101 protein-coding genes, 9 tRNA genes and 2 pseudogenes (2 of these 112 cut by a window edge) are annotated in these 115343 nt (G+C 46.8%); 43 read left to right on the top strand and 69 right to left on the bottom strand.

The window, feature by feature from the left end:
• The 6 genes from rng to OCU74_RS02235 all read left to right on the top strand — a co-directional run.
• Nucleotides 1-875: the 3' portion of a ribonuclease G gene (gene rng / locus OCU74_RS02210; RefSeq protein WP_087482451.1), read on the top strand. It extends 595 nt beyond the left edge of the window; the window shows 875 of its 1470 coding nt (coding positions 596-1470); the start codon falls outside the window, past its left edge; the stop codon is at nucleotides 873-875.
• 29 nt (nucleotides 876-904) lie between these two features.
• The gene (locus OCU74_RS02215; RefSeq protein ID WP_087482452.1) at nucleotides 905-4843 is read left to right on the top strand and encodes a YhdP family protein; all 3939 of its coding nucleotides are present in this window, start codon (nucleotides 905-907) and stop codon (nucleotides 4841-4843) included.
• Nucleotides 4840-5673, top strand: coding sequence for a carbon-nitrogen hydrolase family protein (locus OCU74_RS02220; protein ID WP_087482453.1), 834 nt, complete (start codon nucleotides 4840-4842; stop codon nucleotides 5671-5673). Before OCU74_RS02215 ends, OCU74_RS02220 begins: the two co-directional genes overlap by 4 nt.
• The gene (gene tldD / locus OCU74_RS02225; RefSeq protein ID WP_087482454.1) at nucleotides 5670-7121 is read left to right on the top strand and encodes a metalloprotease TldD; all 1452 of its coding nucleotides are present in this window, start codon (nucleotides 5670-5672) and stop codon (nucleotides 7119-7121) included. Before OCU74_RS02220 ends, tldD begins: the two co-directional genes overlap by 4 nt.
• Before the next feature lie 37 nt (nucleotides 7122-7158).
• On the top strand, nucleotides 7159-7578 hold the full coding sequence (gene rraB, locus OCU74_RS02230) for a ribonuclease E inhibitor RraB (RefSeq protein ID WP_087482455.1): 420 nt from the start codon (nucleotides 7159-7161) through the stop codon (nucleotides 7576-7578).
• Between the two features lie 125 nt (nucleotides 7579-7703).
• Nucleotides 7704-8504: a glycosyl hydrolase 2 galactose-binding domain-containing protein gene (locus OCU74_RS02235; protein ID WP_087482456.1), complete on the top strand. Its 801-nt coding sequence runs from the start codon at nucleotides 7704-7706 to the stop codon at nucleotides 8502-8504.
• Nucleotides 8505-8558: 54 nt separating this feature from the next.
• Here the strand turns inward: OCU74_RS02235 and OCU74_RS02240 are convergent, their stop codons facing one another.
• The 4 genes from OCU74_RS02240 to argR form a co-directional block, all read right to left on the bottom strand.
• The gene (locus OCU74_RS02240; RefSeq protein ID WP_087482457.1) at nucleotides 8559-8999 is read right to left on the bottom strand and encodes a universal stress protein; all 441 of its coding nucleotides are present in this window, start codon (nucleotides 8997-8999) and stop codon (nucleotides 8559-8561) included.
• 72 nt (nucleotides 9000-9071) lie between these two features.
• Nucleotides 9072-11630, bottom strand: coding sequence for a TRAP transporter permease (locus OCU74_RS02245; protein ID WP_087482458.1), 2559 nt, complete (start codon nucleotides 11628-11630; stop codon nucleotides 9072-9074).
• A 179-nt stretch (nucleotides 11631-11809) separates the two neighbouring features.
• Entirely contained in the window at nucleotides 11810-12781 is a 972-nt protein-coding gene (locus OCU74_RS02250) for a TAXI family TRAP transporter solute-binding subunit (protein WP_087482459.1), read from the bottom strand.
• A 340-nt stretch (nucleotides 12782-13121) separates the two neighbouring features.
• Nucleotides 13122-13592 (bottom strand): transcriptional regulator ArgR, encoded by a 471-nt coding sequence (argR, locus tag OCU74_RS02255; RefSeq protein WP_087482460.1) that lies wholly within the window; start codon nucleotides 13590-13592, stop codon nucleotides 13122-13124.
• A gap of 389 nt (nucleotides 13593-13981) precedes the next feature.
• Here argR and mdh point away from each other — a divergent pair, with 389 nt between their 5' ends.
• A complete protein-coding gene (mdh, locus tag OCU74_RS02260; protein ID WP_087482461.1) occupies nucleotides 13982-14917 on the top strand; it encodes a malate dehydrogenase in 936 nt (311 codons plus the stop codon).
• 78 nt (nucleotides 14918-14995) lie between these two features.
• On the opposite strand, the gene ispB is transcribed toward mdh, so the two are convergent.
• Nucleotides 14996-15967, bottom strand: coding sequence for an octaprenyl diphosphate synthase (gene ispB / locus OCU74_RS02265; RefSeq protein WP_087482462.1), 972 nt, complete (start codon nucleotides 15965-15967; stop codon nucleotides 14996-14998).
• Between the two features lie 270 nt (nucleotides 15968-16237).
• Here ispB and rplU point away from each other — a divergent pair, with 270 nt between their 5' ends.
• From rplU to folA, 6 genes are all read left to right on the top strand, one after another.
• Complete coding sequence (gene rplU, locus OCU74_RS02270; RefSeq protein ID WP_087482463.1) at nucleotides 16238-16549, top strand: 50S ribosomal protein L21; 312 nt, start codon at nucleotides 16238-16240, stop codon at nucleotides 16547-16549.
• 16 nt (nucleotides 16550-16565) lie between these two features.
• Nucleotides 16566-16823: a 50S ribosomal protein L27 gene (rpmA, locus tag OCU74_RS02275; protein WP_014205843.1), complete on the top strand. Its 258-nt coding sequence runs from the start codon at nucleotides 16566-16568 to the stop codon at nucleotides 16821-16823.
• Between the two features lie 295 nt (nucleotides 16824-17118).
• A complete protein-coding gene (gene cgtA / locus OCU74_RS02280; protein WP_087482464.1) occupies nucleotides 17119-18294 on the top strand; it encodes an Obg family GTPase CgtA in 1176 nt (391 codons plus the stop codon).
• A 134-nt stretch (nucleotides 18295-18428) separates the two neighbouring features.
• Nucleotides 18429-19190, top strand: coding sequence for a threonine/serine exporter family protein (locus OCU74_RS02285; RefSeq protein WP_087482465.1), 762 nt, complete (start codon nucleotides 18429-18431; stop codon nucleotides 19188-19190).
• Nucleotides 19190-19675 (top strand): threonine/serine exporter family protein, encoded by a 486-nt coding sequence (locus OCU74_RS02290; RefSeq protein WP_234993627.1) that lies wholly within the window; start codon nucleotides 19190-19192, stop codon nucleotides 19673-19675. Before OCU74_RS02285 ends, OCU74_RS02290 begins: the two co-directional genes overlap by 1 nt.
• A gap of 65 nt (nucleotides 19676-19740) precedes the next feature.
• Nucleotides 19741-20229, top strand: coding sequence for a type 3 dihydrofolate reductase (gene folA, locus OCU74_RS02295; protein ID WP_087482467.1), 489 nt, complete (start codon nucleotides 19741-19743; stop codon nucleotides 20227-20229).
• A 21-nt stretch (nucleotides 20230-20250) separates the two neighbouring features.
• Here folA and apaH read toward each other — a convergent pair whose 3' ends face one another.
• The 6 genes from apaH to lptD all read right to left on the bottom strand — a co-directional run bounded on the left by apaH (nucleotide 20251) and on the right by lptD (nucleotide 27048).
• Nucleotides 20251-21072 carry a bis(5'-nucleosyl)-tetraphosphatase (symmetrical) ApaH gene (gene apaH / locus OCU74_RS02300; protein ID WP_087482468.1) on the bottom strand — a complete coding sequence of 274 codons (822 nt, stop codon included), beginning with the start codon at nucleotides 21070-21072 and terminating at the stop codon, nucleotides 20251-20253.
• 13 nt (nucleotides 21073-21085) lie between these two features.
• Nucleotides 21086-21466 (bottom strand): Co2+/Mg2+ efflux protein ApaG, encoded by a 381-nt coding sequence (gene apaG, locus OCU74_RS02305; RefSeq protein WP_087482469.1) that lies wholly within the window; start codon nucleotides 21464-21466, stop codon nucleotides 21086-21088.
• A gap of 53 nt (nucleotides 21467-21519) precedes the next feature.
• Nucleotides 21520-22326, bottom strand: coding sequence for a 16S rRNA (adenine(1518)-N(6)/adenine(1519)-N(6))-dimethyltransferase RsmA (rsmA, locus tag OCU74_RS02310; protein WP_087482547.1), 807 nt, complete (start codon nucleotides 22324-22326; stop codon nucleotides 21520-21522).
• A 5-nt stretch (nucleotides 22327-22331) separates the two neighbouring features.
• Nucleotides 22332-23327 (bottom strand): 4-hydroxythreonine-4-phosphate dehydrogenase PdxA, encoded by a 996-nt coding sequence (pdxA, locus tag OCU74_RS02315; RefSeq protein ID WP_087482470.1) that lies wholly within the window; start codon nucleotides 23325-23327, stop codon nucleotides 22332-22334.
• Entirely contained in the window at nucleotides 23317-24615 is a 1299-nt protein-coding gene (gene surA / locus OCU74_RS02320) for a peptidylprolyl isomerase SurA (protein WP_087482471.1), read from the bottom strand. The genes pdxA and surA overlap by 11 nt, the downstream gene beginning before the upstream one ends.
• 111 nt (nucleotides 24616-24726) lie before the next feature.
• A complete protein-coding gene (gene lptD / locus OCU74_RS02325) occupies nucleotides 24727-27048 on the bottom strand; it encodes an LPS assembly protein LptD (protein WP_087482472.1) in 2322 nt (773 codons plus the stop codon).
• Nucleotides 27049-27194: 146 nt separating this feature from the next.
• On the opposite strand from lptD, the gene djlA reads away from it, so the two are divergent.
• Entirely contained in the window at nucleotides 27195-28043 is an 849-nt protein-coding gene (gene djlA / locus OCU74_RS02330) for a co-chaperone DjlA (RefSeq protein WP_087482473.1), read from the top strand.
• Nucleotides 28044-28111: 68 nt separating this feature from the next.
• On the opposite strand, the gene OCU74_RS02335 is transcribed toward djlA, so the two are convergent.
• The 12 genes from OCU74_RS02335 to mutY all read right to left on the bottom strand — a co-directional run bounded on the left by OCU74_RS02335 (nucleotide 28112) and on the right by mutY (nucleotide 32158).
• Nucleotides 28112-28187 (bottom strand) — tRNA-Asn (locus OCU74_RS02335).
• A gap of 48 nt (nucleotides 28188-28235) precedes the next feature.
• A tRNA-Thr gene (locus OCU74_RS02340) sits at nucleotides 28236-28311 on the bottom strand.
• An 11-nt stretch (nucleotides 28312-28322) separates the two neighbouring features.
• A tRNA-Asn gene (locus tag OCU74_RS02345) sits at nucleotides 28323-28398 on the bottom strand.
• A 49-nt stretch (nucleotides 28399-28447) separates the two neighbouring features.
• A tRNA-Thr gene (locus OCU74_RS02350) sits at nucleotides 28448-28523 on the bottom strand.
• 22 nt (nucleotides 28524-28545) lie between these two features.
• Nucleotides 28546-28621, bottom strand: a tRNA-Phe gene (locus OCU74_RS02355).
• A 376-nt stretch (nucleotides 28622-28997) separates the two neighbouring features.
• Nucleotides 28998-29073 (bottom strand) — tRNA-Asn (locus tag OCU74_RS02360).
• Between the two features lie 5 nt (nucleotides 29074-29078).
• Nucleotides 29079-29154 (bottom strand) — tRNA-Phe (locus tag OCU74_RS02365).
• Nucleotides 29155-29164: 10 nt separating this feature from the next.
• Nucleotides 29165-29240: transfer RNA gene (locus tag OCU74_RS02370), tRNA-Thr, on the bottom strand.
• Nucleotides 29241-29309: 69 nt separating this feature from the next.
• Nucleotides 29310-29385, bottom strand: a tRNA-Phe gene (locus OCU74_RS02375).
• A gap of 123 nt (nucleotides 29386-29508) precedes the next feature.
• On the bottom strand, nucleotides 29509-30621 hold the full coding sequence (mltC, locus tag OCU74_RS02380) for a membrane-bound lytic murein transglycosylase MltC (RefSeq protein WP_087482548.1): 1113 nt from the start codon (nucleotides 30619-30621) through the stop codon (nucleotides 29509-29511).
• A 167-nt stretch (nucleotides 30622-30788) separates the two neighbouring features.
• Nucleotides 30789-31064: an oxidative damage protection protein gene (locus OCU74_RS02385; protein ID WP_087482474.1), complete on the bottom strand. Its 276-nt coding sequence runs from the start codon at nucleotides 31062-31064 to the stop codon at nucleotides 30789-30791.
• A gap of 74 nt (nucleotides 31065-31138) precedes the next feature.
• A complete protein-coding gene (gene mutY / locus OCU74_RS02390) occupies nucleotides 31139-32158 on the bottom strand; it encodes an A/G-specific adenine glycosylase (RefSeq protein ID WP_087482475.1) in 1020 nt (339 codons plus the stop codon).
• A 245-nt stretch (nucleotides 32159-32403) separates the two neighbouring features.
• Here mutY and trmB point away from each other — a divergent pair, with 245 nt between their 5' ends.
• Nucleotides 32404-33123: a tRNA (guanosine(46)-N7)-methyltransferase TrmB gene (gene trmB / locus OCU74_RS02395; RefSeq protein WP_087482476.1), complete on the top strand. Its 720-nt coding sequence runs from the start codon at nucleotides 32404-32406 to the stop codon at nucleotides 33121-33123.
• Between the two features lie 257 nt (nucleotides 33124-33380).
• A complete protein-coding gene (glsB, locus tag OCU74_RS02400) occupies nucleotides 33381-34301 on the top strand; it encodes a glutaminase B (protein ID WP_087482477.1) in 921 nt (306 codons plus the stop codon).
• A gap of 21 nt (nucleotides 34302-34322) precedes the next feature.
• Here glsB and hemW read toward each other — a convergent pair whose 3' ends face one another.
• From hemW to OCU74_RS02435, 7 genes are all read right to left on the bottom strand, one after another.
• Nucleotides 34323-35483 carry a radical SAM family heme chaperone HemW gene (gene hemW / locus OCU74_RS02405; protein WP_087482478.1) on the bottom strand — a complete coding sequence of 387 codons (1161 nt, stop codon included), beginning with the start codon at nucleotides 35481-35483 and terminating at the stop codon, nucleotides 34323-34325.
• Nucleotides 35477-36079 (bottom strand): XTP/dITP diphosphatase, encoded by a 603-nt coding sequence (locus OCU74_RS02410; protein WP_087482479.1) that lies wholly within the window; start codon nucleotides 36077-36079, stop codon nucleotides 35477-35479. The genes hemW and OCU74_RS02410 overlap by 7 nt, the downstream gene beginning before the upstream one ends.
• Before the next feature lie 87 nt (nucleotides 36080-36166).
• Nucleotides 36167-36520 (bottom strand): hypothetical protein, encoded by a 354-nt coding sequence (locus OCU74_RS02415; protein ID WP_087482480.1) that lies wholly within the window; start codon nucleotides 36518-36520, stop codon nucleotides 36167-36169.
• Nucleotides 36504-36701, bottom strand: a complete 198-nt coding sequence (gene hrpT, locus OCU74_RS02420) for an HrpT family type III secretion system protein (RefSeq protein ID WP_087482481.1) — start codon at nucleotides 36699-36701, stop codon at nucleotides 36504-36506. The genes OCU74_RS02415 and hrpT overlap by 17 nt, the downstream gene beginning before the upstream one ends.
• A gap of 2 nt (nucleotides 36702-36703) precedes the next feature.
• Nucleotides 36704-38863 (bottom strand): type III secretion system outer membrane ring subunit SctC, encoded by a 2160-nt coding sequence (gene sctC / locus OCU74_RS02425; RefSeq protein WP_159457466.1) that lies wholly within the window; start codon nucleotides 38861-38863, stop codon nucleotides 36704-36706.
• Nucleotides 38864-38966: 103 nt separating this feature from the next.
• Entirely contained in the window at nucleotides 38967-39431 is a 465-nt protein-coding gene (locus OCU74_RS02430; protein WP_143693293.1) for a hypothetical protein, read from the bottom strand.
• Nucleotides 39418-39639 carry a serine kinase gene (locus tag OCU74_RS02435; RefSeq protein WP_087482484.1) on the bottom strand — a complete coding sequence of 74 codons (222 nt, stop codon included), beginning with the start codon at nucleotides 39637-39639 and terminating at the stop codon, nucleotides 39418-39420. Before OCU74_RS02435 ends, OCU74_RS02430 begins: the two co-directional genes overlap by 14 nt.
• 411 nt (nucleotides 39640-40050) lie before the next feature.
• Between OCU74_RS02435 and OCU74_RS02440 the strand changes: the two genes are divergently transcribed.
• A complete protein-coding gene (locus OCU74_RS02440) occupies nucleotides 40051-40359 on the top strand; it encodes a HEPN domain-containing protein (RefSeq protein ID WP_087482485.1) in 309 nt (102 codons plus the stop codon).
• 252 nt (nucleotides 40360-40611) lie between these two features.
• Here OCU74_RS02440 and OCU74_RS02445 read toward each other — a convergent pair whose 3' ends face one another.
• The 20 genes from OCU74_RS02445 to OCU74_RS02540 all read right to left on the bottom strand — a co-directional run bounded on the left by OCU74_RS02445 (nucleotide 40612) and on the right by OCU74_RS02540 (nucleotide 61835).
• A complete protein-coding gene (locus OCU74_RS02445; RefSeq protein WP_087482486.1) occupies nucleotides 40612-41883 on the bottom strand; it encodes a T3SS effector HopA1 family protein in 1272 nt (423 codons plus the stop codon).
• A 161-nt stretch (nucleotides 41884-42044) separates the two neighbouring features.
• Nucleotides 42045-42467, bottom strand: coding sequence for a type III secretion system chaperone (locus tag OCU74_RS02450; protein ID WP_087482487.1), 423 nt, complete (start codon nucleotides 42465-42467; stop codon nucleotides 42045-42047).
• 415 nt (nucleotides 42468-42882) lie between these two features.
• Nucleotides 42883-43428: an RNA polymerase sigma factor gene (locus OCU74_RS02455; RefSeq protein ID WP_087482488.1), complete on the bottom strand. Its 546-nt coding sequence runs from the start codon at nucleotides 43426-43428 to the stop codon at nucleotides 42883-42885.
• 788 nt (nucleotides 43429-44216) lie between these two features.
• Nucleotides 44217-45314 carry a type III secretion system export apparatus subunit SctU gene (gene sctU, locus OCU74_RS02460; RefSeq protein ID WP_087482489.1) on the bottom strand — a complete coding sequence of 366 codons (1098 nt, stop codon included), beginning with the start codon at nucleotides 45312-45314 and terminating at the stop codon, nucleotides 44217-44219.
• Nucleotides 45315-45373: 59 nt separating this feature from the next.
• Entirely contained in the window at nucleotides 45374-46168 is a 795-nt protein-coding gene (gene sctT / locus OCU74_RS02465) for a type III secretion system export apparatus subunit SctT (protein ID WP_087482490.1), read from the bottom strand.
• A gap of 1 nt (nucleotide 46169) precedes the next feature.
• A complete protein-coding gene (gene sctS, locus OCU74_RS02470) occupies nucleotides 46170-46430 on the bottom strand; it encodes a type III secretion system export apparatus subunit SctS (RefSeq protein WP_087482491.1) in 261 nt (86 codons plus the stop codon).
• 27 nt (nucleotides 46431-46457) lie between these two features.
• Complete coding sequence (gene sctR, locus OCU74_RS02475; protein WP_087482492.1) at nucleotides 46458-47111, bottom strand: type III secretion system export apparatus subunit SctR; 654 nt, start codon at nucleotides 47109-47111, stop codon at nucleotides 46458-46460.
• Nucleotides 47112-47114: 3 nt separating this feature from the next.
• A complete protein-coding gene (locus tag OCU74_RS02480) occupies nucleotides 47115-48338 on the bottom strand; it encodes a FliM/FliN family flagellar motor switch protein (RefSeq protein WP_087482493.1) in 1224 nt (407 codons plus the stop codon).
• On the bottom strand, nucleotides 48319-48843 hold the full coding sequence (locus tag OCU74_RS02485; protein ID WP_087482494.1) for a hypothetical protein: 525 nt from the start codon (nucleotides 48841-48843) through the stop codon (nucleotides 48319-48321). The genes OCU74_RS02480 and OCU74_RS02485 overlap by 20 nt, the downstream gene beginning before the upstream one ends.
• Complete coding sequence (locus OCU74_RS02490) at nucleotides 48840-49307, bottom strand: hypothetical protein (protein ID WP_087482495.1); 468 nt, start codon at nucleotides 49305-49307, stop codon at nucleotides 48840-48842. The genes OCU74_RS02485 and OCU74_RS02490 overlap by 4 nt, the downstream gene beginning before the upstream one ends.
• Nucleotides 49294-50655: a FliI/YscN family ATPase gene (locus OCU74_RS02495; RefSeq protein WP_087482496.1), complete on the bottom strand. Its 1362-nt coding sequence runs from the start codon at nucleotides 50653-50655 to the stop codon at nucleotides 49294-49296. The genes OCU74_RS02490 and OCU74_RS02495 overlap by 14 nt, the downstream gene beginning before the upstream one ends.
• Nucleotides 50655-51575, bottom strand: a complete 921-nt coding sequence (locus tag OCU74_RS02500; RefSeq protein ID WP_159457467.1) for an FHA domain-containing protein — start codon at nucleotides 51573-51575, stop codon at nucleotides 50655-50657. The genes OCU74_RS02495 and OCU74_RS02500 overlap by 1 nt, the downstream gene beginning before the upstream one ends.
• Nucleotides 51576-51782: 207 nt before the next feature.
• A complete protein-coding gene (locus OCU74_RS02505; protein ID WP_159457468.1) occupies nucleotides 51783-52949 on the bottom strand; it encodes a GGDEF domain-containing protein in 1167 nt (388 codons plus the stop codon).
• On the bottom strand, nucleotides 52942-55029 hold the full coding sequence (sctV, locus tag OCU74_RS02510) for a type III secretion system export apparatus subunit SctV (protein WP_087482499.1): 2088 nt from the start codon (nucleotides 55027-55029) through the stop codon (nucleotides 52942-52944). Before sctV ends, OCU74_RS02505 begins: the two co-directional genes overlap by 8 nt.
• A 15-nt stretch (nucleotides 55030-55044) precedes the next feature.
• On the bottom strand, nucleotides 55045-56175 hold the full coding sequence (gene sctW, locus OCU74_RS02515) for a type III secretion system gatekeeper subunit SctW (RefSeq protein ID WP_087482500.1): 1131 nt from the start codon (nucleotides 56173-56175) through the stop codon (nucleotides 55045-55047).
• 236 nt (nucleotides 56176-56411) lie between these two features.
• On the bottom strand, nucleotides 56412-56789 hold the full coding sequence (locus OCU74_RS02520) for a hypothetical protein (protein WP_087482501.1): 378 nt from the start codon (nucleotides 56787-56789) through the stop codon (nucleotides 56412-56414).
• Nucleotides 56790-56956: 167 nt separating this feature from the next.
• Nucleotides 56957-58042 carry a hypothetical protein gene (locus OCU74_RS02525; protein WP_159457469.1) on the bottom strand — a complete coding sequence of 362 codons (1086 nt, stop codon included), beginning with the start codon at nucleotides 58040-58042 and terminating at the stop codon, nucleotides 56957-56959.
• A gap of 215 nt (nucleotides 58043-58257) precedes the next feature.
• Nucleotides 58258-58893 carry a response regulator transcription factor gene (locus OCU74_RS02530; RefSeq protein WP_087482502.1) on the bottom strand — a complete coding sequence of 212 codons (636 nt, stop codon included), beginning with the start codon at nucleotides 58891-58893 and terminating at the stop codon, nucleotides 58258-58260.
• Nucleotides 58890-61148 carry a PAS domain-containing sensor histidine kinase gene (locus OCU74_RS02535; RefSeq protein ID WP_087482503.1) on the bottom strand — a complete coding sequence of 753 codons (2259 nt, stop codon included), beginning with the start codon at nucleotides 61146-61148 and terminating at the stop codon, nucleotides 58890-58892. Before OCU74_RS02535 ends, OCU74_RS02530 begins: the two co-directional genes overlap by 4 nt.
• A gap of 153 nt (nucleotides 61149-61301) precedes the next feature.
• The gene (locus tag OCU74_RS02540; protein ID WP_087482504.1) at nucleotides 61302-61835 is read right to left on the bottom strand and encodes a hypothetical protein; all 534 of its coding nucleotides are present in this window, start codon (nucleotides 61833-61835) and stop codon (nucleotides 61302-61304) included.
• Nucleotides 61836-62372: 537 nt separating this feature from the next.
• Here OCU74_RS02540 and OCU74_RS02545 point away from each other — a divergent pair.
• The 14 genes and pseudogenes from OCU74_RS02545 to OCU74_RS02605 all read left to right on the top strand — a co-directional run bounded on the left by OCU74_RS02545 (nucleotide 62373) and on the right by OCU74_RS02605 (nucleotide 77413).
• Nucleotides 62373-62579, top strand: coding sequence for an ATP-dependent helicase HrpA (locus tag OCU74_RS02545; protein ID WP_087482505.1), 207 nt, complete (start codon nucleotides 62373-62375; stop codon nucleotides 62577-62579).
• A gap of 135 nt (nucleotides 62580-62714) precedes the next feature.
• Nucleotides 62715-63773: a hypothetical protein gene (locus tag OCU74_RS02550; RefSeq protein ID WP_087482506.1), complete on the top strand. Its 1059-nt coding sequence runs from the start codon at nucleotides 62715-62717 to the stop codon at nucleotides 63771-63773.
• Between the two features lie 84 nt (nucleotides 63774-63857).
• Nucleotides 63858-64244 carry a type III secretion system inner rod subunit SctI gene (gene sctI, locus OCU74_RS02555; RefSeq protein WP_087482507.1) on the top strand — a complete coding sequence of 129 codons (387 nt, stop codon included), beginning with the start codon at nucleotides 63858-63860 and terminating at the stop codon, nucleotides 64242-64244.
• Nucleotides 64245-64262: 18 nt separating this feature from the next.
• Entirely contained in the window at nucleotides 64263-65039 is a 777-nt protein-coding gene (gene sctJ, locus OCU74_RS02560) for a type III secretion system inner membrane ring lipoprotein SctJ (RefSeq protein ID WP_087482508.1), read from the top strand.
• 11 nt (nucleotides 65040-65050) lie between these two features.
• The gene (locus tag OCU74_RS02565; RefSeq protein WP_087482509.1) at nucleotides 65051-65677 is read left to right on the top strand and encodes a hypothetical protein; all 627 of its coding nucleotides are present in this window, start codon (nucleotides 65051-65053) and stop codon (nucleotides 65675-65677) included.
• On the top strand, nucleotides 65674-66300 hold the full coding sequence (sctL, locus tag OCU74_RS02570; RefSeq protein WP_261856156.1) for a type III secretion system stator protein SctL: 627 nt from the start codon (nucleotides 65674-65676) through the stop codon (nucleotides 66298-66300). Before OCU74_RS02565 ends, sctL begins: the two co-directional genes overlap by 4 nt.
• A 428-nt stretch (nucleotides 66301-66728) precedes the next feature.
• The gene (gene tssI / locus OCU74_RS02575; RefSeq protein ID WP_087482511.1) at nucleotides 66729-68792 is read left to right on the top strand and encodes a type VI secretion system tip protein TssI/VgrG; all 2064 of its coding nucleotides are present in this window, start codon (nucleotides 66729-66731) and stop codon (nucleotides 68790-68792) included.
• 2 nt (nucleotides 68793-68794) lie between these two features.
• Nucleotides 68795-69124: pseudogene (locus OCU74_RS22035) on the top strand (PAAR domain-containing protein); the annotation flags it as partial.
• A 366-nt stretch (nucleotides 69125-69490) separates the two neighbouring features.
• A pseudogene (locus OCU74_RS22130) lies at nucleotides 69491-69736 on the top strand (CdiA C-terminal domain-containing protein); the annotation flags it as partial.
• A gap of 5 nt (nucleotides 69737-69741) precedes the next feature.
• On the top strand, nucleotides 69742-70167 hold the full coding sequence (locus OCU74_RS02585) for a SitI3 family protein (RefSeq protein WP_087482512.1): 426 nt from the start codon (nucleotides 69742-69744) through the stop codon (nucleotides 70165-70167).
• Between the two features lie 53 nt (nucleotides 70168-70220).
• The gene (locus tag OCU74_RS02590) at nucleotides 70221-71210 is read left to right on the top strand and encodes a DUF4123 domain-containing protein (RefSeq protein ID WP_087482513.1); all 990 of its coding nucleotides are present in this window, start codon (nucleotides 70221-70223) and stop codon (nucleotides 71208-71210) included.
• Entirely contained in the window at nucleotides 71207-72121 is a 915-nt protein-coding gene (locus OCU74_RS02595) for a DUF4123 domain-containing protein (RefSeq protein ID WP_087482514.1), read from the top strand. Before OCU74_RS02590 ends, OCU74_RS02595 begins: the two co-directional genes overlap by 4 nt.
• Nucleotides 72118-76995 (top strand): RHS repeat-associated core domain-containing protein, encoded by a 4878-nt coding sequence (locus tag OCU74_RS02600; RefSeq protein WP_087482515.1) that lies wholly within the window; start codon nucleotides 72118-72120, stop codon nucleotides 76993-76995. Before OCU74_RS02595 ends, OCU74_RS02600 begins: the two co-directional genes overlap by 4 nt.
• Nucleotide 76996: 1 nt before the next feature.
• Nucleotides 76997-77413, top strand: a complete 417-nt coding sequence (locus OCU74_RS02605; protein ID WP_087482516.1) for a hypothetical protein — start codon at nucleotides 76997-76999, stop codon at nucleotides 77411-77413.
• Nucleotides 77414-77520: 107 nt separating this feature from the next.
• Here the strand turns inward: OCU74_RS02605 and OCU74_RS22080 are convergent, their stop codons facing one another.
• The 4 genes from OCU74_RS22080 to OCU74_RS02620 form a co-directional block, all read right to left on the bottom strand.
• Complete coding sequence (locus tag OCU74_RS22080; protein WP_087482517.1) at nucleotides 77521-77727, bottom strand: SymE family type I addiction module toxin; 207 nt, start codon at nucleotides 77725-77727, stop codon at nucleotides 77521-77523.
• Between the two features lie 26 nt (nucleotides 77728-77753).
• Nucleotides 77754-78632: a HEPN domain-containing protein gene (locus tag OCU74_RS02610; protein WP_087482518.1), complete on the bottom strand. Its 879-nt coding sequence runs from the start codon at nucleotides 78630-78632 to the stop codon at nucleotides 77754-77756.
• 345 nt (nucleotides 78633-78977) lie between these two features.
• The gene (locus tag OCU74_RS02615; RefSeq protein ID WP_315972457.1) at nucleotides 78978-79439 is read right to left on the bottom strand and encodes a Fic/DOC family protein; all 462 of its coding nucleotides are present in this window, start codon (nucleotides 79437-79439) and stop codon (nucleotides 78978-78980) included.
• A 439-nt stretch (nucleotides 79440-79878) separates the two neighbouring features.
• On the bottom strand, nucleotides 79879-81813 hold the full coding sequence (locus OCU74_RS02620; RefSeq protein ID WP_087482519.1) for a M6 family metalloprotease domain-containing protein: 1935 nt from the start codon (nucleotides 81811-81813) through the stop codon (nucleotides 79879-79881).
• Nucleotides 81814-82173: 360 nt separating this feature from the next.
• Between OCU74_RS02620 and OCU74_RS02625 the strand changes: the two genes are divergently transcribed.
• The 6 genes from OCU74_RS02625 to OCU74_RS02650 are packed head-to-tail and all read left to right on the top strand — an operon-like array spanning nucleotide 82174 to nucleotide 88801.
• The gene (locus OCU74_RS02625) at nucleotides 82174-83091 is read left to right on the top strand and encodes a protoglobin domain-containing protein (protein WP_087482520.1); all 918 of its coding nucleotides are present in this window, start codon (nucleotides 82174-82176) and stop codon (nucleotides 83089-83091) included.
• Nucleotides 83092-83106: 15 nt separating this feature from the next.
• Nucleotides 83107-83457 carry an STAS domain-containing protein gene (locus OCU74_RS02630; RefSeq protein WP_087482521.1) on the top strand — a complete coding sequence of 117 codons (351 nt, stop codon included), beginning with the start codon at nucleotides 83107-83109 and terminating at the stop codon, nucleotides 83455-83457.
• A 13-nt stretch (nucleotides 83458-83470) separates the two neighbouring features.
• Complete coding sequence (locus OCU74_RS02635; RefSeq protein ID WP_087482522.1) at nucleotides 83471-83920, top strand: anti-sigma regulatory factor; 450 nt, start codon at nucleotides 83471-83473, stop codon at nucleotides 83918-83920.
• A complete protein-coding gene (locus OCU74_RS02640) occupies nucleotides 83910-84524 on the top strand; it encodes a SpoIIE family protein phosphatase (protein ID WP_087482523.1) in 615 nt (204 codons plus the stop codon). The genes OCU74_RS02635 and OCU74_RS02640 overlap by 11 nt, the downstream gene beginning before the upstream one ends.
• Nucleotides 84517-87678, top strand: coding sequence for a hybrid sensor histidine kinase/response regulator (locus OCU74_RS02645; RefSeq protein WP_087482524.1), 3162 nt, complete (start codon nucleotides 84517-84519; stop codon nucleotides 87676-87678). Before OCU74_RS02640 ends, OCU74_RS02645 begins: the two co-directional genes overlap by 8 nt.
• Nucleotides 87671-88801, top strand: a complete 1131-nt coding sequence (locus OCU74_RS02650; RefSeq protein WP_087482525.1) for a response regulator — start codon at nucleotides 87671-87673, stop codon at nucleotides 88799-88801. Before OCU74_RS02645 ends, OCU74_RS02650 begins: the two co-directional genes overlap by 8 nt.
• A 132-nt stretch (nucleotides 88802-88933) precedes the next feature.
• Here the strand turns inward: OCU74_RS02650 and OCU74_RS02655 are convergent, their stop codons facing one another.
• The 8 genes from OCU74_RS02655 to OCU74_RS02690 all read right to left on the bottom strand — a co-directional run bounded on the left by OCU74_RS02655 (nucleotide 88934) and on the right by OCU74_RS02690 (nucleotide 101612).
• Nucleotides 88934-94411 (bottom strand): AvrE-family type 3 secretion system effector, encoded by a 5478-nt coding sequence (locus OCU74_RS02655; protein WP_087482526.1) that lies wholly within the window; start codon nucleotides 94409-94411, stop codon nucleotides 88934-88936.
• 121 nt (nucleotides 94412-94532) lie between these two features.
• Entirely contained in the window at nucleotides 94533-95675 is a 1143-nt protein-coding gene (locus tag OCU74_RS02660) for a pectate lyase (protein ID WP_159457471.1), read from the bottom strand.
• 249 nt (nucleotides 95676-95924) lie between these two features.
• Nucleotides 95925-97388 (bottom strand): UbiD family decarboxylase, encoded by a 1464-nt coding sequence (locus tag OCU74_RS02665; RefSeq protein WP_087482528.1) that lies wholly within the window; start codon nucleotides 97386-97388, stop codon nucleotides 95925-95927.
• A gap of 236 nt (nucleotides 97389-97624) precedes the next feature.
• Nucleotides 97625-98836: a glycosyltransferase gene (locus tag OCU74_RS02670; RefSeq protein ID WP_087482529.1), complete on the bottom strand. Its 1212-nt coding sequence runs from the start codon at nucleotides 98834-98836 to the stop codon at nucleotides 97625-97627.
• Between the two features lie 324 nt (nucleotides 98837-99160).
• A complete protein-coding gene (gene yggU, locus OCU74_RS02675; protein ID WP_449359228.1) occupies nucleotides 99161-99451 on the bottom strand; it encodes a DUF167 family protein YggU in 291 nt (96 codons plus the stop codon).
• Nucleotides 99448-100005: a YggT family protein gene (locus tag OCU74_RS02680; RefSeq protein ID WP_087482531.1), complete on the bottom strand. Its 558-nt coding sequence runs from the start codon at nucleotides 100003-100005 to the stop codon at nucleotides 99448-99450. Before OCU74_RS02680 ends, yggU begins: the two co-directional genes overlap by 4 nt.
• Before the next feature lie 52 nt (nucleotides 100006-100057).
• Entirely contained in the window at nucleotides 100058-100879 is an 822-nt protein-coding gene (gene proC / locus OCU74_RS02685; RefSeq protein WP_087482532.1) for a pyrroline-5-carboxylate reductase, read from the bottom strand.
• A gap of 25 nt (nucleotides 100880-100904) precedes the next feature.
• On the bottom strand, nucleotides 100905-101612 hold the full coding sequence (locus OCU74_RS02690) for a YggS family pyridoxal phosphate-dependent enzyme (RefSeq protein WP_087482533.1): 708 nt from the start codon (nucleotides 101610-101612) through the stop codon (nucleotides 100905-100907).
• Between the two features lie 81 nt (nucleotides 101613-101693).
• On the opposite strand from OCU74_RS02690, the gene OCU74_RS02695 reads away from it, so the two are divergent.
• Nucleotides 101694-102695 carry a type IV pilus twitching motility protein PilT gene (locus OCU74_RS02695; protein WP_087482534.1) on the top strand — a complete coding sequence of 334 codons (1002 nt, stop codon included), beginning with the start codon at nucleotides 101694-101696 and terminating at the stop codon, nucleotides 102693-102695.
• A 39-nt stretch (nucleotides 102696-102734) separates the two neighbouring features.
• On the opposite strand, the gene ruvX is transcribed toward OCU74_RS02695, so the two are convergent.
• The 6 genes from ruvX to metK all read right to left on the bottom strand — a co-directional run bounded on the left by ruvX (nucleotide 102735) and on the right by metK (nucleotide 107737).
• Nucleotides 102735-103160: a Holliday junction resolvase RuvX gene (ruvX, locus tag OCU74_RS02700; protein ID WP_087482535.1), complete on the bottom strand. Its 426-nt coding sequence runs from the start codon at nucleotides 103158-103160 to the stop codon at nucleotides 102735-102737.
• Nucleotides 103161-103277: 117 nt separating this feature from the next.
• The gene (locus tag OCU74_RS02705; RefSeq protein ID WP_087482536.1) at nucleotides 103278-103841 is read right to left on the bottom strand and encodes a YqgE/AlgH family protein; all 564 of its coding nucleotides are present in this window, start codon (nucleotides 103839-103841) and stop codon (nucleotides 103278-103280) included.
• A 32-nt stretch (nucleotides 103842-103873) separates the two neighbouring features.
• Entirely contained in the window at nucleotides 103874-104830 is a 957-nt protein-coding gene (gshB, locus tag OCU74_RS02710) for a glutathione synthase (protein WP_087482549.1), read from the bottom strand.
• Between the two features lie 34 nt (nucleotides 104831-104864).
• Nucleotides 104865-105596 (bottom strand): 16S rRNA (uracil(1498)-N(3))-methyltransferase, encoded by a 732-nt coding sequence (gene rsmE, locus OCU74_RS02715; protein ID WP_087482537.1) that lies wholly within the window; start codon nucleotides 105594-105596, stop codon nucleotides 104865-104867.
• 272 nt (nucleotides 105597-105868) lie between these two features.
• The gene (locus OCU74_RS02720; protein ID WP_087482550.1) at nucleotides 105869-106375 is read right to left on the bottom strand and encodes a SprT family zinc-dependent metalloprotease; all 507 of its coding nucleotides are present in this window, start codon (nucleotides 106373-106375) and stop codon (nucleotides 105869-105871) included.
• A gap of 207 nt (nucleotides 106376-106582) precedes the next feature.
• On the bottom strand, nucleotides 106583-107737 hold the full coding sequence (metK, locus tag OCU74_RS02725; RefSeq protein WP_087482538.1) for a methionine adenosyltransferase: 1155 nt from the start codon (nucleotides 107735-107737) through the stop codon (nucleotides 106583-106585).
• Between the two features lie 353 nt (nucleotides 107738-108090).
• Here metK and tkt point away from each other — a divergent pair, with 353 nt between their 5' ends.
• The 5 genes from tkt to mscS all read left to right on the top strand — a co-directional run bounded on the left by tkt (nucleotide 108091) and on the right by mscS (nucleotide 114982).
• On the top strand, nucleotides 108091-110085 hold the full coding sequence (tkt, locus tag OCU74_RS02730) for a transketolase (RefSeq protein WP_261856157.1): 1995 nt from the start codon (nucleotides 108091-108093) through the stop codon (nucleotides 110083-110085).
• A gap of 206 nt (nucleotides 110086-110291) precedes the next feature.
• A complete protein-coding gene (gene epd / locus OCU74_RS02735) occupies nucleotides 110292-111317 on the top strand; it encodes an erythrose-4-phosphate dehydrogenase (RefSeq protein WP_087480140.1) in 1026 nt (341 codons plus the stop codon).
• Nucleotides 111318-111467: 150 nt separating this feature from the next.
• A complete protein-coding gene (locus OCU74_RS02740; protein WP_087480141.1) occupies nucleotides 111468-112631 on the top strand; it encodes a phosphoglycerate kinase in 1164 nt (387 codons plus the stop codon).
• A gap of 181 nt (nucleotides 112632-112812) precedes the next feature.
• Nucleotides 112813-113889: a class II fructose-bisphosphate aldolase gene (fbaA, locus tag OCU74_RS02745; protein ID WP_087480142.1), complete on the top strand. Its 1077-nt coding sequence runs from the start codon at nucleotides 112813-112815 to the stop codon at nucleotides 113887-113889.
• A gap of 226 nt (nucleotides 113890-114115) precedes the next feature.
• Nucleotides 114116-114982: a small-conductance mechanosensitive channel MscS gene (mscS, locus tag OCU74_RS02750; RefSeq protein ID WP_087480143.1), complete on the top strand. Its 867-nt coding sequence runs from the start codon at nucleotides 114116-114118 to the stop codon at nucleotides 114980-114982.
• Nucleotides 114983-115048: 66 nt separating this feature from the next.
• On the opposite strand, the gene OCU74_RS02755 is transcribed toward mscS, so the two are convergent.
• Nucleotides 115049-115343 carry the 3' portion of a LysE/ArgO family amino acid transporter gene (locus tag OCU74_RS02755; protein WP_087480144.1) on the bottom strand. 320 nt of this gene lie beyond the right edge of the window, so 295 of the gene's 615 nt are visible here — the last part of the coding sequence; the start codon falls outside the window, past its right edge; the stop codon is at nucleotides 115049-115051.

Consider the following 115343-nt stretch of genomic DNA (forward strand, 5'->3'; position numbering starts at 1 on the left):
GTCGTTCAAAGTATAAAACCCGGACAACACTTTATGGCGAGCTTGGCCTTTCACAGCGCATTTTGCGGGATTTCGTCGGAACCGACTTGACGAAAGTTTTGGTTGATTCACGTCTGGAATTTGAAAACCTGAAAGAATTTACTTCTGAGTATGTTCCTGAATTAACAGAAAAACTTGTGCTTTATGAAGGTGAGAAGCCCATTTTTGATATGTATGATACAGAGAATGAGATTCAGCGTTCTCTGGAGAGAAAAGTGGAGCTGAAATCAGGTGGTTATCTGATTATTGACCAGACTGAAGCGATGACGACGATTGATATTAATACCGGTGCATTTGTCGGCCGTCGTAATCTGGAAGAAACGATTTTCAATACCAATATTGAAGCAACTCAGGCCATCGCCCGCCAGCTCCGACTCCGGAATCTGGGGGGAATCATTATCATTGATTTTATAGATATGGCCTCGGAAGAGCACCGGACACGAGTACTTACTTCTTTAGAAGCCGCTCTGAGTAAAGATCGGGTAAAAACGAATATTAACGGATTTACACACTTGGGTCTGGTTGAGATGACACGCAAAAGAACCAGAGAAAGTATTGAACATGTTCTGTGTTCTACTTGTCCAACATGTGAGGGACGTGGACATGTGAAAACCGTTGAAACGGTTTGTTTTGAAATTTTGCGTGAAATCACCCGGGTTAATCGTGCCTATGATGCCGATAAATTTGTTGTATACGCTTCACCAGCTGTTGCAGATACATTACAAGGGGATGAGTCTCATGCGCTTGCTGAACTGGAAGTATTTATCGGTAAGCAGGTACGGATTCAGGCTGAACCTTTGTATGTGCAGGAGCAGTTTGACGTGGTCATGATGTGACCTGACAGAGTAGGATAATTGTGCGTTTTATGGTTTCTCGTGTGGTACGAACGTTACTGTGGCTTTTGTTAAGCCTTTTAGTCCTGCTCGCTATCCTGATTTCAGCCTTGAGGATCGCATTGCCTCACATGAATCAATATCAGGTGCCGATGACGGAATGGATGAACCGGCAGGCTGAAATTCAGTTTTCTGTGAGTGATATTCAGGGCTTTTGGCGTAACCGCCATCCTTCTCTTTCTCTGAAGGGATTTCAGGCTCATTTACCTGAGACGTCTAATATTCGTTTTGCAGCTGATAGCGTCGATATTGAATTTGATTTATTTAAATCACTTCTGCAATGGCAACCGGTAATTGCCAATCTGGTGATTCATCAATCTAAACTGGACGTCAGCTCATTTGACCTGTTTCAACAGGATATTCCCTCCGGCACCCGCAATCTGGATGAAGAAAAAAAAGCACAACTTGAAACTATCCGCTATCTGGATAACGTTTTCTTGCGTCAGCTTGATGATTTTTCCGTGCTGAATTCTTCTATTCGTTATCGCTCAATGTCTGGTGATATCCGGCAATTGGATATCTCTCAACTGAAGTGGCAGAACGACGGACATCGTCACCGTGCTCAGGGAATGGTGAGTGTTGCCAATACTGGAATTAACTCTCTTTCAGTACGTGCTGATTTTGAAGATTTTGACTCATTCCGGGATATTTCCGGGCAGTTTTATGTCAGTTCCGACAATATCAGTCTTGGCCCATGGTTAACCCGGTATCTGAAGAAAGAGATTGGTATTCACAGCGGACAGGTGAGTTTCAATGGATGGCTCACACTGAAACACAATATACCTGAAGATGGTTATGTTCAGGTCCGGCCTTCCGATCTGTTTTGGTCCGATATATCCGCCATCAACTCAGGTGCAGCTGATAAGAAAGATCACCATCTACATATGCAGGATGGTGTATTCCGCCTTATTCCGAAAGACGGTAGTATTGTGGTTCAAGCCCAGTCCGTTATCTTTCAAACCGATGAGACTCAGTGGCCGGAACTCAATTTTTCGATGAAGTGGCAGCCTGAACATTGGCTGGTTAATATCGGAGAGATCAACATTGCTTCTCTGGTTCCGCTGGTCAAACGGATGCCTCTGTCTGAACAGCTACAGGGGATGCTCGATCAACTCAAGCCCGGAGGAACGCTGCACGATATCCGCTTGGCCGGGGATATGCAGGGAATTCAGCAATACTCAGCTCAGCTCGCTGACGGAGCTATTTCACAGTGGTATCTATTGCCAGAAACTCATCATCTGCGGGCAAGCATCCGTGGCAATACAGAAAAAGCCGTCATTCGGGCCAGTATGGATGATGATACTTTACCTTATGGGGATGTGTTTCAGGCGCCGTTGATCATCCGTAAAGGGAATGTGAATCTGGTATGGCAGTCGACACCTGATGGCTGGTCGTTATGGTCAGATAAAGTGGCAGTCAGCACGCCTGATTTACAAACCGTCGGTGAGTTTAAGCTGGATTTTTTCCGGAATGAAAGTCCGTTACTGTCATTTTATTCCGAAGTGGACCTCTTTCAGGCCGGAGAAACATGGCGTTATCTTCCGGTCAGAGCGTTAGGTGATGAGCTGACCGATTATCTTTCTACTGCCATTCAGGCCGGAGATGTAAAGACGGCGAAATTATTGTGGTACGGAAGGCTGGAAGATTTCCCTTACCATAAGAATAACGGTATTTTTCAGGCATGGGTCGGGTTGAAGAATGCACGTTTTAGCTACAATACCGCCTGGCCTCCTTTAACTGATCTACAGGTGAATCTGCTGTTTCAGAATGATGCGATGTATCTGGATTCTCGGCAGGCTCGTCTGATGGATGTCAATGCACAACGAATTACTGGACGGATTCCTGCTTTAATGAGTTCAGGACACATCGAAATTGAGGCGAAAGCGGAAGCTCAGGGAAATGCTCTCCGGGATTTTATGACTTCGACACCTCTGGTTGATTCTGTTGGTGCAGCACTGACTGCCGTTCAGGTGAAGGAGAATGTGCAATCAGAATTTCAGCTCAATATTCCTTTTGACACCAGCAAAGATGCCAGAGCATGGGGATGGGCTGACTTAAAGAATAACCGGGTTGAAATCCAGTCTCCGTCATTGGATTTACGAAAAGTATCTGGTCGTATCCGCTTTGATAACGATGTTGTCACGGCTTCTGCTCTTCAGGGACAGATGTTGGGTCAGCCTGTCTCGCTGGACTTTCAGGGAGAAAGTGGCAATAAAGGATACAATGTTCATATTGATACGATTGGTGACTGGGAAGTGACACCACTGGCGACGTATGTCGGCAAAAAATGGATTCAGCCGCTTTCCGGGCATGCGCCATGGGAGATGGGAATTGATATCCAGCTCAATGATGTCGGCTTCTCTTATCAGGCAAATCTGAATACTGATTTGAAAGCGATTGCCAGTCGGTATCCTTATCCGTTAAATAAAAAACGCAAAGAGAAAGGAAAAGCGTTATTACAGGTTTCAGGTAATCAGGAAACGATCAGTGCCCGGTTACAGGTTCCCCATGCAAAATACCAGACAGAAATTGATATTACCGGGCCGGAGCCAGTCCTCACTGCAACGAATCTGATCTTGGGCAATGGTAGTTTCAAAGTGAGTCCGATGGCGGGCCATTCTGCATCCGTTCGTCTGGATCATTTTAATATGGATCAATGGATAGAGTTGCTTGGACAAGACGAAAATGTTTCCGGAGGTCCGAAAACGAAGTTGAAAGCATCGGTATCAATGCCACAGATCCCGATTCCGGATCATGTCGAAGCTCAGGTGAAAGATCTGACACTGGCAACTCTGGAATGGCATGATGTGGATTTTCTGGCCCGGCATAAAAGCTTTGGCTGGCGGATGGATGTAAAAAGTCAGGAAGTTCAGGGAAAAGCCAATTATATTGAGCCTTATGATCTGAGTGTCGCTTTGGAGCAACTACATTTATACATTCCGGCTCTGGAACAGCGGAAAGATAATGAGTCTCTGTTTATTGATGAAAGCCGCCAGAATTCAGCGATCATTACTGAGTTTGATCGCCAGTTTCATGAACTGATGCCGAACCTGACACTGGTGATTCAGGATTTTTGGTTTCAGGGATACAAAGTCGGTCGGTTGAACATGGACTTCCAGAGACAGGGGAAAGCGCTGTCATGGAAGAGTATTGATATCGTCAGCGGTAGCAATGAAATTCATGCCAATGGGCAATGGACACTTGACGGTGAACAATCCCATACAGTGCTGAATATGAACTTAAAAGGTGACAATAACAGTGACCTGATGGAGCGTTTCGGGATTACTTCCGGTATACAGAATGCTCCGTTTTCAATGAATAGTCAGATGGAGTGGGATGGGGCACCATGGGCAGCCAGGAGCGATACACTGCAAGGGACTGTCAGTTCGGAACTTGGCAAAGGAACTATATCGGATGTGAGTGGTGCGGCACGTTTTCTGGGGTTATTTAGTCTGGACTCCATCATTCGTAAGATGCAGTTAGACTTTAGCGATGTTTTTGACCAGGGAATGGCCTTTGATTCAATTGAAGGTACCGGAGAAATATCACACGGTATATTTGTGACCAATGATATTAAGATGGACGCACTTGCCGGAGATATGACTATCAAGGGAATGGTTGATCTGACTGCAAAAACAATTGATGCTGAAGTGAATTTTGTGCCAGATATGACATCCGGAATCCCGGTATTAAGTGCCTTTGCCGTCAACCCGGTCACTGCATTGTATGTTTTGGCGATAACAACCGTGATTTCCCCGGTTGTTGAGGTTATCACTGAAGTGAACTACGAAGTGAAAGGTCCTATCGACCATCCGGTCGTGAAGGAAATCTCCCGGAGTAAAGGAGAGTTCAAACCACCGGAAAAATTACGTGAAGAGGCACAGCAACAGAAGCAAGGAGCCGCACAATGAGCCGAGTCGGTTTAATTCAGATGACATCCGGACCTGATCCGGAGCACAACATCCGGTGGATTGAAAAGCAGATAGAAGTGTTAACTGCCCAAGGTGCTGAGTGGATTGTTACACCAGAAAATGCCATCGTATTCGGGTCGAAACGGGATTACCATCATTATGCAGAAGTTCTGGGTGCAGGTCCTTTGCAGGAGGCTTTTGCCCGAATCGCAAAATCGTTTTCAGTCTGGCTTGTGATCGGTAGTTTTCCGGTGAAAACTGAAGACGGTGTGACAACAACACTGCTGGTGTATTCCTCTGACGGTCAATTAGTTGCATCTTATGATAAGCTGCATATGTTTGACGTTGATGTCGCGGATGGACACCGGCATTACCGGGAGTCTGACATTTTTGTCCCCGGTTCGGAAGTCCGGTTGGCGTCAACACCGTTTGGTGAGTTGGGGCTTTCTATTTGTTATGATATTCGTTTCCCTCATCTCTACTCTGCGTTACGCCAGCAAGGTGCCCAGATTATTCTGGTCCCGGCAGCTTTTACTGCGGTTACCGGGCGTGCACACTGGGAGGTTTTACTGAGAGCTCGAGCAATTGAAACCCAGTGTTGGATTGTCGCAGTGAATCAGGGCGGAGTTCATGAGGGAGGACGTGAAACCTGGGGGCATTCGATGGTAGTCAGTCCTTGGGGAGATATTGTGGCGAGTCTGGAACAAACCGCAGCGACTCTGGTAGTCGATATTGATCTTGATTTACTAGCACAGATTAGAACTTCGATGCCTGTGTTATCTCATACAAGATTTGGGAATCAGTTTTTGGAACAGAAGAGCGAATTATGACAATTGAGCGTATAGAAGAAGCACTGCTTCATCCGACCGGGCTTTCTGAGCAATTCATCGAGCGAACATTGTCGAATATGATGACCCGGCAGATCGATTATGCGGATCTTTATTTTCAGTCCAGTTGGCATGAATCGCTGGTTCTGGAAGACGGGTTGATTAAAGATGGATCTTTTAACATCGACCGGGGTGTCGGTGTTCGGGCTGTTAGTGGCGAAAAAACCGGATTTGCTTATTCGGATCAGCTCACTGAAGAAGCATTACAACAAAGTGCAACGGCTGCAAGGGGAATTACCCGTCAGGGCCAGACCGGCCAGCATCAGGTTCGGTCATTTTCGCGGAGTAATATCCAGGATTATTACGGAATGTGTAATCCTCTGGATAGCTGGCAAAAGCAGCAAAAAACTACATTACTGAAGGAACTGGATGCGTATATCCGGACCAGAGAGCCGTTGATTCAGGAAGTTTCGATTAGCTTGAGTGGTGTGTATGATCAGGTCTTGATCGCAGCAACGGATGGGACTTATGCCGGTGATATTCGTCCGTTAGTAAGACTCTCGATCAGTGTGCTGGCGCAAAAAGGTGATCGGCGTGAACGAGGAAGTGCCGGTGGCGGTGGCCGGGTCGGCTACGACTATTTTCTTGCGGACAGCAACGGTGTATCCGTAGCGTATGAGTTTGCTGATGAAGCTATCCGGCAGGCGATGGTTAATCTGGAAGCAGTTGCGGCACCTGCGGGTACAATGCCTGTGGTTTTGGGAGCTGGCTGGCCGGGAGTTTTGCTTCATGAAGCGGTTGGTCATGGTCTCGAAGGTGATTTTAACCGTAAAGGATCTTCGGTGTTCTCCGGTAAAGTCGGACAGAAAGTGACTTCTGATCTTTGTACGATTGTTGATGATGGCACCCTGAAAGATCGGCGAGGCTCATTGAATATCGATGATGAAGGTGTTCGCGGGCAGTACAATGTATTGATCGAAAATGGTGTCCTGAAAGGGTATATGCAGGATAAACTCAATGCCCGCCTGATGGGAACATCTCCGACAGGAAATGGTCGCAGAGAGTCATATGCCCATTTGCCGATGCCGAGAATGACCAATACTTATATGCTTCCCGGACAACATACGCCGGAAGAAATTATTGCGACCGTTGAGAAGGGCGTTTATGCGCCAAACTTTGGTGGCGGTCAGGTTGATATTACCTCGGGAAAATTTGTTTTTTCTGCCTCTGAAGCCTATTTAATTGAGAAAGGAAAAATAACACGACCAATCAAAGGGGCAACATTGATCGGTTCAGGGATTGAAGCGATGCAGCAGGTTTCTATGGTTGGTAATGACTTACAGATTGACAAAGGTGTTGGGGTTTGTGGCAAATCCGGACAAAGTTTACCTGTCGGAGTTGGACAGCCGACCTTAAAACTGGATGCAATCACTGTTGGTGGGACGGATTGATCATCAATATTTTTAATTAATAGCTGGAGTATGAAGTATGTCCCATGAAGACGATTATGTTTCTGTAGAATCGCTGATCGAACTACAGAAAGAAGACACCCGGGAAATCATCCAGGCGTTACTGGAAGACGGCAGTGATCCTGAAGCATTATATGAGATTGAACATCATCTGTTTGCAGAGGATTTTGCTCAGCTTGAAAAAGCCGTTGTAGAGGCTTTTAAGATGGGTTTTGAAGTGCTTGAAGCAGAAGAAGCGGAAGATGAAGATGGTCAGCCTTTATTCTGCTGTGATGCAACAATGCAGTCTGCTCTAAACGCGGATACAATCGATGCTCAGGCTGAGAAATTAATTCATCTGGCAGAGAAATATGACATCATTTATGACGGTTGGGGAACCTATTACGAAGGTGAAGATGCGCTTTATCCGGATGATGACGAAGACGACGACGAAGAGTAAAACAGAGAACCAGCGAATAAGCGCTGGTTTTTTTATACCTTTTCATCCGACCTCTGCAAAATTACAATCAATTTGAATCAGACCTGTATATAATGAGAAAATTGATCTAGAACAAGTTATGACATATGAAATATTCACTGGCAGGGTATTGGCAGCTTTCTCCGCTGACTGATCTCTCTGTTCCTCAGGATGATATCTGTTTCCCGGCTCCCTTAAGTCAAATTCTCCCGACTACACTTTCTGAAGAAGATATTGCCGCTCAGGAATGGCATCTGATGCATGACATCGAAGTTGATAATGACTTGCTGAGCTATGCCGGCGTTGATCTGGTTCTGGAAGGTATCGATCATTACGCTGAAGTGCGTTTGAATGGTGCCGCAATTTTTGACTGTGATGGTCAGTCATCCGTGTATAAGAAAGATATCAGACCATTACTTCAGCCGGGAAGAAACCGGTTCGAGATTCTTTTTCTGGAGCCGGATGATGATCTGCTGGTAGAAACATCTCAGCATCCTCTTTGTTTTCTGGGGAAAGAACCGGTACGCCACTATGACCCACGTATGGGCATATGGCGAGAGCCTTACCTACAGTGTATTCGTCATGTCCGGCTGACCCACTTAACCACTGAACAGGTATGGCATTATGGTGGCGGTTGTGAACTGTTGGTGCATATTTATTTTGAAATGCTGAAACCGGGACTGGTTTCCGCTGCAATTAAATTTGATGGAATGACCTATCAGGTGCCGATTTATATGAGAAGTCATCAGGCGAGTGCGCTTTTTCAGGTTGAGGCGCCTCGTTATTTCGATCCGGAACATCCTGACAATAAGGATCTGTATGGTTTAACAGTTCAGTTGGATGGGCAGGAAGAAAGCTGTCAGATTGGTTTGAGTGAAGGTATATGCGTGACGCACTTTCCTCTCTGAGGTTGATGATATGATAAGAAAAGGGCGTGCTTGGCACGCCCTTTCTGAATGGAATTAACTCTCTTGTGGTTTCACAACCAATACATGAATCGGTGAATTCTGTACGACTTTACTGGCTACCGAACCTAAAACGACTTTATCAATTCTGGAACGTTTATGGCTTGGCATGATGATGAGATCGCTTCCCAGTCTTTCCGCATAATCCAAAATAGTGCTGTAGGGTTTTCCTTCAGCAATATGCAGATGATAAACCACCTCTTCATCAATATGCGCTTCGGCAAATCTTTTGAGCTGAGCTTTAACATCTGCCTTCATCTGGGCTGCGGCGTCTTTGGGAAAATAGGTTGAAACCATCGACATGTGAATACCGGGCAGAACATTCAGAAGATGTATTTCGGCATTGGAATTTTTTGCATGCCAGACGGCCATTTCGACAGCTTTATCGGCAAAGCCTTCTTCATTTAAATCAACAGGTACAAGAATGTGTTTGTACATGGTTAGTGACCTCTATAGCCAGAACTCTGGTAATTATATGCCTGACATATGTCAGGCATATTGACGTGGCATCTATTTTGATGATTTCATTCGGCGTTTTTGATTCCAGATTAGTAACAGCGTCAGGAATAGTGCCGGAATAAACACCCATTCTTTCATTGGACGTTCGGTTGCAACGATGATCGAATCGATTTGCCAGTCAAAATCGATACCGGACGCTTCTGCCGGGCTACCGAATTCGACCATGTCTACAAACATGCCGTTTTCTTTCTGGCTTAGGATCAGCCCCATTGAACTGACTCTGTCGCTGGCAGTTTTAGCACGATCATCAAAAGGCAACTGGACGGTTTTTGTCACATGGTCACCACTCATGGTATCGCCTGAAACAACCATTTCCAAAGTTTCTCCCGGATGAAGCTTATCGGTAACTTCGTAAATTGCAGTTCCCGGATAAAGTTCATGCTCCGGATAAATCATGTCCCACCAGAAGCCTGGACGGAAGAAAGTAAAGGTGAGCGCAAGTAACAGGACTGTCTCCCACCATTTATTTTTGGTAAACCACCAGCCCTGAGTCGCAGCGGAGAAAAGCAACATGGCTGTAATTGCCGAGAAGATGGTCAGCATTAAGTGCCACCAGGTATCTACACCGATTAACAGTAGCTGGGTATTAAACACGAACATGAATGGCAAAATGGCGGTTCGGATATCGTAGGTAAAACCTTGAATACCGGTCCGGATTGGGTCTGATTTGGCGATTGCCGCCGCCGCAAAAGCAGCCAGGCCGACAGGTGGCGTATCGTCTGCCAGAATACCGAAATAGAACACAAACAGGTGAACTGCGATGAGCGGAATGATCAAACCATGCTGTGCACCCAGAGTGACGATTACCGGGGCCATCAGTGTCGACACGACAATATAGTTTGCCGTCGTCGGTAAGCCCATTCCCAGAACCAGACTAATGACCGCAGTAAAGATCAGCATCATGATGACGCTGCCGCCGGAAATAAACTCGACAAAGTCAGTCATCACCAGCCCGATACCGGTTAAAGTAACAACCCCTACGACAGTACCAGCCGCAGCCGTTGCAACACCGATCCCAATCATGTTGCGAGCACCGGATGCCAGACTTTCGAGAAAATCATCCAAACCTGCTTTAGCCTGAGCTGAAATGTCTCCGGACTTATTCATGAGCGCCATTAACGGACGCTGTGTGAGCAGAATGAAAATCATGAATACGGTTGCCCAAAATGCAGACAGTCCCGGAGAGAAGCGCTCTACGGTCAAACACCAGACAAGAACCACGATTGGCAGCAGGAAGTGCAGCCCCGATTTCAGGGTTGGTCCCGGATCGGGAACTTCCTGTAGATCTTCATCGATATTTATACTCTGATCGGCATATTGGGAGGAGATTTTGACCAGACCGACATAAGCTGCCAACAGGATGAGAGTGAGAAGCGGAGTTGCAGCTGCGCCGAAAGCTTCTTTCGTCCAGCCGACACCACAGTAAACCGCAGCACTAATTGCTCCGAGCGCCAGAATGGTTCCGCTAAAGGATAGAATGCTCTGTAGTAGTGTCACTGTTTTACGGCGGGGCAGGCCGGTCATTCCTGACTTACATGCTTCCAGGTGAACAATATAAATCAGAGCAATATAAGAAATCAGGGCTGGAAGAACGGCAGCCTTAATAACTTCAACGTAAGAAATACCAACGTATTCGACCATCAGAAAAGCCGCTGCACCCATAATTGGCGGGGTTAGCTGACCATTGGTTGACGCTGCGACTTCAACTGCACCGGCCTTAGTTCCAGGAAATCCTACCCGTTTCATCAACGGAATGGTGAAAGTACCGGTTGTTACCACATTGGCAATCGAGGAGCCTGAAACCAGTCCGGATAATCCGGAAGCAACCACCGCTGCTTTAGCTGGTCCGCCACGCATATGCCCCAGTAGTGAAAATGCGACTTTAATGAAATAAGCTCCGGCTCCGGCTTTTTCCAGCATGGCACCGAAGAGCACAAACAGGAACACAAATGAGGTCGATACGCCTAAAGCAACACCGAAAACACCTTCGGTCGTCAGCCAGAGGTGAGACATCGCTTTATTCAGGCTGGCGCCTTTGTGAGCAATAACCTCAGGCATATAAGGTCCGGCAAAGGTATATGCCAGAAAAACGATCGCAACCATCATCAGTGGTGGACCTAAAGCCCTGCGGGTTGCTTCAAGGAGTAAAATCATGCCTGCTACGGCAACGATAATATCAACGGTGGTTGGAGCGCCGGAGCGTCCGGCCAGCTCTTCATAGAATAGGTAGATGTATGCTGCAGAGAAGCTACCAACCAGTGCTAGTATCCAGTCTGCCAGAGGAACATGATCTCTGGAGGAGTTTTTCATCGCCGGATAGGCTGTAAACGCAAGAAAAATTGCGAACATCAGATGGATCGAGCGAGCCTGTGTGTCGTTGAGAACGCCAAAGTCAAAAATAAATGGTAGCGGAGATGCATACCAAAGCTGGAATAATGACCAGCAGACCGGAACAACCCAAAGTATCCTGCCTGCAAGGCCTTTTGGATTCCGGGCGCCTGTATCAGCCTGAGCCACCATATCCTGCACATTTTGAGATGCCTGCGTCATGTACGTTATCCTTATTATTGATGGTCTAATGATTATTGTTGCACCATGACTTTCGGAAACGAGCGGAAAGCCAGAAACGGTATTGCGAAAATGAATTATCGCTTATTGCAATACCAAAATATGAATGAGGAGGCGATTTGCCTCCTCATGATTTCTCAGCGTGTTAGCTTGGGGAGGTTTTATTTTAACAAGCCAACTTCTTTATAGTATTTGACAGCCCCTGGATGTAGCGGGATAGAAATCCCTGCTTTGACCATGTCTTCTTTCTTCAAGTGGGCAAAGGCTGGGTGAAGACGTTTGAAAGTATCAAAGTTTTCAAACACAGCTTTTGCAACATTGTAAGCAACGTTGTCCGGTACATCGGCACTGGTCACCAATGTTGCAGCAACACCAAAACTTTTAGTGTCCTGATCCGTACCACGATACATACCGGCTGGTACATTCGTATAAGTATAGTAAGGGTTCTCTGAGACAATCTTGTCAATTTCCGGACCCGTTACAGGAATAAGTTTTGCATCACACGATGTGGTTGCTTCTTTGATAGAGCCGTTTGGATGGCCGACAACATAAATGAAGGCATCAATTTTATTATCACATAATGCCTGAGAGCGTTCGGAACCTTTCAGTTCTGAAGCCAGTTTAAAGCTGTCTTTTGTCCAGCCCATTTTTTCCATGACAACCTGCATTGTCGCCCGGTCTCCGGAACCTGGGTTACCAATGTTGACACGTTTTCCTTTTAAATCTTTGATATTATTGATATGAGCATCGGTACGGGCAATGACGTTAAACGGTTCTGTATGAAGAGAGAACATTGCTCGTAGTTTTTTATAAGGACCTTGCTCAGCAAATTTGCTTGTGCCGTTGTAGCCGTGATATTGCCAGTCAGACTGAACGATACCAAAATCAAGTTCACCTGCACGAATGGTGTTTACGTTGTAAATGGAACCGCCGGTTGACTCAACGGAGCAACGGATACTGTGTTCCTTGCGATCTTTATTGACGAGTTTACAGATTGCGCCACCAGTGGGGTAATACACACCGGTAACGGACCCTGTTCCTATCGTAATGAACTCTTGCGCATTGACGACTGTACTTGCACCAATAGCTGCTGCAGCAATAGCGCTGAGCTTCATAATTTTATTCAATACCATGAATATCCCTTCCTTTTTGCTTGTTGTCTCTTCAGTGAATATAGACTGTCGAGAGTTCCCATGGAGAAACAGCAACTTTTCCATAACGACTCGAAAAGTGGGCAGATAATACCAAAAAATTGGCACAGAATTGAAATATTGTTAATAAAAGTTATACATCTGACAAAAATATCAGAGGAATATTTGGAATGGTGTTATTGAATTGGCTTTTGGAATCAATAAGTTAAATTTCAGTAAAATCAAAACACTAGAGATGCTAAAGGTGTGATATATATCACATTGATTGGTCAAAAGGTGAATGTGTAACCCTGCTTATCTCTAGTGTTTTATTCTGGAAATGTTATCCGAAATACTCAAAAAGTTCGCATACGGACTGGTGTAGATCTTCCACGGAAATTTGACGGGTAGGTGTGATAAAAATTGTATCGTCCCCAGCAACGACACCCAGAATACCTTCTGATTTGCCGAGAGAGTCCAGCAGACGGGCAATCAACTGAGCTGCACCAGGACCGGTATGAATCACCACTAAGGCTGGGTTGTAGTCAATATCAAGAACAAGTTCCCGTAAAGAGCTTGAAACTGTAGGTACACCCAGCTCAGCCGGAAGACAGTACACCATTTCCATTTTTGCATTGCGGGTCCGGACAGCTCCGAATTTTGTCAGCATTCTGGATACTTTGGATTGATTTATATTTTCGAATCCTTCATTTCTCAAGGCTTCGACAATGTCGCTCTGAGAACCGAACCGTTCTTCTTTCAGCAGCGCTTTAAATGAGCGCACTAGCAGGTCTTGTTTATCTACGTTTTTCATAAAATTACTTAGTCAAGGTCTTCTTTAGCCGAAGGCATTAACCTTACTGGTTATAAAAATTACTACAGAAGGCCAGTCCGGGCCTCATGTATCCTTTGAATATTTTCGCATAGTTATGCACAATGCTCCAACTGATTTAAAATCAGAAGAGATAATCAGTTGTAAGTTATTTCATATTAATGGATGTATAAAACATAACGTTTTGTATAATATAGAAAAATGTTGTGGGGAATGCTTGCTCAGGCAGTTTCGTGACTCTGGTTTTTGCGTCACTTCGCAAAGCTGGCTCTAGTCAATTGTAATAAAGTTGTAATTGCTATAGCTTTTTATCCAGTTGCATAAACGACCCTACAAGAAATATCGAGAGAAAACTCTCAAGGAGAATTACAATGAAAGTCGCTGTTATTGGTGCCGCTGGCGGTATCGGTCAAGCCCTCGCTCTGTTATTGAAAAATCATCTACCTGCTGGTTCAGATCTTGCGCTTTATGATATTGCGCCTGTAACTCCCGGAGTTGCAAAGGATTTGAGTCATATCCCAACGCCTGTTTCAATCAATGGATATTCCGGAGAAGATCCAACGCCGGCGCTTGAAGGTGCCGATGTTGTTTTGATCTCTGCGGGTGTTGCACGTAAACCCGGCATGGATCGTTCGGATCTTTTCAATGTCAATGCCGGTATTGTGAAGTCTCTTGCCGAGAAAATTGCGGTTGTTTGTCCTGATGCGTGTGTTGGAATTATTACCAATCCTGTTAATACAACGGTTCCTATTGCTGCCGAAGTCTTGAAAAAGGCGGGAGTCTACAACAAGCGTAAGCTCTTTGGGATTACCACTCTGGATGTGATCCGTTCAGAAACTTTTGTTGGTGAGCTGAAAGGAAAGAATCCACAGGATGTTGAGGTTCCGGTTATTGGCGGGCATTCTGGTGTAACAATCCTTCCATTGCTGTCTCAGGTGAAAGATGTTGAGTTTTCTGATGAAGAAGTTGCATCTTTAACATATCGAATTCAGAATGCAGGAACTGAAGTTGTTGAAGCAAAAGCCGGTGGCGGTAGTGCAACACTATCGATGGGGCAGGCTGCATGCCGCTTTGGATTGTCTTTAGTCAAAGCACTTCAGGGTGAACCCAATGTTATCGAATGTGCGTACATCGAAAGTGATAACGGACTTGCACCTTTCTTTGCTCAACCGGTGAAACTAGGAAAAGATGGCGTTGAAGAAGTGCTTAGCTATGGTGAGTTGAGCCAGTTTGAACAAGATGCTCTGAAAGGCATGCTGGAAACGTTGAATGGTGACATTCAGACCGGAATTGATTTCGTCGCATAAATCTTCATTCGGCATTCAGAATATACCAAATGCATAAAAGCTGGCTTTTGCCAGCTTTTTTCATTACCGCCGGAGTGTTTACTTTGTTCGGTGAACGGCTAAGTGAGCCAGTGAGATCAATGCTTCTTTATACTCACTATCGGGAATAATATTCAGTGCCAGAATCGCTTTGTCGGCTTCTTTCTGAGCTTTTTGCTGTGTATAGTCCAGAGAGCCTGTTTGCTCTAAAATCTGGAGTATTGTTTCCAAATGATCCATGCCGTTGGATTTTTCAATCGCATCCCGAATGATCTGCGCTTGCTGCGGTGTGCCTGTCTGCATAGCGTGGAGTAACGGAAGCGTCGGTTTTCCTTCGGCAAGATCATCGCCGACATTTTTCCCCATTTCGTCACCGTCGGATGTGTAATCCATCAAATCGTCAATCAACTGAAATGCGGTTCCCAGATAACGCCCGTAATCTTGCAGTGCTTGCTCCGTTTCAGAGTCAGCTTCACTGAGTATTGCGCCAACCTGGGTTGCGGCTTCAAATAGCCGGGCGGTTTTTGAGTAGATCACCTGCATGTAATTGTCTTCGGTGATATCCGGATCATTGCAGTTGATCAACTGCTGGACTTCTCCTTCAGCGATTACGTTGACGGCGTGACTCATGAGTTCCAGAACACGCAGTGAACCGAGTTGAGTCATCATTTGAAATGATCGAGTGTAGATATAGTCGCCGACCAGCACACTGGCAGCATTGCCAAAAGCTGCATTTGCGGTTGCTTTACCACGTCTCATATCGGATTCATCAACGACATCGTCATGAAGCAATGTTGCCGTATGTATAAACTCAATGAAAGCTGCGGCTTTCGTATGTGCATCTCCTTGGTAGCCCAGAGCTCGGGCAGCAAGGACAGCTAACAGAGGGCGAAGTCGTTTGCCGCCACTACTAATAAGATAGAAGCCAAGTTGGTTGATCAATGAGACGTCAGAGTTGAGCTGGGCAAGAATCGTTTCATTGACTTTTGCCATGTCGTCGGCAGTGAGTGCTTGGATAGTTTTAAAATCCATTGTAAATCCGGCTGAAGTTCAATTTTTGTCAGGAAATAATATTCTTTGAATCAGGTCATAATACACTAAAAGGCAGGGATGAATACATGCTATAATGCCGAGCTTCGGACACTTTTGTCCTGTGATTTGTTTTTCACCAATTTTTTAAAAATAGAGCTTGTTTTAAAAACATCATTCGCGTAGAATCTGCGCCCTATTGATGATTAGTTTAGCGCACACCCAAAATTACTCAAACAGTAGTGTGGCTGTGCGGAAAGAGCGGAGTAAAATATGTACGCTGTTTTCCAATCTGGTGGTAAACAACACCGTGTAAGCGAAGGTCAAACGCTTCGTTTAGAGAAATTAGACGTTGAAACTGGTGCAACAGTTGAATTTGATAAAGTTCTTCTGGTTGCTAATGGCGAAGAAATTACAGTTGGTGCACCACTTGTTGAAGGTGGTAAAGTGACTGCAGAAGTTGTACAACACGGTCGTGGCGATAAAGTGAAAATCGTTAAGTTCCGTCGTCGTAAGCATTCTCGCAAGCAGCAAGGTCACCGTCAGTGGTTCACTGAAGTGAAGATCACTGCAATCAACGCTTAAGTAGGAGAGTTTAACAATGGCACACAAAAAAGCTGGTGGTTCGACTCGTAACGGCCGCGATTCAGAAAGTAAACGTCTTGGTGTAAAACGTTTTGGTGGTGAATCTGTATTGGCAGGTAACATCATCGTTCGCCAACGTGGAACAAAATTCCATGCGGGAACTAACGTAGGTATCGGTAAAGACCATACTCTTTTTGCTTTGTCTGACGGTAAAGTGAAATTCGAAGTAAAAGGTCCTAAGAACCGCAAGTTCGTTAGTATCGAAGCTGAATAATTTTAGTTTCCTGATGAATTTAAAAGCCCTGCCGTATGGTGGGGTTTTTTGTTTATTTAAAATTAGTAAGTCGTTTTCATGGTTGTAAACTCAGGTTGTTGGAGATCTTATGAGATTTCACAGTCTGGCCTTGAAGTAGCGACTTAGAATTAATCCCGGTTGTCAGGTGTGTTCCAGACCTTGATCCGGATAAGATCTTCTTAAGATGCCGTGAATGGTTTAGCCGGAGTTCTGCTAAAGTTTATAGCATCAATACATGAGATGATGTTGCAACGCAAATGATGCGGAGTGAAAGATGAAATTCGTTGATGAAGCTGTCGTAAAGATTCAGGCGGGTGATGGCGGAAACGGTATTGTCAGTTTCTGGCGTGAAAAATTCGTCACGAAAGGCGGGCCAGACGGTGGTGACGGTGGTGACGGCGGCGATATTTATATTCTCGCTGATGAAAACCTGAATACACTGATCGACTATCGTTTTCAGCGCTTCTATGAAGCTGAGCGTGGAGAAAATGGCCGGGGAGGTAACTGTACAGGAAAACGGGGGAAAGATAAGATCCTTCGTGTACCCGTCGGGACTCGTGCAGTTGATATCCACACCAATGAAGTTGTTGGTGAAGTGACCGAACACGGTAAGAAGCTGATGGTTGCCAAAGGCGGCTGGCATGGGTTGGGAAATACCCGTTTCAAGTCTTCTGTCAACCGGGCGCCAAGACAGAAAACGTTAGGGACCAAAGGGGAAGTTCGTGAAATCCGCTTAGAACTGCTTCTGCTGGCCGATGTCGGCATGTTGGGGTTACCTAATGCAGGAAAATCAACATTTATCCGGGCTGTCTCTGCGGCAAAACCGAAGGTGGCTGATTATCCGTTTACAACACTTGTTCCCAGTCTTGGTGTCGTCAGTGTTGTCCCTGAGAAAAGCTTTGTGGTTGCCGATATTCCCGGATTGATCGAAGGTGCCGCAGATGGTGCTGGTTTGGGAATTCGTTTTCTGAAACACCTTGAGCGGTGCCGCGTGCTGTTACATATGATCGATTTATTACCGGTTGATCAAAGTGATCCGGCTGAAAATGCCAGAATCATTGTGGATGAACTGAATCAGTATAATGACAAATTATCGCATAAGCCGCGCTGGCTGGTGTTTAATAAAGTCGACTTACTCCTCGAAGAAGAAGCAGAAGAGATCATTCAGTCAGTACTGGATGAGCTTGATTGGGATGGTGAATACTTCAAAATCTCAGCAATCAATAAACAGGGCACTCGAGAGCTGTGTATGAAGCTTGCTGACTTCATGGAATCATTACCTAAAGAGACTCCGGAGTTGTCTGAAGAAGAAAAAGTTGAGTTTATGTGGGATGATTATCATCAGACAGCAATGAGTGGTTCTAACGTGATCACTGAAGACTGGGATGACGACTGGGACGATGATGATGACGATAACGACGATGGTCATGTTATTTATGTCCGGGAGTAACCAATCTATTTAATTTTTTAAGCCGCGATTTTTATTGCGGTTTTTTTTGTCTAAATCATTTTTCAGCGTATGATTTTCAGGCAAACTTTGTTTTTCATGTCGTTTATGAATGGATTAGGGTTGGGAATGGAATCATGACATCTAAGCAGAGATTGGTATCACGCCTGATAGCACAGGCCGGACAAATGCTGTTGGCACATGGTGCAGAGAGTACTTTGGTTGCTGATATTATGAGACGAATGGGGATTGCCAGTGGGATGGATGAAGTCGAAGTCGCTCTCACGGCTAATTCTCTGGTGGTTACAACTGTCCATGATGCCCACTGTATTACGACTGCACGTCGTTGCCAGGATCGTGGAATTAACATGAAGGCGGTGACTCAGATTCAGCGAGTCTGCATCATGATGGAAAAAGGAATTGTTGATCATCAGATTGCCCAGCAGAAGCTGAATCAAATTACACCGGAGCGGTACAATCGTTGGCTGGTGTTGGTGATGATTGGCTTTTCCTGTGCTTCATTCAGTCGCTTAGCCGGAGGAGACTGGATTATCTTTGCTGCAACCTTTGTTGCCTCTTCTGTCGGGATGTTTGTCAGACAGGAGATTGCCCAAAGACATTTTAATCCACTGCTTAATTTTGCCGCGACAGCATTTGTGACTTCTCTGATTTCAGCTCAGGCGGTGAGCTATCATTGGGGGAATAACCCGACTCTGGTTATGGCTTGCTCTGTCTTAATGCTTGTCCCTGGATTCCCTTTGATCAATTCAGTCGCAGATATGCTTAAAGGTTATGCGAATACAGGAATAGCCCGGTTCATGATTGCTTCTCTTCTGACACTTTCAACCTGTCTGGGAATTATTGCGGCGATGTTTGTTACTGGTGTATCGGGGTGGTAATGATGAGTACAGATATGATCGTGAATTTACTGTTGGGACTGCTGAATGACATGTTTTTTGCGTCGATCCCTGCAGTTGGGTTTGCCTTGGTTTTCAATGTGCCTGCTCCGGCATTAAAATATTGTGCTCTGGGCGGAGCCATTGGTCACGGATGCCGTTTCCTTTTGATGAAATACGGTATGCCGATTGAGTGGGGAACATTTTTTGCTGCAACGCTGGTCGGTATGATCGGTGTACATTGGTCTCACCGCTTTCTTGCTCATCCTAAGGTATTTACTGTTGCCGCACTGATTCCGATGGTTCCTGGTGTATTTACTTACCGGGCAATGATTGCGATGGTCGAAATTAACCATCTTGGTTTTACTCCGGAACTCTTTACGGTCTTAATGGAAAACTTCCTGAAAGCAATGTTTATTATTGCGGGTCTGGCTGTCGGTCTGGCTGTACCCGGATTATTGTTTTATCGGAGAAAGCCGGTTGTTTAAGATTGCCACGTGCTGTAATCCCGATAGAATAACGCTTTATTTTCTATTTCGGTGGGCGGAATTTTATGGTTATTAGTATGATAGCGGCAATGGCCAGTAACCGTGTGATTGGTAAAGAAAATCAGATGCCCTGGCATTTGCCTGCTGATTTTGCCTGGTTTAAACGTTGTACGTTGGGAAAACCCATTATTATGGGAAGAAAAACGTTTGAGTCGATTGGCCGGGCACTTCCCGGACGACAGAACATCGTGATTACCCGCAATCATGACTTTCATGCAGAAGGGGTTGATCTTGCCGACTCTTTTGAAAGCGCTCTGACATTGGCTGCTCAGGCTGAAGAAGTCATGGTGATAGGTGGAGGAAGTATTTACCATACTTGTTTACCAATGGCATCGAGGCTGTATCTGACATATATTCAGGCTGAGATTGACGGAGACACCCAGTTTCCTGAGATTGGCCCGGATTGGAATGAAACATACCGTGAAGAGTATGTTCAGGATTCAAAGAATGCCTATGACATGTCATTTGTCATACTAGAGAAAAATAACGGCTGATTTTATACCGGAATCAGGCGGTTACCCGACCTGAATTCCGGACATTGCCGGTTGGCGAAAGAGTTGCTGATCTTCCCATCGGATCATTGTTAATGTGCCACCCCAGACGCAACCGGTGTCCAGCCCAATCACGTCTTTTCTGACGCAACCTTCCAGAGCTGCCCAGTGACCGAAAATGATCCGCTTTTCTATTGGTGAGCGTCTTGGTAGATCAAACCAGGGGATCAATTGATGTGAATTGACCTCTGATGGTGGCAGTTTACAATCCATATCCAGAGCACCATCCGGCGTACAGAAACGCATGCGGGTAAATGCATTGATAATATAACGATAACGTTCCAGCCCTTTGAGTGAGTTATGCCACTGATTTGGCATATTCGAATACATGTTTTCGATGAGCCAGGGCCATTGGTCACTTTGGAGAATGGATTCTACTTCCTGAGCTGCCTGACGGGCAGTCGGAAGATCCCAATGAGGGGAAATGCCTGCATGACACAGTACAAAATCCTGATGTTCCAGTAGAAGTGGCTGAAATCTCAGCCATTCGATTAGTTCACCTCTGTCAGGAGCCTGGAATATCGATGCTGTGCGATCTTTCTTTTTGAGTGGATGAACACCGAGTTCTATGGATAGCAGGTGGAGATCATGATTACCCAGTACAGTTTTTGCTGAGTTCCCTAATGACTTGATATATCGCAGGGTCTCGAGAGATTTTGGCCCTCTGGCAACCAGATCGCCGGCGATCCAGAGTTGATCGTGCCTGGGAGAGAAGTCAACTTTGGCAAGAAGGGATTCCAGTTCATCCAGACATCCCTGAAGATCGCCAACAATATAATTTGCCAATTCGTTATCCTTCTTAATTTAAAAGGTGAGGCACATAGAGACGGAAGGGGTCGATTTCTGCGGTAAACTCTTGTCCTTCGCTGTCATGCATGATGTATTGCCCCTGCATTACTCCGACGGGTGTTTCAAGAGCAGTTCCACTGGTATAGGTATATTCATCATTTGATTCAATGACCGGCTGTTCTCCAACGACACCTTCTCCCTCAACAGACATCTGTTTCCCGTTGGCATCGGTGATCAGCCATCTTCGTCCGATAAGTTGAACGGTTTCCTGACTGAGATTTTTGACAGTAATAACGTAGGCAAAAATATATCGGTCTTGTTCCGGGAGTGACTGTTCAGGGATATATTTGGTATGAACCTGCACTTTTATACACGGTTTAGATATATCCATATAACCTCCTTGTTCGGCCGTACCGCGAAGTTTCCTCCGCGGCAGTGAATATGCTAACTGTGATTGCTGTCCAGCCAATTGGCCATCGCTACAAATTGACTCAGCGACAGATTTTCCGGGCGGCTGGCCGGATTGATGCCTAGTTCTTCTAAAACTGATGCATCGATTAACGATTTATAACAATTCCGTACAGTTTTACGGCGTTGGTTAAACCCTTCACGACAGACTCTGTCGAGCCATTTCATATTTTTTGCAGGATAAGGTAATTCTTGATGTGGGACTAGTCGGACGACTGCCGAATCAACTTTAGGTGGTGGTACAAATGACTCCGGCGGTACTTCAAGTACCGGAATTACTTTACAATAGTACTGAGCCATTACAGTCAGACGTCCATAGGCTTTTGTTCCAGGGCCTGCTGCCAGTCGATTTACGACCTCCTTTTGCAGCATGAAATGCATGTCCTGAATTTTGTTCTGGAATTCAAACAGGTGGAACATCAATGGTGTTGAGATGTTATAAGGAAGATTTCCAAAGATGCGTAATTTGTTCTGAGAATGTACCAGTTGGTTAAAATCAAAACGCAGCGCATCGGCCTCATAAATCGTTAACTTATCTTTCAGATCTGGATGATTCTTCAGGCGTTCTGCCAGATCCCGATCCAGTTCTATGACACTGAGTTTATCCACTTCTTTACCGACAGGTTCAGTCAGAGCCCCCAGTCCGGGACCGATTTCGACCAGATTCTGTCCGGGCTTCGGATTGATAGCAGAAACAATACCATCAATGATATAGGGATCATTGAGAAAGTTTTGACCGAAGCGTTTTCGGGCTTTGTGCCCTAAGTGGACATCATTTTTCATCATCATTAATTACTTTGTTTTTTGTTTACTAATTCGATGGCTTGTTGCAAAGCCGTTTTTAAACTGCCGGTATCGGCAGTGCCAGTCCCGGCTAGATCTAATGCTGTTCCATGATCAACCGAAGTCCGGATAAAAGGAAGTCCCAGAGTTATATTTACCGAACGGCTGAATCCTTTATATTTTAGTACAGGGAGAACCTGATCATGATACATCCCCAAAATGGTATCAGCCTGTTCGAGGTACTTCTCATGGAATATCGTATCAGCGGGCAGAGGCCCGATCAGTCTCATATTCTCTTCATTTCTCAGCTCATCTAGTGCTGGCGTGATAGTCTCTATCTCTTCATGTCCCAGACAGCCATCCTCACCAGCATGAGGGTTGAGACCACACACGTAAATATTAGGATCATCAATAGCAAATTTTTCTTTCAGATCTTTGTGAAGAATCCGGATGATGTGCTGGAGACGATCTTTCGTTACTGCTTTTGATACATAGGCTAGTGGGATATGCGTTGTTACTAACGCAACCCGGAGGCCTTCTGTTGCCAGCATCATCACCACGAGAGGAGTATTTGATTTTTCCGCAAAAAATTCCGTGTGTCCGCTGAACGCAACTCCTGAACGGTTAATGACTCCTTTATGAACCGGGCCGGTCACGACAGCATCAAATTCACCGTTCATACATCCTTCGGTTGCCCGTTCCAGTGTTTGCAGCACATATCGGCCATTCTTTTCGTCCAGCAGTCCTGCGGTTACTGGTGCTGCCAGAGGTATATGATCTACCACGAGAGAGCCGGATTTTTGTGCCCTTGGTGGTTGTGTCGCATCATAATCATAGAGTTCAACATCGATACCCAGTAAGGTTGCCCGTTGTTGTAACAGCTCTTTATCGGCACACACGATGATTTGATGTGACCAGTCTTCCTGTGAAAGTGCCAGAACCAGATCCGGGCCAATTCCGGCTGGCTCTCCAGCGGTCACTACAATGCGTTTAGTTGTCATATGAATCATCCTTGAGTGTTTCGATGAAAGCACTTGCTTTCAGTTCCTGGATCCACGTGCTGGACTCTTCGTTGAATTTACGATTAAACAAGATACGATAAGCTTTATTCTTTTGAGCTGCGTCAGTTTTGTCTACCTGACGGCGCCCAATAACTTCAACGATGTGCCAGCCGTGAACCGTTTTAAATGGTTCACTGATTTGACCGACTGGCAGGGTTTCCACCTGATGTTTGAACTCCGGTACATAGATATCCGGTGATTGATAACCTAGTTCACCTTGCTGCGATGCCGACCCCGGATCCTGACTATACTGTTCAGCAAGTTCGCCAAAAGTCGCTTCTTTATTACGGATCTTTTGAATGAACGATTTCAATTCTTTCTTTGCTCCGGCATCGCTTAGAATGATTGAGGTTTTAAGCAAAATATGACGGGCATTCACTTCAGTGACTGAGACGGTCTGTAGTCCTTTCACATCATCTATTTTCAGTATATGAAGGCCGACACCACTACGGAATGGACCAATAATGGTTCCCTTACTTTGCATTTTGATCTGATCTGCAAAAATCGTCGGCATTTCCTCTTTTCTCATCCATCCCCAGTCTCCGCCTTCCAAAGCTTTGGGACCTTTTGAATAGGTAAGTGCGAGTGTTCTGAAACTTTCACCGTTGGCTAATTTGCGGACTATTGATTTTGCCAGAGCTTCAACTTTGGATTTATCACTATCACTATCACTGTCGATACGCAGTTGGATATGGCTGATTTTGTACTGAACTGAGGTATCAGTTTCCTGATTCAGAATTGTCGCCAGAGATTCAACTTCTGCCGGTAATATGTTGATCCTACGACGAACAAGTGCATTACGGGCTTCTGATATTGCAATCTCATCACGGATTTTTTCTCTGAAGGTGGTGTAACTGACACCTGCTTTTTCTATGGATTCTCTCAGCTCTGGTACTGTTTGATCATTCTGTTTAGCAATATCTTCAATGGTTTGATTAAGGCGATTATCATCAATTTTTACACCGATACGATTTGCTTCCTGCTTTTGCAGGGTATCAGTGATGAGTTTATCTATTACCTGGGTACGAATGACGCTATCCGGTGGGAGTGTCTGGTTGTTGTGTGCGGCATTCGCTTTAAACAGTTTGATTTCAGTATCTATATCACTGGTTAAAATAGTACTGTCATTGACAATCACGGCCATGCGATCCAGTTCGACCGGGGTTGCATTCATATTCAGACTATAAAGGCTGATGATTGTGATCAAAAAGTATTTCCACAGTTTCATCGAAAATCCTATTCATCGGGCATATTTTTATGCCACTTGTTGTTCAGAAATATATAGTTATTCAAAAATATAGTTATTTAAAAATACATCTACTGCCTGAGTTACATTCAGTTAGTTACTCAGGGAGAATGGACGTCCATAACCAATAGAGTTTGAAGTTAAGTTATTACTTTGAGCCATGTTTGTTCCCAGACCAATAATACCTATGTTGATACTCAGGTTATTTTCATAAACAGCTTTCGCATCGGGATATTGCTGGAATGATGGTTCCCATCCATCCAGTTCCCGGCTATAGGTAAAGCCAATAAACCAACAGTCTGACAAATAAGTCAGATTAGCTTGCCATTCAAGAGCGTTATCTGTTGTCAGGTCATAGTAATACAGGGCCTTGGTTTGCCATTTGGGGCTCATATTGTATTGTGCGACGAAGCCTAATTGTGAAATGCCGTCTTCAGTCAGTGTATTGATATCCAGAGTATCGCCGACGGTATCTTCAATATATTCCTGAGTGACATAGCGATAGTTCGCCTGGATGAACCCTTTATCCTGACGGTATTCTAGTGTGCTATTAGAGAGCTGCACGCTGGATGTATCAACATCATATTGGATACCACCATGATAAAATAGGGCATCGTCATAGTTGAAATCCATTTCTACTGCCCATGCGGAATAGTCAGAATTTTCTGTTGATGTACGATTGAAATTATCTTTAAGACTTTTATCCAGATAGAATATTTGTCCGAAGGCGATATTCAGTCGTTCTTTATACTGATCGTCAAAGAAGCGGGATGCTGCACCATAGCTGATCTGGTTGGCCGGAGAAATGTAGTCGACACTACTGTATTTACGGCTCCGGAACAGTCCATAGTAGTCGGTCTGTAATAAGGTTGTATCGTAACGGGCAATCTCTGACTGGTCTCTTTTGGGAATATAAAGATACTGAACCTGAGGTTCCAGTGTTTGTGTATAGCCGTCTAAAACCACGGTGTCCCGTTCAAGGACGAGACCGATATTCGAACGGAATTCAGGAACATCACGAGACACATTTTCCTTATACCCTTCTGATGGATCGACCCCATTTAAATCCTGTTGATAGTAAGTTGAAAGCAAACGTGCTTCTGTTGTCCAGTTTCCCCAAGTTGCTCCGATTGGTATTTTGATACCCGGTTCAATATGGATTCGGGTTGCAGATGGAGCTCCATTTGCATCTGTATCAAATCTTGAGATATGACTTATCAGGTCAAAATCCAGATAACGCATCAGGTTTGGAGCGTAGTAATTGAATGCTACTTGAGGCATCAGTCTGTAGGGCTGATTCCCCGAAGTGGTCAGAATCTGAAAGTCTCGGGTAAGTAAGGAGAGATCCCAGTCTGTCGAGCGGTAGCTGACACTGGCTTCCTGAGTTAACTGACCGTCTTGCCTGGTTCCGATTTCTGACCCCAAATCGGAGAAGTAATCAATGTCACTGACTTCTGCGTAGTTGAGCGACAGAGCCCAAGCTTTGTTATAGATACCAGAATGGGTCAGTTGAAATCCCCATCGTTCTCCTTTGTCTTCATATTCTTTATCTTTTGGGAGATATTCATAATTGATATGACCACTGCCGAAATCACTCAGATAACGGAAATGACTGTTCAGTTGTGTTCCCCGATTCTCCATGTATTTCAGGTCAGTCTGTAAATCATAGTTGGGGGCAAGGTTCCAGTAGACCGGAACATTGAGTTCAAATCCATTTTTTGAGCCGAAAGAGAACGTTGGGTAAAGAAATCCTGTTTTCCGGGTATCTCCGATCGGTACTGTCAGATACGGGACATAGAGAAGGGGAACACCCAGAACTTCCATCCGAGGATTGTAAAATGTGGCAGTTTCTTCATTTTTATCGATAGATATACTGGAGGCTTTTAACCGCCAGGCATTATCTCCGTCGGGGCAGGAAGTAATCGAGCCATCTTCAATTTCATAAAGTGCCTGGCCCGTTTTAGCAACATAGACTGCATCTCCCCGCCCAGGTTGGCAGAGAAAGTGATAATTGGTATTTTCCAGTGTTAGCTGACTGGTATTCAGATTATTGGTTGCCTTATCTGAAACTGCCTGTACTTCGCCGTCATCGAACCCGACATTTCCTTCAGCAACGACAATATTATCTTGCTGGTGTAAGGTGACAGTGTCAGCTGTCATCCGTTTTTTGCCCTGAACAACGACAACATTCCCTACATAGGTAGCTTTATCACCGTTTACTGCTTCCAGCTTATCTGCTTCAACGTTAATGGGTTGCTCATTCTGATTGGTTGGCTCAATATCTCCGGCCCGGCATTGGCCGATAATCACTGAAGACTGCTTATTGCCTTCCGGAGCCGTTTCTGCATAACTGTATGGAATAAAAAGTGCTGCGCAGATCGAAGCAGCTAGCAACGAACGAGGAAAGTCTGACATCTAGTTGTGTTATCCTGTTTAATTGAGTTGATTCGGATGACCAGCATCTGTTGAACTAAAAATGTCTCTAATCATAATGGAAATTCAACCATACAGCACTAGTAGACTGCGCAACTCGTAAAAAATTCATTGAATGAGAGTCAATAATGCATATTTTAGGCAAAATTCTGGGTACTTTTTTTGGATTATTGCTAGGTGGCCCCTTTGGTGCCATTTTTGGGCTTTTTCTGGGGCATCAGTTCGATAAAGCCCGGCAATATCACACATCTCCTTTCTCCGGTGGCGGTGCTTCCGGCGCCTCTCAGGAAGAACGACAGGAGGAGTTTTTCCGGGCCGCTTTTTCGGTCATGGGACATGTTGCTAAAGCCAAAGGGAAGGTGACCCGGGAAGAAATTCGTCTGGCAACAATCATGATGGATCGAATGAATCTGAATGAAACACAGAGAAGATCTGCGCAAGATGCATTTCGGGAAGGGAAAGAAGCCGATTTCCCACTGGAAGATGTCCTGGAACAGGTGATGCGTTCAACAGGTGGACGACATGATTTAATTCAGTTTTTTCTGGAATTACAGATTTCGGCCGCTTTTGCCGATGGGGATTTACATCCGAGTGAACGTAATATCCTGCATAAGATTGCCAGAGGATTAGGTTTTTCATCTGAGCAGCTTGAGCGGCGACTCAGAATGCAGGAAGCTGCTTTTCGGTTTCAGCGTAATGCTCATTTTGAGCGGGGTGGTTATCAGGAGAGCCAGCAGGGCGGTTTCGGACGGTCTTATGCAACGAATCATCTGGCCGACGCTTATAATGTACTGGGTGTTGATGAGAGTGCGGATGCGAGAACGGTCAAAAGGGCTTATCGGAAACTGATGAACGAGCACCATCCGGATAAGTTGATGGCGAAGGGGTTGCCGCCAGAAATGATGACGATGGCTAAAGAAAAATCTCAGGAGATTCAGCAGGCTTATGATCTGATTAAAAAGACAAAAGGTTTTTAATTTATCATCAGAAAATCAACCGCCAGCTAAAGAAAAAAGCCACAGCATTTGCTGTGGCTTTCTAAAAGTGGCTCCCCCTGCGGGACTCGAACCTGCGACATACGGATTAACAGTCCGCCGTTCTACCGACTGAACTAAGGGGGAATGATTCTTTTTAAATACAGTTGCTTAACAACTTTACCATTTTTAAAATGGTGCCGGCTGCCGGAGTCGAACTGGCGACCTACTGATTACAAGTCAGTTGCTCTACCTACTGAGCTAAGCCGGCCATATAAAATATGGCTCCCCCTGCGGGACTCGAACCTGCGACATACGGATTAACAGTCCGCCGTTCTACCGACTGAACTAAGGGGGAATAATTCTCTATAACACAGCTAATTAAAACATAGCCGTTCTAAAAATGATGGTGCCGACTGCCGGAATCGAACTGGCGACCTACTGATTACAAGTCAGTTGCTCTACCTACTGAGCTAAGTCGGCGTTATCATCTTTAATTTATTCATGGTGCCCGGAGGCGGAATCGAACCACCGACACGGGGATTTTCAATCCCCTGCTCTACCGACTGAGCTATCCGGGCAACGGGGTGTATTAAAAAGTTTTTCTCAGATAAGGTCAACAATAAAATGCAAAAAAAGTATTGTTTGTTGCTTTTATATTCAAGTTGCCCCGAAATAAAGAATTCCATCTCTCTTCTACCGGCAAACACTGACGAAAAGATGTCCGGAAATGGTTCAATCATGAGGCTTCGGTGAGATTGGCTTGCTAAATGGGATGTCTTCCGGGAGAGGAGCTCTGACTGAAATTATATCGTTAAGGTGAGTGGTGAGCATTTCTGCCGGCTTGATTCTCATATTCAGGAGTAGGGAAGGGGATGTTGATCGTTAAAGCGGTGCGAAAAATACACGTAGATAATAACGAGAAAAGCCACAGCATTTGCTGTGGCTTTCGGAATGTGGCTCCCCCTGCGGGACTCGAACCTGCGACATACGGATTAACAGTCCGCCGTTCTACCGACTGAACTAAGGGGGAATAGATGGTGCCTCGAGGCGGAATCGAACCACCGACACGGGGATTTTCAATCCCCTGCTCTACCGACTGAGCTATCGAGGCATAGAATAAATGGTGCCGGCTGCCGGAGTCGAACTGGCGACCTACTGATTACAAGTCAGTTGCTCTACCAACTGAGCTAAGCCGGCACTGTATTTATTCTTAATGCTTGTTACTTTAAAACAACTTGCTAAAAAACAAACAGATTAAAGTAATCGTGGTGCCCGGAGGCGGAATCGAACCACCGACACGGGGATTTTCAATCCCCTGCTCTACCGACTGAGCTATCCGGGCAACGGAGCGCTATTAAACGGATTTTCACTCCTGCCGTCAACTTGTTTTTCATTTTTCTACGAAAAAAGTGACTGTTTGAATGAATTTTAACCTTAAGAGACGATGTCGCAAGGCGAATTACGTTTATAGCTTCCCGGAATTAAACATTTCTTTATAGCGTGTTACTTTTTCCAGATAGTGGCGGGATTCCGAGTTAGGGTGTTTATTGGTCAAAGCCCAATAGACCTGATTCGGTTGTAATCGGTTGATTTTACTGAATGCGGTCGTTTTGCTGCGGCTGAATGTTCTGAGTACGCCACCGGCACCGCCGTTATATGCAGAGATCATACTGTATTCGAGAGAGAGTGAGTTTGCGACTGAATTCAGATAGTCATGCTTTAAGATATAGAAATAGGCTGTTCCGGTATCTATGTTATTTTCAGGGTTAAACAGGTACTCGGGAGATGGTTGGCCGGAACGTTTTTTGATGCGCCGAAATACGTCTTTTCCCGCAGTTTTCGGTACAACCTGCATTAGTCCATAGGCATTGGCCCAACTGACAGCGTACGGATTGAAACTACTTTCGGTCTTGATGATCGCGTAAATCAGATCTTCCGGAATATCATATTTCCGGGATGCGCGACGAATAATATCTGCATATTTGTAGCTGCGAATTTCAACCTGATCCTCAACCATAGGAATCTCAACGTAGTATGACTTCTTGAAGTCAACCTGTTTGACTTTCAGATGATTTTTGATCAGATAATCGGCGTATCGGTTTGCCCGCCAGCTCCACTGAATTGCTTTTTGATCCTGATCGACGACCTGACGGTACAGAAACGGTTGGCCTTTCAGAACGATATTCTGAGAAGAAAACAGATCCACATGTTTGGGGTCATCAGGGGTGAGCAGGGTAGTGACGATAGCTTTCTTCAGGTGCGCCAGTGGCTCGGTAGTCGCAACAGTTTCAACGGTAATCTGCCCCTGATTGAAGTTGACATCTGCACGACTCAGATAATCATCGATATATTTGACGTAGTTTCTTTTCCCGGCAATTTTAATTTCTTTTGTTCCCCAACGATGTTTGATCTGACCGGTAAAGCTGTTGATCAGCGCATCCAGTGCTTCGACATCTTTAGTGAACTGGCCGGGGAGTGGTGCTAAATGTTTAGCAAAGCGGTTGGTGGGTTCGTAGTCGACGTCATATATTTTCTCGATCAGTTCACGACTGCAACCGCTGAGTAGTAAGGTCATCATAATGAGGGAAAGCGTGCTGAGCCGGGAAGCTTTATTTGCCAGAAGAGAGCTGCTCGCCAGAAAAGATCTGTTCGTTAAAAAGAAAAGTTGAATCAGATTTCTCATATGTGACCCCTGCGGGAAATATTCACACAATCACTGCTGAGGGCGATTGTGTGAAAAACTGCTTACGATTCACTTGGTGGCGTATATCCTTCAATGTGGATCTCTTTTCCTTCAAACAAAAAATTAACCATTTCAGTTTCAAGAAGCTGCCGGTGTTGCGGATCCATCATATTCAGCTTTTTTTCGTTAATGAGCATTGTCTGCTTATGCTGCCATTGTGCCCAGGCTTCTTTAGAAATATTGTCAAAAATCTTTTTTCCTAATTCACCGGGATAAAGTTGAAAATCCAGCCCTTCAGCTTCTTTTTTCAGATGTGCACAAAAAACAGTGCGGCTCATAAGGATATCCTCATTATTCGGGGTTAAACATCATCTGCCAATGTTATACCAGAGAGTCCGCGCTCCTGCCAAGTTCATCGGCTCTCAAGGTGACGGGTCAGGAATTTTTTGATTGGTGTCGGGAGCCCGAGATTGAAGATCTCGCTTTTTTCAATCCACTGATGCCGGGGTTCCATTTCACCAAGGCGTTCAATAGTCCAGACATTGGCATTCAGCTTGTAGTGCGTAAATGTGTGCCTGAAAGAGCCTTTGAGCTGTACGTGTTCACCGAGCTGTTCCGGTTGCAGATGAATTTGCGGCAGGCACCAGAGCGATCCCCATATGCCGTCTTCAGCCCGTTTTTCCAGCAGAATCTTATTTTCAGACTCGATCCACAGAAACTGCCCGGCTTTAGTCGGGATGACCTTTTTTGGTTTTGGTGTGGGTAAATCCTGAACTCTGGACTGTTTCAGAGCCAGACATTCCGCCCGGAAACAGCACTGTTCACAGGCCGGATTCTTCGGTTTGCATACCATCGCTCCGATATCCAGCAATCCCTGAGCGAAAGACCGGTTGTTGGTCTCTGGAGTAAATGTCTCTGCCAACTGCCAGAGCTGTTTATCAACCTGAGTGGTTCCGGGAATGCCATCGATGGCAAAGAAACGGCAAAAGAGTCGTTTGACGTTGCCGTCGACAATCGGACCGTAACGATTGTAGGCAAATGATGTGATGGCACCGGCGGTGTATCTGCCAACGCCGGGAATGGCGAGCAATTCTTCCAGAGACTCAGGGAATTTACCGTGGTGGTGCTCCATGATGAACCGGGCAGCCTTACGCAGATTTCTGGCTCGTGAGTAGTAGCCTAATCCCTGCCAGTGTTGCATCACCTCATCTTCAGACGCCTGAGCCAGTATTTCAACAGTAGGGAAATGCTGCATCCAGTTGTTAAAATAAGGAATCACGGTTGCAACCTGAGTCTGTTGTAACATGATTTCAGAAACCAGAACCCGGTAGGGTGTTGGTTCCTGTTGCCACGGAAGATCATGGCGGCCATGGGATTGTTGCCAGTTGATCAGGCGTTTGTGAAATTGCTGAGGGAGAATCGGATATTGCATTGCTGGCTTCACTGTTGAGCGGATGAATTTATTCAGTGTTATATAAATATGGTTATATGAATTTTGTTCTATGGTTGTTCTGGTATTGATGAAACAGTGCTGATTGCAGCATAGAAAAGTTGCGTTGTAAAACACATAATTTATACGGTTTTAAACATAATTTTCTGTTCAGGACTTGAACCGATACGCATTCTTTGGATAATCACACCTCCTTGTGTCCGGGAGTGAGAAAACAGGCAAGAACCATGAGTGAAGTAACGACCAACGAATATACCGATGATGGTAAAGTCATGCGCAAAGTTCGCAGCTTTGTGCGCCGGGAAGGACGTCTGACCAAAGGTCAGGAAGCTGCGATGAATGAATGCTGGCCTCTGATGGGAATCGATTTTCAGCAGCAACGACTTGATTGGCCGACGGTCTTCGGCAACGACAATCCCGTGATCCTGGAAATCGGATTTGGTATGGGAGCCTCTTTGGTTGAAATGGCAAAAAATGCTCCGGATAAAAACTTTATCGGTATTGAAGTTCATAGTCCGGGAGTCGGTGCCTGCCTGGCTTCGGCCCGGGATGCCGGTGTTACGAACTTACGGGTGATGTGTCACGATGCCGTTGAAGTGTTCGCTCATATGATCCCGGATAACAGTCTGCATACTTTGCAGTTGTTCTTTCCTGATCCATGGCATAAAAAACGCCATCATAAGCGTCGTATCGTACAGCTTGAATTTGCTGAAATGGTTCGTCAGAAACTGATGACCGGAGAAGGTGTCTTTCATATGGCGACAGACTGGGAAAATTATGCTGAGCATATGATTGAGGTGATGAATCAGGCGCCCGGTTATGAGAATGTCGCGACTGATGGGGATTTCATTCCTCGTCCGGACAGTCGTCCGTTGACCAAATTTGAACAGCGTGGACACCGTCTGGGACATGGCGTATGGGATATTCAGTTCCGTCGTGTAGAATAAGATGCTTTAGTTAATGAATGTTTTGGTATGAAATACCAATAACGTTGGATTGATCAAGGTAACGAAAAATTATTCTCGTTAAAATCCCGAACCAAAAAAGCCAGCATTTTCTATGCTGGCTTTTTCTGTGCTCATTGATCTGATAACGATAAGAAATCACTGAAGAAATCAGTGAATGATAACAATAATTAGCCCGATGTTTATGCATGTCGAACCGTGTATGTTCCGACTGAGGGCAGGAAAGTAAAGTAACCCAGATGAAACTGACAAACGAGATACTGACTGAGATATTAGATGAAGTACGTCCATTGATCGGACAGGGGAAAGTTGCCGATTATATTCCGGCTCTGGCAGAGGTTCAGGCCGACAAACTTGGTATTGCGGTACTGACCAATCAGGGAGAACTTTTTCAGGCTGGAGATGCTCTGGAAGGATTTTCTATTCAATCAATTTCTAAAGTTTTAAACCTGACTCTCTCGATGGGACTTTATACTCCGGATGAAATTTGGTCCAGAGTCAGGAAAGAACCTTCAGGACAGGCATTCAATTCGATGATCCAACTGGAGGTTGAACACGGAATTCCCCGCAATCCATTTATTAATGCCGGTGCAATTGTTGTCGCTGACATGTTGCAAACCCGTTTGTCCGCACCCCGGCAGCGGCTGCTGGAATTCATTTGGGCACTGAGTGGCGACAATCATATTGTCTACGATAAAAAAGTGGCCCGGTCTGAGATGAAACATAGTGACAGAAATGCGGCTATTGCATACCTGATGCGCTCATTCGGTAATTTTGAAAATCATGTCCTGCCGGTACTGGAAAACTACTTCCACGGATGTGCCCTGAAAATGAGTTGTGTGCAGTTAGCCAAGACATTCAGTTATCTGGCAAATCAGGGTGTTTCAGTGTTGACTGAGAAGCCGGCCATCACTGCGATTCAGACGAAACAGATCAATGCACTGCTGGCGACCTGTGGTTTGTATGATGAAGCCGGTGAGTTTGCTTACCGGGTCGGTATGCCGGGGAAATCCGGAGTCGGTGGTGGGATCGTTGCGATTGTTCCCGGTGAAATGACGATTGCCGTCTGGTCTCCCGAACTCAATAGTTCGGGGAATTCTCTGGCTGGCAGTAAAGCGCTGGAACTCCTTTCGGAGCGGATTGGGCGATCGATTTTTTAGATAGCAGGAAGAAGGATATGTTTATCCCTCTTCCGGCATAAATGCAGCCAGTAAATCATTGAGGAAAAGTTTGCCACGCTCTGTGATTTGCCACGTTTGCTCTGTCTCTGTCAGAAATCCCTGTTGTCTGGCCCATTCAATGGTCGGTTGAACAGTTGCAAGCGGTAATCCTGTCGTTGCCGGAAAATCCTGTTTCGGACAAGGCTCAATCAAGCGGAAGCGATTCATAAAGAACTCAAAAGGCCGATCGGTTTCCGGAACTTCTGTTTCACTATCCAGATAAGGTTTGAGCAGGTTCAGATAGCCTTTGGGATGTTTTACTTTGGTAGTGCGAATGATCCGGCCGTCAGAAAAACTGAGTTTTCCGTGAGCGCCGCAGCCAATACCGAGATAATCACCGAAGCGCCAGTAGTTCAGATTGTGCTGACACTGGAAGCCGGGTTTGGAGTAACCGGAAATTTCATACTGAACATAGCCTGCCTGAGTCAGTTTCTGATGTCCCTGTTCAAAAATATCCCATAAAAGATCATCGTCCGGCAGACGGGGAGGCTGGGAGTAGAATAGCGTATTCGGTTCAATCGTTAACTGATACCAGGACAAATGTGGTGGATTCAGAGCAATTGCCTGCTCCAGATCTGACATTGCCTGTGGCAGTGTCTGGTCCGGTAAGCCGTGCATTAAATCCAGATTAAAGCTTTTCAGACCGATTTTGTGGGCAAGATGAGCTGCCCGGATCGCTTCATCCGGCCCGTGAATCCTGCCGAGTCTGGTTAGTTTTTCTGCATCGAAACTCTGAACACCGACCGAAATCCGGGTAATACCAGCTTGTTGATACTGAGCAAAACGTTCTGCTTCAATGGTTCCGGGGTTGGCTTCCATGGTGATTTCAATGCCGGGCTGAAATGCCAGCCTTGATTTTACCCCGTCGAGCAGCCTTTTGATTTCTCCGGCACTGATCAGGCTGGGTGTTCCACCACCAATGAAAATCGAATGGAGCGGCCGTGGTGCTTCGCTGAGTTTATAGCGCTGAATATCCTGATCAAGATCTTCCAGAAGTGCATCAATATAAGCCTGTTCCGGAATACCGGATTTCAGGGCATGAGAATTGAAGTCACAGTATGGGCATTTCTGGACACACCAGGGAATATGAATATACAGACTCAGCTTCGGCGGGATTAGCATGTTTGCTGCTCATTCAGCTTCTGCATCAGCAGTGAAAGTGCCTGACCCCGGTGAGACAGCTGTTTTTTCCGGGCTGGAGGAAGTTCTGCCGATGCACATTGTTCTCCCGGAACCCAAAATACAGGATCATAGCCGAATCCGTTATTGCCGCGGGATTCATGCAGGATTGAACCTTCCCAGACACCGTGACAGACCAGTGGCGTCGGATCTGCTGCATGTCTCATAAATACCAGCACACAATGGAACCGGGCGGTTCGCTGCTCTTGTGGAACTTCTGCCATCGCGGCCAGCAGCTTTTCAATATTTTTCTGATCGGTGGCTTCGCTTCCGGCATAACGGGCCGAATAGATTCCCGGAGCACCTTTCAGGGCGTCGACTTCAAGGCCTGAGTCATCGGCAATCGCCGGTAGTCCGGTTTCAGCCGCAGCATGGCGCGCTTTAATGATTGCATTTTCAATAAATGTTGTACCTGTTTCTGCTACGTCAGAAACATTGAGATCTGTCTGTGCGAGCACTTCAAAACCAAACTCTGCGAGAAGATCCGACATTTCCCGGACCTTTCCCTGATTTCCGGTGGCTAAAACGATTTTTTGCATGATTGATGTGTTTTCTTGAGATAGGCAAATTTAAGCCATAGTGTACCTTGCCCCACTGAGTTGCATCAATGGGGAAGTATGAGGTCATTATGATAATCCGGCGAGTTCTATCAGGCATGATGCTGCCTGATGGATCATATCTTCCTGACTGACTGAATTATTCTGCGGCACAGGATGCCAGAGCTGCCAGTGACCGGTTGGACTGACTAATGGTATACACTGATGATATTCGGCAGGCTGAAGGTAGCGAAGTTGCAGAACTTTCCTGATCCATGCTTCACCAAACTGGTTTTTACTGACTTCCAGCCGTAAGCCATATTCTCCCTGATCACTGGCATATGACAGCGTTGCTGATGATGTTAGTGAGAACGTATCACCGGGTGAATAGGCTGCCTGACGCAGCCACTGCTCCAGACGATTATCATCAATGAGTGAGATCATAGGATGTGGTTTCCTCTCCATCTTCCAGACCATGTCTCATTCCTGGCCCCCACCAAATGACCAGTGAATTGGCAGTCGATAACGGGCGGTCACACTGAGTCACGGTACATTCCGCTGTTTCTTGCGGGACGCTGGCACATCCGGCAAGCAACAGTAATATGAGAGAGATAAAAATACGCATGATCACTCCTTGTCCTGATTATCCGGGATTTGGCTGATTTCATCGAATCCCTGAAGTTCATTGATTTCGTCAGTACCGCTGATGGTTGTCGTTTCATCAGTGTCGCTGCTGTCCGTTGTTGGAGTCTGATTTTTGAGCAAAGAAGTTCTTGATACCCGGTTTGTCTCTGGCAAGCGGACTGCCAGCATGATTTCTGATGAAGCGCCGGGAGAAAGCAGCGTATCGGGCCGGACTGCAACTGCAAGTGTGTCCCGGTGTGAACAACTGGCTTCATCGAACCGAACGGTCTGAGCCCCTTGGTTCTCGACCATGCCGACTAATAAAGCGAAACGTTTACTTTGATACCATTGCAGGTTTTTCGAGGAGAATTCAATATTTCCTTTAGCACGGCAATAGTGGTTCAGTGTTTGTGGTGCCGTTTCTTTGGCTGAAAATCCTTCCGGCACATAAAGACTGCTGAGATCGCCTAATGCTCGCTCCACTTCTACCCGGCTAATATTCAGTGATTTCTTTTTCTGCATTGCTTTAGCCAGTGCTTCCCGGCCGTCTTCAGAGACATATTCCAGAGGATTCATTTCGGTTCCGACCAGACGAGGCGTAATGATGAACAGACGTTCCTGATTGGACTGACTCTTTTTCTTGTAACTGAAAAGGTTACCTACGCCGGGAATATCTCCCAGCAAAGGAACTTTATTATTCTGTTGGGAATTCTGGGTAACTTTGAAACCACCGACAATCAGAGAACGGTTGGTTCTGATGATAGCCTGAGTGCTGATTGTGCCGCGCCGGACCGAAGGAAGATCAGAGTTATCTTTCTGGTCAATATTGCCGTCTTCTATATCCAGAGAAAGCTGAATCAGTTTTTGTTTTGTAGAACCAATTAACCGGGGAATAACCTGCAAACTCGTTCCGGCAGTGACAGACGATACATTGGCAACCCGTTCACCGACACTTCTGATATAGGCGGTATTATTGAAATCGATCACCGCAGGCTGGTTTTCTATCGTCAGAATTGATGGATTTGAAACCAGTGAGGCTTCACCTGCACTTTCTAACGCCCGGATTTGTGCGAAGAAGTGATGAAAATCCTGAATCAGAACCGTTGCCGCCGTACCATTGGCGAGAAACGGGGCATTACCGGAAGCATTGAAGCTGGCTTCCGTACTCCCAGCTCCAGCCTGCCAGTTAATTCCCAGCTCATCGAGTTTATTTTTATCAATATCCAGAATGATCGCATCAATCTCAACCACGCTACGAGGTTGATCCAACTTATGGATTAAGCGTCGGTACATGTCTTTCTTGCTGTAGTCGTCCCGAATCAGGATGGCATTATTACGGGTATCCGCACTGACCGTGGAATTTTTATGCTTATTCTGGTTGAGCTGCATGTTCAACTCAGCCTGACTCATGCGTTTGTTGTCAACGGCATTCTGAATCCTTGTTTCAGCCAGATTTTGCATACTACTCAGGGCTTGCAGACTTCCGCTTAATGACGTATCTGTCGGACTGACGGAGAGAGGATCGTCCTGCTTTTTGCTTCCCAGCAACTCACTGAGCATGGTTGCGACGCCGTTGATCCGGATCGTTTTATCCCGGAACTTGATTTCCCGGTCATCTGCCAGTGCATACTTGAGCGGAAAAACCATCACTTCCAGTTTTTCTTCGCCTTTCTTTTTCTTTTTGCTGAGTTTCTTGATGAAATTGACATAGCGGGTCGGGCCGGAAACGATCACTACACCTTCGTCAGGCAGTTCACCCCAGCCAAAACGTTTATCCAGCAAACCGATCTGAGTCAGAGCTTCTTTTAAATCGGCAACGGCATCTTCAGAGACTTCCAGACTAGCTGATGTCTGATCTTCCAGCGGGCTGATATAGAGCGTGCCATTGTAGACAAACCAGAGAAACTGATATTCCAGCGCCAGACGATCCAGATAGGCTACGGCGCTGTCAGCCCGCACTTTTCCATCCACAGTACCCGATACCTGTCCCATATCCAGTTTGACACCAAAATTTTTGGCAAATGCAGCCAGTGTGTCTCTGAGAGAGTCTTGCCGGGCATCGTAGGCAAAGGCGGTTTTTTTCCAACGATCAGGGACTGCGCCCTGAGTGGTCATACTCCACAGGGCCAGACATAAAGTCAGGGTGAATGAAATCCAGCGCATACTTTTCCTCATCAAGTCATGTCTCTGGCCGCAGGGGCCGGTGGTTTGCTTGGGTATTTACTAATCCGTTTCGTATTTACAGATACATGAGTGGTCCGGACAACTAAAAAGTTCTCAATTGTTGCGACAGACTTTGCGGAAAATGAGTGGTGTGCATCGAAATAGCCGGTGTTCTGCGCGGACCATTTTGTCCGGCAATCAATTCTTTCCATACCGCGGTCTGGTTCGACAGGCTTTCGATGACATTTAATGTTTTCCGGCTATCGTGTTCAGCATCTTCGCTGAGAGGAATCCATTGGCTGAGCACATAACCGGTTTCCGGGTTGTAAGCCGGAACACCAGTAAAGTGAGAGAGTCCGGCTCTGGTCAGGTTTAACAGGAGTTCTGGTTTCAGACTGCCATCACCGAGTGATTCCAGATCGAAAGCACAGCGGACACCAGCGGAGATTTTGCAAAGTTCACAACGATGCTGATCGATATCGAAGCTGAGTGTCTGTGCTGACGAATGAAGCCAGCGGGTGATTCCCGCCAGCATGTCGTCGACGGAAAACATGTCAGCGGATTTCATTGATGATCGCTTTAGCAAGGTTATGTTTGACCTGAATCTCCTGATTCATTGCCCAGCTTGCGGTTGCATTCTTTTTCATCGCGGCATTGAAAGCGTAGATGTCATCAATCGACGGGTTGTCCAGATTGGTCACGATATCATCCATGTTCTTAACGGTTCGCTCAAACTGCAAGTCCAGACGGTGACGAACGGCATTCACTGAAGACATAATCATTCCCTCTTACATGTTGGGTTTCAGGTGCATTGTCCAATAAGGGACTCTTTATGAGTGGTCATCAGAAAAAAACGGTTCCATGAACTGGTGCAGAGCGCGCATCCACTGATGAGGACCGACGCCTCAAGTCCTGAGATATGACGCACAATCAGTTTTGTGGTTTCAGAAACATGGGTGACATGTGCGCCAGTTTATCTTTCAGAGATTCATTTTCTTTAGTTGGACTCTTGCAAAGTTCAATGGAGTGATGAAATCAGGGATGATTTTTCAGGATTGTATGAGCAGGAGCGAATCAATCCGTCCCTGATAACGAGCACCGAAGCTGAATAAAAAATGTTTCTGGATACTCTTGTCGTACAAGAGTATCTGGGGCGCTTGTGGGTATATCATTGAAATTGAAAATGTTTGAGCGCACCAAACCCATCAGAGCTGGCTTGTACTTTACTCGTCTGTACCAACTATTTACCCAAATCCCACAATATTGAAAAACTAAGTAAGCTCTGTGCGCAAATTGATCCCAAATTTGCTGATATCTTCCCGATGGATAACAAGTTCCATCGCCGTAGCTTCCGCCGTCTGCAACGAGCTTATATCGATGCCCGCTATTCGGAGCACTACGAAATCACAGAAGAAGAACTGGATTATCTGGAAATGGAAGTGCAGCGATTACGGGATTTAACGGCAAAGGTTTGTGGTGAATGGATAGGTCAATAAGTGGCTAAAAAACGGCGAGAAATGTTGGTAGATTGTTAACGTTAAAATTTGTTTTTATAAATCAATTGGCTACAATTAGAGTGTTCCCCGTATGCACGGGGATGAACCGTTTATGGATTACCTGATTACCTTGGTAGCATTGTGTTCCCCGTATGCACGGGGATGAACCGAATAGCTTGTTTACGATAAGAAGTAGCCATTTGTGTTCCCCGTAGACACGGGGAACATCGTTTTCTATCCAATCAGGAACCTTTAATCCTCCGGCAACTGAGATGTCGCCAGAAATGCCGGGTTTTCTTTATGATAGCCATGGGCGGAAAAAGTATCGGTCATTTTCTGTTCCAGCGAACCGGACTTCTTATTCCGGATCGCTTCATCAATGACGATAGCACGGGAGCGGCAGTAGCTTCCTCTGGCCTCTTCATTATCAATATCGGATAGCTCAGCATAGTTGAATCCGGTTTCGACCGGATGCATCCCTATGGTGTGGTGATTGACGAATGCTTCCGGCGGCATCAGTTCTTTTATTCTGCCGATCATTTCTTTGGCCTTCTTATAGTCCGGATGCATATAAATGATCGCTGATTCTGTCCGTTGTCCCTGAGATGTCGGTGCAATCACTTTTCCTGCGGTGTGAGGATTGCGGGAAACAACGTGAGAGATAACTTTCCCTAACTGAGCCGCGTATTCGGGCTTAACATTGATGGTAATACGAGACGGTGCTTTATCTTCCGGGAATTTCTGATCTAATCGCTCAATCCGGATATTTGAGTCAGAACCTGCACTATGAGGCGCCCGGGCTGTCTGGCTATAAGGAATTTTTACCGGGGACACATCGGTGAACTGCGATCGTATTGAAAGCCGACCTTCATAATGCTGGCATACTTTATCCATGGTATGCACCATATGTCTGGTTTGTTGTTCGTTCAACGGCTTCAGGTTTTTCGGGCAATTATCAGAGAGTGTGGTTTCAATATCACTGCTATCTCTGGAAGGAAGCTTCTTATAGGCTGCACCGGCTTCTTTTGTTACCGCCAGCAACGAGCTTTTTACCTGTGCGGAGGAGGATGAATGCTTGGTGTTACTTGAACTGGCAATATCTGACGCTTGCTGTTTTTTCACCCGGGGCGGAGTTGCAAAGGCCGGGACATCTGCTGCCGGCGTTTCAGTTTTCCGCCCCGGTGTCCGGAAAGGCTGAATCTGAGGTGGTTGTGGTGCATGATAACCAGCTTTGAGTGGTGATGGCTTCTTATTCAGTACTTCTGCAATTCGGGAGCTACGAGAAGATATATGACCATCCGATAACCGGTGACTTAACAATTCCGAAGCTGACTGAAAGAACCCCGGTTTGTGTTCATCATCCCGTTTTACCTGAAATTCACCAGAGGTCTGCAGTTTTACACTATAAGTCTGACCGCCAACATTGATCTTACCCTTTAATGCAAATACCAGGGGATTGACATCAGACTGTCTGAGCGCCTCCACACTGGAAAAGGTTGGTGTATGGCGAATATTCTGTGGCATATCGATTCTCTGTCTTGAAATTGATGAAAGCTTCGCTGTGATTTCATTTCAGGTATGTATGAACAATGACTACAGCGTTTGTCTGACGGGATGGTAAGTCTGATACCAGTTTCTGAACCGCTGGATGACAATACGGTATCAGACTTATTCCTGAATTTTCCTTAGTGTTGTACTGTTTCTCGTAACAGGTCTGTCGTGAATGCCCGGACATCTTTTACCTGTTCAATGAACCCGACTAAGGTATCAGTAAAGTGTTGTTCATTAGTCTTATCCAGTGGTAGTACGTGACAGAGGCACAGTTGATCATTTTCATCGATTGCGAGCCAGCAGCCTTGCATTGCACTGATCTCAAAGTTAAGCAGGAGCATTTTTCGCATTGCCTGCGGAGTCACTTCCGGAGGAAGTTTGAGTAAAGAACAATGGAAAATGATGTTATCACTGAAATCGGGAACTTCGACAATCGCCGTTTCCTGATGGTTGGTATCAAACAGAGCACAGACACCATCTTTGAGAGAAAGTGATGCGTTTATTGTCTGGCCAAAATGCTGGATGAGCTGATTGGCTTTGAGTTGATGTGGGGTCATGATCATTCCCTATTAATTCGGTCATATAAAAGCAAAATGTTTATCGAAAACCTGTCTGGGAAGTTTTGACTTGCAGAGATACGGATAAACGGCCGTCCGAATACAACTTCACAAGTACAGGAACGATGTATAGATTGAGTGAACTTTTATGCATTGCAGTTCCCGGCAAGATCTGAATGACCTCAACATTCTGCCGGTGAAGATATTATTTGGGGGAATTCAGGCCTGCCTCCGTGGTGATCCGGTTGATATGGTGTGCCTTTGGAGTAACGGGCAATACTGTAGAAATGTATTGCCCGTTTGTGTGAAACTTGTCTGAGCCGGGGCTGATATGCTGACAATGTTATTCCGTGTACTGGTTTGACAGCTCCGTCCTGAGGATCCAATTCCGGAGCTGCCAGTCGCAGGCCATTCGTTAGTCCAGATAACGTTTGAGTACCTGACGTGCCCGGGACAGACGTGAACGGATGGTTCCGATCGGTACACCAATTTGGGTTGCCGTATCCTGATAGCTGTAATCGCCATCTACAATCATTTGCAGAATTGATTGAGTATCTTCAGGAAGGCTGTCCATTGCTTCGACTGTTTTGACCAGCATCCGTTCATGCTCAACAAGAATTGCCGGATTTTCTTCAACTTCAGCCTGAAGATCACAGACAATTGAATCGGTCATTTCTTCCAGATGAGTTTGTCCATAATGCTGTTTGAAATAGTTTCTGGTGAGGTTTACGGCAATACCAAATAACCAGGTTTCGGGTTTTGAGCCGCCATTGAATTTTTCTTTACAACGCATCGCTTCCAGATAGGTTAGTTGTAATACTTCTTCAGCATCTTCTTTATGCCAGATTCTTTTTTGGATAAAGCGTCTAAGCCGTTCATTCTGGCTTTGGTATAAAGCCTCGATATTTATCGCAACTGGTTTTGGAGAAATCGTATTAGATATCGAATTGACGTTTTGCATAGTGAGTACCTATTTTAATTTTTTATTCAGGTGGTGTTTTTATTGTGGTTTATTCTATGAGTAATAAAAATCTCTAATCTGTTCCCAAAATATTTATAAATAATTTTTTTAGCAATATGTAATTAGGTGTTTAAATAAAAAACGTCGTTTTTAATTGGAGTTTTAACTCTTGAGTGCCATGCTTTATGTTTTTTAAATCAATAATATATAATGATATTACTATCCGTATATATAGTGCTTGATAGATTTTATCTATAGATGAAATAGATTTTTTCTATGAGGGAAAAATAACAAATTTATGACGGTTTTATATTGTATTATATAGGGTGTAGGGAAATTCCTACAGAATATGTAAGTATTGTTTTTTTAATAGGTAGATAATTATTTATCTTATATTTGATCTTGCATTTGATCATTTATTTTTAATGGATCTTTAGTGCTTATACTCTATTTTTTAGAGTGTTAAATATAATATATTTTGTGATTTTTTGATGGAGTTCAAATTATAAAAACAGAATACCATGCGTGAAGTTTCATTATTTTTGTGAGAACAATTCTCAATAAGGTATTTACTTGAATGTAGACCATTCTAAATAAGTAATTACTTATTTATGATAAAGATACAGAAATATTTCAACATATACTCAGGTAACTTTAAAACACGGAGTCCGATCGCCTTCAATTGGTTCTGCTCAAGGAAAACTCCGGCAGAAATGACATGCTTTTTCTGCGGCATTTAGTGGACCGACGAATCTATCCGGATACCGTTTCAATAGATACCATCGAACTTATAAGTTCTCTAAGTCAGGGATATGCAGCACTTCATCATGGACGGCATTCTCATCCAGCTCTCTGATGACCTGATATATTTTGGCGACGTAGCGTAAAGTCTTCCGGGGAATGTAGTGGCCTGCTTCTTCTTTATATAGCGTTCGCGCCAGCCAGATAAAGCGAATGACCGGAATGTTTTTCGCTTTAGCCTGAGCAATGAGATCCAACGCATTGTCGTCCATCCCTTTACAAACAATCCGGGGCAGGGGAGTTTCTTCTGCACGGTAGTATAACCCAACTGCAAAGTGAGTCGGGTTTACCACCAGAGCATCAGCATCACCCAGATCTGGCTTCTGTTGTGGCGGCGGTCCGTCTTCCGTTGCCAGCCTTCTGGCTTCGGAACGGCGATGACTTTTGGTATGTGGATCTCCTTCAGAGTTTTTATGCTCGTTTTTGATATCGTCCTTACTCATTCTGAGACTTTTGATATGGAAATATTTTTGCATACCAAAGTCGATTCCGGCGATAACTAACAGCACCATCAGACAGGTTCTTTCGATTTTGGTGAAGATAAGAATTAAACCATGCCAGGAGGTGTTGAGATCGGTCTGAGGCAGCTTAATCAGTGTGCTTAGCGCCTCGGAGATTAACATGTAAATGATCAGCCCCAGCGTGATTGCTTTTACAACACTATTGAATAACTCGAACAGTTTTTTACCGGAAAACATGTTCTTCAGCTGATTGAAAGGGTTCAATTTATTGAAGTCTACTTTCAGTGCTTCCGGAGCGAACAGAAAACCGAACTGTATCCAGGCACCAATCAAACGCATGATGACTGCAAGAGCCAGAACAATGATGATCATAGAAAGTGCAATTGTCAGACATTGAATTGCCGTTGCCTTGGCTGCATACAGAAAAGGCTGATTCATGAGCGCAAGAGGTGCAGCGACAATATTCTGCAAATTGCCCATACCGGTTTCGACCATCGAGAGAACAACTTCGATGATGACCGCAGCAATCAAGAGCTTCGGGACATCCTGACTTTGGCCGACCTGGCCTTTTTTGCGGGAGTCTTTCAGTTTCTTGGGGGTGGGTTTTTCTGTTTTTTCACTCATCGCCTTGATCCGAAATGTGATGGTTCTCTGAGGTCACGATATTTGGGGTATCGAAACAGCTATGGGACTGAAAATAAAAGGCGGAAGGTTGTGGAGAAGTTCAGCCATTGCAGATTTCTTTCTCCGGCCAGATAAAACAATGTCGGCATATAGAGAATCAGAAACATTAGTCCGGCCAGACATTTCATCGGCATAGAAAGAATGAACACCTGGAGTTGGGGACTATACAGGCTCAATAGCGCCATACCGAATTCAATAAACAGCAGCAACCCGACCAGAGGAGAAGCGTAAAGCATCATGTCATGAAATGTGTCGGACAGAAGTTTGAGATAGACATCCGGAGCATCTGGCTGAAGTACAGGCAACCATTCGGTTGGCGGCCAGATCAGATAGCTGTCCCAGATCACCTGAAGTAGTGCCAGAAAACTACCGGAGGTGATGATCATAACGATCAGCGTTTGTTTAAACAGAAATCCCAGTGGTGTGAAATCCTGACCGAGACTCGGGTTTAGCTGACCGCCCATCAGAGCTCCTCTTTGGTTATCGAACAAAGCACCGACGGATTCGAATAGCCAGAATGGAATCGAGAGCAGAATACCGATTAACGTACCAAGTAAAGCCTCTTTAAAATACAGAGCAAATAATGTGGCCCATGAATGATCCTGAGGAAGTGCACTATGAATTCCGGGCGAGACCAGTAACGCCATGATGACAACAATAGCGTAGCGTAACATTCCTTTTAGTTCATGAAAGGAGAACACGGGGATTAATAAGAGACAGGGATACAGACGGGCCATTGCCAGAGTGATCGCCAGTATCCAGTCCGTTAAATGATATATCCCCTGAAATGGCATTTCAGTGTCCCGTCAGTGCAATGGAATTGAACATCTGGCCGGAGAACTGAATCAGTTCGACACCAATCCAGCGTCCTGTCAGAGCCAGAGTCATTGAAACGGCAACCAGTTTGATGGCAAACGGTAGCGTCTGATCCTGTACCTGCAACAGTGCCTGTAACAGAGAAACGATAACACCGACAAGCACTGCCACCAGTAACGGAGGAGCGGAAAGCATGACAACCAGTATCATTCCTTGTTGAAACAGAGTCAGCGTATCCATAGCAGTTCCTTCACCATTTGGGAGTTATTACATATACGAATAAAACAGGCCATTAAGCAGTCTTTCCCAGCCATCGACCAGAATGAACAGCAGAATTTTCAGCGGAAGTGAGATTGTCATTGGAGAAACCATCTGCATCCCCAGAGCCAGCAACAGGTTCGAAACGATGAGATCAATCACGATAAACGGAATGTAGATCAGAAAGCCAATCTGCAACCCGGCTTTGAGCTCCGATAACATAAATGACGGGATCACAACCATCAGATCATCTTTGGTCACTTTCTGAGCCATCTCTTTCGGCCAGAGATTTGCGGTGTTATCCATAATGTGAATCAACACATCCGGATTGGTATTGCGCACCATGAACTGTTGTAGCGGGCCGACCAGATGGTTCACGCTGGTTTGCATAGTTTCCAGAGAGCTGAAGTCGGGTGGTGTCTCTTTGACGCGTTCACCGATATCTTTGACTACCGGAGCCATGACAAAAAATGTTGCTGCAAGGGCAATACCATAAATCGCCATGTTTGGCGGCACCTGCTGAACACCCATTGCGTTTCGGGTAATGAGCAGTACCATCGAAATTTTCAGAAAAGCACTACAGACAATCAATAGAATTGGCAGCAGAGAAAGCCCTCCGAGGAAGAGGGCAAACAGCATTGGATCGATCTGTCCCAGATTCATTCATCAACCCTCTTGTATCGGTTGAGCATTTTGGGATGGCAAGGTTCTTTGTGATGATAATGTACTTTGAGATGATGAGGCACTTTGAGATGTTAAAGAAACCGAGGTCAACTGAATGCCCAGGCGTCCTTCAACTTCGACAAGTTCTCCCCGGGCGATCGGATGATGTCCGTGATAGAGTGTCGCATGTCCGGCAGCTTCTCCGGTGGCGACCAACACACTGCCGACATGAATCTGGGAGAGTTCTTTCAGACTCATGGTGATCTGACCAGCCTGAAGTTTTAATGTGACCGGTGTATCGGATAAATCAGCTGTATTACCGGCTACGGTAACCTCTTCTCTCTGGTAACCTGATATTTCGCTTTCTCTGGAGTCGTCATCGTCTGCGTAATTTTCTCCGGCATACATCTCTGCTGAATAACTTTCATTTTCTTCAGGGAATGTATGGTCAGTCTGAGCATATTCATCGTACATAGTCGTATCTTCCGGATGAGCTTTTTCCAGATGAGTGACCAGATAAGCAGGTTGAGTTCCCTGTGAATGATAACGGAGTTGTAAATTTCGGCTGGCGATTGTCAGTGAGCCTTCTCCGGTGACTGAAAAATGCGGTGTCGTTGGGATCAGGACATCTCCGGAAGAGAGCTGACGTAAGGTCTTTTTTGTGAGTTGTAACTGACCGAGGCTGACGGATGTGGTGAAACGGAGTTCTGATAGATCGAGCGTTGAGCAGGGCTGCCAGACGACACGATCCAAAAGCTGTTCGAGAGTTCTTTCATCTAGATTCAGTTGGATCGTTCCGGTATTCACACCCTGTTGCCATACCAGTTCGTACTGAGCGACGGATTCTGGCTGAGATGATACCGGTTCGATCTTGGCGAACAGGTGTCTGAAATCCGGATACAAGTGATGATTATACAGCGCGGTATACCAGGCTTCTTCCTCCGGTTTACTCTGCTCTGGTGATACAAAGTGTGCGGATGAAAATAGATTCAGCAGAGATTCGGCATATTCAGACTCCAGATGAATGATCCCGATGCCGGTCCGGATACTTATCCAGCCTTCGGAGCTGGGTGTTGATAAAGAACGTCGCAACGTCAGACGGACAGACTCTCCGGCAGTTGTCTGACATTGGGTGTACATTCCCCGTCCCAGCCGATTCGCGGCATACATCTCATGTGAACTCACAGGACGTAGTTGGCGTAAATAGTTAGGCATTTGATGCGTCATCGGATTCCTCCTCCTCGCGTAAAAACAGTCCGAGAACAACCGGACTTTCCAATGATTCGCTCAGACGCTTATGAATGGTCGTCTGAGAACGTTTGGCATACGCCAGAGCTGCCGGACGCATAAACGTCAGATTAATGTGCCAGGTATGATCCTGTTGGGTGGCTTGCATGCGAACTTCCCCGAGGTGGGGCAGTAGCAGCATGCATTCCATATCCTGACTGTTTTCCTGAATATGTCCGGCTATTTGCTGAACAGCAGCGTTGAGTATCAGAGGTTCATGGGCCTGACTGTGGTGAGCCGGGCGATACAGTGGTTCTGATTCATCAGCGCCTGAGGATTCAGCGCCAGTGACTGCAAACAGTGATGCAAATAGTACTGAGTCTTCAATACTGACGGAGTCAGACCGATGGGTCTCTGTATCCGTTTCTGTCAGGTGATGTTCCCCCTCATGGACCGGCCTCTGACGGGAGGGTTGTATGGCTAAACTGGTTTGGGACAGACTCACAATGATTCCTCGATTTTCTGGGCTAAGATTTTTAGCCGTTCGTTCTCCAGCTGGTGGAATTCAACTTGCTTTTTGGCTGCTTCTACCTGAGCTTCCTGTTTTTCCAGTGACAGGCGTAACTCATTCAGTTCACTGTTGATATTGTCCAAATCCTGCAATAATTCCCGCTCTTCTCCCATCCAGTCTTTCAGGGACTGATGGCTGATTTGCTGGTTCTGGTGATTTTCAGAAAGCTCCTGTCTTCTCTGCAAATGTTCCTGTTTACGCTGTTCAAGCTGGGCTTCTTTCTCCGCCATGAGCTGGTGGATCCGGGCCAGTGCCTGTTTTGCCCTGCGGAGTTCCCGCTCACTTTTGCGCAAACGGTGATCCCGGATAGGGGAGAGTACCTTCATCCGGGCCTTAAATTCGGTGAGCTCAGGATTGAGATTCTGAGGCTCTTCGAGAACAAATCTACGCCGACGCATGAGCGGTTAACTGCGCCAGGTGACTGAGGATTTCTTCATAGGCCATCGGCTCCCGCATTGACTGTTGCAGAAACTGATTGATACCGGGTTGAAGATTGACGGCCTCATCGGTCAGCGGATTATTTCCCTGTTCGTATTCTCCGAGCTGAATCAGCATCTCAACGTCTTTATAAGCTGACATCAGATTACGGAGCCGGCCTGCGCACTGAAGATGTTCTTTGTGGGTTACATTGGTCATCGTCCGGCTGATGCTGCCCAGCACATCAATTGCCGGATAATGGTTTTTCTCAGCCAGCTTCCGGGAGAGAATAATGTGGCCGTCCAGAAGTGAACGGACTTCGTCGGCGACCGGGTCTCCGGCGATGACATCGCCTTCGATGAGTACGGTATATAAGGCGGTAATTGAACCGGCGCCTTCCATGTTGCCAGCCCTTTCAACCAGACGGGGTAGCATGGTGTAAACCGATGGCGGAAAACCTCCTCGTCCCGGCGGTTCTCCTGCAGCCAGACCGATTTCCCGTTGTGCCCGGGCAAAACGGGTCAAAGAGTCAATCAATAGCAGAACGCGTTTTCCTCTGGCTCTGAAGCCTTCCGCGATTGCAGTTGCGGTTGAGGCTGCCCGGGCCCGTTCCATACTGGTTTTATCCGATGTAGAACAAACCAGTACCGACTGACGGCGGAGTTCTTCATCTAATTCATGATCGAGAAATTCCCGTAATTCCCGTCCCCGTTCCCCAATCAGGCCAAATACGATGACATCACAGGGCATATTTCTGGCCAGTTCGGCCAGTAGGGTGGTTTTACCGCAACCAGCTCCGGCAAAAACACCGATTCGCTGTCCTTCTCCAATCGTCAACAGGCCGTCAATGGCCCGGACGCCGGTTGGCATCGGTGTACTGATACGTGGCCGCTCCGTCGGAGCCAGCGCATCATTAATGACGGGATAAGAAGATTCATCCTGAGCCAGCGTAAATGCCGGTTGTGGCCCCTGTAGCAACCGGCCAAAGCCATCAAGCACTGAACCGAGTAATGAATCATCACTCTGAATCCGGTGGTCCTGGAAATGTGGTGTAATTAAGGCTCCGGCTTCGATCCCTTCCAGCGCTCCCAATGCAGAAAGCAGAACGGTATCTGCATTAAAACCAACAATTTCTGCCAGAACTTCTTTTCCATCATTGCCATGGATGGTGCACAGATCACCAATACGGGCAAACGGCAGATGGCTTTCCAGCAGTATTCCGTTGATCTGAATGACTTTCCCCAGAATTTCGACCGGATTAATCTGAGATAACCGATGCGTTTGGGTTTCTGTCCATTGCTGTAACCGATCTGCTGTTGTGACTGTCATTACCAGCGCACCTCGTAGTTGTGTTTCCCTTTAAAAGTCACCTTGTCCGGTTCAATGGATACCAGACGTACGCCATCGAGTTCATCGCCGATGAACAGGCGGGTGCCGTCGCTGGTGACAACACTGCCCATCGCGCCTGAAGTAATCTGGACGATTCTGAATGGCAACTGGGCTGAGAGTGAAGTGATCTGATTGTCGAGCTGAAACCCGGTCTCGAACTGTTCGTGGAAACGAATCACCATTCGCTCTAGACGATCACGCTGTTCCGGACTCAGAGAACCACTGAGCTGTACCGTGTCGCCGTGGATCCGGACGGAAACGGCTTTATCCAGTTCCCGCTCAGTCAACATTTTCTGTAACTGGACTCTGAGTTCCGGGCCTGAATCCAGTTTTTCCTGTGGTGCGGATTTGGTACTGACCCAGGCTTGTTGAGCTCCGGGCGGATCTAACGCGACCTTTTGCTCCTCAGATGGAGACAGTGCAGCCCAGGTACTGGTGGCGACAATGGTCACAGCACTGATGAACCCCAGAGTGAACGGGATTACAGAGGTCTTTTTCTGTGGAGAAGCCGTATCAGCGGAATCGGATTGTTCATGGTTGACTGCTTCTTCATCGTCTTCCGGCCATGGTGTTGAGGCTTCGACGATGGTCATCCAGATGCCATTTAAAGCAAAAGCAGTATTGGGCTTCAATTCATCAATAGTATCTACACGATGGCCTTCGGTATCGGTAATCCGGCCCTGTTCTCCTGATAATGTCCAGCCACTTTCTGTCGGTGACAGGCGACAGTGCTGTGGTTTAATTCCCGGATCAAACAGAACCAGATCAGAATCTTCTTCTGTACCTATGCTCCATTGGTTCCCTATCAGGGGTAAAGCTGCGCCACGGTGCAGTCCATTCAAAACACGTAATTCGTACATGATGACAGCTCTCTGGTCAGTCATTAGAAGATGTGATGACAACCTTCGGCGATGAGAAGTGACTGAATCAATGCTTCAGCCGAAGGGCTTTTGATCATTAAGTGGCATGTGAAGCGCGGGAGTTCCCGACGAGAGAGGATCTTTCAACGGGAGCTTTGTCGGGTGAGTTAACCTTTTATGGTTGAATTCTGTTCAATCTGAACGAATTCAGATTGAAGCAGCTTTTTGATAGAGAATACAGTTGTCACTGTTTTTGCGGGTCTGAGCCAGCGCGTGAGTTGCTCCGGATAACAGCGAATGGAGATCTTCTCTGTCGCCAAGACTGTGGATGCCGATGCGTAATTTCAGTCTGACACTTTCTCCTGAGAAGTTGAATTCATGGCGGGAGATAAATTCCTGAATACTTTTGGCGACGCTGTAAGCGGCACTTGAATCGTGTTCTTTAAGCATGATGATAAATTCATCACCGTCCCAGCGACACAGCAGGTGTGGAGTATTTACCAGTTGACGCAGAGAGCTGGCGACCTGTTTGATGAGAATATCACCAGCTTCCGTGCCATAGGTGAGATTGATATGAGTAAAGTCATTCAGGTTAATCAACATCAGCGATAGTGATGTCTGATGGTCGACTGATTCCCTGAAAATCGGTTTTGACAGCAGAGCAAAGCCTTTCCGGTTTGGCAGGGTTGTCAGTGGATCAATAATCGACTGAGCCAGACTTTGTCTGCGCCATTCACGGACTGTCTTCCGGGTGAAATACCGGACCAGAAGAGTCAGAAGCATTCCTCCGCAGAGTAATACATAGATCGGAAATCCTGAACTTTGAAACCAGCCCGGCATGACGATGTCTCCGACAACCAGAGCCGGGCTGCTATTCAGAGGAAGAGCAATTAACTGATGTGTACCGTCCGGGGCTGAATAAGTGGCATGATCCTGACCTGCGAGCAAGTGTTCGATCGCGGGTTTGAGCTCGGGAAGATACTGAAGCTGTTGGCCTTTTTTCGTCTTTAGCGGCCCGCCTTCACCATCGGTCAGAATCAACTGACCGGTTTTATCGATCAGATAAAGCGGAGACTCCAGATTATTTCTCATGCGTTCCATGATCAGCTGGATTCGTACCCGTTCAGGGGAAGGAAGGGTATGAACCGGAAGTCCGGACGGTAGCGTATCAAGCGTTTCTTTTAACAGCCAGACCGAAGCTTTGAGGTGTTTGAGTGCTTCTTTCCGCTCTTGCCTGACATTATAATTTCCCAGATACCAGCTCATTCCGATGATCGTAAGCAGAACGAGAAGGGTCAGACGTCCCGGAAGCTGTGAGGCAAATGTACTTCCGGGAGAAATTAATAATCGGTTGTTATCGTTTTTTTCAGGCATCAAGTGAAATACGTCCCAATACGTTAACTTGTGAGGTACTTTGCAGTTCTGAAAAAGACAGAACCGGCACATGATTAAACTCATCTTGTAATAGATTGCGCAAAATTCTGCGCAGATCCTGAGCAACTAACAGTACAGGTTTTGGGGCCGCCAGAACCGGGAATGCATCCCTGAGTTGCTGAACCAGCATATGGCTTGCCTCCTGTGACAGCGCAAAGAAAGACTCTGTTTGTGTCTGACGCAGCGAATCACGCAGTTGTTCTTCCGTTTCCGGAGTCAGGAGCCAGACATGCATCCCTGTCGGTGTACTGTACTGATGACAGATTTGAGCTTTCAGGCTGACCCGGACATAGTCTGTCAGAGCACCAACATCCCGTTCATACTGCCCGTGTTCTATCAGGGCTTCAGCTATCGGACGAATGGCGCGTAAAGGGACACTTTCCGATGCCAGACGCTGAAGTACTGCGGCAAAACGAGATGTAGGGAGCACCCGTTGTAACTCCTGAGCCAGTTCTGACTGTTCTGTTTCTACCCAACTTAGTATAGCTTTGGCCTCCTGTAAACCAATAAATTGGGGTCCAGTGGCAAAGAACAAACGCTCTAAACGTTCGATAATCAACATGATAGGAAGAATGGGGTTCATTTCCTCATTCTGAACCAGCGGGTGGTTGAATTCATACCAGAACCAACGTTCTTCATCCCGGTCAATATCTCCGGGTTCTCCTTCTTCCTGATATTCTTCCGGAACCAATTGTGCTTCGATGGCAACTTTACTCGGTGAAAATGTGGCGCTCATGGCCGGTACTTCATAAACACAGAAGCGGAATTCATCTTCGGCAAGTTCATCATTGTAATCAATATCAAACGAAGGCAGCGTGATGCCGTACTGGTTCACAACCCGGTTACGGCAGCGGCGGGCCTGACGAATCAGTTCAAGTGTGAATGGATCATCCGGGGTACTGCGACACGGATGGAATTGCAAAACGTAGGCTCTGGCTGGGTTGAAGCGGCGTATATCTTCTTCACCGTTTTGCTCTGGTGGTGTGTCTGCCGACATCTGGTATTCTGCCTGTATTTGCAGGATACGCCGGGCTTTAAATAACTGAAAGACACCACTGGTGAGTGACAGACCGGCCAGCACCATAAAGATTATGGTTGGCATTCCGGGAAGGATGGCAAATCCTAACATACCACAGGAGGCGATAATCCAGGCTTTTGGCTGACTGGTGATCTGTTCGGCCATTTCCCGGCCGATATTGGCATCCAGTGATTCGTTATCCGGTGCAACCCGGGTAATAATCATCCCGGCAGTTAAAGAAATCAGTAAGGCAGGAATCTGAGCGATCAAACCATCCCCGATCGTGAGGACTGAATACAAGTGCATTGATTCAGATGCAGTCATATCATGTTGTAAGGTTCCGACGGCAAATCCGCCAATCAGGTTAATGGAGACAATCACCAGCCCGGCAATCGCGTCCCCTTTAACGAATTTCATCGCCCCGTCCATTGCCCCGAAGAGCTGACTTTCTTTTCCGAGTTGCTCCCGGCGGAAACGGGCATCTTTGGCATCAATCAGTCCGGCTCTCAGATCGCTATCGATCGACATCTGTTTACCGGGCATGGCATCAAGCGTAAACCGGGCTGCCACTTCGGCCACCCGCTCAGAACCTTTGGTGATTACCAGAAAGTTCACCACTGTCAGGATCAGGAAGATAACCAGACCTACAGCCAGATTGCCGCCAACAACGAAGTTACCGAAAGCTTCTACGATATCTCCGGCATCCTGTTCGAGCAGGATCAGTCTGGTGGTTGAAATCGAGAGCGCCAGACGGAACATGGTTGTAATCAACAGAACAGCCGGAAAAGAAGAGAACGCCAGAGGGCCGGGTAAATACATCGCCAGTGCGATGAGCAAAGATGAAAGACTGATGTTGAGCGCAATCAGAACATCCACTAATCCGGTCGGCAGGGGAATGATCATCATAAACACGATTGCGATCACGAATGCGGCTCCGACGATCTCGGAACGTTTCATTGCACTGATAGCAATACGGTTCAGTAATAAAAATAGTTGATTCATGATGAAGTCCAATACTTATTCGGGGTTGAGGACGGGCTGGGATTGCTGAGTCTGCTGTGCCGCTACCTGAGCCGCATGCTGTTGTTCGTAATGGGCATACTCGGTCATCATCCGCAGGACCAGATTCAATGTTCCCTGACGGGCTTTACCATCTTTCCAGACTGGCAGAGGCAATTTTTGGATCAGTGGATACAGTGAGTTCAGGAACTTCACATGATTGAGTGGTGAATTCCCCACGGTATCATCACTAAGAGATTTAATTTCCCTCGGATAGACACTCGACTGGGTAAACTCAAGCAGGCGGCGGGTCAGACGGGGAGCCGTCATATCTTGCAGAATGTGCTTGGCCGCCAGTTTGGTCAGGATCTCTTTACATCCGCCCAGAATTCCGGTTAGTTGCTGACTTGCAGTCAAGTCCCGCAGCATAGCCCGCAACTGTCCTGAAGGAAGTGACGGAAACTGAGAAGAAAGATCATCGGTCATTGCCCGGATCAGGGTATGAACACCCTGAGAGAAATGCGCTTCATCAAACTGGCTTAACAGTGCATCGAAGATAGCAGCCAAAGAGCCCTGACCAACAATGTTCTGATAATAGAGGCTGCGCATATTCTGGCGCTGTTGCGGATCCTGAGTGAACAGTGCTAAGGCCTCAGCTGTATTGATTCCGGCTCTGACTTCCTGACCATGTTCCTGATTCAGTTCCTGTAGTAGTTTTTGCAGCTGGTTGAATTTTTCAGGCTGATTCTGAGCTCTGGCGCGGTGCATCGCGTGCTGAGCCAGAATATCAGCTTTGGCCGGATCACCATCTGACATTTTCAGCAGTAGAGAAAGAGACAGTTCCTGTTGTCCCATAGCCAGCAGCTTTCTGATATCGCCATCCAGATTGCCGGATTCGTGGCTGGTCAACATGCCGTAGAGAGCCTGAAGTTTCTCTATTCTCTGTAGCATTCGGGGTTTGACTGAGCGCTCATCCAGTGATTTGCTGTTTCTCTCCACACTCTCACTAAATTTCATGGAGATCTCTTCCATGGCGTCAGACATATCTTCCATTGGAGGATGAGGGGCCGCCGTTTTTGCTACCGAAGTTGGTGGTGGCGTATATAAGGCTTCCAATGAATTTGTATTTGATATGGAATGAATACTCATATTAAAAACCGTCGCTCATAAGTCTGTAATCATGAGTGGTCAGGAGAAATCAATGGTTCCATTTGAATGGCTTGACCTGCCTTGGGTAACAGCCGGATGGTTATTTTAAGCTCTGCCAGAATAGGGTGTGGCAGAAGTTACAGTAAATAAAGTGCATTGTATTGCATATGTGGAGTGAAGATTCAGCCGCTCTCCGTATCACCTGGACAGAACATTGAGGAGAGCGGGGGAATGAGTTACATCCGGCTGTTCAGGATAATTTGCCCGATGTGTTCGATAACCCGGGCGGCTGCCAAAGCGACGTCTTGCTGAACTTCGTCTTCCTCCCGGACTTCACTGAGAAAACGTTCTTCCATTGATTCCAGATAACGGGAAAAATCAAATTGCTCTGATTGTTCTGCTGGAAGAGAAGCTTTCCCCAGTGTTGCATTAATGCGTTCAACCACCAGAGAAATCGCATGTTCAAAAGCCTGGCGCTGTTCTGGGTTCAGGTAACCATCCCCATTCTCAATCAGCTCCAGCCAGGTTGCTGGTGTTGGCGTGTCCTGAACCATGTTCATTGTTTGTAGTGGCTGAGACTGAGCTTGTGACGACTGAAAGTTATGTTGATCCATGGTTTGCTCCATTATATTCGGATACGTAAGGTTTTCTGAAAACCGACGGATAGCGAACAGGAAGGGAATTACTGCCCCACCTGTTCTGTTCATACCAATCGCAGTAATTTCTGAACGTTTAATTACTTTGATTGGTATTATTCCGCAAATAATCCATCTTCTGAGACTTAACTCAGTGTGAATGACAGTTCGGCTTGTGGTCCTGCCTGGCCTTTTGTTGCTCCGGCTCCACCACCAAAGATACCGCTGTTGTTGTCCATCATTTTCGCGACAAGTTTCAGCAGGTCTTTGAACATATCGTCGATTTGGCCACCGCCGTCTTTGGTTGGACTGATGGTGTTTCCTAGTGCGTTGCTGCCGGCACTTTTCATCAAAGAATTACCAATATCGACCAGACTCCGGCCTAAATCCTGAGTGGTCATGCCACCAAGACCGCCAGCACCACCTAAACCACCAGCGCCGCCTAAACCACCGGCTCCGCCACCAAGACCACCAGCGCCGCCTAAGCCACCTGCGCCTGCGCCACCCATATCTCCAAGGCCGCCGGCACCCATACCGCCACCAGCACCGCCCATACCGCCGGCACTTCCTGCACCACCGATACCATCGATGCCACCAGCGCCAGCACCTTTATCGCCGCCACCTGCACCTTTACCGAGATCGCCGCCTTTCATCATCATCATGAGCATCATCATCATGAGCATTTTCAGCATATCTTCTGTGCCCATCTGACCATCAGCGCCTTTCGAACCACCTTTTCCCTGACCGCCGGCATCAGCGCCGTCTTTATTCAGGAATTGGTCCAGCATTTTCTGGAGCATGTCACCCAGATCTGAGTCCTGCCCTCCGGCACTCCCCATACCGCCAGCACCCTGGCCTCCACCAAGTCCCGGACTACCTGCACCCTGACCGCCGCCAAGTCCTGGAGCGCCACCACCCTGACCAATACCTCCGGGGCCACCGGCACCTTTAGCACCACCGGCTCCCTGTCCTTCCTGAGACATTTTGAGTAGTGCTGTGACCAGCAGTTCGACCAGTTTCATCAATTGCTCATTCTGTCCGCCACCTGCTGCACCTTGTGCACCGTTGGAGCCTGGTGTGCCGAAAAGATTGACCATGTTATCCATTCCCAGTCCGCCATTCTTGAACTGAGATATTCCTGATGTCGCATCAGACATTCCTGTTGAGAAGTCGGATGAACCGAAACCGCCTATTCCACCTCCGAACGAGCTGGATTGAATACCTAAAGACATAATCGTCCCCTTCCTGTTGATATAAAAATCAATCTCATCGCCGAATGAAGATGAGATAATCTATTGATATGATTTGGTTGAGGAAAACAGTTCAGCGTCACAACGAGAATGAGGCTTTACCGGTATCCTGACATTGAGGGGATCCTACCCCTTCGCAAATCTGAGTGGTGAATAACGGATGAGGGTTCCCGCAGAATTGGTGCGAAGAGACAGGATTATTTGATGAGATTATGAGCTAAGGCATAACGGACGATTTCTGTATTACTGGTGAAATCCATTTTTTGCATCAGACGAAACTTATGGGTACTGACGGTTTTATTGCTGATGTGGAGTTCTTCTGCAATTTCATTGACACTCAGCCCCCGGGCCAGCAGACAGAAAATATGAAACTCCCGTTTTGACAGATTCTCATGTTTTGGGCTGTCGATGACTTCATCAAATTCGAAAACCAGTTTTTCGGCCATATCTGACTGAATGAAGCGTCCGCCTTCTGCGATCCGGCGTATTGCCGTAATCAGGGTTTCTGCATCGCAGTCTTTACTGAGATAACCTCTCGCCCCGGCTCTGAGTGTACGGCGGGTAATCTGCGTTTCATTATGCATACTGAGGATAAGAATGGGTAACTCCGGATAGCGCTGGACAACTTTTTCGATCAGGGGAATACCGCTGAGTCCCGGCATCAGAATGTCCAGCGTAATGATATCAGGACGGTGGAGTTCCAGAATGTTGAGCAGGTCATCGCCATCGACGGCCTCAGCAATCACTTCAATATCATCGTACAGAGCCAGAAGCTGTTTGAGTCCTTCCCGGACGATGGAGTGATCATCTACGATCAGTAAGCGAATAGTCATTGATACCTCTTATAATTTAGTGGAATACGAAGTTCAATACAGGTTCCTTTTCCTGGGGTACTTTGTATATTCAGGTCTGCATGAATCATCAGAACCCGTTCTTTGATCCCGACCAGGCCGAAGGACTCTTTATAGTGGCGCGTGGTATCAAATCCCTGTCCGTTATCCTGAATACTCAGTAATAACTGAGCAGGACTCTCGTGCAGTAAAATATGTACCCGACTTGCATTGGCATGTTTAATCACATTGGTCAGGGATTCCTGAACAATGCGAAAAACTGCAGTTGCCACATCTTCATTCATGCCGACATCGTTGCAATTGAGAGTCAGCATGCATTTACAGTTGGGACTACGTTGCTGGAAATCATCCGTTAGCCATTCCAGTGCTGCAATAAATCCCATATCAAGGGCACTGGGGCGGAGTCTGGAGACCAGATTCCGGGCAAAAGAGATGGTTTCTCTCAGATGAGTCTGGATTCGGTTTAACTGTTTTTGCAGTTCGGGAGCACAGGGACTATAGCGAACTTCCAGTGTTTGAACTTCCATCTTCAGCGCTGTCAGTCGTTGTCCCAGTTCATCATGGACTTCTCTGGCGATGTGTTTGCGTTCGCTCTCTCGGGTCAGTTCCCGGTGTGCGACCAGTTCTCTGAGCTGCGTCCGGGATTGCTCCAGTTCCTGACGAAACTGTTTGAGCAGGGTAATATCCCGGCCAATCGCAAGCACACTGACAATTTCGCCATGAATATTTCGCTCCGGTGCCAGGCTGAGCAGGTAGCAACGGGCGTTTCCTTTTTTGGATGTCCAGTTCAGCTCAAACTCTGAGTTTTCTCCGGTACGGATAACTTCCTGAATTTTGTCATAGTAAAACTTACCTTCTTCACCGCCGGGATATTTCAACGGTGTGGTGTTGAGAATAATTTCGGACATTGTACCGGCCATTCTGGCACTTCTTGGATTCATATAAATCCGGCGGCCGTCAAGGGTATGGCGGCTGATGGTGTCCGGAGAGTTCTCGACCAGAGAGCGGAATTCTTCTTCCCGTTTTTGCAGGGCCAGTTCAGCCTTACGACGACGGCTATAGTCCCGTCCGACACAGAGAATACTGGTGACTTCATTCTGGGAGTTGAACTCCGGGATCAGGTGGATTTCATAGTAATATTCCTCCTCACTGTCAGACCAGCTCAGATCAACGTCACGACTCTGTTTGCTGCGAATGGTTTCCATCACCATTTGGTAAAGATTGTGAGCGTCAACATTCATGCGCATATCTTCCAGAGGCGTTTTTCCCTTCACTTCTTCCAGAGAACTGGCTCCGGCAAGTTTCAGATAGGCGGGGTTCGCATAAATACGGCGGAACTGGGTATCGTAGCGAACAATCACATCTCTGGAATGTTCAACCAGAGCTCTGATTTCCTGTTCTCGCAGAAGGTTTTCGGCTTCCCGTCTTTTCTTCTCGGTGACATCCCGTTTGACCAGAATGATTCGGTTGATATGACCAGATTCATCCTTAATCGGTGTCATTGTGATGTCAAAATGCCGTTTTTCTATATAACAGAAATAGCCCTCGTAGTGATCGGACAGACCGGTTTTCAGACAGTATTCTTTCTGGCGCAGGTAATCATCTTTATTCTGTTCCGGTAAAACTTCATCCAGTATCGAACCAATCACATTACCCATACGGGCCATAGCCGATTCATTGATATCCAGAACTTTTAGCGTATTGTCCGGCAGGACTTCCAGTAAATAGATCTCATAGGCAAGTTTGTCGAAAACTTTCTGATACTGGCGTTCAAGTATTAGCTGCTGCCTCTGAGCCTGTTCCTGTGTACGGCGTTTTTCCTCTTCTTTACGTAAAGAGATATCCCGGAAATAACCGATGATCAGAGCTTTACCCTTGAACTCGAAATAGTTGGACATGATCTCTACCGGGACTGTTTGCCCGCTCGGCAGGTGGTGTTCCGTTTCAAACGTCAGGGTTTTGATCTGTTTCAGCGTGGTTAACTGTTCGCCGAGTTCATTGATTCCAAAGTGAGGATCGATATCAGCGGGGCTGAGTTTGTATATCTGTTCCCGGGAAATGCCGAAATGTCGGCAAACTGCATCATTGACTAGTATGAAACGGAAATTCTGTTCTGGATCAAGGACGAAGATTGCAGGATCATAGGTATGTTCGATAAGGGTGCGTAATAGCGAATTCTCCTGATGGAGAGACTCAATGTCGCGGCTATGGGAAATCAGAGAACTCAGGTTGTCCATACAAATACACTGGGAACAAATTTAACGTTAACGAAAAGTTAGCTTACTTGATTGAATGAATCTGTACCAGTACAGATAACGAGCTTTGAACTGGGGAAGTGATTAGGATGCGTTTTTGTGATCTGACCAGCCTGAGAGGCTGGTCTGGATGCATTAGAAATTAATGCCTTTACTGGACTGAGTATTGGCATTGGTCGCTTTGTTTGAAGAGTCGACATAACCATTGGCAATACTGTTGCTCGTATCTGTTTTCATTTTCTGGGCGGAAGCTTCCGCGTTCATAATGATCGTATGAGCGATCATCTTTTCTGAAAGCTGTAACGCCGTCTGAATCTGCTGGCTGTATTCCTGTTGCTGAGCGAGTTCATCATTCATCGCATCTTCAAATTCAGTAGATGAACTATTGCCGTACTCTTCCTCTTCTGATGAAGGGACTTGTGTACCCGAAGGGCCACCATTACAGGAACCTCCGTATAGGTGGCTGTCATCATAACCGACAGGATTGCCTTCACAATCAAAGTTGTCTGATGCGTTTCCACTGCCTCCTGCATAACAGCCACCGATATTGATCCGGATATCAGCCTGAATGTTGACATCGATTCTGCCATTGATCTGTAGTCCCTGATCTGATTCGGATGATTGCTGTTGTATCGGGTAAACACCATTGCCACCAAGCGAAATGTTCATATACCGTCTCCTTTTTCATTCACTGAAGAACTCATATAGAGATGGAATCGATATGAGCTGCCTGTTGTGTGATTGCTCTTGCTGAGTGGGGGAGACTGAGGCTTCGGTTCCACCTGTGCTTTTGCACTTGCCGTACTGATAATTATCTTACTGTTTACCGGAAAAGAGAGAGCATGATAAGGCGGAAAAAAGTCATTTTAATTTCAGAAAGATTCCTTGTTTTCTGTATCAAAAGATGGAGTCGTACAAGAGGCTTTTATTTTTTTGTGGTGATTTTTTACTGTAGTTTTTCATCATTCAGATAAAGCAGATCATTGGCCTGGAATATGAGGTGATAAGCCCTGTAGCCATGATCAGAGTCCATGAAATTCAACGGTGAAAGGTCAACAGGTGCAGGGCTTTATAAAAGTTATTTGCGAAAAAAATGATCAGAAACGGAACTAAAAAAAACACGCTGCCACTTAAATCAGCGAGACATGCATGATGTGTGTCTGAAACAGTAAATTTTTTAATTCGTTGATAGAAAAGGTGAATACTATGGTAGGTAGCGCAGGTTTAGCTGCATCTCAGGCAGCAATGGAAATGATGGACAAAGTTTCAGCACAAACAACCATGATGAACGCAGCAGCGTCAACTCAAAAAATGCAAACAGATACAATGAACAGTATTGCAAACGGTCGTGTTGACTCTGCAACAAAAGCATCTAACGCTGCGACTCAGAGTAGTAAGTCGATCAACTACTAATCCGTTCCGGACTGCTCTTATGAATGACGGGCATATTCAGGTGTTATTTCCGTCATTCATCATCTGACTCCGGAGATAGCTCAGCAGGGCATTATTTCTGAAGAGCTATCGGTACGATATCAAGGAGAAAAGTTAATGATCAATGCAACTCTCACAATCACAGTGCCACTGGGCAATAGCTCTGTTGGCGGTGCTGGTGGATGGAATCAGGCCGGAGGAAACAGTTCTAAAGGCACAAACGGTTCTACAGGTCTGCCCGGCAATGGCATGGATGAACTTGTCGATTTGCTGGCTGATACTTTGGCGAAATCCCTCTTTAAGAAAAAAGGGGACGGTGCGACGTTCGATGGCAGTAATCCTCTGATGAAGATGATTGCTGACTTCATGGATAAGCATGGTGCTGATTTCTCTGGTCCGCATGATGCGACAGGTAGCGTGCGTAACTGGAAAGATGAACTGACAGAAGACAATTACCTGAGTAAGTCAGAATTTTCCGACTTTAAGAAAGGCCTGAAAGGCGCGTTGTCCACTATTCTGGGCGGCGGATTGTCGGAAGTGATGGGAACTGCAGGGAACTTAATCAGTGGATTAGGTGCTCTGGCTGGTGGTATTGCCGGTGGTATGGTCGGTGGACCTGTCGGTGGTATGGTTGGTAGTTCTATCGGTGGTGCTTTGGGTAACACTGTTGGTGGTGCCGTGTCAGGACTAGGTGCTCAGCTTGGTGGTCAGATCGGTGGATTCGGCAGTGCCGGGTTCGGTAGTGCCGGTGCTGGTAATACCGGTGGCGGCGGATTTGCTCTTCGGGATATGAGTCCTATGGCGCAGTCTGGATATTCGATGGGCGGCAGCTTTGCTGGTTATGTCGGTAAAACAGCAGTCGATGGCATCAATATCAAAGAAGACGATGGTCGTTACTCTTTCAGTAAAGAAGATAAAGATCTGGCCAAAGCCATTGGTAAGTTCATGGATCAGCATACTGAAGAATTTGGTCCTCAACCGCGTGGCGGCTGGGCGAACCGGATTGAAAAAGGTAAAGATTTCAATTCTGAAGAAATCGGTCGCTTTAAAGATGCCATGAACTCTGTCAAAAGTGTCATGGGCGGAAAGAGTACCGGTGATCAGCAACTTGATATGGATACAATGCTACTGTCGAACGCTATTATCAACGAAGCAATGTATAAAGTGTCAGACTAATACCTGGCTCGTTCATCAAGCCTGGCTTGAAGTAGCAGGCAATGGATCTGTCATTGCCCGCTCTTCATCATAAGGAGAAAGTCAATGTCTGTTACCCGTGCTCAGGGTATCGGGGGATTCTCCGATATCAATCGAGATCTGACCCGGTCTGTTACCGAGGATCAGAGCAATCGTCCGGAAAAGTCTGATGTTCAGTGGTTTAGTGCTGCACTTCAGCCAGTCCAAAAAACGGATGCCAGTGATAATGTTGCTGAACGTATTGTCAGTCAGCTTTCCGGATCATCCGAACATCTGCAAAAGCTAGAGAACAAGGCAAACCGGGCACTGAATAAGGCATCTAAGTCTAGTGATCCCATGGATATTGTCCATGCAAACCGTTCTTTATCCTCTTTTTATCTTGAGAGCCTGCTGACTACGAAATTGATCAGTAAAGGTGCTCAGGCCGTCGAAAAGTTAACCAATTTGCAATAAATACAAGGGAGCCACACCATGGGCTATCTGATGCGGATCGTTCTGCTCGGTGTGCTCATCCTTTTGGGTGGGTGTAAGCAGAGTGTCGAGTTACATCGTAATCTGAGCGAAGAAGATGCGAATGAGGTCATTGCTGAACTGGCATTCAAGCATATTGATGCGGATAAAGCCGTCACGAAAGAGGGGATTACAGTCTCTGTCGATGTGGCTGATATGGCTCGGGCAGTTCGTCTGCTTGAAGCTGCCGGATTGCCCCGAAAGGCTCGCGCCAATATGGGGGAAGTTTTCCGTAAAGAAGGTGTAATCTCATCTCCGCTGGAAGAGCGGGCACGTTATATATATGCACTCTCTCAGGAGCTGGAATCGACAATTTCCCAGATCGATGGTGTATTGGTCGCTCGTGTCCACGTGGTGTTACCGGAGCGGGTCGCACCTGGTGAGCCGGTTCAGCCGGCATCTGCGGCAGTGTTTATCAAACATCGTCCGGATCTGGACCCGGATGTTATTCGTCCCCGCATTGAGCGTCTGGTACGAACCAGTATTCCCGGTCTTTCCGACAAGAAAGATAAAATGAGTGTGGTTTTTGTTCCGGCGACGGTTTACCGGGAACAGATGCAACTGGTTTATTTCGGTCCTTTCCTGATTAAGAAAGATGATGTGAGTTTCTGGCAGGGCGTGGTTGTCAGTACAGTCGTTGTCCTGTTGTTACTGCTGGGAGTTCTGACGATCTGGCTGAAACAGGAATGGCGTCAGGCAGTATTCGGTCGTTTCATTCCTGCGAAGACTGAATCATAGCGGAGGATAGTATGGAATCGACAGCTTTCGTTCCCGATCCCCGCCACTTGTTCTGGGTAAAGTTCTGGCAGCAGCCCTGGCAAGAAATGGATCCGAGCTGGAGCAAATTACTCCCCGGTACGGAGAGTCTTCACTGGGAAGCCCTGAGTCCGGCACTGGTGCGTCAGTATCTGGTACTGGATGCCGATCCTCCACCACTTCCGGGAGAAGTCTTGTTACAGTGGTTGTCCATCGGACAGGAAAGACGCAGCGAAGCGTTATATCTGGTTGCTGAGGTTATTCGGCGGGGGATCGGTAAGGCCCGGTTACATGATGAAGATATTCAGTGGTGTCGCCATATTGCCAAAGCGCTGATGCCGGGGCACTGGTCTGTTGCAACAGACCCCGATTTGAATGCCGAACAGATCGGTTTAATCCTGATGCGTCAGTGGATGTCGCCATCAACCTGGCAGCGGGCCCGTCTGTTCTACTCGAAATCACTGCTGGAATCGGTGGAAGCATTTGTCCCTGATCCGGTTCCCGGGCAGCGTCTGAATCAGTTATGGCATGCTGTCATGTGGCGTTTGGCTGAAGTCCCGAGGCCTGTAGATAATCCGCAGGAGCAATTGCAAGAGAGGGAGGAAGAACTGTGTTTGTGAGACGACAGATTAAAATGCCGGTACCGGAACAGGCGGTTATCGGACCTTTACTGAAAGCTGATCTACTTCAGGCTTGCTTTGCAAGTGATGATATTCTGAATGATGCCCGTCAGCGTGCGGCTGACATTATTGAGGAAGCACACCAGCAGGCGGAACAGATCGTCAGAGAAGCAGTAATTCAGGCTGAGTCTATTAGCGAAGGTGCAAAGCAAGACGCAGAACAGCAGGTCTGGAATGAAGCCAACGGTCTGATCTCGGGCCTGCAACAGGCGGAAGAACAGCTATGGGCCGGGGTTGAAGAGAGTGCCAGTCAGGTACTGAACTCCGTACTTGCCTCAGTGCTGAATGATGTGGGCCATCAGGATCGTATCCGTCTGTTGGTACAGAAGCTGGTTGCGACACAAAGACAGAGTCATAAAGGAATTCTCTATTGTGCATCCGGCGATCAAAATCTGGTGGCAGATGTGCTTGAGGAACAACATCTTTCCTTCTGGCAGGCAGAAGTGGATAACGGCTTAAATGCAGGAGAGTTACGACTGGAAACAGATATGGGATTGTTCCGCTGTTCCTGGGAAGTGCTGAGGCAGGCGCTGGTTTCCTGTGACGGCGCATCTGATAACTGATGTTCCGGTACTGTACTCTGATGATGTATTGAGAAACGGATACCAGAGGTAATTTCGGGGTGCTGCTGTCTTGCATCCATATCACATTTTCCCCATCAACTCTCTTCGTAGAACGTAGAGTCTGATAAATATCCAATTGTGATATCAATTCCATTCCTTTCGGGCAATTTTTTGCTCGCTGGGCAACATCTTGCTCACCTCTGAGCAAGATGTTGCCTGTAGTAATTAATCACACAATATAAGTAAGTGATTTGTCTGAAAACAGTGAGTTGGCACAACTGTTGCTGCATTTATCTTGTTGAATTCACAGGTTGATCTGATTTGGAACAGAGATCAATAAGCTGAAAATTGATTCCATTTATAGGCATCTGGATGCCTATTTGAATTAGAGTCGGTTTTCTTTGATAAAAAGATAAAAGGCAATTCAAATGACAACGTTAGGTTTCCGCTTCACGATTGATGGTGTTCAGGATGAGACGCTGGTTGTGCGTGAATATCAGGGAGATGAATCTATATCGGATGCATTGGCCGGGCAGGGAGAACGCATTTATGGTTTTCGTTATCGGGTTGAGCTGGCTAGCCGGAACGCAGATTTAACCGCTAAACAGATCGTCGATAAAGCAGCTCTGCTGGAAGTAATTCAAAATGGCGAAGTGACCCAGAAAGTTCACGGTATTATCCGCAATTTCAGTAAAGGGGACACCGGACATTCCCATACTTTCTATTCCATTACGCTGGTTCCGGCACTTGAACGTTTATCCTTACGGCGCAATAGCCGGATCTTTCAGGAAAAGAACGTCCTTGATATTTTTGCCGTCATCTTCCAGGAAATGAATATTTCCGACTATATTTTTTCGGTCAAACGGGAATGTGCACCGCGGGAATTCTGTGTGCAGTACCGGGAATCCGATCTCGACTTTTTCCATCGTCTGGCGGCAGAAGAAGGGCTAATGTATACCTTCACTCATGAAGCGGGCAAACATACGCTGGTGGTGACCGATAATAGTGAAGGTTTTACCCAACTGGGAGCGCCGGTGCCCTACAATGCACTCTCCGGCGGACACATGACGACTCCTTATGTCTCAACAATGGCGGAGCGTTATCAGTCCGAAGTCAGTTCGGTATTTATGCAGGACTACAGCTTTAAAAAACCGGACTATCATTTTGTCCAGTCCATTGATGGCGCGGATCTCAGCAACCAGCTATCCGACTATGAGTATTTCGATCATCCCGGACGTTTTAAAGATGATGCAAATGCCAAAGCGTTCAGTCAGATCCGGCTGGAATATCTGCGTCGTCAGGCACATACCGCAAGCGGTAAAAGTAATGATGCCCGCTTGCAGGGCGGTGTTCGTTTTGACCTTGAAGAGCACATTGATGACGGGATGAACCACGAATGGCTGGTCGTTTCTGTCAGTCATCAGGGAAGTCAGCCACAGGCACTGGAAGAAGCCGGCGGCAGTGGCGCGACGACGTATGCCAACCAGTTTACCGTGATTCCTAAAGATGTTCTCTGGCGGGCAACTCCGCAGCCCAAACCTCAGGTTGACGGCCCTTGTATTGCAACAGTTGTCGGCCCGAAAGGTGAAGAGATTTACTGTGATGAACATGGTCGGGTGAAGCTGCATTTCCCATGGGATCGCTATGATCAGTCCGATGAACAGAGTTCTTGCTGGGTTCGGGTTGCGCAGGGCTGGGCCGGTGCTCAGTACGGATTTATGGCGATTCCCCGTATTGGTCACGAAGTGATTGTTTCTTTTCTCAATGGCGATCCGGATCAACCGATCATTACCGGCCGGACTTACCACGCAACCAATGTTCCTCCTTATATTTTGCCCAATCATAAAACCCGTACGGTTCTGAAAACCCAGACCCATCAGGGCGAAGGTTCTAACGAAGTGCGTTTTGAAGATCAGTCCGGTGTTGAGCAGATCTATATCCATGCCCAGAAAGATCAGGATATTGTGACCAACAATATTCACCGCGAGTCGGTCGGACTGGACAGCCACCGGCGTATCGGACGACATTTCTACCAGATGATTACTGAAAATGTCCATCGTCTGGTCGGTAAGAATGTCACCGAGGAGTTCGGACAGGATCATCATGTCAAAGTCGGTCGGAATGTCGTACAGCGGATCGTCGGGAAACTCAGCCAGTTTATTTCCGGAGGCATTATCCAGAAAATCGACGGTGGTCTGGTGACGCAGATGAGTGCCTCTGAAGAGAAAGAAATTGGTGCGAATCAGCGGGTTGCGGTCAGTAACGAAAGTTACCTGAAAGCCAAACAGATTATTCTGGATGCCGGCGATTCACTGACCATCCACGGACCGGGCGGTTTTGTCAAAATTGACAGTGGTGGTGTCACCATCTCCGGCAGCAAGGTCAAGATCAATGAAGGTGGTTCACCGGATAAAGGCACGGCACCGACAATGGTTAAACCGGATGATACCGACAAACCACAAGAGCCGGAAGCACCGGATCGGAGGGGATAATCATGCCAGCCGCAGCAAGACTCGGAGACAACTGTGCAGGTCATGGCTGTTTCCCGGCAACGCCGATTATGGCCGGGAGTGGTGATGTCTCCATCAATGGCAAGCCTGCAGCCCGCAAAGGCGACATGGTATTGCTCCATGCCTGCCCGTGCCCGCAATTTCCTCACGGAATGCATGGCCGCAGTATTTCCGCCGGGTCGTCCAATGTTTCCATTAACGGCAAACCGGCTGCACGGGTCGGCGATGCGATTGACTGCGGCGGCTCGGTCGCCGCTGGTTCCGGTAATGTATTTATCGGTGATACGCCATATAAGTCGCCGACTCATAAGTGTGGCGAAGGGGCCGCAATGGAGCAGTCGCCTTTCCTGCGCATCCAGCCACTTGCCGAAGCCCCGCCTTTTGACTGGGCCAGTCTGCCGTTTGTGGAGGAGAGTTATACACGAGCGGCGGAAAAGCAGGAAAAGGTAGTTGAGTCGAAGGGAAAACCGACGGCGAGTAAGGGGACGCTTTCTGGGACTCGAACCAAGATCCCTAAAAAAGCGGATGAAGCAACTCGTCGCTCCCTTATCAGAGAAAATGAAGCTGTGGATGCACTTGTTGCTCATGGATTAGATGTCCAGCAGAACCCAGTGATAAAAGGAACCAAAAGAAATCCTGATTTGTTGATCGTGAAAGGTAAGATTGAAGATACTCATTTCGATAATGTTGTTGCAGATGTGTTTTCTCCCGGGAAAAATACGTCCGCAAGAAATATTCGAAGTACGATTAATGAGAAAGTTAATATAAAAAAACAAGCTGAGACAATTGTGTTAAATATGGATGACAGTCAACGCAAAGTTGCAGAAATTGTTGATGCGATTAAAGCTGAGCCTGTTACTAACTTGAAAAATGTTATTGTTACTCAAAATGGTAAGGTAACCCTTCTTCCTCTAATTAAAGGTTAGCGTAGATGTCTGTAGATTATGAATTGTATTTGAGTGTTGATATGACCGAATCCATGTTAAATGATTTTGGATTTGTTGAAACTCAGCCAGAAGAAAATGGTGTTATTCAAGGACATGCTTTTGACGGTAAGCTGGCATTTATTATGGCAAAAAGTCATTTGGACGATAGCTTCATCCGGGAGGAAGTCGGTTTTCTGCCTGTAGTCAAGATCATACTGTCACCGGATCTGGAACAGTACGATGAAAGTATGACGTCCATAATCAGGGTACTTAACTGCTGTGTTGAATTGAATGATTCAGTTAAGTTTTATCAGAATAATGAAGTGCTATTACTAGAAAAGAAAGATGGGACGACTGTGCTATATAACGGGGAATATGGTTGGTGGGAAGCGCATCAGTCAATGTTAACGTTTCATTATACAGAACAATAGAACCTGATAAAAAAGATAGAACACAGTTCACTCAGGCTAGGAAAAATAAAAAAATGAAATCCTTATTCGACATATTAACCATGTCAGAAGGAAAAACATGTTACTTACTGTTTGATCGGGTGCAGTTTCCGGAAGCGACCGAATTCTGGAACACCATGAAGCGACGCGAAGATGTCATATGGTGCGAACTGCTGCGTGGCAGTGAGCTTCAGTACCTGACCGATGTTTCGCCATTACTCATCGATATTCGCGATGGTAATCCGGGAGAAACACTCTATTACTGGCTGGCAGAAAACGAACCCCGGGCTGAGCAGTTCGGGTTTGTCGGCCAGTTTGACGGTGATTTTTCTGCTTTGCGGGCACACTGGCATCCGTGGGTTTCTTGTCTCTATCCGGATCAGACTCAGGTGATGCTGCGTTTTTATGATCCGGCAGTATTACCCCAGTGGTGGCGTATTTTAACCCCGACACAGCAGCAGTGCTTTCAGGGGAAACATCAGGGGATCTATCTGCCGATCCGGGATGAACAGCAGTTGAAGCTGAGTTCATTTGATCTGGCGTCAGTATCTGACCCGGAGGAATCTTCGGCTGTGACCCAATTACCACTACAGCTGACACAGGAGCAATTTGACCGGTTTTTCTATCCGGAACAGCTTCATTCACTGGTTGAAACCTTATACCAGAAATTATTACCGCAGTATGGTGAATCCTTGTCTCTTGAACTGGTGGAAAACCGTTTTCATGAGGGCATGGCATTGGCAACGAAGAAATATGCCGGAGCATCCGAACTGGATAAAGAAACCTTCGCCTTGTATCGCTTTTATCTGGGAGATCACTTTGATGAACACCCGGAATTCCAGCGTTTACTACATTTCTATCCGCTCCGTCAGGCAATTGGCGAACTGCATCATCAGTATCAGGGGCATGAAGATGAACTTGCCGCATACCGTTCACCGGGATGGCTGGCAGAGCCTGATGTGACGGACAATTCTGCTTTGGCAACATCGTCACCAGAGAACGTGGTTATGGAGAGTGAGAAATGACAGATACTGAACAGTGGTGGGAAGATGTCCCACTGGAAAACTGGCAAACCACACTGGAAGAACCGGGATGGTTTGTGGTTGCTGAAGCTGCAATTCATCCGGAAATCCGCGATCTGGCAGAACAGATGCCGGAGTTTGAGACACGCTTGTACTGGGGCGATATGGGCGATATTCATGCTTCGATTTCTCCCTATATCATGCCACTGCAATCGTGGGCATGGCTCGAAGAGCTGGTGGCGACACAACCACACTGGGGCATTGCGATCCAGCTGGATCCCAGTTTTCATTCATTGCCGCTCAGCCGCCAGAGCGATTTAGTTATGCGGTATTTCCGGGCATGGACGCTGGTCGAAACCCCGACGCAGGAACAGTTTCTGCTGCGTCTTTCAGACTGGGATGTGCTGGGTGTGCTCTGGCAGGCCAGCGATGCTGTCTATCAGCAACATATTCAGGGGCCGTTACGACAGATTGCCTACTGGGAACCGGGTCAGCCGGAGGCGAAGGTTCTCAGGTTTCAGGAGCCGATCCTGGAAGAAACCACACTCCCGTTACCGACGCCGCTGACTGAAGCACAATATCAGGTACTCAGCATCTGGGCCAGCCGACAGATCTACCGTCAGTATCAGGATCATTTACAAGCCCATCACAGCGAAACACAAAACTGGGAACAGGCACAGTTCGATCAATATATCCATCAGCACGTCACTCAGGCCAACCAGTTTGGATTTCAGCAACCGAATGACGTGGTTCGTTATCTGAGCCTGACGGTGGTTTTTGGTGAGCAGTTTACAACGCAGCCGTGGGCTGAACAGATTTTAAAATCACCGGATTATCAGGGCACGCAAAGTCGGATGGATCGGTTATTTGAACGTGGGTTAGATGAATTGGATAAGGAGTCAGAACCATCATGAGCGAGAATAAAAAAGCCGACTTGCTCTCCAGTGCAGAGGCTGCCACCCAGAATTTTTCGACCGATAATGTCCTCGACGGCGGTTGTGTTGCCTGTGGCTGTGAAGTGTTTATCCGTTACCACTATGATGATGACAAACCAGTACCGGAAGCTGAATTTGTGCTGACCGACAGTAACAAAACCGAGATTTCGGGTAAAACCGATAAAAATGGGATGTGCAAAATCCAGAACATGGGCTGCGGCGGCTTTGAGATTCTGCTGGGCGAAGGCAGTGATGAATTCAACCCCAAAGAATCGGCAGAAAATAACCCGGTGATTCAGGCTAATCCCGAATATGCCGCCAAAGCCGGTGAATACTTTGCGCTTTATTCTTTACTGAGCCGTCAGGGTTATCTGACTTATGATGAGGATGGTAGTTCTGACGAATTTGTTGATATTGATCGTAAATTATTTACCTGGATCGATAAGGAGTATAAGGCTGCTTATCGTCGCTTTTGGGAACTGGAAAAAGAGATCAATCGTGGTTCGACTGCTCTGAAAAAGGCGATCAACAAAATTCACCATAGTCTGGCCGGAGAAATGGCCGGAATGGCACATGACAATACGGCGATTCTGCTGTTTTGTGAAATTGCGCTCGGCTTTGTGCCGGTAGTCGGTCAGGCGATGGACTTGTACGACTTAGGGTGCTGGGGCTGGGATACCTGCACCAAAAAGGAACTGGGCTTCTGGCATTGGGCGACCGGTGTACTGGTCGTGGTTGGCTTTGTTCCGGGGCTGGGGGATGCGACCAAGAAAACCGGCAAGACCATCATCAATGCGCTGGAAAAAGCCGACTCACGCACCATTAAAAAAGCGATGAAAATGCTGCGGAGTCTGTCAAACGGCAATCTGGTCAAGTACCTGAAAAAGTTCAGCGGACAACTGAGCGAGTATGCAGGGAAGGCCAAAGCATTGCTGAGTAAAATCATTGAGGGGCTGACCAAAGCGATTAAAAACAGTAAGAACTGGGCTGTCAGATTACTCCGGGACTCTTTTGAGAAACTGGTGAAGGCAATGGAGCGGCTACAGGGCAAAATCGATGAGATGGTCGGCAAAATCAGTGCTAAGGTCGATGAGTTTATCGGTAAGGTCGTGACCCGCAAAACCGGCACTCCGCATCCGAAAAATACTGTGGTGGATGCGGATAATCTTAATGCCGGGAAAGGGAATATTCATGGGGATAAGCCGAAGGGAGATCATTCTTCAGGAGACAAGACGCATAATACTTCAGGGAAAAACGATCCAGACGTTTGTATTGATGACCCGGTAGATATGGCAACTGGTGCGGTGTTTGAAGAGAGGCAGGACTTTGTGCTGGCCGGTTTTCTTCCCGTTGAACACAGCCGTTACTATCGTTCGGTCGGGCATCGTGATATCGGATTGATGGGCAGCTTGTGGCGCAGTAGCTGGGATATCAGTCTGACTATCCGTGGCATGCTGGCAACTTTTACTGATCTGGATTATTCGGTCGGGGTGTTTGATCTGCCTTATCCGGGTGAAGAGACATCATCAGTGCAGAAACCTCAGTGGCGACTCCACCGGGGAGCACAGGGAGAACTGATCCTTAAAAGTAAAGATGGCGTGGAATATCATTTTGGTCATGCGATTGGCGCGACACTGCGTTTATCTAAAATATCAGACGCTTACGGAAATACCATTCAGTTCGCTTATGACCGTCGAACCCTCAAATGGGTCATTCTCAGTGATGAACGGCTGATCGAGGTTAAAACCGAGCGTAACCGTATCACACACTTGATCTTATGCGAAGCCGATCAGACACCGCTGCGTGAGCTGGCCCGTTATAACTACGACAAATCCGGCCGGCTGCTTTCCGTGCGGGGAGAATCAGGCCGTAATTTCGATTATCAATACAGCAAAGAAGGTTACCTGACCCGCTGGCAGGATTTGGCACAGACCTGGGTTGAGCACGATTATGATGAACAAGGCCGGGCAATATCCAACCGTTGTGCTGAAGGCTATTGGAGTGGTCAGGTTCGCTACGATGATGACAATCGGATTCACTATCACAGAAGTTCTTTTGGTGGCATCAAAACGTTCCATTTTGATGAGCATCAGCGAGCTACGGCAATTGTTGATGCGGCAGGTAACCGACTCGAACAGCAGTGGCAGAATGATTTACTCATCAGCGAGACCAATGCGCTTGGGGATGTTTCCGCTTATAGCTATGACGATTGGGGTAACCTGACAACTGTAACTCTGCCGGACGGGACTGAACATGTCTACAGTTACAACGAGCAGGGCTGGCTGAGCGGCTACACCGATCCGCTGGGCGCCAGTTGGCTGTATGAACACAATTCTCAGGGCGATGTTATCCAAGTCACCGATCCGGAAGGCCGGATATGGCAGATGAGTTATACCGAACGCGGCTTGCAGGATTCGGTCTCCGGGCCGGACGGCAGCGTCACTCGCTATTCCTATAATGAACGTGGCCTTCTCACCCGCTCAGAGCCGGATACCGGTTACGGGATGGATTTCCACTATGACCGTTTCGACCGGCTGGTGGCACGGGTCAGCGATAAGCGCGGCAGTCAGGGCAATCTTACCCGCCGGTGGCATTACCATGACTCGAATTCGTTTCCCGATAAAGTCATCTATGAAGATGGCTCTGAAGCACACTTTGGCTACGATATCGAAGGCAATCTGGTTTCGGTCACCGATGCGCTCGGTCAGACCCAGCGCTTCACTTATGGTGCCTTCGATAAGCTTCAAACCGTCACCGACCCGCTGGGGGCAACCACCCGCTATCACTACAATGTTGAAGCCGAATTTGCCGGTGTTACCAACAGTCAGGGGCAGCAGTGGCTGTACGGTTTCGACAAGCTGGGGCGGATTGAAAGCGAACGTCATTACGACGGGCGCACCGAGACATTCGGTTATGATGCGGTTGGCCGACTGGTGCAGCGCAGCAAACCGGATGGTCACAGTTTCCGCTACCAGTACGATGCGTGCGGACGACTGCTCCAGAGCGAAAGCTTCGACAATCAGGACCATCCAACCGGCAAAAGCTGGTATGAATATGATGCGGCCTCGCGGCTGACTTACGCGGAAAATGGTGATGCATGGATTGCACTGGCCTATAGTCCGGCGGGGCAACTGCTGAGTGAAAATATCAACGGCACTGAACTGACCCATCAGTACGATGCCGCCGGGCGGCTCATTCAGTCATCGGGCACCGCAACTGAGCGCAGCTATCAATGGCAACAGCAGCAGCTAACCACTCTTGCTGTGGGCGCACACAATCCGCTGACCTTTGCCTACCATCCGGGCGGAGAAGAAAAGCAGCGCAGTAACGGCAGTGGCTTCGATCTACGCCATGAGTGGAGTGCGACCGGGTTATTGACCGGGCAGCAACTGGGCAATCAGTCGCTGCGCCAGTACCGCTACGATGTACTGGACCGGCTGACCGGGATTGAAGACAGTCATCGCGGTAGTGCGGAAATCACTCTCAACCCGAACAGTCAGATTACTGCAGTGCGGCAGCGTAAATCGTGGGAGACCAAAGCTGGATTTGTTCATCTGTTTGGGTATGACAGCGAACTGAACCTCAATGAAGAAGGCTTCGGCAGCGAATACGGTGACAATGTGGTGTCGCTGGCCGATGAACGGTTAAAACGGCAGAAACGCGACTATGATAAAGCCGGGCGTGTGACCGAAGTTGGTCGCTTTAAATATCGCTACGACGAGTGTGGCCGGGTCATAGAGAAAACCGAATCGAAAGACGGCTTTCGCCCACTCAGTACAAAATTTATCTGGAATGATGAAGACCGGCTGACCCATATCGAGCTGCCGGACGGTCAGCGTTACCGCTACCGTTACGACCCGTTTGGGCGACGCATCGCCAAAGAATGTCTGCAAACTCAGCAGCAGACCCATTACCTGTGGGACGGCAGCACACTGGTGCAGCAGAGCCAGATTACCGCCGACGGCACGGCCCTGACCAGCACCGAATATCTGTACGAGCCCGGCAGCCACCGCCCGATGCTACAAGTAACCACCCGACACGACAGCAACCGCCAAGACCTGCACTATATCGTTACCGACCATGCCGGCACACCGCAGGAACTCGTCACCGAAACCGGCGACATCGAATGGCGCGGTGAACAGGCACTATGGGGCAAATACCAGCAGCAACAGTTTAACCTCAAAATTCAACGGGGTTATCTCGAAGACGCCGCCAACGAAGCCCTGACCTGTGACCTGCGTTATCAGGGGCAGATCGAAGATCGGGAATCCGGGCTTTACTACAATCTCAATCGTTACTACGATGCAGACAGTGGGCAATATCTCAGCCCCGACCCGATTGGATTTGCAGGTGGACTCAGACCTCAGGGGTATGTGCATAACCCGATGGGATGGGTGGATCCGTTGGGGTTGGCTGTTTGTGAAGAACGTTATGCACGGTATAAAAACTTAAAGAAACAAGGGTATACGACTCCTGAAGCGGCTAAATTATCTAAATTATCAAAGCCTGGAGAAGATCTATATGTTGGTACATACAGCCAGTCAAGGCAGGCAAATATTAAGTCTGGGTTAAACCCTACACATACACCGCATCATGCAATTCAAAATGCAGCTAGTCCCACATCACACGGTCGAGGGATAACAATTAACATGCGTAAAGATCTTCATGAATTAACATGGACTTATAAAAAACCAATGGTTAAGGGTTTGAGTAGAAGAGAATATTTGGCTCGAGATATTTTTGATTTGCGTAGGATTCTTGGTAATGCTGGTTATGATAGAGTCGTTGTTAATCGCCAGTTGAAAGAATTGATTAGACAAAATAAAGAATTGTGGAAAACACTAGGACAGTAATATGAATACAGAAGATGCATTGTACTTTCTTTCTCAGAATCAACCTATGCCTCCTGATGATCTACTATCTCAAGAGTTAATTGATAAATATGATGAAATCCGAAAATATTTCATAAAAAAACCTGATGACAGGTCTATTGATTTATTTTTGAGATCTTACGGTGAGGGGGATGGTTGGGGAGTGTATCAGTTAGTGGAAGACCTTCTTTATCAGTTTCCTCATGACATCGTAGTAAAAAAAATAAAGAATGTTCTTGAAGATACTAATATACCTAATAGTGTTAGATATTGGGTAACGCAGGTCGCCGCTGCTTTTAATGATAAAATATTAATTGATGGCCTAAATATATCACTATCTTCAGATGATGTTGATATAAAAGAAGCAGCAGAAATAGCAATTAACATGATGAGTGAATGAGAATATTCATCATTCTGCGTCACATCCATTAATAAACTCAGAGACGGTTATAAACAGCCCCAAAACCAACAGCCGGGATTCATCATCGTCTCGGCTATTTTATTCACTCAACCCAGCGCCGCTTTTAACTGTGCCAGTTGCTTGCGCTGTGCCTGCTCCTGCGGACTGTCTGGGATGAGCACAATACAGTCCACGGCGATATTGAAGGTAACTTGCGTGCCGATCCCAAACCCGACCTCGCGCAGCCACTCGCCCTTGAGATGAATATCCGGGGGTACTGGTATCGCCCCGGTTCGGGGCGCGTACCCGACGATATAACGTGGAAATCGTGGGTTCTGTCTTAGGCTTCAATTCTCCCCCGACAAACCCTTTCCGTCATCTCCCGCAATTTCTCCACTTCACTCTGTAAATAAACCAACTCTTCTGCGGTGATTTCGTAATGCTCGGAATAACGGGCATCGACGTAGGCGCGTTTGAGGCGCTGGAAGCTGCGGCGGTGGAATTTGTTTTCCATCGGGAACAGTTCGGCAAAGGCAGGATCTTGCTGGGCACACATCGAACGCAGGCTTTCGAGATTATGGGTTTTGGGCAGATAGTTGGTACATACTAACAAAGTGCAGGCGAACAGGCGTTCTGTGGCCTGATGAAGTTCGAAAGCTGCTTTTGTAAAATCCTGACGGTCGATACAGTGACCGAAATCAATCAAGAAAGACTGAGCATTTTTCATCCAGTGTTGAAAATGCTTACTGGCGATTTCAACCCGTTCAGCTTCACTTAAATTCCCCGGCGCGGTCAATTCCCGCTTATCGGCGCTGAACAGCTCGATGCCCTGTTCACGAATATCTTTGAAGAAGTAATGGCCTTGTTGCAGTTGTTGGTTGACTTCATCCAGCGTGTGGACAATCAACCCCAGCGGCGCAGATGTTACCCGGCGTTCGATCTGCTCTTCGGCACTTTGCCACACGGCGTATTCTTCGACTAAAGCCTGTTTATTGACGATCACCAGAATATCGTAGTCGCTGATATAGCCGTTAGGACGGTCGCTGACCCAAGTGCCTTTGGCATGACTGCCGAATAGGATAATTTTAAGAATCCGAAACTCTGCTTTGCTGCCGTTTTTATGGCGTAAGAAATCATCCAGCGTATCGCGTAACACGGTGGTGATGGTGTGGAGTTCTTTCTGCTTCCGTTCGGGAAGGTGATCGAGTGCTGTTTTCATAGCGGTTATCCTACTATGGGGCGTTGGCAAAGCAAACCATAGCGGCAGGAAACGGCGTTGTTTTTCTGAGCATTTCCGGTTTTTTCATCGTAATATCTTGCCGGGTGATTTAATTCTGGCATCGTGAGCGATTTTGTTGGCATTGGCTATTCGCGTAGACGTATTTTGTGAATTGATTCGAGGAACCTCATACTTTTTTCATGCTTAGTTAGGGATAAAGGAGAACAGAAAGCTGACTTGTTTTAAACTTTTTCCTGCGCAATTGCTCCAGATTATACCTCCCGACTCACTGGGAAATGACGGTCTGAATGCCATCATTCACCACAGCATCCGGGAAAAAATTTTTTAACTGATTGCCATGTCAAAAATGGATTCGAGAAGAGATAAGTCACCGTGATATCCATGCACGTTAGCTTCAATCCATTTTTCTTTTGAAATCTCCGGCCAATCAAGTTCATACCCAGCAACAAATACCAATTCCTCAAAGAAGAAACGTGTCGCTCTGCCGTTGCCCTCGCCCTCGCCCTCGCCCTCGCGAAAAGGGTGAATGATATTAATTTCACAGAAAATATCAGCGATGAGATGAATAAATGCATCGCGATTAACGCATTGATTAAGTGTGGGGATTCGCTTAAGTTGCTGTATCAGCTCTCTTTCGATGAAAGAGCAATGACAAAATCGAGAATCACCCTTGCTGATATCAATGTCACGATACTTTCCCGCCCATTCATAAACATCCTGAAAAAGAACCCAGTGAAGGTGTCGAAAGTATTGAACTCTTCCAGAGATGAAATCTGGCTTAAGTATTCGATATACCGGCGCTCAGAGAATGCAACTTCAGCTGCACTCAGCTCATTACTGTCGCGGATATTAAGTAGGTTTTCAAGTGTTTCAGAGTCAGGGTAACAATAATGATCCTGAGTAACGCCATACTTATCTCGCATATTGACGTTTTAAAGATTTCAGGGACTGGGTTTTGCCACTTGTTGTCAGCCCTTCGTAAGATACGCTTACCTTGAAGTTTTTCATTTTGGGGACAAACTTACTATTAATGTTGCGATTTTCTGTTTCGGTCTTTACATTGATGCGATTCATATAATGACTCAGCTCTGTTATCTAACATTGTCAGTTTTACTACCAGCTTATCAACTATCAAACCAAAAAAACGGTGATAAGCACAACCACTCATCACCGTTTTGGGATCAGGAATTACTGCACTTTTTCCTGAATCTTCGGTTCTCTGCCATTATTTATCGAGCGTTACGGTCAGGGTGTACTGACCTGCGCCGGCGTAGGAATACACTTCGAAGTAGTAGTAACCATTGTCAGCCGAGTAAGAGATATGTTCCTGAGATTCTGGCGCTTCGGAGACTGCGACCTGTTGCCAGTTGTTGCCGTCCCAGCGGAAGAGTCTCAGGTCAAAATCGGTGCCGTTGGGGCCGGTTAGTGTTGCATCGATGGTGCCGCCTTCATAGAAAAATGAATTATTGTTCGGCTCCGCAGCCCGGCCACCGGCAGAGAGCGAACCGCTGTAAACATCGGTCTGGGTTTGTGGGCCGCCGTTGCCGCCGTCTCCGGAGACTGAGAACGAGATCGTCTCAGCCGGTTGCGAGACATCATTGATGCTCAGGCCGGAATCCCGTCCGTTCCACCACAACGCATTGGTTCCTCTGTTGGCTAGATCGTTCGGATAGATTGCCGAGAACTCACCATATTGTGCGTAGAGATCCTGATCATCACCGTAGTTGCGCAGATTTTCCGGATCGCGTCTGCCGTCAGCATGTTCCATCTGGATATAAGGATGCCATTCGTTGGAGTTGTCTCCTTTGGGGTCAACGTGCCAGATAGCCAGCCCTTCATCCGGTTGCTCGGTGTTCTGTCCGGTTTTGTAAATGGCTTCCATATAGAAGGCTTCATCCGGATTGGCCGGGTTGGTCCATTTGTAGGAAGTATTGCTGCCTGAAGTGACCGAGATACGGCCAGTCGGAGCATTCGGGTTAACGGCCGGATTCAGTTCGGTGACGGTTTCCCAGCCAGCCAGTTCACGCAAAGGAGCAACCGGTGGCACCGGGTGAAGTGTCGAACGGGGATCGGCACTGCCGTAGCCCATAATACCGAAAGCAGCGACGGAGCCGTTGGAGCTGCCATCGTAGTCGTATAGATCCGGCCAGTCCGCGATCAGGTGGCCGGATTCATGGGCAAAAGTACCAATCGATAAACGATCGCCCATATCTGACATTTGTGCGGCATTGGTACAGACGCCATCAGCACAGAATTGTGGATTGACGCCGCCCATATGTGGCCACAGACCTGTTGACCAGGCGCTGTTTGAGTTACCTGCATAGAAAATATTTAATCCCCGGATGCGACCATAGCGGTCGGTGGTCAGGGTTGAGAAATCAAATCCCTGTTGGTTTTCCAGCCAGTCGAGAGCTTCATGAATCAGCTCCTGAGCGCGGATACCGAAATCAAGATTTGGATCCGTATAATAAGACTTGTTGTGTTTGGCGGTGTAATAAGTACTGACCGTATTGGTATAATCCAGTTTTCCACCGGAGACTGAACTGAAATATCCACGAATAGACTGGAAATTTCCGTACCCTTTATAGTTCATGTCATTTAAAAATTTGTCGACTTCGGAACGGCTTATTTGTTGTCGATCATCCGGGAAGTCAATCAGAATAGTTAATCCTTTTACATTCCCGAGAATATGGCTGGATGAATCGACTGTCTGTACGAGTGAAGAAGTAATGGTACTGACATCTTCCGGTATATGTAATAATTTCTCCCGGTTCTCTTGTGCTATTTTTGCTCTAACTTCGGCTGATAATCCTGGCTGTTGTTCAGCCTGAGAAAGCTGGGTTGAATGGAGACTGTTTCTCAGACGTTGTTCAAATTGTTCTTTTGCCTGAGTGATCAGTTCTCCCTTAGAAATCAATTGAGTACCATCATCGGAAACTCTGGCATAAGCCAGTCCGCCCAATTGATGATCATAAACGACGAGCAGACCGGAAGGAGTCCGCTGCTCTGCATAATAGTCGTTCCCTTCCAGTGTAAGTGTGATGACATCCCCATTGGGTTGCGTGTAATCATACTGATAACCATGATAGGGAATAGCCGAAAATGCAGGCTGGCAAATAAAATATAAGCCCATTAAACCGACGGTTGTTTTTAATTTCATAGCAAGCGCTCTTGTTGGTTTTTAAAATAGTGTTTCATTTTGTTCTGAAAAATTGTATCAGGGTGTAAATGTTTTATCGAAGTGCTTTTATCTGGTCAGAGGATAGATGTCCGGAAATAATGTTTGTATTGGGAAGGAATTAAAAAATATATCTGAATTTATTAACTGAAGTGTAATTATATCCCAATGTGAGAATAATCAGCGTTTGTCCGTCGGTTACTGATATTTTCGAAGCTCTGGAGATCTCCCGACGATCCTTGCCTGTGTGATGAATTTATAGACTACTATTAGTTTTACATATGAATTTCTGTTGCTGACTCAAGAGAGAAAGTGACCACTGACGGGAGAGGGAGTTTCCTCATGTCTACTGATGCTCAACACACGCAGATGACGGATGCCGAATCTTTGTTGCAGTTACATGATTTGAGTGAATCTGATTTATTAATTATCCGCAAATTCGGCCAGATCATGATTCCTAAGCTGAGTGAGTATGTAAAGTATTTCTATGAGTGGTTGGAACAGCTTCCTGAGTATGAGCAGTTCTTTGGTGATCAGGTTCGGTTGCGTCAGGTTCAGGATGCGCAGCTCCGTTACTGGAGTGTCTTTTTCAATGCTCAGGTTGATGATAATTACATCCGGGAACGCAGAGAAGTCGGTGAGGTTCATGCCCGGGTCGGGTTGCCGCTTCCCATCTATTTCGCCGGAATGAACATCTCGATGGTGATTTTTACCAAGAAGCTGTACGACGGTTCATTAGAGAACGAAGAATATAGCTCACTTGTCTCAGCTTTTACCAAGTTGCTCCATATGGATACCACGATTGTGGTCGATACTTATTCCCGCCTGATCAATAAACGTTTTTCTGAGCAGAGTGAAGCACTGCTTGCGATGTCAACGCCTGTAACGATGATCTGGAAAGACATCCTGATGCTGCCAATCGTCGGAATCATCGATTCAAAACGGGCTCAGGATATCATGGCCGCTGTTCTGAATAAGATTTCTGACCACCGGGCCAAAATCTTCATCATGGATATTTCCGGAGTGGCTGTGGTGGATACGGCGGTTGCTAACCACTTTATCAAGATTACTAAAGCTACCAAGCTGATGGGATGTAACTGTCTGGTGTCCGGTGTTTCCCCTTCAATTGCTCAGACCATGGTTCAGCTCGGGATTAATGTCGGAGAGGTTCAGACTAATGCTACGCTCAGAGATGCTCTGGAATATGCATTTCAGATGGTGGGGCTGAATGTCACATCACTCAGTCAGTTTTCGGAATAGTTCAGGGAGAATCTGATGCAGAAGCCGATTGCGATTAGTCAGTTAAAACATGCATTGGTTGCTTCTATTCAGGTTGATCTCTCTCCCAGTGTGCTCACAGACTTTTGTAATGAACTGCTCGACAGGATTTCTGCAAACCATATCCATGGGGTGTTGATTGATATGTCTGGTGTGAAAACCCTTGACCGGCAGGATGTTGAGGCTTTGATCCGGATCTCTCAAAACGTTCGGGTGATGGGACGGCAATGTATCTTTGTCGGCTTCAGACCGGGCATTGTGATGGGGCTGCTGAATCTGGGGGTTGATACGACGGAGTTACTCTGTGTGGCAGATTTAGATCAGGGGCTACAGCGTCTCCGGAAGTAGCAGGAGCGAAGTGATGGATGAGCAGATATCGGTAAAACCGGGGAGTGTTTATCACATTGGTTGTGAGTCGGATGTTATGACTGCCGTGATGGGGACATTTGCATTTGCCCGGACATTAAATTTTTCTTCGACAACGACCAGTGAAATTGCCACGGTTGTGTCTGAGCTGGCGACCAATATTGTGAAATATGCCGGTGAAGGCCGGATCGAACTGGCAGAAATGATTCACGGATCAGCGTGTGGTATTCGGGTGATTGCCAGTGACCGGGGACCGGGAATTGCACAGATTGAACAGGCGCTGGAAGAGCATTTTACCACCGGTGGTTCTCTGGGGATGGGATTACCGGGGGTTAAAAGAATGGCGGATGAGTTTCAGATTGAATCTTCAGTCGGGCGATCTTCAACCGAGAAAAGCGGGACGATCGTCACCGTGATTAAGTGGGGAACATCTCATGCCGTTTGAATGGTATTCCCGTTGTGTGCCCTGCTTCGGAGAATCGGAATCCGGTGATGGCTTGTCTGTCAGAGAAAGCGCTTCCGGTCTGATGGTTGCTATTATCGATGTTCTGGGGCATGGCCCGGCTGCTGCTCGTCTGGCGCGGGAAATGGAACGTTATCTTGATGTTCAGCAGACCAATGATCTCCCTCAGTTGCTTGAACGGATGCATCATCATTTCCTCGGTAGTCTGGGCGCTGCGGTGACACTGGTTTATTTTGATTACCAGTCGGAATGTTTCGAAGGGGTTGGCGTTGGTAATACGCTGGCAAGAAAATGTGGAGAGGAATGGACATCTTATGCTGCTCAGCCGGGAATTGTCGGAGAGATGATTCCAACTCTGAAGCTGTTCCGGGGGAGTTTCAGACCAGGTGAACGTTTCTTATTTACGACCGATGGGGTGAAGGAAAATCTGGATCCGAGACAGTGTCGTTTTGCGCAGTATCGTTCTTTACCTTATTTCGTCTCGTTTCTGATCGAACATTTCGGTAAATCACATGATGATACCACTGTGATTGCGTTGGAATATAACTCGTTGGAATACAAAGCATTGGAGTGCAAAAATGAATGAGTTGATCCGATGTGCTGTCTATAAGGACGATATCAGCAAACTGGCGATCAGGCATAAATTTCAGGCAATCTTTCGTTGTTATCGTTTCAGCGCCGCTCAGCAGGATTACTTCATGCTCATGAGTGGTGAATTAGTGCTTCAGTTGCTCGCTGCATTTGGCGAATGTTCACTTCATTTTGTGTTAAACAATGAGAGCATCACGGTGATATGTCCGGTTCCTGAGGGTGCTGAATCAGTCCGGTTTTATATTCCCGGCCTGATGAGTGAACAGAATCATCGGGAAATTATCTGGCATGTTCCGTGTGTTGCAAATTACCACCCAACAGAATCAGAAATAAAGCGGCTGGAAAAACAGTTACAGGAGAAAAGTCGCGATGAGCTGATGTATGAACTTCAACTGAAGAACCAGCAACTGGCCCAGCATCAGGTCGGGCTGGAACAGGAAATTGCACGACGCACAAAGGATTTGCAGGCCAGTGAAGCTTTCTCCCGGACGATTATTGACGGTGCACCATCCTGCGTCGTGATTCTGGATGATCAGGGTAAGATCCTGCTGTGGAACAATACGGCGGAAACTCTCTATCACTATCGGAGCAAAGACGTTTTAGGTAAGGATTGTCTTCAACTGCTGAAAATGGTGCTGCCTGAACCTCTGGCGGAGATCCTGCAACCACCGATATCCATCCGGGATCAAAAGAAAATTCATGGCGGATTTTTTGAAGTTGAGACTTATACTAAATCCGGCGAGATGGTTCCGATTGATCTGGGGATTACCATTTATCTGCTGAACGATCGTTGTCAGGTCGCTTTATTTCTGCGGGATGTCTCGGCCCGTAAGATTGTTGAAAATGAACTGAATGAAGCCAGAGCAAAGGCTGAAGATGCACTCAAGGTCAAATCCATGTTTCTGGCCAACATGAGTCATGAGATCAGAACGCCGATGAATGCAATTATCGGCATGTCTCATCTAGCGCTGAAAACTGAACTGACAACTAAACAGCGGGATTACCTGTCTAAAATTCATAATTCTGCATCACTTTTGCTGGGTATAATCAATGACATACTGGACTTCAGCAAGATTGAAGCCGGAAAGTTGTCCATTGAACATGTCAATTTTGAACTGGACGATATCTTTCACAATGTATCGATTATTACCGGTCAGAAAGCTTTTGATAAAGGTCTGGAGTTACTGTTTTCTGTTCCCAGAGGGTTGCCGAAGAAATTGTGTGGTGATCCGCTGCGCTTAGGTCAGGTGATTATTAATCTGGTCAATAATGCGGTGAAGTTTACTGAACAGGGGGAAATTTCGGTTGCGGTGAGAGAAGTACAGCGACAACTGGATAAGATTCAACTGGAGTTTACGGTTTCAGATTCGGGGATTGGAATGAGCCGTGAGCAGATCGAACGGTTATTTACCGCATTTACTCAGGCGGATGGCAGCACGACCCGGAAGTATGGCGGAACGGGATTGGGGTTGTCTATTTGTCGGCGTCTGGTTGAGTTAATGGGCGGTGATATCCGGGTTGAAAGTGAGCCGGGGAAAGGCAGCCATTTTGTCTTTGACGTCTGGCTGAAAACGGATCGGGCCGGAGATACGGTCCCGGAAGTTCTGCCTCATACTCTGGAAGATATCCGGGCATTGGTGGTCGATGATAATGAACACGCATTGACGGTGATGGGCGATATGCTGGATATTCTGCCGAATAAACCGATTCTGGCTGGCAGTGGTGCCGAGGCACTGGAGCGGATCAATGAGGCAGTGACAACAGAGAATCCGGTTAATCTGGTGTTTATGGACTGGAACATGCCGGACATGGATGGGATCGAAACCAGTCGCCGGATCCGCCAAAGCCTGCCACAGAACTATCAGCCTTACATCGTGATGGTGACTGCCTACGACAAAGATGAATTAACCGGAGCGGCAGAAGAGATCAATCTGTCCGGTTATCTGTCTAAGCCTGTCGGACAGTCTCATCTGTTTGATTTGCTGGTGACACTGTTTGCTCCTTCCCCTTCTGAGCGTGTTTCCCGTAAGTCGAAATCTGATCGTTCTGCAAAATCTCAGGGGGATTTTTCCGGTCTGAGGGTTTTGCTGGTTGAAGATAACGAAATTAACCAGCAGATTGCAGTGGAGTTGATGGAGGAGCGGGGCATGGAAGTCACGGTTGCCAATCATGGCCGGGAAGCTCTCTCGCTGTTAGAGCAGTCTCTGCACGATAGTGTTGGTTTTGATGTGATATTCATGGATTTACAGATGCCGGAAATGGATGGTTATGAAGCCAGTGAACATATCCGGAGTAATCCTGCTTATGATGATATTCCGCTGATTGCCATGACGGCTCATGCCATGGTGGAAGAACGGGAACGTTGTCTCGGTCTGGGAATGAATGATCATCTTTCTAAACCCATCGAGCCGAATCTGCTGTTCAGTACCATTCAGAAGTGGTGTCATACGGCGGAGCAGCCGGTGGATGATTCCCCGGATAGTGAGGAAAACGGTGCTGTGGCGAAACCGGCTCAGTCTCCACTGGGGAAGGTTTCTTTTCTGGATTACCGGAACGGACTGATGAGAGTTGCCGGTAATGAAAGTCTCTATCAGCGTTTGCTTTCTCAGCTGATCGACAAAGAATATAACATTGTCTCACGCATTCAGATTGCACTGGAACAGGAGGAAACGGAGCGAGCGATACTAATGGCTCACACTCTGAAAGGTTCAGCCGCTAATCTGGGGTTGATGTTGCTTTCCGATATCGCAGCCCGGATTGAAGTTTCAATCAAAAACGGTGAAGGAGAAAATGCACTTGCGTTGATTCTGAAGGAAGCCGAAAGACATCTCGCGCAGCTGATTCCAGCTTTGTGCGAGGCTCTGGATCGTCCGGAACCTTCAAGTCACCGGCAAAACCATCTGACCCCGGAGAGTATTGCTGTGATTCATCGGCTGGATTCACTTCTGGAGCAGTATGACGGCTACGCTGTTGAGTATCTTGACGAACATTATCCTCTCCTCAATACTTTATTAAAATCGGCTTCATTTGACACTTGTTGTAAATGTATCAACGACTGTGATTTTGAAGCGGCCAGTCAGGCACTCAGAAAAGCAGTCAGCATCTACCCACTGGAGCTTACAGTTGTGGCAGGGAAAGGCGATGGATGATGAAAGAGATACTGTATTAATTGTTGATGATAATGCTGAAAACCGCTCTTTGCTGGGCGGGCTTTTAAAGCCTCACTTTCATGTCTTGATTACGACCCGTGGTGAACAGGCGATTAAGGTGTGTCAGCAACATCGTCCGGATATTGTTCTGCTTGATATCATGATGCCTGAAATTGATGGCTACGAAGTCTGCCGCCGTTTAAAGAGCGATGAACGGACTCAATCAATCCCCGTGATTTTTCTGACGGCTAAATCGCAGATTGAAGATGAACAGAAAGGTTTTGATGCCGGAGCTGTTGATTATATTCTCAAACCGATTAGTCCGCCGATTCTGCTGGCCAGAGTCCATACACACCTCCGCCTGAAACATGCGATGTCGGCCCTGGCGACTCAGAATACGATTCTGGAAGAGCGGGTTCGGGAGAGAACCCGTAATCTGGAATGTTTGCAGGATGCGACGATTGAAGCGATGGCTTCTCTGGCTGAAACCAGAGACAACGAAACCGGTAACCATATCCGCCGGACACAGCGTTATATTAAACTGCTGGCGGAGGAACTGGTCCGGCGGGGGCTTTATCTGCAACAACTGAGTCCGGATATGATCAAAGCTTTGTTTAAATCCGCACCGTTACATGACATCGGTAAAGTCGGAATTCCTGACGCCATTCTGCTGAAAGCAGGGAAACTGACCGAAGAAGAATTTGAGCTGATGAAAAGCCATACCGAGATTGGCCGGAATGTGATTGCTTCCGTGGAATCAGCCATTGATTTTGAAAGTGATTTTCTGAGATTTGCCAAAGAAATTGCCATGAGTCATCAGGAAAAATGGGATGGTTCCGGATATCCGCAGGGGTTACAAGGAAAGAATATTCCACTCAGTGCCCGCTTAATGGCATTAGCCGATGTGTATGATGCACTGATTTCCAAACGGGTTTATAAACCGGCATTCCCGCATGAAAAAGCAGTCGGGATCATCAAAGAAGGTTCAGGAAAACATTTTGAACCGGCGATCGTCGAAGCTTTCATGGCAATAGAGCAGCAATTCAGAGAAGTTGCCAGCACCTACAGAGATGAAGGATTTAATGAAGAATCTTTCCCTTCACTGAATCAGGCCAGTGGTTAAGTATCCGGTTTAAGCCTAAGCCATATTGGTACTGTTGTTGACAGCTTTTCGCAATAAAAATGAAAAGCCCCGGAGAAAACCTCCGGGGCTTTGTTTGGTTTATTTTTTATGGAGTATCAGGTTAATCGAAGATCAGGCTTTAACCTCCAGTCCGTCTTTTTTCAGGTCACTGACTGCCTGAGCAATTTCAGGCTGGGCTGTGACAATTTCACCGCCCAGCGTGTAGCTGCGGGGCACATCCTGATCGGCACCGTATTTGAAGTTAATGGTACCGGCAATTCTCTCCATGTAGATGTTGGCAGAGCTGGCACCACCAACAAACAGTGTCGGAGAGGCGAATCCTTCTTTATGCTCTCCGGTTTCGAAGAAGCTGATGGATTTAAGACGACGGTTTTCCGGATCCTGCATCGCTTTCTGGGCATCAGCCATGGTCATTTTGCCCAGCGCAAAATCTTTTTCCATTTTGGTCCGAAGTTCGTCTTTGAGCTCCATCGTTACCCAGGTCACAACATTGGGACGCGAACGGATATCATCAATGACTTTACCGACGATCGGATCTTCCTGAATCATGGAATGAATCTGTTCGGCCAGCGCATCTTTTTTCGATGGGGCGATCAATGAGAGCAGGAAGTTCAGCACTCCCGGACGATCCAGTTGTGTCGGGTTGCTGTGAGACACGACTGCCTTGACCTCGGACATGACTTCAGCACCCCGGCTGGCTGCCAGATGCTGAGTCTCTGCTTTATTGATTCCCAGTAATGCGGCGTGCTGTTTGTCATTCTTGGCAGTCACCTTTTCTTTATTCAGAAAATGAGATGACAATGCTTCGAACTGAGTATTGATGTCCTGCATACCTTTGACATCTTCCAGAACCTTCTTACTGGCTGGATCCGTGAACTGAGCGCCAAGTGAATCACAGAGCTTGTTAATATCTTTTGCAGTGATCGGTTCAGCCCGTTTGGATTTTAATTCTCCTCTGGTTTTAACGGAGTTGTCGACCGAGACCGAAGCGGCGGTTCGTGCATTGGCAAATGCCGTTACATCTCCATCGGTCGTGGCGATATTGATCCCGGCTGTCAGACCGATATCCGCACCGGCAGAAGCGGTATTGAGTACACCTGTTTTGTTGTTATCACGGTATTTGGAGTTCTCGATGCCATGATATTCGAGTTTATCCCGTTTGGTGGAAAACAGGTTGAGTCCAGCGCTGAGACCGCCACCGGCACGTGCCATGAAAGTCGGGTTTTCCCCTTCATCGGTAAAATCAAGCCGGGCTCTGGCGGCGACATTCAGGCCGAGATCGACACTGAAATCGTATTTACTGCCACTCATGGTGACATGTTCAATCCCCTGATCAACTAATTCATCAGGTGTGATAGTGCCGTTGACCAGACTTTCGGCAAACTTATCAATATCGGCCTCACGAACTGTAAACTTCAGCTCATTGTGATGGGCAAATTTGCCGCCAGCGGTCAATCCTGCACCGACAACGAAATCCGGTTTAAAGGTTTGATGACCGTCATTGAGCGGAACTTTGAGCGAATCAGCCGAACTACCGGTCGCATAGGGAAGCATATTTTTGTTCATCCCCAGATTCCCCTGACCGGAGAGGCCCAGATTGCCGGTAATAGAGATCATGACACCATCGTCTACAGCATCAAGCTCAAATCCGTAGTTACGACCTTGTCCGCCACCAGCACTGGGGAACATACTGATGATCTTATCCTGCATGAAGCTCGGCGTGAATGTCACAGAGCTTTCAGCCGAGTAACTCCGGGTGATCGCGATGTTATCGGTCGGTTTGAGCGAGTGCATCAGTCCGGACAGTTTCTGGCTCAGTTCGGTTTTATCCTGAGCTTTCAGAGCGGCCCGGGTCAGCAGGTTTACCCCGTGGTCTTCTTTGCTGAAAGCTTTGATGAAGAACTTCGCAGCATCATATCCGGCTTCTACATCCTTATGACTGACCATGCCCTGATCGGTGTAGTGTTTGACCCGATTCTGCTCGTAATTCTTGTCTCTGATCCGGGAAAGATCCTGTTTGAGAGAGTCGATAAGCTTCGGTTCCGGATTGGTATCTGAGAGCAAACTGGCTTTTTCGACCAGTTGATCAACCTGGCGCAGCATCATGGTATCGAGTACCAGACGTGCTTTCGCCAGTGCCATATCATCATTTGGATCTCGCTGACGTCCCATCGGTACTTCGGTCTTCTGGTGACTCATGTTGACTTTCATCGCGGTGAAATCTTTCAGCATCTGTTTGACTTTGCTGTCCGGAGATACCTGAAGCTGACGCCAACTGGTTAGCAGTTCATCACTCAGATCATGTCCGGAACGGCTTGTATTAGCCTGCTGAGCAAAATCTTTTATTTTGGATGGTTTATATTTTTTATTGATTTCACCGTCGGGTTTGAGAACCCCCTGATGAATACCTAACTTGGTTAACTGACGCTCTGCACTGGTTTCCAGTTCTTGGCGGAAAGCTTCCAGATCATCTTTCAGAGACTGACCTGCTTCGCCCAGATTGAGCTGAGACAGCCGGGTCTGGATATCGGTCGAACGTTTTGGCAGACGTTCAGTTTTGATCTGTTCATTGTGTTCTTCCAGCTGTGAATACAGTTTGCTTTCCTGCTTGTACAGCTTGCCTAAACCTTCACGTCCTTTCCACTGGTGCTGTACGCTATAAGCCGCAATTTTTACCGGACGTGGAGTTTCCAGTGTTGGTTTGAACACATGTGCTTTCAGCCGGTCAGAGAATTTACTACTGACTTTGTTGGTTTCCATCCCCATCAGACCACCCAACTGAGCGGCTACTTTGTACTGCACACCACCTTTCGTTACTTTGAACCCTTTGGTTGCAGCAGCAAGGTTATTGAACAGTTCGTCACGGACACTATTTTTTTGCTCAGGTTCTGCCGGGGCAACGGCCTGCCATTTTTCACCCTGTTTCACATAGAGATCACCGGATGCGGTGGTGAGTGTTAGCTGGCGGTCTTTGGACAGACCTAACTGAGCTCCCTGAGTGTCACCCAGTTCATCAGCAGGCTCTGGTGACCATGTGACATGATTCTGGCTGTCCTGAGGCTTTTTCCAGTCTTGCGCGGAGAGGCTGAAAAGCTTCCCTTCTTTGGTCAGCGCATAAAGACGCTCATTCTGATCGGTGCCAATCTGACTGATTTCACCGTCGATGCCATGAGTATCGATGGTGTGTGTCGGAACCATTGGAGTGTTGGTTCCTGAACGGATCTGAGTATGTTTCAGCTCATTGGATTCGGTGAGTGTTACATGCTGATAATTATCGATAACGGCGGCTGACTTAATTTTTCCTTCGGGAAGTCCTTTCGGCCCGGAATCCAGTCCGACACTTCCCCGGGACTGAGTGAGCGAAAAGACATTATCATCCCCGTAGCCGATGGTATCGGATTTATCGACGAAAGTGACGGTCTTGAGTTCTCCTTTCTGTAAGGCATAAGGTTGTCCGTTTTGTCCCCGGATCAGACTGTCGACGTTGTCCGCTGCTTTTGTCCACTGTTGGGTCAGTTGATCTTTGGCGTACAGTTTTCCGTCAGCAATGGTAAATGCGCCTTGTTTTTCGAATTCCTGAGCATGAAGATGACTGGTGTCCAGCGTTTCCAGACCCTGTTGGTTATCAATATGTAAGACATCCGAAAGGTTCCAGCCTGGCTTAAAAGTGGCACCAGATTCGTTGATCGGACAGCTATGGCGCTGATCATTATGATCTTTGACCAGCAGGGAAATCTGACCGTCATCCTGATGGGTAAAGTCTTCGAACTGAACATCTTTACCAAACGCATTCTGCAGTTCCGGTTGATCCAGTACGGTGAACTGAAGTGTTGACTGGCCTTCTTTGGGGAGTGATGCAGCCAGAAGCTGATTATCTTTATCTACCGCAAATAGTTTATCCCCAGACATGCCGATCGTCGTAAGCTCCGGCGGCGATTGCTGCAATTCCGGATGTGCCTGAGCGTCATACTGAGGTGTAACATCCAGAGCCCGTCCGCTATCTGCCGTAAGTGTCGGTGAGAATCTCAGTGTCTGCGGATGTTCTCCCTGCGGTTTTAAGAGCAGGGCGACTTCGCCTTCCTTATTCAGGCTGAATGAAGAAATGTCCTGCTCGGTTACTGTACTGCTCTGTCTGGTCGCCATATCAACCAACTGATTATTATTTTTCAGGCCGTAGAGCTGGTTGTCTCCGCCGGCTGAAAGTTTTTTGATTTCACTATCGGCAGCCTGCCATTCTCCCTGAGAATTCAGTTGGTGCAGTTTCCCTTCATGAATACGCCAGTGATCGCCGTTCTGATCGGTGTGGACACCGGTTGCAAGTGCCAGATGATTTTCACTGGCAATCGAATGACCGGATTCGTTCAGATGTCCAAGAAGCGAAGCCGGTTTAGCATCCGGGTTCATGACTGGTGTCGAGCTGTGTAAGGCGACAATGCCGGTCTGTGAGTTGGTGTTCATCTGGAACACGCGCCCTTGTTTATCCAGTAATAGCTGTTCCTGTCCCTGATTGTGGCTCTCATGCAAAGTATATTTTTGTGCATCCCGACCCAGTGTTTCTTTCAGAATGGTTGCCAGAGACGCTGGAGTTTCCTGCCCGATAGTCAGTTTGCCTTTCTCTATTCCGAGCTGAGGTGGCATGAGTGTTCCTGTTCCTGACTCTGACGCAGACGTCACCGAAGACGACGAAGAAGAGGATAAGCGACCAATACCAGAGCCCGATGTTTCTCCGGTTTCGGAAATACTATGAGATGGATTGAATGCCATCTCTTTGCCGGGACGTTGGGTATTCGGCTGTTCGGCTGAATCGGGGAGCTTACCTCTGGAACTGTCAAATGAAGCCTGGTTGCCGTCAGTGCTTTCATCGTCCGAATCGATACCTTCTAGTTCGGACTCCGGAATCGTCGGTAACCCGGTTCGTTGTAAGCCGTTTCTGATAAAAGCTTCTACATCCGGAGATTCTTCAAATGTTTCTGCTTCGTGTGTACTTGTGGCGGCACTTTCTGCTGCGAGATGGGAATTTCTGGGGTCGCCGGATGGAGTGGTTGCCTGAAAATGTTTACGTAAGGAATTTTGAGATTCGGGTTTGGTGTACTTTTCTTTAGCAAGCGTATTTTCTGTTGACTGATCTCCGGCATTTTTTTCTTTTGCTTTCTGATGAGATTTGAAGCCCAGTTTAGACATCCAGTTATTCTGGCTGGATTTTACTTCAGTATTTGCCTGTTTCAGTGCATCCGGCGTTTTTTCTGCCTGTTTGTTTTCGGCTCCGGCAGCATGTTTCCCTGAGTTCTGCTGTGTTTGTTGTGAGAATGATGCAGGTTTGGCCTCTGATTTATTTTTACCAAACTTCATCATATTTTTCAGAGAAAAACTCTTTTTGTGTTTTTGCTTTGCGACCGGGTTGCCTTCTGCATCACTGGATTTTTGTGTGAGCTGCTGAGGCAACTGTGCCTGTTCTCCCTCACGGGATAAGCTGGGAACGTCACTGTGTCGGGGTGAATGGCTTTTCTGTAACAGCGTCGGTTCTGACTTCTGGTGGGAGACACTTTGCACCGTATCGACTGAATGAATTGAATGATTACGAATTTCCATGAATACAATACCTTTGAATAGTGATTATCATGCGGTTTCCGTCTGTCTCAACGGGCAACCTCCAAAGACAGCTATCGAGCAGATACTGGCTTTGGAGGCATGAGGAGTACGGGACGAAAAATTAAGAAATGTTTAATTTTCCTGAATCCGGCAGGATGTACATTCCTTTGACATTTTCAGTGTTCACGTTGTTGCCTGAAACGCTGACCGTGTTACTGTCACTCTGTACTAAAGCATGCTTGCCGTTCGTGGCGGTCACATCATTAAGCTGGATATCCCAGTTACCTTGCTGTCCACCGTTCGTCCGGACCAGTTTGCCGAAGTTATCAGCCTGCACATTATTCAGAATGAGTTTGCCGTCATCGTTTAACTGGAAGATTTTGTCATCAGCATTTTTAGCACTACTGTTTGAAATCTCGACGGTTCCGCCTTTTTTCATGGTCAGGGCGTCTTCACCGACATCTGTCCAGTGAACATTGTCGAGTTTCGCATCACCGTGGGTATGAATACCGTCGGCTTCGTTATCGCCCAGAACAACATTTTTCAGCGATGCACCATCTTCAAGAACAAAAAGTGGTTTTTGATCTTCTGACTGTCCACCATCACCCAGTTTGCTACTGGCAGTAAATGTTTTACCTTTACCATCAAAAGTCTCACCTGCTTTGACAACGATAGGTTCATCAATAACGACGGCATTCTTAGAGTCGGCTGTCGGGAACATATTGACTGATGATGCTCCGGTACCAGAACTTCCTGAGGTTCCTGTGCCTGATGGACTACCAACGGCAGGAGATGCACCTGCGGCTACTGGAGCTGCTGCTGACGGATTTCCGGCCGGTGCTCCCGCTGCTGGTGCCTGCGGATTGCCAAATGCTCCCGGGTTGTTGTCCATCATTTTGCCGACTTCACGATTGAGCGGGCTTGTAGATGGAGAGAGTTGACCACCGCCGTTGCTGGTGGGATTCATTGCGCTGTTTAACATCTGGTTTCCCAGACCTTGCATCGCGTCATTGGAACCGCCGGAGGTTTTGAAAGGGTCCTGTGCTCCTGCTCCGTCTTTCCCAGCGCCATCCTGTGCCATCTGGAGAAGTGCCTGAATCAGCATGTTGAAAAGCTGCATTGCCGGGCTATCCTGTTGTCCCTGTGCAGCACCCGGAGAAAGCGAGCGGTTTTCCGGACGGTTCTGTGTGTCTGACTGCCCGGATGGCGGGGCATTCTGCATCCAGTCATTCGTTTGAGGCATACGTAAATTGATGCTAATCATTGATATCATCCTTTGCGTTGTTATCCCTTGAAGGGGCATTGATCGTCAAGCATTGCAATATTCACCGACCGTATGCATGGAATAACACGGCCCGGAACGTTATTTGGGTGGTTTGTAAAAGAGATTGGTTCCGGAAATGAAGGGGTTGGGAGTGATTATTCTTTCAGCAGATTCTGCTGGTTTTCAAGTCACATAACTAAAATACCCGCCGAGGGCGGGTATTTCAGGGGGGAAATTAGCGGAAGGTGATTATTTATCCCATAGCTCAATGACACGAGCCTGAATTTCTTCCGGATAGGCACCTTTAAATGAACTATGGCGCAGACGGCCTTTTCCCGGAGCCGGTTGCAGACAGTCATGCACAACGCGATCAGCTGTATGTTCGTGACATTCTTCATCGCTGTAGCAGGCCAGCAGCGGCAGAATCGGACCATTGTCGATTACGCGACGTTTGGTTGGATGAGTCCGGGTTGGCAGAGCCCATAGATAGTCCGCCGGATCGGTTGGATCAATATCATCATCCAGAACATAAATAATCGGACAGACTGAACCATATTTGGTATTCCAGATTTTCTGGGCGATCTGGTGAGAGAACTCTTCACTGCTCACACCGGGAAGCTTGTCGCGCCAGTCAGATGGTACCGTCACGAATAACCAGTGGTTCGCGGTTTCCAGCGGAGACCAGACAGTAGTGACCGGCAGATCAGACTCACGCAGCATCGAAAGCGCTTCTGCACTCATTGCGACACCGACTGCGGTATGGAATTCGTCGATCGGACGGCCTTCCGGTACAAACGGCCAGATAGCATTGTCACGGTAGGTGATACACTCAACGTGATAGACTGGCTGCATACTGGTTTCAGTCACGACATAGCCCGGATATTCGCCAAATGGTCCTTCTTCACTTTCACGTTCAATTGAAATGTGGCCTTCAATGACGATTTCAGCACTGGCAGGAACTTCCAGATCAATGGTTTCACAACGAACCACATCAATCGCTTCACCAAAGTGACCACCCAGATAGTCGCTCTCATTCTCATAGTCATCAAGCGGCATTGAAGAGACGATTGGTAATGAAGGCTCGCACCCCTGAACCAGTGCATAAGGCATCGGTTTACCGATTTTCCGCCACTCTTCCCATACACATGCAATATGCTGTGGCAACATGATCAGACCGGTCATGCGATGGGCGTCCAGTTTCTGGATCCGGGCGATCGACCAGTTGGTCCATTTGCCATCCGGAGTCCGGGCGACGATGGTTCCCCATGTGTTGCAGTAAGGACCACCGTCACCTTCATGCAGGTAAGGAATCGGGAACAGATCAAGGCTGGCATCTTTACCATGCAGAATATTCTGTTTGCATGGTGCTGTCGGAACAATATTGGGCGGAATCCGTTCTGCTTTGGTTGATTTTGCCAGACACTCGACAATATCTTGCCATGATGCATCCGCAGACAGACCGACAGAGAGTGCCACCCGCGCCGCAGGCTTACCGGGAATAGAACTAATCGCAGCAGGCGCTCCCATTGCTCTCATACCTTTGGCTGTACCGAGAATATTACTGAATAGCGGGGCGGGAGCGTGCAGATCATATCCCCGGCGAGTAATTGCTGCCATTTCAAGGTGTGGATCAACTTCTCTGTCGACATGCCGGATATCACCCGATTTTTCAAGTTCATCAATATACTGACGAAGGTCTTTGATGCGTTGCATAACGTTCTTACCTCATAAAAGATTTCATTTGGAAAATTATTTTTATCTGTCAGTGAGGGAGTTTACACTTATGTTCGTATACGAACAATTGTTTTATGTGTGTCCACACATACTGGCAGGATGAGTCAGACGGGATTGTCTGTTCATCGTCTGCTATGGGAGTAATGCCACCAGACAAAGGCTGGTGGCCGGAGGTGTATAAGGCAGAAGGTTTTTAGCGGTTACACCTCACGAGGTCAGCTCATTTTTTGCACTTTGCTGGCTTGGATTTCATCCATGAACCGAAGGAGTTCCTGCTCAAAACGGGATGGTGACAGTTCCGGATCTAATGCATTGGCAACATTTTGGACGGTATTGTGCATGTGTTGGTCATTGAGCATACCGGTCACGACTGAGGTCAGCTGTCCTTCTTTGACTTCCCGCCAGCGGACAATTTGACCGAGTTGTTTCTCTTCGACATATTTCATCACCAGCAACTGATCATTATTTGCCGGAATTCCCAGTACAGGTGTTCCCTGACTCAGGGCAAGATATGCCATTGGACTGCCACCATTACAGATCACCAGATCTGCCTGAGCGGCAGCCAGATCTCCCGGAATTAATGGTGAATGGTAAGCGCCGGGATAAGCCGAGGGACTATTGACGACTACGTTCATTCCGCAGTTTACCAGATCGTTGACAATTCTCTCTTCAATTTCATGGACACCAGAAGATCCCAGAGATACATAAACCAGTGGTTTGTCCTTATCCAACTGTTCAAAGAAGTCAGGCAGGGGGAGTTTAGGCGTCCAACTGACAGAGCCGATAAACCGATGGTGGTCAGGAAGTGCTGTCATGTCAATAAAACCCGGAGGCTCATAGTAAAGCGTTAAGTCACTATCGGTCAGTGCTTCACGAAACGTTTTGTAGAGGGAAAATCCAAAGTGCTTCCGCATTTTATTGAGATTCGACACCATCAGTTTAAATACCAGTGGGGTGATGACTGGCATGAATCGCTTCAGAAAAGTCGCTTTGCTGAACGGAATGGTTTTATGTTCAGGGACGGGTAAGACGGAATTGACCACATAAGGACTCCAGTAAGCATTGTTGAGTCCCACATAAGGAATGGAGAGTATCCGGCAGCTAATGCTCAGACTGTGGCGGAAATCTCCAATGACAACATCTGGTCGTAGCGTTTCCAGCAGATCAATCTCTTGCTCGACATAATCGATTAATATATCGGTTTCAAACAAGGGACGACAGTTTTCGACCGCTTCCAGAAAGTCTTTGTGGCTGCGGCATGACAAGTGATGCCGGGTCACCCCGGACTTGGTATCAAACAGGAACTCAAACCGATTTTCTGTTGCAAAATGCACGTCATAGCCTTTCTCCGCCATGAAACATGCCAGTGCCCACGGTCTGGCGACATGAGCCAGCGTTACCGCTTCTCCGATAAATAATAATTTCATAATTTTTCCTAGCCAACTTTATTATTTTAAATGCTTACACCAGATAACCTTTCTGTTTTCCCATCATGATCGTCGGATGTTGTCCTGTTATTTTTGGTTATCAGGAGATATTTTTATGAGCATCTGTTTTTATATGATATTTGGTGGGTATTACAATTCATGATATTTGATGATCATGGATGAAAAAACTGAACAAATTCAGAAGGTAAATAATTTGCTTGCTGAATAGTAGTTGAGTTAAATAGAGAACAGATAGCTTATTCCATTCCCCGCTTCTGTTAGATTCAAGCGGTTTAACGATGAAACGGTTATCTTTCAGAAATATCACAACAATTGTTGAATATCCTGAGGAACCTGAACCGGAGAGTGGATTCTGACTTGTTTATGTCTGCCCAGCTCTCCCTTTTCAATGTCGATATGACTTTTGGCAACTCTGAACTGCTTGGACAAAAATTTAATCAGGTGGGCATTCGCCTTACCATCAACCGGCGGAGCGGTGATGGCTATTTTCAGCTCATCACCATGAAGTCCAACGATATTGTCACGGCTGGCTTTCGGCTGGATATAGAGCCTCAGGATGATATCCTGCCCTTCCTGACTGACTGCGCTCATTATAGTTGATGCCATACCGGACCGATGAAATCACCGACCAACATGTTGATGAACTGCAACAGGATGAAAACAACCAGCACACTGAGGTCGATGCCGCCCAGATCCGGTAAGATTTTTCTGACCGGCATCAGGAAAGGTTCGGTAATCTGAATGAATACATACTCAATCGGGCTTCTTCCCTGACTGACCCAGCTCAGAATGGCTCGGATCAGTAGCACCCAGAACACAAGTCCACCCGCAGCTTTGACCAACGCGAGTAGTCCCAGGAATAAGAAATAAGTGCTGAATCCTGCCGCGCCACCTGAAGCGATCAAGACCAGTATGGTAAATTTCAGAACACACAAGACATAAGCAAATAAAACGGTTGCCAGATCAATACTGCTGATTGATGGGATAATACGACGTAGCGGGCCGATAATCGGCTGAGTCGCTTTGACCACAAACTGGGAGAACGGATTATAAAAATCTGCACGCGCAGCCTGAAGCCAGAGACGCATGAGAACGACCATAATGTACAGGTCAAACAGGGTAGAGATCAGAAAACTCATCGAGTTCATAAGTTGCCCTTATGTTTGCGGATAAGCCAGCATGGCCGCTCCGTCATTATCATTAAAATTGTTTTTCCATGGCTTCGGCACGTTTCACCGCGGCCTGCATTGCCTGTGCAACAAGTTCAGAAAGATCATGTTCATTGAATGTACGGATTGCTTCTGCAGTCGTTCCACCTTTTGAGGTGACCTGTTCTCTGAGCGTTGCCAGTTCGGTTTCCGGATTGGCTTTGACCATGGCTGCTGCACCCATGGCACTTTGCTGGACTAACAGACGTGCCGTATCCTGATCAAATCCCTGCGCGATGGCTTCTTTTTGCATCGCTTCCATAAACAGAAAGAAATAAGCAGGTGCACTACCGGCTGCTGCAATAATCCCGTTCATCTGAGATTCATTATTGACCCAGCAAACTTCACCAACAGACTGAAACAGTGATGTGGTAAAAGTCTGGTCCGCTTCACTCACCTGTTCGGTAGCAAATAAGCCACTCATTCCCTGATTGAGCAGCGCCGGCGTATTGGGCATAACCCGCACCAGATTCAGATTTGGTGCCTCAAGCATTTCCCGCAAACGCTGACAACTGATTCCGGCAGCGATAGAAATCACCAGTTTCTGAGAAAAATCGATATCCTGAAAGAGGTGGCAGACTTCCGCCATCAATTGTGGTTTTACAGCGAGAACCACCACATCGGCTTGTTGTACCGCTTCATGGTTATCGTTTGATGTGTTGATTCCGTAATTTTTCGCTAAAGGTAACAGATGTTGATCTGTTGGCGCTGTCGCCATGATATGTGTTGCCGGATATCCGCTGCCGACTAATCCTGCAATGATCGCTTTTGCCATATTTCCGGCACCGATGAAGGCGATCTTTCTCTGTGTCATAGATGGTTTTCCTTAGTTTCTAGCGTCAGGCTTTCGGGTAATCTCGGGCTCCGAAAATCGCGGTTCCGATTCTGACTATCGTACTGCCTGCTGCAATTGCAGCTTCCATATCACCGCTCATTCCCATAGAAAGCGTATCCATCTCCGGATAAGTTTCCTGTAATTTGGTTTTCAGCTCGGCCAGTTTTGTAAATGCCGCCAGTTGGGATGCATAATCCGAGATATTCTCCGGAATGGACATCAATCCTCTTAAGGTGAGGTTTGGCAGAGAAGAAATCAACTCAGCCAACTGAAAAATATCTTGTTCACCGGTGCCAGATTTTGAGGATTCACCACTGGTATTGACCTGTATCAGCACCTGAAGCGGCGGCATGCCTTCTGGTCTCTGATCGTTCAGACGTTGTGCGATTCTCTCCCGGTCAATCGTATGTACCCATGTAAAATTTTCAGCGACCAGACGTGTTTTATTGGACTGTATCGGGCCGATAAAGTGCCATTCTAAAGGAATGTCCGGAGCCTGTTCGGTAAAATACCGGACTTTTTCGACACCTTCCTGAACATAATTTTCACCAAAAGCGCGCTGCCCGGCCTGAATCGCTTCATGAATGGCGGCAACAGGCTTAGTTTTACTGACCGCCAGTAATAGGACAGAATTTCGAGTGCGTCCACACTTTTCCTGCACTCGCTCGATGTCTGACATGATATGTTGGATATTTTCTGCAATCGTACTCATAGCTACTTTCTAAACAGATGACTTTTTAAACAGGCGAATTGTCCCGAACCAGAATAAAGAACAGAGTGACTGAATCAACCCATGGATATATCCACTTTACTGGCCCTTAGTGTAAAACATAACGCATCTGATCTACATCTTTCTGCAAATCTTCCGCCTATGTTACGGATAGATGGTGAATTGAGAAAGCTGGAATTTGAAACTTTGTCCAGTCAGGCTGTTTTGCATTTGACTGAATCCATGATGACGCCGGAACAGAGTAAACAGTTTCAGCAGGTGAAAGAGGCTGACTGGTGTTATCAGAATAAAAACGGACGTTTTCGGGTGAACCGTTTTCTCCAGAGTAATGGCTATGCTGCAGTAATGCGCTATATTCCTGCATCTGTTCCGTCCCTGCAGTCACTCCATGCACCGGATATTCTGGAGCGAATCAGTGGATACCGTCAGGGGCTGGTGTTGGTGACCGGGCCTACAGGTTCAGGAAAATCAACAACGCTGGCTGCGATGGTTGATGAGATAAACCGTCGTGATGCTAAACATATTCTGACGATTGAAGATCCGGTTGAGTTTATCCATCATTCCTGCAAGGCCTTAATTCATCATCGGGAAGTCGGGCGGGACAGCTTATCTTTTGCCGATGCACTCCGTGCTGCATTGAGAGAAGATCCGGATGTGCTGCTAATCGGAGAATTACGCGATCCGGAAACGATTCGTCTGGCACTGACCGCAGCAGAAACCGGGCATCTGATTCTGGCAACGTTACATACCCGTAGCGCAGCTCAGTCAATCGACCGGATTATTGATGTCTTTCCTGCGGATGAACAGCAACGGATTCGAACTCTGCTGGCTGAATCATTGCAGGCGGTTGTTGCTCAGCGTTTGCTGGTGAAGGATGGTGGTGGACGAACCGCATGTTATGAAGTGCTGGTTGCTACACCAGCGGTGCGTAATCTGATTCGGGAAAACAAGCTTCCCCAGATAGAGTCGGTGATTCAGACCGGTTCTGCCAGTGGCATGATGACCATGATGCAGGACCGGCAGCGATTAGTGAATCTTGGTATTCGTGTACAGGATGATGATTGAGAAAGGGAGTAAAGGGCGGTAAATAGAGGTAAAGGGGAACTATGCTCCCCATTGGGCTTCAAACCAGCTTTCCAGAATGACAACGGCTGACTGGCAGTCGATATTACCTTTCTTCAGCGCCCGGAATCCACCTTGTTCAAACAGAGTGCTGCGGGCTTCCGTAGTAGATAAACGCTCATCATGCAGTTCAACCGGTAAGCCGAAGCGACCATGGAGCCGGTTAGCAAATTTTCGGGCCCGGGGAGTAATGGTGTCCAAATCTTTTCCGCGTAAATCGGTTGGTAAACCGACGACCAGCAAATCAGGTTTCCATTCCTGAATCTGCTTTTCAATATCTTCCCATCTCGGAATACCGTCTTTGGCCGGAAAAGCCTTGAGAGGAGAAGCGGTTCCGGTTATCTCTTGTCCGATTGCGCTGCCAATACTTTTGGTGCCGTAATCGAAGGCCATGATTGTTCTGGACATTATTTACTCTTTATTAAACTTATTTTCTTCATACTTAGGGCGTGTTGATCTGCCTTGGATAAATGCACAACAAACGGCTGCAAAAACCATTACGAAAGGTCAACACGCTCTGGGTTGTCAGGCGTGTCCGGCCATGGTGGATAGTTGTTCGGGGGTAATTCCCAGTTTCTTTACGGCTTTGTTCCATTTCTCATGGACTGGCGTATTAAAAATAACTTCAGGATCTGCTTCAATGGTCAGCCAAGAGTTTTCAGCCAGTTCACTTTCCAGTTGTCCGGCTTCCCAGCCTGAATAACCCAATGCAACCAGATAACGACTGGGTTCCGCATCTGTTCCCAGAACGGCAAGAATGTCTTTTGATGTGGTGACGCTCAGTTCATCCGTCATTTGCAGACTTGATTCATAGTGATCTTTCGGGCAGTGCAGAATAAATCCGCGATCAGAAGAAACCGGTCCGCCGTTGAACACTGGATTCCTCAGACTATTTTTATTTTCCTGTGGGTAAAGGGGCTGAATGTCGACCTGTTTCAACATGCCTTCCACAGTAATATCTATCGGGGCATTAATCATCAGCCCCATAGCGCCTTCTTCATTATGCTCACAAATATAGATCACACTATTTTTGAAATAGGGATCTTTCATACCCGGCATGGCAACAAGAAAATGGTTGGTTAAATTCATGTGATGAGCCCTCATGATTCAGGGATGAATACTTACATCATTAGTGCCTTTACGCGACGTTCGATTGCGTCCATGAATTTCCCGGTAATTGAAATATTATATTTTGCTTCAATTTCCCGGACGCAGGTCGGGCTGGTCACATTAATCTCAGTGAGTTTATCGCCAATGACATCGAGGCCGACAAAAATCAGGCCTTTTTCTTTCAGTGTCGGGGCGATAGCTTCCGCAATCTGACGGTCCGTTTCGGTTAGCGGGCGTGCTTCTCCGGTACCTCCTGCTGCAAGGTTACCGCGTGTCTCTCCCTTCGGCGGAATTCTGGCCAGACAGTAAGGCATTGGCTCACCATCAACCACAAGGATACGCTTGTCACCATTACTGATATCCGGAACAAATGTCTGTGCCATACAGTAATTCTGGCCATGGTTTGTCAGGGTTTCAATAATCACTGACAGGTTCGGGTCTCCTGATTTTACCCGGAAGATTGATGCGCCACCCATACCATCTAACGGTTTGAGAATAATGTCTCCGTGTTGTTGCTGAAATGCCCGGATTTTTTCGGCTTTCCGGGTAACGATTGTTGTTGGTGTAAGTTCCGGGAACCAGGCAGTGAACAGCTTCTCGTTACAGTCACGCAGGCTTTGGGGTTTATTGATAATCAGTGTGCCGTCTTCTTCCGCTCTTTCCAGAATGTAGGTTGCGTAAATGAACTCAGTGTCAAATGGCGGATCTTTACGCATGAGTACGGCATCAAGTTCGGTCAGCGCAATTGTCTGACTGGACTGAACATCAAACCAGTGTGCCGGATCTTCCTGAAGATGAACTATTTGTGTGTCGGCATAGGCAACACCCTGATCTAAATGGAGACCATCCATTCGGATATAGTGGACTTCATAACCGCGACGCTGTGCTTCAAGCATCATCGCAAAGGTTGTGTCTTTCTTGATGTTGATATCCTCGATAGGATCCATCACAACGCCTAGTTTAATCATTCTTTCATTCTCCAATTCTTCTTCAATTTGGCATTTAACCAAGGTCACCAAAGCGAACCTGTAATGCTGTAATTGCAGTCAGGGCGGCGGTTTCTGTTCTGAGTACCCGAGGTCCGAGTAATATTTCTTCAAACTGGTAACTTCTCGTCATCTGGATTTCTTCAGCAGATAAGCCACCTTCCGGTCCGATTAACAGGCGAATCCCTTTATCCGGAGCCGGAAGGGTATTGATTGAATACGATGCTCGAGGATGAAGGTTGAGTTTCAGTGCTTCTGTTTCTTCACTGCACCAATCTTCCAGTGCCATAATCGGCCTGATCGTTGGAATCGTATTTCGTCCACATTGCTCACAGGCTGCAATTACAATCTTCTGCCACTGTTGCAGTTTTTTCTCAAAGCGCTTCTGATCCAGTTTTACACCACAGCGTTCTGACAGTAGAGGAGTAATTGTATTGACCCCCAGTTCTACGGATTTCTGAATGGTAAATTCCATTTTATCGCCGCGGGAAATCACTTGCCCCAGATGCAGGTTAAGCGGAGATTCATTATCTCTGATGACCGGCTCGCCAACCTGAGCTGTGACGGCTTTTTTACTGATCTCAGCCAATACTGCCGGGAATTCTGAGCCATACCCATCGAATAATAAGATTTCCTGCCCGGTTTGCATTCTCAGTACACGACCGACATGACCGGCAGCATCTTCGCTTAATGTAACCAGACCGGAAGGCTGGATTTTCTCCGGGTGATAAATACGGGGCATTCTCATGGCTTTTCCTGAAACGACTTTTTCTGAGCAAACTTTCCCTAATCGCTTTCTTTGCACAGCTTGCTAGGGGATAGCTTCTCTTTGAACAAATTAAAGGGGTTGTCTCTTTTGTTGGGTATAAGATGGGCTCTGAGGACTTAAATTACAAGAGGTACACCTGAATTCAAAAAGGAAAATTTAATTTATTCCAGAATGAGTTGAACTCCTGAGGAAAAATTCTGCTCAGTCGGATCGGGTTTTAAGTGTGGCGTACATCGCTTAGAAATGACTTGCTATGATGAGATTTCAGATTCTGTATATACCAGTGGTTGATTGCATTGAGTACAGCGATAGGTCACTTCCTGACGTTGTACTTTCCGATGACGCCGGATCGACAGGGAGAATTGCTGGCACTGACAATGGTATGAAAAGGTTTGTCCGGCCACGGAGCGTATATCAAACTGGTGGGTTGTCTGAGGGTTCAAGTGGAATACCTGTGTCATCACGGATTGCCACTCCGGCCCGTGAGGCCTCACGCGACCATAAAGCCGGTGGACAAGTAAATGTGCGATTTCATGAGGAATAACTTGCTGTAAAAACTCGGTTTGATTTTCAATCAACAATACCGGATTTAAACGGATTTCCCACTGATGAAGATAAGCCTTTCCTGCTGCTTTGCCGCGTAATTTGTAGCTGAGAGACGGTGGCGGAAAGTGTTGATCAAAGTAGCGTGAGGCTCGGGTGATACAGGCCTGAATTTGTGTATTGATTTGAGTCTGAAGCTCTGGGGAAACAGTAATTGCTGACACTTTTTTACCGGCTATTTCAGATCGATAAACTAAGGAATGGAAATATCATCCCAATCGGGATCTATCATGTCTGTTTATTTCAGAATAAACAAGCCCTCCGAATGGAGGGCTTGTTATCTTCGGTGTTCACTATTTGTTAGGTGAACTTATTGTTATATAAACTTGTTCGATCAACCAGAAAACAGGAACGATCTGAAATTATTTCAGTCCGGCAAAATCCCGGAGTAGTGCTGCTTTGTCTGTCGCTTCCCAAGGGAACTCATCCCGGCCAAAGTGACCATAAGCAGCAGTTTTCTGGTAAATTGGCTGAAGCAGATTCAGCATTTCCTGAAGCCCGTATGGACGCAGGTCAAAGTTCTGGCGAACAGCTTCAACAATGATATCGAGAGATACTTTTTCAGTACCGAATGTCTCTACCATGATTGATGTCGGATCGGCAACACCAATCGCGTAAGACAATTGGATTTCACAACGGTCTGCCAGTCCGGCTGCAACAATATTTTTGGCAACGTAGCGCGCTGCATAAGCAGCAGAACGGTCAACTTTGGATGGATCTTTTCCTGAGAATGCACCACCACCGTGACGCGCCGCACCACCGTATGTATCAACAATGATTTTACGCCCAGTCAGGCCACAGTCGCCCATCGGGCCGCCGATTACAAAACGACCGGTTGGGTTGATAAAGTATTTGGTCTCTTTTGTCAGCCACTCTGCTGGAAGCGTCGGTTTAATGATCTCTTCCATTACTGCTTCTCTCAGTGCCTCTGTTGAAATCGAGTCACTGTGCTGAGTAGACAATACAACAGCATCAATACCGACAATTTTGCCTTCATTGTATTGGAAAGTAACCTGAGATTTAGCGTCAGGACGCAGCCATGGCAGGGTGCCGTTTTTACGGACTTCCGACTGGCGATGAACCAGACGGTGTGCGTAGGTGATCGGTGCTGGCATCAGCACTTCAGTTTCATTGGTTGCATAACCAAACATGATCCCTTGGTCACCAGCTCCCTGTTCTTTCGGATCTGCTTTATCTACACCCTGATTAATATCAGGAGACTGTTTGCCAATCGTATTTAAAACTGCACAAGAGTCAGCGTCGAAACCCATATCTGAATGGGTATAGCCGATTTCACGAACTGTTTTCCGGGTCAGTTCTTCAATATCAACCCAGGCTGAAGTAGTGATTTCACCACCAACCATTACCATGCCGGTTTTAACATAAGTTTCGCAGGCAACACGCGCTTTCGGATCTTGTTCTAAAATCGCATCAAGTACGGCATCGGAAATCTGGTCTGCAATTTTATCAGGATGTCCTTCTGATACGGATTCAGAAGTAAACAGATGCTTTGTCATGAGAACTCCACTCAGGTGATGAGCAAGTTATACTGAACACTTACTCGAATTACTTAAAAAAACAAGAGATAAAAACAAGCGTTAAACATAAGAGATGTTTTTACATCTAGACGTCTATTCTATGTTGCCGAAATGGAATTACAAGACTTTTTTTGCTATTTATAAACATCGGTTTGCTTATTGATTCTGAGAGACTTTTCCCTCTTTCTGGACTTAAGCGGTAAATTTGAGACAGATCGCGCATATATTTCGTTAGCAAATCGATTGCGCCGAATCGGGGGCTTTGCGACAATGCGGTGTTTTTCGCAGTACACTGCTTTTTTAATTTTGCTTTATGACTTTCAGGAGCTGACATGTCTTCCCAAAAACGTCTTGCTAATGCAATCCGTGCGCTGAGCATGGATGGTGTTCAACAAGCCAATTCTGGTCACCCCGGCGCCCCGATGGGGATGGCGGATATCGCTGAAGTGCTCTGGCGCTCTCATCTGAACCATAACCCGCAGAACCCGAACTGGGCTGACCGTGACCGTTTTATTCTGTCCAATGGCCATGGTTCGATGCTGATTTATTCATTGCTGCACCTGACCGGTTACGACCTGTCTATCGATGACCTGAAGAATTTCCGTCAGCTTCACTCGAAAACACCGGGCCATCCTGAGTACGGTTATGCGCCGGGCATCGAAACGACCACCGGTCCGCTGGGACAAGGCATTACCAATGCCGTGGGTATGGCGATTGCGGAAAAAGCACTGGCAGCCCAGTTTAACCGCGACGGTCACGATATCGTCAATCACCACACTTATGCTTTCCTCGGCGATGGCTGTCTGATGGAAGGGATTTCGCATGAAGCCTGTTCACTGGCCGGAACACTGGGTCTGGGTAAACTGATTGCTTTCTGGGATGACAATGGCATTTCGATTGATGGTCATGTTGAAGGCTGGTTTAGCGACGACACGCCAAAACGATTTGAAGCGTATGGCTGGCATGTTATTCCGGCGGTTGACGGTCATGATCCGGCAGCGATTGAAGCGGCGATTACTGCGGCGAAGGCAGAATCTTCCCGTCCGACCCTGATTTGTACCAAAACCGTGATTGGTTTCGGCTCGCCGAACAAATCCGGTTCGCATGATTGCCACGGTGCGCCACTGGGAGCCGATGAAGTACAGGCCACCCGTCAGCAGCTGGGTTGGGAATATGGTCCGTTTGAAATCCCGGCGGATATCTATGCCGAGTGGGATGCCAAAGCAGCCGGTGCAGCCAAAGAAGCCGCCTGGAATGAAAAATTTGCCGCGTATCAGTCGGCGTATCCGGAGCTTGCTGCTGAATTCACCCGTCGGGTGAACGGCGAACTACCGGCTGACTGGGAAGCACAGGCCAGTCAGATTATTGCGGACCTTCAGGCCAATCCGGCCACGATTGCTTCGCGCAAAGCCTCGCAGAATGCACTGGAAGCGTTCGGCAAGCTGTTGCCTGAATTTATGGGCGGCTCGGCTGATTTGGCACCATCGAACCTGACGATGTGGTCCGGCTCGAAGTCTCTGACAGCAGATGATGCTTCCGGCAACTATATCCATTACGGTGTGCGTGAATTCGGAATGACGGCCATCATTAACGGGATTGCGCTGCATGGCGGCTTTATTCCTTATGGTGCCACCTTCCTGATGTTTATGGAGTATGCCCGTAACGCGATGCGGATGGCGGCACTGATGAAAGTGCAGAACATTCAGGTTTACACGCACGATTCGATTGGTCTGGGTGAAGATGGTCCGACCCACCAGCCGGTTGAGCAGATTGCTTCGCTGCGTCTGACACCGAACATGAGCACCTGGCGTCCTTGTGACCAGGTTGAATCAGCGGTGGCCTGGAAACTGGCGATTGAGCGTAAAGATGCACCGACTGCACTGATTTTCTCCCGTCAGAATCTGGTTCAGCAGGAGCGTGATGCAGTTCAGCTGGCAAATATCGCGAAAGGTGGTTATATCCTGAAAGATTGTCAGGGCACACCGGAGCTGATTCTGATTGCGACCGGCTCTGAAGTGGAACTGGCTGTCCAGGCTGCGGCTGAGCTGACGGCAAAAGGCAAACTGGTTCGTGTGGTTTCTATGCCATCAACCGACGCATTTGACCGTCAGGATGCAGCTTACCGTGAAGCGGTTCTGCCTGCATCGGTGACAGCCCGGGTTGCAGTTGAAGCCGGAATTGCAGATTACTGGTACAAGTACGTTGGTCTGAACGGTCGTGTTATTGGTATGAACAGCTTTGGGGAATCAGCACCGGCCGGTGAACTGTTCAAGCTGTTTGGCTTCACTGTTGAAAATGTGGTGGAAGTTGCGCTGTCGCTAAACTAAATACTCGCTAATCTTATTGTTGAATGCCGGACCTGATGTCCGGCATTTTTTCTTTGAGTTATTTTTCTGAAACAGTGTCTATTGGCTATATGTTTGCATCTGTCACCGAAAGGTGATTTGAACATATAACGGATGTTATTTTTTTGTACAATCCGTTACTATCATGCCTCTAATGATATAAAGCGTATTGAGAAGGTGAGAGAGGAATGTTAAGAATCGCAATCAATGGTTTTGGCCGGATAGGCCGGAATGTTTTGCGGGCTGTTTATGAAAGTGGTAAGAGTCAGCAAATCGAAGTGGTTGCAGTGAATGAACTGGCTAAACCTGATGCGATGGCTCATCTGCTCCAGTTTGACTCCAGTCATGGCCGCTTTTTCAAAAAAATCAGTCATGATCAGGAACATTTATATCTCCACCACGAGGATGGCAGCTCTGATGCTGTCCGGATTCTTCATTTGCCTGAACTGAAACTGCTTCCATGGCGTGATCTGGATGTTGATATCGTTCTTGATTGTACCGGGGTATTCGGAAGTCGGGATGATGGTCTGGCCCATCTGGAAGCCGGAGCCCGGCAAGTGCTTTTTTCGCATCCCGGAAGCCATGATTTGGATAACACCATTATTTATGGGGTGAACCATGAGACATTAAAAACGGAGCACCGTATTGTTTCCAATGGTTCCTGCACAACGAACTGTATCGTTCCGATTATCAAAGTACTGGATGAAAACTTCGGGATTGATTCCGGTACAATTACCACGATTCATTCATCAATGAATGATCAGCCGGTTATCGATGCTTATCATAATGATTTGCGCAGAACACGGGCTGCCAGCCAGTCAATTATTCCGGTAGATACGAAGTTGCATAAAGGTATCGAACGGATTTTCCCTAAATTCTCAAATAAGTTTGAAGCCATTTCAGTCCGGGTACCGACTGTGAACGTTACCGCAATGGACTTAAGTGTCACAATTAACACAAATGTAAAAGTTAATGACGTAAATCAAACCATAATTGATGCTTCTCAGTGTACATTACGGGGCATTGTTGACTATACTGAAGCGCCGCTTGTTTCGATAGATTTTAACCATGACGCGCATAGTGCAATTGTCGATGGTTCTCAAACAAGGGTCAGTAACGGACAGCTGGTGAAAATGCTGGTCTGGTGCGACAACGAATGGGGTTTTGCAAACCGTATGTTGGATACGGCTTTGACGATGTACTCGCTGCAGTAGAATATAATCGGGGACGAGAAAGTATTTATTTTCCAGAGCGAAATAAATAAGATTATTTCTGCGGGTGAACTCTATCAAGATAAACGATAGTTCGGCAGGGTTGCGGAACTGTCAAAACATTTTCCAATATTGCAATTTGAGGGGACAACCATGTCTGTAATCAAGATGACCGACCTGGATTTAGCAGGTAAACGCGTATTCATTCGTGCTGATCTCAATGTGCCGGTAAAAGACGGCAAAGTAACATCAGACGCACGGATTCTGGCATCTTTGCCAACGATTAAACATTGCCTTGCTGCTGGAGCAAAGGTCATGGTGACATCTCACCTGGGCCGTCCGACTGAAGGTGAATATGCAGAAGAGTTTTCTCTACAGCCTGTTGTGAACTACTTGAGTGACGCCCTGGACTGTGAAGTGAAACTGGCGAAAGACTATCTGAATGGTCTGGAACTGAACGCCGGTGAATTGGTTGTTCTTGAAAACGTTCGCTTTAACAAAGGTGAAAAGAAAAACGAAGAAGCATTGTCTAAACAGTATGCTGCATTGTGTGACGTATTTGTAATGGATGCATTTGGTACGGCTCACCGTGCTCAGGCATCAACTCATGGTGTTGGTATGCATGCGCCTGTTGCGTGTGCCGGTCCTCTGTTGGCGAACGAACTGGATGCTTTGGGTAAAGCGATGGATAACCCTGCTCGCCCAATGGTTGCAATTGTTGGCGGTTCAAAAGTTTCTACAAAACTGACTGTACTTGAATCTCTGTCAAAAATAGCTGATCAGCTGGTTGTTGGTGGTGGTATCGCGAATACATTTATTGCTGCTGCCGGTCACAACGTCGGTAAGTCTCTTTATGAAGCAGACTTAGTTGATACTGCGAAAAAATTGATGGAAGAGTGTGCAATTCCTGTTGCGACTGACGTTGCCTGTGCAAAAGCATTTGACGAGAATGCAGAAGCTGAAATCAAAGATGTATCTGAAGTTCAGGATGACGATATGATCTTCGACCTTGGTCCGGATTCGACTGCAGCACTGGCAAAAATTCTGAAAGATGCAAAAACTATTCTTTGGAATGGTCCTGTCGGTGTTTTTGAATTCAAGAACTTTGAAGCTGGTACAAAAGGCATTTCTCAGGCGATCGCTGACTCAGAAGGTTTCTCTGTAGCTGGTGGTGGTGATACTCTGGCGGCAATCGATAAGTTCGGTATTAAAGCTGATGTATCATATATTTCAACAGGTGGTGGTGCATTCCTTGAGTTTGTTGAAGGGAAGAAACTGCCGGCAGTTGAAATGCTGGAAGCACGTGCGAAAGCATAATCATAACAAAGCGGGAGCATACAAACTCCCGCTTTCTGTTTGTCTGCTGTCTTCTATTGTGCAAGCCTGATGGTTATTTGCTAAAATAGTTGCCATTGTAGGCAGACGTTTACAGCATATGTTTGTAAGAAAGTTAACTTAATAAGTTTTATTTTAAACGACAGAAAATAGGATTAAATCCATGTCTAAGGTCTTCGATTTTGTAAAACCAGGGGTCATTTCTGGCGATGATGTTCAGAAAGTATTTGAAGTTGCTAAAGAAAATAACTTCGCACTACCAGCGGTTAACTGTGTTGGTACTGACTCTGTTAACGCGGTACTTGAAGCGGCTGCAAAAGTAAAGTCTCCGGTCATTGTTCAGTTTTCTAACGGTGGCGCAGGCTTCTTTGCCGGTAAAGGTCTGAAACTTGAAGGTCAGCAAACTCAGATTCTGGGTGCTGTTGCAGGTGCGAAATTTGTACATGCTGTTGCTGAATCTTATGGTGTTCCTGTCATTCTGCACACTGACCACGCAGCGAAAAAACTGTTGCCATGGATCGACGGTCTGCTTGATGCCGGTGAAAAATTCTTTGCTGAAACAGGTAAACCACTGTTCTCTTCTCACATGATTGACCTTTCAGAAGAAACTCTGGAAGAAAACATCGAGACTTGTGCGAAGTACTTAGAGCGCATGGCAAAAATGAACATGACTCTTGAGATCGAACTGGGTTGTACCGGTGGTGAAGAAGATGGCGTCGATAACTCAGATATGGACTCTTCTGAGCTGTATACTTCTCCTGAAGACGTTGCTTACGCATACGAGAAACTGAATGCTGTTAGCCATCGTTTCACGATTGCGGCTTCTTTCGGTAACGTTCACGGTGTTTACAAGCCTGGTAACGTGGTACTGACTCCAACAATCCTGCGTGATTCTCAGGCTTATGTTTCTGAGAAATTCGGTCTTCCTGAAAACTCTCTGAACTTCGTATTCCACGGTGGATCAGGTTCTAGTGAAGCAGAAATTCAGGAATCTATCAGCTACGGTGTCATTAAAATGAACATCGATACTGATACTCAGTGGGCAACATGGGATGGTATCCGTCAGTATGAAGCAGAAAATCATGATTATCTGCAAGGTCAAATCGGTAACCCAACGGGTGAAGATGCACCGAATAAAAAATACTACGACCCACGTGTATGGCTGCGTGCAGGACAGGCATCCATGGTAAAACGTCTTGAAAAAGCATTTGCAGATTTGAATGCAATTGACGTGCTATAATTTGATTTAATATCAATTTATTGTCAGAAAACCCGTTCATATGAGCGGGTTTTTTTATACCTGATATAATCAATGTGGAGTTAATATGACTTATTTCATTGTTTTGATGATCAGGACTGGGGATTCCACAAACCACTAAAAACATCCGTGTGAATAAGGGCATGAGTGCTCTTGTTTATGCTAGTAGAAAAAATATAAGTTTTATTGTTATGAAGAGGGAAAGTAAATGGCTGGAGAATCGGTAACAAGTATAGGTGTACCTTTATCTGATGGCTTATCTCAGGTGAATAGCTGGCTGACAGATAATTCGGACATCTTATTACAATATGGTGTGAATATTATTGCTGCAATTCTGATCTTGTTCTTTGGTAATATTCTGGTCAAAGTGGTTGCGGGCAGTATTTCCAAAGTGTTGCATAGAAAGGAAATGGATCCGGCCGTTGTTGAATTTATCCACGGTTTGGTGCGTTATCTGCTGTTTGTGATTGTCCTTATTGCCGCGTTGGGACGTATTGGTGTACAAACGGCATCTGTTGTTGCTGTGATTGGTGCTGCGGGTTTAGCTGTTGGCCTGGCTTTGCAAGGGTCGCTGTCAAATTTTGCTGCCGGAATTCTGATTGTTGCATTCCGTCCGTTTAAATCGGGTGATTACGTTGAAGTCGCTGGCGTTGCCGGTTCTGTGGAAAGTATTCAGATTTTCCAGACCGTTTTGAAAACACCGGATAATAAAATGGTGGTTGTACCGAATTCTGCGATTATCGGTGGGGCGATCACCAACTATTCACGCCATGCGACCCGGAGAATTGATTTAGTTATCGGTGTGTCCTATTCCGCAGATTTGCAAAAAACCAAACAAATTCTGCGTGAGACAGTTGAGCGTGATGAACGTGTACTGAAAGATCCGGATATTACCATCGGTGTTCATGCTCTGGCTGATTCTTCAGTAAATTTTGTGGTTCGCCCTTGGGTGAAAACAGCAGATTATTGGGCCGTTTATTTCGACTTACTGATGAATATTAAGGAAGCGCTTGACGCAAATGATATTGAAATCCCATTCCCACAAATGAGTGTGCATCTGAACAAGGCGGATTAACCCGTACTTATTTCCCGGAGACAAGCGGTGTTGTGATACACCGCTTTTTTATTTGTCTTACTGAGTTTAAATCCACACTCGTATCAGTTGAATTGCAGCAATAAACATGACTAAAGCTACACCGATATCAATACATCGCCTGACTCCGGGACGAGATAAAAGATGACTGAAGCGGGCGGCACCGACAGACAGACTGAAAAACCAGATAAAAGAAGCTGCGATACTTCCAAGTGCAAAACTTAGCCGTTCTGTTCCCTGAAACTGTCCACCAATTGAGCCAAGAACAACAATGGTGTCTAGGTAAACATGTGGATTGAGTGCTGAAACAGCCATCGCACCAAGTAATACTGTTTTTCTGTTA

The organism is Vibrio mangrovi (assembly GCF_024346955.1).
Lineage (GTDB): Bacteria > Pseudomonadota > Gammaproteobacteria > Enterobacterales > Vibrionaceae > Vibrio > Vibrio mangrovi.

Excerpts from the sequence above, each read along its gene's own strand:
- glsB (WP_087482477.1), top strand. The coding sequence starts at position 33,381 with ATGAAACTGACAAACGAGATACTGACTGAGATATTAGATGAAGTACGT.
- pdxA (WP_087482470.1), bottom strand. The coding sequence starts at position 23,327 with ATGACAACTAAACGCATTGTAGTGACCGCTGGAGAGCCAGCCGGAATT.
- OCU74_RS02455 (WP_087482488.1), bottom strand. The coding sequence starts at position 43,428 with ATGCAAAACGTCAATTCGATATCTAATACGATTTCTCCAAAACCAGTT.
- OCU74_RS02495 (WP_087482496.1), bottom strand. The coding sequence starts at position 50,655 with ATGACAGTCACAACAGCAGATCGGTTACAGCAATGGACAGAAACCCAA.
- proC (WP_087482532.1), bottom strand. The coding sequence starts at position 100,879 with ATGACACAGAGAAAGATCGCCTTCATCGGTGCCGGAAATATGGCAAAA.
- OCU74_RS02415 (WP_087482480.1), bottom strand. The coding sequence starts at position 36,520 with ATGATCTCACTCATTGATGATAATCGTCTGGAGCAGTGGCTGCGTCAG.
- gshB (WP_087482549.1), bottom strand. The coding sequence starts at position 104,830 with ATGATTAAACTAGGCGTTGTGATGGATCCTATCGAGGATATCAACATC.
- mscS (WP_087480143.1), top strand. The coding sequence starts at position 114,116 with ATGGCTGGAGAATCGGTAACAAGTATAGGTGTACCTTTATCTGATGGC.
- OCU74_RS02605 (WP_087482516.1), top strand. The coding sequence starts at position 76,997 with ATGAATACAGAAGATGCATTGTACTTTCTTTCTCAGAATCAACCTATG.
- OCU74_RS02635 (WP_087482522.1), top strand. The coding sequence starts at position 83,471 with ATGGATGAGCAGATATCGGTAAAACCGGGGAGTGTTTATCACATTGGT.
- OCU74_RS02595 (WP_087482514.1), top strand. The coding sequence starts at position 71,207 with ATGACAGATACTGAACAGTGGTGGGAAGATGTCCCACTGGAAAACTGG.
- hrpT (WP_087482481.1), bottom strand. The coding sequence starts at position 36,701 with ATGCGTATTTTTATCTCTCTCATATTACTGTTGCTTGCCGGATGTGCC.
- OCU74_RS02410 (WP_087482479.1), bottom strand. The coding sequence starts at position 36,079 with ATGCAAAAAATCGTTTTAGCCACCGGAAATCAGGGAAAGGTCCGGGAA.
- apaG (WP_087482469.1), bottom strand. The coding sequence starts at position 21,466 with ATGGATATATCTAAACCGTGTATAAAAGTGCAGGTTCATACCAAATAT.
- OCU74_RS02690 (WP_087482533.1), bottom strand. The coding sequence starts at position 101,612 with ATGAGTACGATTGCAGAAAATATCCAACATATCATGTCAGACATCGAG.
- sctW (WP_087482500.1), bottom strand. The coding sequence starts at position 56,175 with ATGAGTATTCATTCCATATCAAATACAAATTCATTGGAAGCCTTATAT.
- OCU74_RS02670 (WP_087482529.1), bottom strand. The coding sequence starts at position 98,836 with ATGAAATTATTATTTATCGGAGAAGCGGTAACGCTGGCTCATGTCGCC.
- tldD (WP_087482454.1), top strand. The coding sequence starts at position 5,670 with ATGACAATTGAGCGTATAGAAGAAGCACTGCTTCATCCGACCGGGCTT.
- OCU74_RS02655 (WP_087482526.1), bottom strand. The coding sequence starts at position 94,411 with ATGGAAATTCGTAATCATTCAATTCATTCAGTCGATACGGTGCAAAGT.
- OCU74_RS02285 (WP_087482465.1), top strand. The coding sequence starts at position 18,429 with ATGACATCTAAGCAGAGATTGGTATCACGCCTGATAGCACAGGCCGGA.
- OCU74_RS02215 (WP_087482452.1), top strand. The coding sequence starts at position 905 with ATGGTTTCTCGTGTGGTACGAACGTTACTGTGGCTTTTGTTAAGCCTT.
- lptD (WP_087482472.1), bottom strand. The coding sequence starts at position 27,048 with ATGTCAGACTTTCCTCGTTCGTTGCTAGCTGCTTCGATCTGCGCAGCA.
- sctJ (WP_087482508.1), top strand. The coding sequence starts at position 64,263 with ATGGGCTATCTGATGCGGATCGTTCTGCTCGGTGTGCTCATCCTTTTG.
- tkt (WP_261856157.1), top strand. The coding sequence starts at position 108,091 with ATGTCTTCCCAAAAACGTCTTGCTAATGCAATCCGTGCGCTGAGCATG.
- surA (WP_087482471.1), bottom strand. The coding sequence starts at position 24,615 with ATGAAACTGTGGAAATACTTTTTGATCACAATCATCAGCCTTTATAGT.
- trmB (WP_087482476.1), top strand. The coding sequence starts at position 32,404 with ATGAGTGAAGTAACGACCAACGAATATACCGATGATGGTAAAGTCATG.
- rsmE (WP_087482537.1), bottom strand. The coding sequence starts at position 105,596 with ATGAGAATGCCCCGTATTTATCACCCGGAGAAAATCCAGCCTTCCGGT.
- sctU (WP_087482489.1), bottom strand. The coding sequence starts at position 45,314 with ATGAGTGAAAAAACAGAAAAACCCACCCCCAAGAAACTGAAAGACTCC.
- OCU74_RS02545 (WP_087482505.1), top strand. The coding sequence starts at position 62,373 with ATGGTAGGTAGCGCAGGTTTAGCTGCATCTCAGGCAGCAATGGAAATG.
- OCU74_RS02540 (WP_087482504.1), bottom strand. The coding sequence starts at position 61,835 with ATGAACATTTCGCTTGGTGGCAATGGTGTTTACCCGATACAACAGCAA.
- OCU74_RS02235 (WP_087482456.1), top strand. The coding sequence starts at position 7,704 with ATGAAATATTCACTGGCAGGGTATTGGCAGCTTTCTCCGCTGACTGAT.
- OCU74_RS02530 (WP_087482502.1), bottom strand. The coding sequence starts at position 58,893 with ATGACTATTCGCTTACTGATCGTAGATGATCACTCCATCGTCCGGGAA.
- metK (WP_087482538.1), bottom strand. The coding sequence starts at position 107,737 with ATGACAAAGCATCTGTTTACTTCTGAATCCGTATCAGAAGGACATCCT.
- mdh (WP_087482461.1), top strand. The coding sequence starts at position 13,982 with ATGAAAGTCGCTGTTATTGGTGCCGCTGGCGGTATCGGTCAAGCCCTC.
- epd (WP_087480140.1), top strand. The coding sequence starts at position 110,292 with ATGTTAAGAATCGCAATCAATGGTTTTGGCCGGATAGGCCGGAATGTT.
- OCU74_RS02660 (WP_159457471.1), bottom strand. The coding sequence starts at position 95,675 with ATGATTAGCATCAATTTACGTATGCCTCAAACGAATGACTGGATGCAG.
- ispB (WP_087482462.1), bottom strand. The coding sequence starts at position 15,967 with ATGGATTTTAAAACTATCCAAGCACTCACTGCCGACGACATGGCAAAA.
- OCU74_RS02695 (WP_087482534.1), top strand. The coding sequence starts at position 101,694 with ATGGATATATCCACTTTACTGGCCCTTAGTGTAAAACATAACGCATCT.
- rpmA (WP_014205843.1), top strand. The coding sequence starts at position 16,566 with ATGGCACACAAAAAAGCTGGTGGTTCGACTCGTAACGGCCGCGATTCA.
- OCU74_RS02525 (WP_159457469.1), bottom strand. The coding sequence starts at position 58,042 with ATGTCTTTAGGTATTCAATCCAGCTCGTTCGGAGGTGGAATAGGCGGT.
- sctI (WP_087482507.1), top strand. The coding sequence starts at position 63,858 with ATGTCTGTTACCCGTGCTCAGGGTATCGGGGGATTCTCCGATATCAAT.
- OCU74_RS02705 (WP_087482536.1), bottom strand. The coding sequence starts at position 103,841 with ATGAATTTAACCAACCATTTTCTTGTTGCCATGCCGGGTATGAAAGAT.
- mutY (WP_087482475.1), bottom strand. The coding sequence starts at position 32,158 with ATGCAATATCCGATTCTCCCTCAGCAATTTCACAAACGCCTGATCAAC.
- sctR (WP_087482492.1), bottom strand. The coding sequence starts at position 47,111 with ATGAATCTGGGACAGATCGATCCAATGCTGTTTGCCCTCTTCCTCGGA.
- OCU74_RS02290 (WP_234993627.1), top strand. The coding sequence starts at position 19,190 with ATGATGAGTACAGATATGATCGTGAATTTACTGTTGGGACTGCTGAAT.
- OCU74_RS02520 (WP_087482501.1), bottom strand. The coding sequence starts at position 56,789 with ATGGATCAACATAACTTTCAGTCGTCACAAGCTCAGTCTCAGCCACTA.
- OCU74_RS02585 (WP_087482512.1), top strand. The coding sequence starts at position 69,742 with ATGTCTGTAGATTATGAATTGTATTTGAGTGTTGATATGACCGAATCC.
- rsmA (WP_087482547.1), bottom strand. The coding sequence starts at position 22,326 with ATGAAAAATGATGTCCACTTAGGGCACAAAGCCCGAAAACGCTTCGGT.
- OCU74_RS02600 (WP_087482515.1), top strand. The coding sequence starts at position 72,118 with ATGAGCGAGAATAAAAAAGCCGACTTGCTCTCCAGTGCAGAGGCTGCC.
- OCU74_RS02640 (WP_087482523.1), top strand. The coding sequence starts at position 83,910 with ATGCCGTTTGAATGGTATTCCCGTTGTGTGCCCTGCTTCGGAGAATCG.
- cgtA (WP_087482464.1), top strand. The coding sequence starts at position 17,119 with ATGAAATTCGTTGATGAAGCTGTCGTAAAGATTCAGGCGGGTGATGGC.
- OCU74_RS02665 (WP_087482528.1), bottom strand. The coding sequence starts at position 97,388 with ATGCAACGCATCAAAGACCTTCGTCAGTATATTGATGAACTTGAAAAA.
- OCU74_RS02680 (WP_087482531.1), bottom strand. The coding sequence starts at position 100,005 with ATGAACTCGATGAGTTTTCTGATCTCTACCCTGTTTGACCTGTACATT.
- sctC (WP_159457466.1), bottom strand. The coding sequence starts at position 38,863 with ATGCGCTGGATTTCATTCACCCTGACTTTATGTCTGGCCCTGTGGAGT.
- OCU74_RS02435 (WP_087482484.1), bottom strand. The coding sequence starts at position 39,639 with ATGTCTTCAGTGAATGCCGTTCGTCACCGTCTGGACTTGCAGTTTGAG.
- folA (WP_087482467.1), top strand. The coding sequence starts at position 19,741 with ATGGTTATTAGTATGATAGCGGCAATGGCCAGTAACCGTGTGATTGGT.
- OCU74_RS02535 (WP_087482503.1), bottom strand. The coding sequence starts at position 61,148 with ATGGACAACCTGAGTTCTCTGATTTCCCATAGCCGCGACATTGAGTCT.
- tssI (WP_087482511.1), top strand. The coding sequence starts at position 66,729 with ATGACAACGTTAGGTTTCCGCTTCACGATTGATGGTGTTCAGGATGAG.
- rraB (WP_087482455.1), top strand. The coding sequence starts at position 7,159 with ATGTCCCATGAAGACGATTATGTTTCTGTAGAATCGCTGATCGAACTA.
- hemW (WP_087482478.1), bottom strand. The coding sequence starts at position 35,483 with ATGCTAATCCCGCCGAAGCTGAGTCTGTATATTCATATTCCCTGGTGT.
- OCU74_RS02445 (WP_087482486.1), bottom strand. The coding sequence starts at position 41,883 with ATGCCACAGAATATTCGCCATACACCAACCTTTTCCAGTGTGGAGGCG.
- OCU74_RS02625 (WP_087482520.1), top strand. The coding sequence starts at position 82,174 with ATGTCTACTGATGCTCAACACACGCAGATGACGGATGCCGAATCTTTG.
- OCU74_RS02250 (WP_087482459.1), bottom strand. The coding sequence starts at position 12,781 with ATGGTATTGAATAAAATTATGAAGCTCAGCGCTATTGCTGCAGCAGCT.
- OCU74_RS02245 (WP_087482458.1), bottom strand. The coding sequence starts at position 11,630 with ATGACGCAGGCATCTCAAAATGTGCAGGATATGGTGGCTCAGGCTGAT.
- djlA (WP_087482473.1), top strand. The coding sequence starts at position 27,195 with ATGCATATTTTAGGCAAAATTCTGGGTACTTTTTTTGGATTATTGCTA.
- OCU74_RS02565 (WP_087482509.1), top strand. The coding sequence starts at position 65,051 with ATGGAATCGACAGCTTTCGTTCCCGATCCCCGCCACTTGTTCTGGGTA.
- OCU74_RS02220 (WP_087482453.1), top strand. The coding sequence starts at position 4,840 with ATGAGCCGAGTCGGTTTAATTCAGATGACATCCGGACCTGATCCGGAG.
- OCU74_RS02480 (WP_087482493.1), bottom strand. The coding sequence starts at position 48,338 with ATGACGCATCAAATGCCTAACTATTTACGCCAACTACGTCCTGTGAGT.
- ruvX (WP_087482535.1), bottom strand. The coding sequence starts at position 103,160 with ATGTCCAGAACAATCATGGCCTTCGATTACGGCACCAAAAGTATTGGC.
- sctT (WP_087482490.1), bottom strand. The coding sequence starts at position 46,168 with ATGCCATTTCAGGGGATATATCATTTAACGGACTGGATACTGGCGATC.
- OCU74_RS02240 (WP_087482457.1), bottom strand. The coding sequence starts at position 8,999 with ATGTACAAACACATTCTTGTACCTGTTGATTTAAATGAAGAAGGCTTT.
- OCU74_RS02645 (WP_087482524.1), top strand. The coding sequence starts at position 84,517 with ATGAATGAGTTGATCCGATGTGCTGTCTATAAGGACGATATCAGCAAA.
- OCU74_RS02550 (WP_087482506.1), top strand. The coding sequence starts at position 62,715 with ATGATCAATGCAACTCTCACAATCACAGTGCCACTGGGCAATAGCTCT.
- OCU74_RS02610 (WP_087482518.1), bottom strand. The coding sequence starts at position 78,632 with ATGAAAACAGCACTCGATCACCTTCCCGAACGGAAGCAGAAAGAACTC.
- OCU74_RS02740 (WP_087480141.1), top strand. The coding sequence starts at position 111,468 with ATGTCTGTAATCAAGATGACCGACCTGGATTTAGCAGGTAAACGCGTA.
- OCU74_RS02490 (WP_087482495.1), bottom strand. The coding sequence starts at position 49,307 with ATGCGTCGGCGTAGATTTGTTCTCGAAGAGCCTCAGAATCTCAATCCT.
- OCU74_RS02500 (WP_159457467.1), bottom strand. The coding sequence starts at position 51,575 with ATGTACGAATTACGTGTTTTGAATGGACTGCACCGTGGCGCAGCTTTA.
- OCU74_RS02385 (WP_087482474.1), bottom strand. The coding sequence starts at position 31,064 with ATGAGCCGCACTGTTTTTTGTGCACATCTGAAAAAAGAAGCTGAAGGG.
- OCU74_RS02650 (WP_087482525.1), top strand. The coding sequence starts at position 87,671 with ATGGATGATGAAAGAGATACTGTATTAATTGTTGATGATAATGCTGAA.
- OCU74_RS02505 (WP_159457468.1), bottom strand. The coding sequence starts at position 52,949 with ATGCCTGAAAAAAACGATAACAACCGATTATTAATTTCTCCCGGAAGT.
- OCU74_RS02450 (WP_087482487.1), bottom strand. The coding sequence starts at position 42,467 with ATGACCCCACATCAACTCAAAGCCAATCAGCTCATCCAGCATTTTGGC.
- mltC (WP_087482548.1), bottom strand. The coding sequence starts at position 30,621 with ATGATGACCTTACTACTCAGCGGTTGCAGTCGTGAACTGATCGAGAAA.
- OCU74_RS02630 (WP_087482521.1), top strand. The coding sequence starts at position 83,107 with ATGCAGAAGCCGATTGCGATTAGTCAGTTAAAACATGCATTGGTTGCT.
- OCU74_RS02430 (WP_143693293.1), bottom strand. The coding sequence starts at position 39,431 with ATGAAATCCGCTGACATGTTTTCCGTCGACGACATGCTGGCGGGAATC.
- argR (WP_087482460.1), bottom strand. The coding sequence starts at position 13,592 with ATGAAAAACGTAGATAAACAAGACCTGCTAGTGCGCTCATTTAAAGCG.
- OCU74_RS02590 (WP_087482513.1), top strand. The coding sequence starts at position 70,221 with ATGAAATCCTTATTCGACATATTAACCATGTCAGAAGGAAAAACATGT.
- sctS (WP_087482491.1), bottom strand. The coding sequence starts at position 46,430 with ATGGATACGCTGACTCTGTTTCAACAAGGAATGATACTGGTTGTCATG.
- fbaA (WP_087480142.1), top strand. The coding sequence starts at position 112,813 with ATGTCTAAGGTCTTCGATTTTGTAAAACCAGGGGTCATTTCTGGCGAT.
- rplU (WP_087482463.1), top strand. The coding sequence starts at position 16,238 with ATGTACGCTGTTTTCCAATCTGGTGGTAAACAACACCGTGTAAGCGAA.
- OCU74_RS02620 (WP_087482519.1), bottom strand. The coding sequence starts at position 81,813 with ATGAAATTAAAAACAACCGTCGGTTTAATGGGCTTATATTTTATTTGC.
- sctV (WP_087482499.1), bottom strand. The coding sequence starts at position 55,029 with ATGAATCAACTATTTTTATTACTGAACCGTATTGCTATCAGTGCAATG.